The sequence below is a fragment of the Allobosea sp. genome (assembly GCF_051860145.1).
In the GTDB taxonomy this organism is placed as follows: domain Bacteria; phylum Pseudomonadota; class Alphaproteobacteria; order Rhizobiales; family Beijerinckiaceae; genus Allobosea.
Map to the genome: position 1 here is coordinate 1 of NZ_JBHYEM010000014.1, position 112,288 is coordinate 112,288.

Below are 112,288 nucleotides of genomic sequence, written 5' to 3' on the forward strand. Positions count from 1 at the left end.
CGCTTCCCAAGGCGCTGGCCAAGCGGGACGATATCGAGGCCGAGGCCATCCACAAGCGCATGGACATGCAGGTCGCCCGGCTGGAGCTTTCGGCGACGGCCCAGTCCTACAAGCTCACCGACGCCACCCGCCTCGTTACGGATATCGAGCTGGTCGGCACGCTGGAACAGGAGCGTGAGCGCGAGGACGGCAAGATCCGCCGGAGCATTTCCAAGACGGCGGGGCTGGAATTCACCATCCCGATCTTCGATTCCGGCCAGGCCCGTATGCGCAAGGGCGAACTCGCCTATATGCGGGCGGCCAACCAGCTCGCGGAAAAGGCGGTCAACGTCCGTTCCGAGGCGCGCTCGGCCTATGTGGCCTACCGGTCGACCTACGACATCGCCCGACACTACCGCAACAGCGTCCTGCCGCTGCGCACGGCCATCGAGGAGCAATCCATGATGACTTACAACGGCATGATCACCAGCACCTTCGAGCTGATCGCGGACAGCCGCGAGAAGATCGACTCCACCCTCCTTGCCGTCAACGCCAAGCGCGACTTCTGGCTCGCCGAAGCGAACCTTGCCCCCGTGCTTTACGGCGGCAGCACCGGTTCGGCGGCGGCGGAAGGCGGCGCGGCACCGGCTGAAGAAGCCGAAAGCGCCGGCCATTGAGAAAGGAAACGACGATGTTCAACAGAAGACAGTTTCTCGGGGCCGGCGCTGCAGGCGCGGCGCTCGTCTCGTCCACCGCCTGGGCCCAGACCTCCAATATGGGCCTGCCCGAGGCGGCGGTCATGGATAGCGCGGCCACCCAGTTCCCGGTGCGTCCCACCACCGGCCCGGACTACACGCCTGTCGTCACGCTTAACGGCTGGACGCTCCCCTACCGCATGAACAATGGCGTCAAGGAATTCCACCTGATCGCCGAGCCTGTCGAGCGCGAGATGGCGGAGGGCATGACGGCCTATCTCTGGGGCTATAACGGCCAGTCGCCAGGCCCGACGATCGAGGCGGTCGAAGGCGACAAGGTCCGGATCTTCGTCACCAACAAGCTGCCGGAGAACACCACCATCCACTGGCACGGCCAGCGCCTGCCCAACGGCATGGACGGTGTCGGCGGCCTGACGCAGCCGCATATCCCGCCGGGCAAGACCTTCGTCTACGAGTTCCAGCTCCGGCGCTCCGGCACCTACATGTACCACCCGCATTCCGACGAGATGGTGCAGATGGCGATGGGCATGATGGGCTTCTTCGTCGTTCACCCCCGTGACCCGGCTTTTCGCCGCGTCGATCGCGATTTCGTCTTCCTGCTCAACGCCTTCGACATCGAGCCCGGCTCCTATGTGCCGAAGGTCAACACCATGCTCGACTTCAACCTGTGGTGCTGGAACAGCCGGGTGTTTCCGGGGATCGACCCATTCGTGGTCGGCAGGAACGACAAGGTTCGCATCCGCTTCGGCAACCTGACCATGACCAACCACCCGATCCACATGCACGGCTACGAGTTCAAGGTCTCGTGCACCGATGGCGGCTGGGTCGATCCGGCCGCGGCATGGGACGAGGTCTCGATCGACTGCGCCGTCGGCCAGATGCGCGCCTTCGACTTCGTCGCAGACGAGCCCGGCGACTGGGCGATCCATTGCCACAAGTCGCATCACACCATGAACGCCATGGGCCATTCGGTGAAGACCTATATCGGCGTCGGCAAGAAGGACCTCGCCAAGCGGATCGCCAGGATCGCGCCGGGCTACATGCCGATGGGCTCGAACGGCATGGGCGAGATGGGTTCGATGGAGATGCCGCTGCCCGACAACACCTTGCCGATGATGACGGGCTTCGCCCAGTTCGGCCCGGTCGAGATGGGCGGCATGTTCTCGGTGGTGAAGGTCCGCGAGGGACTGGCCAAGGGCGATTACAAGGACCCCGGTCCGTACAAGAACCCGGAAGGGACGGTCGCCTTCGAATACAAGGGCGGGAAGCTCAGTGAGGCGCCGCGCACGAAGGGGCCCGACAGCGGCGTCCAGTCCGTCGACTGGCGCGTCAAGGACCCACGCAAGCCCAGGCTCGGGCCGAACGGCAAGCCGATTCCGGCCGCCAAGAACCCGCATTCCAATCATTGATCCACGGATCTCAGGAGCACCCTCATGACGATGAAGACGTCGAGACTGAAACTTGCAGCCCTGGCCGTCCTGCTTTCGGCCGGTGCGGCTCTTGCAGGCCCCGGAGGCGCCGGTCACAGCCATGGCGGTGACACCGCCTACGGCAAGGCCGGTGATCCGAAGAAGCCCGCGCGCGTCGTCTCGGTCGTGATGGCCGAGAAGGACGGCAAGATGTCCTTCATCCCGGACAGGATCGAGGTCCGGCGTGGCGAGCAGGTGAAGTTCGCCTTGCGCAACAATGGCGAGCTCGACCATGAGCTCGTGTTGGCCACGCTGGAAGAAAATCTCAAACATGCCATTGAGATGCAGAAGAATCCTGACATGGAGCATGATGATCCGAACGCCAAGCGCCTTGCGCCGAAGAAGACGGGCGAGATCGTCTGGCAGTTCACCAAGGCGGGCGAGTTCGACTTCTCCTGCCTGATCCCCGGTCACCGTGAAGCGGGCATGACCGGCAAGATCATCGTCAAGTAGACGCCTCACTCAGCCATAGGAGCTTTCGATGCTGAAAACCCTTGCGACCATCGCTTTCGTCGCCCTCGCGCTGCCGGCCGCCGCCCAGTCGGTCAACGGTACCGTCACCAAGGTCGACGAAGCCCAGGGCAAGCTCACGATCAACCACGGCCCGATCAAGAACCTCGACATGGAGGGCATGACGATGGTGTTCAAAGCCGGAGATCCGGCGATGCTGAAGGGCCTGAAGTCGGGCGACAAGATCAAGTTCGATGCCGATCGCGTCAACGGCCAGATCACCGTCACCAAGCTGCAGAAGGCGAAGTGAACAAGCGGCTTTCGGGCGGGCGCAATCTGGAGCGAAAACGCGATGCGGCCTTCGCGCAGCGTACGATCGCTCAGCTTCAGCTGAACCAGCTGACTGCGCAGATCGGCGCGAAGCAGGGCATGCTGTGGGCGATCCACCTGGAGGCCCATATCGAGACGGCGGGCCTGCTCTCGCCGGCGCAGATTTCGCGATACGACGTCTTGCGCGGCTACGGTGAAGCACCATCAGCCGGGCAGGATGCTCACAGGACAAGACATCACTAGGGTCGGCCGGCTCAGCCCGTTGTTCCGGCGTCGGAGGTTCGCGGAAAGGCTCGCACCTGATCGCTTGTTCAAGCCGATGCGAAGCCAATCGAACGCAAGGATGGAACGACCAGGCTCTCTCTTGGTTGAACGGACAACTCTCTCCTGGAGGTGTTGCCATGCCAGCAAAATCCCAAGCACAGCAGAAGGCCGCCGGCGCCGCACTCGCCGCCAAGCGCGGCGACATGAAGAAGAGCGAGCTCAAGGGCGCGTCGAAGTCGATGGCAAAGTCGATGAGCGAGACCGAGCTCGAAAAGATGGCTTCGACCAAGCGCAAGGGGAAAGCCGAGCACTCCTCCAAATCGAACTGAGCGGAGCCCCGCAACCGGCAAGTGGCGAGGCGGCACCGCGGAGAGGCTGGAGCGCCTACCGATCGAGCCGCGGCACGGCTGAGAGCAGCTTGATCGTATAGGGATGCTGCGGGTTGTTCATGATCTCGTCGGCCTTGCCGATCTCGACGAGCTTGCCGCGATTCATCACCGCGATGCGGTCCGAGAGATGGGCCACCACCGAGATGTCGTGCGAGATGAAGAGATAGGCCACGCCGAGCCGGTCGCGCAGATCGGCGAGCAGGTTGACGATCGCGGCCTGGACCGAGACGTCGAGCGCCGAGACCGGCTCGTCGCAGACGATGAAGCGCGGTTCGGTCGCCAACGCCCGCGCGATGCCGACGCGCTGCTTCTCGCCGCCGCTCATCTGGTGCGCATAGCGGTCGGCATAGTGAGCCGGCAGCCTGACCAGGTCGAGCAGGGCGCGAACTCGCGCCGGGATCTCCGCCTTGGGCGCAAGCCCGAAGCGCTGGATCGGCCGCGCCAGCAGCTCGCCGATGGTCTTGCGCGGATTGAGCGAGGAATCCGGGTTCTGGAAGACGATCTGGGCGGTGCGGCGCATGTTTTCGAGCTCGCGCTGCGGCTTGTCCGAGATCGTCTCGTCGTCGATCCGGATTGTGCCGGAATCCGGGTCGATCAGTCTCAGGATCGTGCGGCCCAGCGTCGTCTTGCCCGAGCCGGATTCGCCCACGAGGCCGAGCACCTCGCCTTGCCGGATATCGAGCGTGATGTCGTCGACCGGCTTGAGCACGATGTCGTTGCGGCGGAAGCGGAAGCCGCTGAAGCTGAGGCCGCCGCCCAGATGGAAGCTTTTGTTGAGCGCCGCGACCGAGACGACCGGCTTGGCGTCCCGCAGGGTGGCAGGCGACGCGGCGACATCGGCCGGGCGCGGCCAGGCCGTCTCGCGCAGGGCTTCGGCATTGGCGCAGCGGACCTTGCGGCTGCCGATCTCGCGCAGCGCCTGCGGCGCGTCGCTCGATGGCGTCGCGAAGGGGCAGCGCTGGAGGAAACGGCAGCCGGGCGGGGGTTTGCGCAGGTCCGGCAAGCGTCCCGGAATCGCAGCGAGGCGATGCTGCTTCAGGCCGATGCGCGGGATCGCCGCGAGCAGGCCCTTGGCGTAGGGGTGGATCGGGCGGTGCAGGACTTCCTCGGTCGTGCCCTGCTCGACGATCTGGCCGGCATAGAGCACCGCGACCTCGTCGGCGACGCGGCGCACCACGCCAAGATTATGGCTGATGAACAGCATGGTCAGCCCGCGCCGCTGGCGCAGCTCTTCGAGCAGATCGAGGATTTGCGCCTCGATGGTGACGTCGAGCGCGGTCGTCGGCTCGTCGAGGATCAGCAGGTCGGGCTCGGGCGCGAGGGCGCCGGCGATCAGCGCGCGCTGGCGCATGCCGCCCGAAAGCTCATGCGGATAGGCCTTGGCCACCGCCTCCGGATTGACGATGCCGACCTCGTTGAGCAGCTCGATCGCGCGGGCCAGCGCCTGCGCCTTGCTGAAGCCGCGATGGTGGACGAGGCCTTCGCCGACCTGCTCGCCGATCGGAAGCGATGGATTGAGGACGGAGAAGGGGTCCTGGAAGACCAGCCCCAGCCGCGAGCCGCGCAGGCGCCGCCGCTCCTCGGTTCCCAGCGAGCCGATGTCCTGACCGTCGAACAGGATGCGGCCGGACGGGATCTCCGCTTCCTGCGGCAGAAGGCCCATGGCGGCGAGCGCGACCGTGCTCTTGCCGGAGCCGGATTCGCCGACGAGCGCGAGCGTCTTGCCCTTATGAGCGGTGATCGAGATCGAGGACAGCGCCTCGATCTCGCCTCCCGGCGTCCGGTAACGGACGGTGAGATCGTCGATCTGCAGCATGTCAGCGTTTCCCGATCCGCGCCTTCAGGCGCGGATCCAGCCGCTCGCGTGCGCCGTCGCCGAGCAGGTTGATGCCGATCACCAGCACGCACATGGCGATGCCCGGCGCCAGCGCGATCCAGGGCGCGCGGTCGATGAAGGAGCGGGCTTCCGAGATCATCAGGCCCCAGTCCGAGCTCGGCGGCTGGGCGCCGAGGCCGAGGAAGCTCAGGGCCGAGCCGAGCAGGATGGCATAGGTCACGCGCAGGCTCGCCTCGACGAGCAGCGGCGGCCAGGCGTTGGGCAGGATCTCGCGGAACAGGATGTAGGAGGTGCTTTCGGCGCGCGCCTTGGCCGCCTGGATGAACTCCTCATTGGCGAGGGTCAGCGTCACGCTGCGCGCCAGCCGGGCGATCAGCGGGATATAGACGAAGCCGACGGCAAGCGCGGTCTTCCACAGCGCCGGCGGCGTCACCGCCAGGACCAGCAGGCCGAGCATGATCGGCGGCACGGCCATCAGCACATCGGCGAGCCGCATCAGGACCTCGTCGATCCAGCCGCGGAAATAACCGGCCGCCAGCCCCATCGGCACGCCGATCGCGAGGCTGACGATCGTCGCGCTGACGCCCATGGCGATCGAAAGGCGCGCGCCCATCAGCAGGCGGCTAAGCACGTCGCGGCCATATTCGTCGGTGCCGAACCAGTAGGTCGCGTTCGGCGGCAGGAAGCGGGTGCGCATCGAGATCGTGTCCCAGGGATGGGGCGCGATCCAGGGCGCGAGCAGGCCGAGCAGCACGATGGAGCCGGTGATCAGCAGCCCGGCCTTGAGCTGCAGCGACATCGGCCGGCGCGGCGGCTTCTCGACCTCGGCTGCGGGTTCGGGCATGGCGTCAACCGACATTGCGACCGAACCTGATCTTGGGGTTGAAGCGGGCATAGAGGAGATCGGCCACGAGGTTGGCGAGCGCGTAGATCGCCGCGACGACGAGGATCGAGGCCTGCAGGGTCGGCAGGTCGCGGTTCTGGATCGAGAAGACGATCAGGCGGCCGAGGCCGGGATAGGCGAAGATCGTCTCGACCACGACGATGCCGCCCATCAGCCGTCCGAAATCGAGCGCCAGGACGGTGATGGTGGGCAAGAGCGCGTTGCGCAGCGCGTGATGCAGCACGATGACGCGTTCGGGCAGGCCCTTGGCGCGGGCGGCCGTGACATAGGGGCTCTGCAGCACCTCGATCATGCTCGAGCGCGTCAGCCGCGAGACATGGGCGAGGTGGCCGAAGACCAGCGTCATGGTCGGCGCGATCAGATGCTTCAGCCAGATCCAGATCCCGGCCGAGGGCGGCTCGTAGCCCGAGGCGGGCAGCCAGCTGAGCCAGGCGGCGAACAGCATGATCACGACGATGGCCCAGAAGAACTCCGGGACAGCGATGCCGAGATAGGTGCCGACCGAGACGCCATGGTCGAGCGGGCGGCCGTGGCGCAGCGCCGCGACGATGCCGAGCCCGACCCCGATCACCGCGATCAGCACGAAGGAGGCGCCGGTCAGCATCAGCGACCGGCCGATGGCTTCCGCCAGAAGCGGGCCGATCGGCCGGTTCATCAAGGTGGATTCGCCGAGATCGCCCGAGAGGAAGCCGCCGGCCCAGCGCAGATATTGCTGCCAGATCGGGTCGGTGAGGCCGAGCTTGAGCTCCAGCGCGCGCACCTGTTCCGGGGGCGCGAACGGCCCCAGGATCAGGTAGGCGACATTGGCCGGCAGCAGCGACGTGACGCCGAAGACGAGCATCGAGACCGCCACGAGGACGAGCACGACAAAGAGCAGCCGGCGCGCGATATAGGCGGTCATCGATGCACGCTCCCGCTTACGGCTTCAGCGTGACGTTCTTGAGCTCGAGCCAGAGCATCGGCGTCGACTTGAAGCCCTCGACCTTCTTGCTGACGCCGTTCACATGGGCCATCGAGTAGGCGATGATGCTGGGCTGCGTCTCCTCGACGACCGCCTGGAACTCCTGGAAGAGCTTCTTGCGCGCGGCGTCGTCATTGGTCTTGCGCGCCTCGTCGAGGATCTTGTCGACGCGCGGCTCCTTGTAGAGCCAGAGCTGGCGGTTCCAGGAGCCGGTCGAGTGGTAGAACGGATAGAGCGCCGTATCGACCGTGGGTCGGGCGAAATAGCCGTCGACATACATCTGGGCCTTGCCGGCGACATTGGCCGCATAGGAGGCGAAGGGCACCCGCTCGACATTGATGCGGATGCCGGCGGCGCGCGCCATGTCGCGCACCGCGACGCCGAGGCGCACGCGCTGCTCGCGTTCCTGCGGCACCTGCATCGGCACGTCGAATCCGTTCGGGAAGCCGGCTTCCGCCATCAGCTTGCGGGCCTGGGCGATGTCCGGCGGATTGAACTTCAGCTCATGGTTGAAATAGGGGTGGCTCGGCGGCAGCGGGCTGAAGGTCGGCGCGCCCTGGCCGAACAGCGCGAGCTCGACCAGCGCCGACTTGTCGATGGTCAATGCCAGCGCCTTGCGCACGCGCGGGTCGTTGAAGGGCGGCCGCTCGTTGTTGAGGATGACGGCGTCCCAGGTCGGGGTCGGCACGCTGTCGAGGCGGATCGTGGCGTGGTCCTTGAACTTGTCGACCGACTCGTAGGGCAGGTTCCACAGGATATCGATCGAGCCCGATTCCAGCGCCGCGATACGCGCCGCGGCTTCCGGGATGATGCGCATGGTGACGCCGTCGAGCTTGGGCAGGCCCTTCTCGAAATAGTCGGGGTTCTTGACCATTTCCATGCGGTCGCCCGGCGACCAGGACTTGAACATGAAGGGACCGGTGCCGATCGGATGGGTCGAGAGCTCGCCGATCTTGTCCTTGGCGACGATGCGCAGCTGGCGGTCGGCGAAGATGTCGGCGAAGCCGGCATAGGGCAGGTTGAGCTTGAAGGTGACCTCGAGCGGGCCTGTCGCCTCGACGCTCTCGATCATCGTCAGGTTCGAGCGGGCGCGCGAGCCGGTCGCCGGATCGAGGATGCGCTTCACGGTGGCGACGACATCCTCGGAATCGAGGACGCGGCCATGGTGGAACTTCACGCCCTCGCGCAGCTTGAAGACCCAGGTCTTGAGATCCTCGGAAGCGGTCCAGCTCTCGGCGAGATCGGGCTTCACGGTCATGTCGGGATCGATCCGCGACAGGCCGTTGAAGACGAGATGGACATAGATGTACTCGTCGCCGATCGTCGTCTTCGACGGGTCGAGCTGGTTCAGCGTGGTGCCGACGGCGGTGCGCAGCGTGCCTTGGGCAAGGGCCGGGGCGGAAGCGGATGCCGTGACGGCCGCCGCAATGGAAAGACCGAGTAGAAGTCGTCGCATAGCTAGTCCCCTTATTGTTGTTGAGGTTAGGCGGTGCCTTCCGCTGGGACGATCGCCGAATCCGGATCGATCGCGCGCGTCACGTAGAGATCCGCCATGGGTTCGTACTCCTGCCAGAGTCGTGCCAGGGTCGAGATCGGGTCGGGGTCGCTGTCGACGCGCAGGTCGACATAGGGAAAGGCCTGCTTGTCGGCGACGACGAGCGCGGTCGAGACCAGCGGCTTGAACTCGCCACCGGCCTCATCGCCGGCCTTGAGCGCCGCGATCAGGCGTGCCGCCAGCGGCGCTGCCGGATCGGCCTCGAAGGCCCGCACCATGGCGAAGGGAACGTCCTTGCTCTGCACGATATTGCCGAGCGCGACGCAGTCGCGGCCATGGGCCTCCGCCACCTCCGGCCGGCAGCTTGCGCCGCTGAACGAGGCGGTGCGGCCCTCTGCATCGATGACCGCGAGCTGCCGCCAGTCGCTGCGCGGCGTCGCGCCGACCAGCGCGTCGATGACGTTCTGCGCGGAATAGCCCCGCCGCAGCAGGTCGAGAGCCAGCGGGCCGAGGCGCGGATCGGTCATGTGCTGCGTCAGCGCGGCTCCGACCCCGGCTGCGGCGTGCTGGCAGCGCGAGCCGACCGCGATCGAGGAGGTCGTCACCACGGCGCCGAACATTCCGGTGCGAGCGCAGCGCCCGGCGAGCGAGAAGGTCATCGGCCGGCCCCGTTCCTGATCGCGACGATATCGACTTCCATCAGCAGTTCGGGGCTGGCGAGGCCCTTGACCACCACCGTGGTGAAGGCCGGCGGATTCGATCCGAAGCGCTTCAGCACCGCGGCGTTCACCGCTGGCAGGAAGTCGCTCTCGGTGACGTAGACGGTGGCCTTCGCGACATCGGCGAGCGTGGCGCCGGCATCGCCTAGCAATTCCTCGACATTGTCCATCGCCTTCTCGGCCTGGGCCTTGGCGTCGCCCGCTCCGTGGAGCTTGTGGTCGAGGCCCATTCCGGTCTGGCCGCGCAGGATGACGCGGTCGCCCGCCACCACGGCCATGCAGAGCTTGGAGTCGAGGCCCTGTTCCTGCGTGCCGTAGCGGGCCGCGCTGGAATGATAGGGCCGCAGCCGCTGATGCGGCTTGCCGTCCTGTTTCGGGATCACGACCACGTCGATCTCGAACAGGATCTCCGGCCTTGCGAAGGCGGTGGTGACGATGCCGGTCGAGACCGGTCGGACGTCGCCAAAGTGCTTGCCGAGCATCGGATAGACCGCCGGCCGATAGGCGCGGTCGCTGATATAGACGGTCATCTTGCAGACATCGTCCAGGCTGGTGCCGGCTTCCTTGAGCAGGGTCGCGAGGTTCTTCATTCCGATATCGGCCTGGGCGCCCGCCGCCGCGAGGCCGCGGGCGGTGTCGGGCGCCTGGCTGTGGTCGAGCCCGGAGCCGGTCTGGCCGCGCACGAAGAACTCGTTGTCGGTCTTCACCACCATCGCGCCCTTCCAGGGAAAGCCCTGGCCGTGCCAGCTCTCGAAGGTGTAGGGGCGGGTGTAGCTCGCCGGTGTCTGCGGGATCGCCGCCTCGGCGTCGATCTGCACGATCAGTTCGGGCCGGCCGAGGCCGGCGACGACGAGCCCGGTGCTGACCGGGCGCGCATTCGGCACCCGCTCGGTGATCACCCGATAGACCTCGGAGCGATAGCCGCGATCGACGATGCAGGTGGTCAGCTTGGTGAGGTTGTCGAGCGAGCCGCCGGCCGCCTTCAGCGCGGCCTCCAGATAGTCGAGCGCCGCATGGGCCTGCGCCGCGGCGTCGCCCAGGCCCTTGACCGAACCGTCGGGCTGGGACGCGTTTGCGCCGCTGAGATAGAGCCTCTCGCCGTGACGAACGACGCTCGGGATCGGTGCTGCTCCGCAACCCGGAAGCGAGACGGTGAGGGGGGCGAGGCGATCCATGGGCAAAGTCCGATCCGAAGGAAGCGAGCTGTCAGGCGGAGAGATAGGCCGCGGCCGCGAGCGCATGGGCGCGGACGATGTGGAGGAATTCCTCGATCTCCACGCGCTCGTCCGGCTTGGCCATGTTGGTCGGGCGGCAGCCATAGACATAGGCCGGCACGCCGTTCTGCCGCCAATGCTTGCAATCGGTCGCGCCGAGGCTGACGGCGGAAGCCGGCTCGGGCAGGCCGAGATCGCGCACGGTGCGTTTGAGGATCGCCAGCATCTCGTGATCGGGGGCGCTGACGGTCGGCTCGCAGGAATGGGTCCAGACCGGCGTCAGCCGCGCCTGCGGATAACGGGCGATGCGCTTTTCGACCTCGCCCAGCATGAATTCATGCGTCATGCCGATCGGCAGGCGGATATCGACCTCCAGCCGGCAATGGCCGGGCAGCATGTTGATCTTGACGCCGCCCTGGATCACGCCGACCGAGACGGTGACCTTGTTGAGGATGCCGGAGGCGCCGGCGCCGACGCCCGCATCCATCGCGGCGAACCCCGCCTCGATCGCCGTGCGGAGCGCGTCGTCCTGCACCACCGGCAGCTCTTCGAGCGTGTAGAGATCGCGGATCAGCTCGGCGGCGATGCGGATCGCGTTGGGGCTGGCGTGGGTATAGGCGGCATGGGCGCCGGGCGTATCGATCTCGACGACGATGCGCAGCGTGCCCTTCTCGCCGAACCGGACCATGCTCGGCACGCTCGGCTCGCCGTTCAGCATGCAGTCGCCGCGGAACTCCTCGCCGAACGCCTCGATCAGCCATTTCGAGCCCCAGGTGCCGCCGGTCTCCTCGTCCGAGACGCAGGTCAGGGTCAGGCGCCCGCCGAGCTCCTCGCGCAGCCTGTGCAGATAGATATAGGTCCAGACCGATGCGGCGGTGCCGCATTTCATGTCGGCGACGCCGCGGCCATGGACGCTGCCCTCGGCGACGGCGCCGCTCCAGGGATCGCGCGACCAGGTCTCGGCCGGCCCGGCCGGGAACACGTCGATATGGCCGTTGAGCACGAGATGGCGCCCCGGGCGGGCGCCGGCGAAGGAGCCGACCACGTTCGGCAGGTGTTCCTTGGCGGAACGGATCTCGATCGGCACGCCCTTGGCCTGCAATTGCTCCAGCAGCCATTGCGAGCAATCGCGCGTATCGCCGGGCGGGTTCGGGCTCGGGATGGCGACGAAGCGGGAGAGGAAGCCGACGAGCTCGTCGCGATCCTGCTCGATCCAGGACAGGATGCGATCCTTCACCGAAACGGCGGACATGCCTTGCTCTCCTCTCACGCGGCGACCTGATCATCGCTCGCGTCCCCGTGGTGGAGCCGCCCTGTTCCGTCGGGTTTTGCCGGCTCCAGGATCGAAGCTAAGTCATCGGCTGCAAGCTGATCGAATTAAAATCCCGGCCCTCCTATTCGCGCACATTATAGATGCGGCCGAGACCTGCCCTCAGAGCAGGGCGGCGCCGAAATTCCGCGCCGGATCCATGTCGGGCGCGAGGCGGCCGGTCGGCTCGGCTGCCCAGCCGCCCTCCCGGCCGAGCCAGCGGCCGCTGCCGGGTTCCCCGACGCAGGCTCCGTCGGCCACGACATCCCGCCCACGCGCCAGGACATGCACCGGCCAGCCCGTGACGCTGCAGCCGTGGAAGGGCGTGAAGCCGGTGCGGTCATGCATCGTCGCGTCGGTGATCGTGACCGTCTTCCGCGGGTCCCAGATCGCGATGTCGGCATCGAGCCCGACCTGGATCGCACCCTTGCCGGCGAGATTATAGAGCGCGGCGGGGGCGGTCGCGGTCAGGTTGACGAAGGCTTCGAGCCCGCGCCCGGCGAATTCGGGCCGAGCCTTCGTCACCATCGCGTCGAAAAGCAGCGGCAGGCGCGTCTCGAGGCCCGGCAACCCGTTGGCGATCTGCTTGAAATTCGGGTTCGGTCCCGCCGAGAGCTTGCCGGTCTCGTCGAAGGCGTAGGGCGCGTGATCGGAGGAGATCGTCTGGATGTCGCCCAGCGCCAGTGCTCGCCAGAGCGCATCCTGGTCCGAGACCTCGCGTGGCGGTGGCGAGCACATCCATTTCGCGCCTTCCAGCCCCGGCTTGTCGAGATCGTGGCGGGTCAGGAAGAGATATTGCGGGCAGGTCTCGGCGAAGACCTTCAGTCCCTGGCCGCGGGCCTGGCGGATCACGGCCGCACCTTCCTCTGTCGAGACATGGAAGATCATGATCGGCTGGTCGAGCAGCGCCGCGGCCGCGATCAGGCGGGTGAAGGCTTCCGCCTCGGATCCGCGGGGGTGGCTGGCTGCATGATATTTGGGCGCTGAATACCCTTTTTGAAGCAGCTTCTTGCCCATCCAGGAAATCATGCCGTGGTTTTCGGCATGGACGCAGACCAGCGCGCGGTTCTGGCGCGCGGTCAGCAGCAGGTCGAGCAGGGGCTCGTCGTCGATCTTGATCAGGTCATAGGTCATGAAGATCTTGATCGAGGCGTGGCCCTCGCCGATCAGCGCCGGCAGGTCGGTCTCCAGCGTCTTGGCGTCCGGATTGGCGATGATGAGATGGAAGGCATAATCGATCATCGCGCCACGCCGGGCCCGGACGGAATAGTCGGTGACAACCTTGCGCAGATCGTTGCCGCGATGCTGCGCGGCAAAGCACAGGACCGTCGTCGTCCCGCCGAAGGCGGCGGATGCCGTCGCGCTCTCGAAACTGTCGGCATTGAGCAGGCCACCGGCCGAGACCTGCTCGATATGGGCATGGGCGTCGACGCCGCCGGGAAGCACCAGCTTGCCGCTGGCGTCGATCTCGCGCCGGCCGGGCTGCAGCGCCTCGCCGATCGCGACGATGCGCTCGCCGGTCACGGCGACATCGGCTGCGAAACTGCCGGTCGCGCTGCCGACGGTGCCGCCGCGGATCACGAGGTCATAAAGGGGCGTGGTCATGGGCTCTCCTGCTGGACGCGGCGATGGCGAGGGGTGATGATGCAGGCCATCACCGAAAGGGGAAGTCGATGTCGCGCAGACCGCGTATTCTCGTGATCAATCCGAACTCGAACGAAACGGTCACCGAAGGGTTGCGCCAGGCCGTGCAGCCGCTGGCGCGCGCCGACGGTCCCGAGATCGTTTGCGAGACGCTGCGCGAGGGACCGGCCGGCATCGAGACGCAGGAACATGCCGACAGCGTGACCATCCCGCTGCGCCGGCGCATCGAGGCCGTGAACGATGTCGATGCCTTCGTCATCGCCTGCTATTCCGATCCGGGCATCCATGTCGCCCGCGAAGGCACCTCGCGGCCGGTCTTCGGCATCGCCGAATGCGGCGTCCTCACCGCACTCACTCGGGCCGAGCGTTTCGGCGTGATCGCGATCCGGGCGCGTTCGATCCCGCGCCATATCCGCTACCTGCGCCAGATGGCGCTGATGGACCGCTTCGCAGGGGAGCGACCGCTCGAGATGTCGGTGGCGGAAAGCGCCACGGGCGAGAAGACGCTGGAGCGGATGATCGCCATCGGCCGCGAGCTGACCGAGATCGACGGGGCGGGAGCGATCGTCATGGGCTGCGCCGGCATGGCCCGCCATCGCAAGCCGCTCGAACAGGCGCTCGGCGTGCCGGTGATCGATCCGACGCAGGCGGCGGTCGCGATGGCGATCGGAACGGTCGCGGTGCAGTAGTCCCGCGGGCTGGGTGAGCCGGGCTTTGCCGGGCCGGCTCAAGCGGTCAGCAACCGTGGCAGCAGCGCCGCGTCGTCGAGCTCGTCGAGCGACAGCATCGCCTGCGCCAGTTCGTCGGCCTGCGGGCGCGGCAGCGCCAGCGCCGCCAGCCCGTCGAATTTTTCGCGCAGCTGCGCCAGGCTGACCGGGTTGTCGGGCGCGCCCAGCGGCACCGTGGTCGGCTCCTCGATGCGGCAGCCATCGCGCGTCTCGACGATCAGAGACGACTGCCAGCTCGCGGTCACCGTCTCGTCAATCACGATCTCGATTTTCGCCAGCAGGGCGGCGAGCTCCGGCGCGGCGCGGCGCTCCGGCGCATAGGCCGAGAGCCCCGCCGAGCCGAAGCAGAGGCGCGCCACCACCGCGTAGGGCAGGCTCATCTGCGCCGCCGGCAGCGTGGCGATGTCGCGTCCGCCGACCATGCCGTCGAGGAAGCCGTTGAGGCGGGCCCGAACCGTGACGATATCCTCGGGACCAAGACCCTCGCGTTCGATGATGCGCCCGATCGCATCCACTGCGGCATGCGTGTCGCGGCAGGAGGCGTAGGGCTTGATCGCGGCGTGGCGCAGCATCCAGTCGCGGCCGAGATCGCGCGTCAGCCGCTCCGGCGTCGGATCGGCATGGCCATAGGTCTTGAGGAACCCGCCCCAGACATCGTCGAAGGCCCGGCGCGGCCCGGTGATCTCCTCGCGCGCCAGGAGGGCGGCGAGCAGCCCGCCTTCCGCGGCCCGGCCGGCATGGAGGCGCTTGGTCATGGCGCCATCATGGATGAAGACCCAGAGACCGGACGCGAAACTCGCGGCGATGCCGAGGCAGGAGGCAGTTTGCGCCTCCGACAGGCGCAGTAGCGAGGCCGTTGCTGCGGCGGCGGCGAAGACGCCGCAGGTCCCGGTCGAGTGCCAGCCGGCGCTGTTATGCGGCACATAGCCGCCAAAACCCTCCATCACCCGCCGGCCGACATCATAGCCGAGCACCACGGCCGTCAGCACATCCCGGCCGCTGACCTTGCGCTCTGCCAGGCCGAGCGCGGCGATCACCGCCGGCAGCACGACGGCGCCGGAATGGTCGCAGCCACCTGTGTCGTCGAGTTCGAAGGCATGGGCGGCGATGCCGTTGACGAAGGCCGCCTCGCGCGGCGCGAGCGTCGCGCCCGTGCCCCAGAGCGGGGCCGCCCCGGCATGCCCGGCGCGCGCCAGTGCCCTGTGGCTGCGGATCGCCTCCTCGGAGGTCGCGCCGGCCAGCGCTGCGCCGAGCGTGTCGAGGCTGTGGCGTTTCGCCTTCTCCGCGATCGCGGGCGGGATGTCCTCGAAACCGGTCGTCGTGACGAAAGCGGCCAGCTGCTCGATGATCCCGTCGTCCATCGCCCAGATCCTATGTCGCGTTACCGGCGACCCAATCCGCCATCACGGTGCAGGCATCGAGGAAATCGTCGATGTCCATGCGCTCGTCGGGGTTGTGGCTGCCATTCTCGTTGCGGATGAAGAGCATCGCGGTCGGCACGCCGGCCGCCGCGAAGGCCGCCGAATCATGCGAGGCCGGGCTGCCGAGCGGCATCGCCCGGATGCCGAGCCGCTGCGCCGATCCGGTCAGCCCCGCGAAAATCGCCTGGTCGACCGGACCGACCGCGGCGGAAGCCCGCGCGCCGAAATCGAAGCTGACGCGCTTGTCGCGCTCGATGCGCGCCACGATCGCCGGCAGGCGCGCTTCGATCCCGGCCAGCACCGCGGCGTCGTAAGCCCGCACGTCGAGGCTGAAATGGAAGGCGCCCGGCACCGTCGTCATGCCATGCTTGCGCGTGTCGGTATGGAAGCGCCCGAAGGTGATCGCGATCGGGATGCCGGCAGCCTCGTGCTCGGCCCAGATCGCGTCCAGCGCGGTCGCGAAGGCGGCGGCCGCCATCGCGGCGTCGCGGCGGAAGCGCCGGGGCGTGCCGACATGGTCATGGCGCCCGGTGACAGCGACATTCGGGAAGCGGAAATTGCCGGGGATGCCGGTGCAGATCGCGATCGGATAGCCGGCCTCGACCAGGCTCGGCGCCTGCTCGATATGCACCTCCAGGAAGGCACGGATTCGGTCGGGATCGAGAAAGCGCTCGCCGCGGCGCAGGCTCTCGGGGTCGCCGCCGCAGGTGGCGATATGGTCAGCCAGCGAGCGGCCGGTATCGATCCGCCGGTTGTCGAGGGTGGCGGCGGGCAGCGTCGCCAGCGCCCCGCGGCTGCCGACATAGGAGACCTCGAACCAGACGCTCTCTTCGGCGCGCACGCCCATCACGGTGAGGTCGCATTGCGGCTTCACGCCGAGCTGGCGCAGGGCCGCGATCACCACCAGCCCCGCGACGACGCCGGCCGCGCCATCGAAATTGCCGCCATTCGGCACGCTGTCGAGATGCGAGCCCATCAGGATGCGCGGGCGCGTCCGGTCCTCTCCCGCCCAGCTCGCATAGGTGTTCGCCGCCGCGTCGCGCTGCAGCTCGAGGCCCGCGTCCTGCGCGGCCTTAGCGAAGACGGCATGGCCGAAATTCTCGCCGTCGCCATAGGTGTCGCGCATGATGCCGGGGTCGCCCCGGCTGCCCTCGTCCAGGCGCGCGAACAGGGCGAGCGCCATTTCGCGCTGCGCAGCGATCGCCCGCTTCAGCGCCTCGGCCGCGAGCGGCGCTTCCGCCTTCGTCGCGCCTGCGGGTGAGGACGACAAGCTCATCTGTCGAAATAGCCGGCCCGCACGGCCGCGCCGATCATGTTGACGACCAGCCGGCCGGCGGTGATGCAGGTGATCTGGTTGACGTCGCTGCGGGGCGTGATCTCGACCACGTCCATGCCGACGACGCGGCCCTTCGCGACCAGTCCGTGGATCAGCTTGCGCGCTTGGTCGAAGGTGACGCCGCCGGGGCAGGGGCCGGCGACGCCGGGCGCGATCGCCGGATCCATGCCGTCGAGATCGATGGTGAGATAATAGCGACCGCCATCGGGAATGCGCGCGAGCACGGCCTCCATGCCGTTGTCATGGACCTCATAGGCGCTGACGAGATGGGCGCCATAGGCCCGCGCCGCCTCGACCTCCTCGATGCGGGCGCTGCCCGTGGCGCGCAGGCCGATCTGAAAAATCTCGCCGACATGGTCCATCTCGGAGGCGCGGCGGATCGGGCTCGAATAGCCCTGCGTGACGCCGTTGACCTCCTGGCGCCAGTCGAGATGCTGGTCGATCTGGACGAGGGTGATCGGGCCGTCGCCGTCGAGCCCGCGCAGCACCGGGATCGGTACGCCATGGTCGCCGCCGAGCACGATCGGCATGGCGCCGGCTGCCCGGATCTTGCGGATCGCGGCCTCGGCCTTGCGGTAATGCGCCCCGAGGTCGCGGAAATCGCCGATGATGTCGCCGCAATCGACGGTGCGGATCGGCCTGCCGTCATAGAGCGGCCCGCCGACGTCGAAATCATAGCGCTCGATCGAGCGCGTGATGCGGTCGGTGGCGCGGCGCATCGCGGCCGGCATGTTGGTCTGGTCGTTGACGATCTCGGCGAAGCTGTAGGCGTCGCCATAGGGGATGCCGAGGAAGGCGATATCGGCTTCCAGCTTGTCGAGATCGGTTGCGAGCTCGGAATAGAGGAAGGTGGCGTGGCCGGTCTTGGGGGCGCTGGTCAGGGTCATCGGGTGGGTCCGGTGTCAGTTGCGCCAGCGAAGCTCGCCGGGCGGAGGGGCGATGTCGGGATTGTCGGCGATCATCCGTTCCCAGACGCGCTGGGTGACGGCATCGGCCTCGTCGAGCAGGGCCTCTTCGTCGACGGTCAGGACCTTGCCGTCGCGCATGACGAATTCGCCGTCGACGATGACGGAATGGACGAGGCCGGGATGGCCGTAATGGACGATGTTGGAGAGCAGGCGAATGATCGGGCGCATCGCCGGAGCGCGCAGGTCGATCACGGTGAGGTCGGCCTTCATCCCGGGCGCGATGGCGCCGATGTCGCCGGCGGCGCCGACGCTCGCTGCGGCGTCGCGGGTGACCATGTCGAGCACCTCCTGCGGCGAGGGCGAGGTGCCGTTCTCCTTGTCGCGGCCGCGGCCGGTGCGATGCACGATCGAGCCGATCGCCATCGCCTGGAACATGTCCTCGCTCATGTTGTCGGTGCCGATCGCGACCCGCACGCCGGCATCGCGGATCCAGCCGATCGGGACCTTGTGCAGGCCGCGCCGGCTGGAGCTCGCCGGGCAATGGGCGAGCATCACGCCGCGCTCGGCCAGCAGCGCGACATCGTCCTTGGTGCAATAGGTCCAGTGGGCCGAGGTCAGGTCGGGGCCGAGAAAGCCCTCGCGGTCGAGATAGGCGGCCGGCGTCAGCCCATAGCGCTGGTGGAGCGAGGTGACCTCGCCGGGGCTTTGCGCGAGATGGCAGGTGCGCGTCAGGCGATGCTTGCCGGCCAGCTCCAGCAGCTTGCCCAGCATGGCGGGCGAGCAGTTGTCGGGGGCATGCGCCGCGACCTGGCAGTTGACGCGGCCATCGCGCGCGCCATGCCAGGTCTCGATCAGGGCCGTGGCGCGGTCCAGGAAGGCCTGGCCGAAACTCTCGTCCACCGTATAGTCGCCGAAGCGGATCTTGCGGGTGTCGATATCGGCGCAGGATTCCGAGAGCCAGAGGCGCAGGCCCGTATCGGCCATGGCCGCGGCATAGGTCACGACATGGCGGAAGGGGTCGACCAGGGTGGTGGTGCCGCTGCGGATCGCCTCCAGGCAGCCGAGCGCAGCCATGACCCCGCGCTCATGCTCGCTCATCGTGTAGGAGATCGGCGACATGTAGCGGTAGATGATCTCGCCGCTCCAGTCCTCGACCGTGCCGCGCAACGAGGTCAGCACGGTGTGGGTATGGGCGTTGATCAGGCCGGGAAGGACGGCGAGCCCGCGCCCCGACATGCGCGGCAGCGCCGGATAGGCGCGCTCGAGCTCGGCCGTCGCGCCGACGGCGACGATGCGGTCGGCAGCGATGGCCACGGCGGCATTGTCGAGGACGCGGCGTTCGCCGTCGCAGGTGACGACCGTCGCATCGGTGATCAGCAGATCCATAGTCGGGTCCGGCTCCAAGGATGCCTGGACAGTGAAATGGAACCGTGAGGCCGGCAACGCCGGCGCCTATGCTTTATCGGGAACAGCCATAACCGGAGCGAATAGTCGCCAGTCGACGCTAGGCGAGCTTCTCCGCGACCTCGCTCGCGACCTGGCGCACCTCGCGCAGGAACGCCTCGGCGGCACGCGAGAGCGGCCGCTTATGCGAGCGCACGACGGAAGCGGCCACGCAGCTCGCCGGCTCGAACGGCCGCGTCGCCAGCTTGAAATGGCCGGCGAAATGCGGCGAGAGCGGATCGACGACGGCGACCCCGACGCCGGCTTCGGCGAGGACGCAGGCGGTGTTGCAATAGCGGACCTCGACCGAGAACTCGAAGGGCTCGCCGGCCTTGTCGAAGGCCTGGCGCAGCAAGGTGCCCATCTTCGTGCCGCGCTCCAGCGCGATGAAGGGAAAGCCGCGCAGGTCGGAGGGCACGATCCGCTGCTTCTGGGCGAGCGGATGGTCGGGCCGCATCACGCAGACCATGTTCTCGGCGAAGAAGACTTCCGAATCCAGGCCGCGATGGTCGCCGAGGCCGAGCACGAAGCCGAGCTCGGCCGAGCCGCTGTCGACCGCGTCGATCACCGTCTCGAAGCGGCGGATGTCGAAGAAGACCCGCATGTTGGGGCGTTTCGCCAGGAAGAGCTGAAGCGCAGGCGGGATCACGCTGTAGCCCAGCGGCGGCGTCGCGATCAGCCGGACATGGCCGGCGCGGTTCTCCTTGAGATCCTGCACGCGGGTCGCGAAAGCCGCCTGCATGGCGAAGAGCGGATCGGAATCCTGATAGAGCGCGCGCGCCTCCTCGGTCGGGAAGAGCCGGTTATTGACCCGCTCGAACAGCGGGAAGCCGAGCTGGGTCTCGAGATGCTTGATCGCGTTGCTGACGGCGGGCTGCGACAGGCCGAGTTCTTGCGCGGCGCGTACCGTGGTCTCGCAGCGGACCACGGCCCGCAGCAACTCGATCTGGCGAAGGTTCATGACACGCAGCTTGCGGCAGGGGAGACCAAACGGCAAGCAAGCGCCGTGCCGTGAAGAGGGCAGCGAACAGTCCTCGACCCGGCACGGCCACGAGATTGGGCGATCGGCTCAGGCTGCCTGCCCGTCCCCGTCCAGCAACGAGGCCGTGCCGAACAGCCCCTGCTTGCGCGCAGCCTCGGCCGGCGTCAGGCCGGCTGAGTTGCGGGCCTTGGCATCGGCTCCCGCCGCGAGCAGCGTCTCCGCGACCTCGATCGCGTTCTCGTCGTCGTCCGGCAAGGTGAACAAGGGCGGTTCGCCGGTGCGGGTCGCAGCGTTGGCCAGGCCGGGATTCTGCGCCAGCAGAGCGTCCAGGCGTGGCAGGCTCGCCGACCGGCACAGGCCGCAAATGTCTTCGCTCACCGTCGACAGATAGCTCGTCACCTCGTCGGCCCCGTTGTGATGGGCCCAGCCAAGCGGCGTCGAGCCGAAGCGCCGCTCGACCGGGTCGATCGCGGCGCCGGCTGAGATCAGCAGGGCGGCGATCTCCGTCTGGCCGGAGCCTGCGGCCTCATGCAGGGGGCGGACGCCGTCCCGCGTCTCGGCATCGGGCGAGACGCCGAGTGCGAGCGCCAGTTCGGCGATGTCGCCGCGGCCCTGGCGGATCGCGATGTTGAGCGGCGCGGGATCGAGCCGATAGTCCGGCTGGCCGGCAAGAAGCTGCCGGGCCGCAGCCTCGTTTCCACTCGCGATGGCCGAGACGAAGGCCTCATGGCCGGTCAGCTCCGGCTTCGGAGCGCCATGGCTGGTCAGGAGGTCGACGAGATCCTCGCGGCCGTTGACCATCGCCTGTTTCACGACGCTCTGCTTCGAATAGGAATTCGTCGTCTCGGCGCGCGCGCCATGCGCCAGCAGCCATTCGGCGCGCCTCGGCTGAAGCGGCACCGCATTTCCGAGCAGATAATCGAGCGCCGGCCCGTTCAGTTCGCGCACCGGCCCGCGCCATCTCGCCGTCTCTCCGCGCTTGTCCGTCTCGTCCCAGAGCAGTTGCAGCCAGAAGGTGTCATCGGCGCCGAGCGAGGTGTTGTAGAGAGCCGGGCCGTCCAGGGGATCGGCGCCATTCTCAATCAGCAGATGCGCGAGGGCTTCGGCTTGCGGGTGCGGCGGCTGGCTGCTTTCACCGCCGCCGATCACGCCGGTCAGCACGGTGAAATGACTGGAGCCGTCGCTCCAGAAATCGCTCGCTGAGGCGCCATGCTCCAGCAGAAGCCGGGCGATGCCGAGCATGTTTGCGTCATTCGCATCGGCTGGCATGCGCGTATAGGCAAGCCGCAGGAGCGGCGTCCAGCCGTCGAAGCCGCTGACATGGCGCGCCAGCGTGGCGTCCGTCTCCAGCTGTCTCCGAACCGCCTCGATATCAGAGGCGGCGACGGCGGTATGGATGCTGTCGCCCGCGATCTCCGGGTGACGGGTGAGGATGCGCCGGGCTGTCGCCCCGCGTGCCGGCCGGTCGGCCTCGTACTCGCCCCAGATCTGGGTGCCGGGCGCGACGCCGTAGCGGAGCGCCGATTTCTCGAGGAAGAGCGTGACGCGCTCGGCATGTCCGCGCGCCGCGATCTCGCGGTCGGCCAGGTCCTGTTTCAACCCGGCCCAGCTCGTGGCACCGTATTCCCGGCTGAGCGCGTGCTGGACCTCGCGCAGGCCGGGCCTGCCGGGATGGTTCGGGAAACCGCTGCGGAAGCGTGCGAGGGCAGGGGGATCGCCTGCCTCGATCTCCTTCAGCCAGCGCTTGGCCTGGCGGCGAAGGTTTTCGAGCGTGGTCTGGGGCGTGAGCTTGCGTGTCGTGAACGACATGGGGAGCGTCCTTCCGAAGATGCCTGATGTCCGCTTCGCAGGCCGGAAGAAGGCTTCGAAGATGATACGGTCTGACCGAATGGGTGGGAGCAGGCTCCCTTGCCGCGGACTGGAGGCGCCCCAAGCGCACTATCGGCAACAGAAATTCAGGCGGGTCGAAAAGTCAATCTGGACGAGGCCGCCGGGCTTGACGGCCGCCCACCGCTCGGTGACAGCCATCCACCGCCTTGGGCGGTTATCGGGATCTGGGCAGCGAGGACCGGGATGGACATTTTCGAGCGTCTGAAGGCGGCCGCGCCGGTCGAGTGGGCGAGCTATGTCGACCATGCCTTCGTCCGGCAGATGGGCGCCGGCACGCTGCCGCAGGCGGCCTTCCGCACCTATCTCGTGCAGGACTACCTGTTCCTGATCCAGTTCGCCCGCGCCTATGCGCTTGCGGTCTACAAGGGCAGGACGCTCGCCGACATGCGGGCGGCGCAGGCCGGATTGTCGGCGATCCTCGATGTCGAGATGGATCTGCATGTCCGGCTCTGCGGCCGTTGGGGGCTTTCCCCCGAGCAGATCGAGGCCGCGCCGGAGCATCAGGCCACCATCGCCTATACCCGCTTCGTGCTCGATTGCGGCATGTCGGGCGACCTGCTCGACCTGCATGTGGCGCTGGCGCCCTGCGTCATCGGCTATGCCGAGATCGGCCGGACGCTGGCTTCAGACAATCCGGCCGCGCTCGCCGGGCATCCCTATGCGGACTGGATCGGCGAATATGCCGGGGACGCCTATCAGGAGGTGGCCGCCGGGGCGCGCCGCCATCTCGACGACCTTGCGGCCCGGGCGATGACGGAGCGGCGTTTCAGCGAGCTCGCGGCGCTCTTCGCCAAGGCCGCACGGCTGGAGGCGGATTTCTGGCAGATGGCGTTGGACGGCGGCTGAACGCGGTCCTCGCGGCTCAGCCGCAGGACGCCCTCACGATCTTGCCCGAGGCATCGACCTCGATCGTCACGCGCCGCTCGTTCAGGTCCATCGTGACGGGGTCGCCGGGCGCGATCCGGCGCACGATCGCGGCGCCGGTCAGGCGCTTGACCTCGGCCTCGCTCGGGGCCGCCTGTCCAGTGAGCGCCTTCGCCCCCGCGGGCGAGCACGGGCCGCCCTGGGCATTGGCGGGCTGATCCGTCGCCGTGCAGGCGGCGAGCGCCAGCACCGCCAGGGCGGCTGACAGGCATGGTAGCTTGGCCATGGAACGTTCCTCCCTCGTTGCGAGCGGGTCGCCAAAACTGACCGACAACACTGGGCCTACAACCTTGGCGGGATGAGGGCGCGCGGCCTCTTCAGCTATGCGCGGGTCTGACGGCGCGGTTCGCTTCCGGAAGCGGGCAGAGACTGCCGCAATCCGCCACCCCCGGCAGCAGGTAGCGCAGGCAGCAGATCTTTCGCCGCCGCGTCGGCTGGCCGGCCAGCAGCGGGTAGCAGACCGCGCCGCACATCGGGTTGCGTCGCCCGGTGGCGTCGGTCTGCGCCGCGAGCAGCGCGCGCCCCTCGCGCAGGGCGTCGGGATGAACCGTGCTTGCGGCCGCGACCTGTTCGAGACTCCACTCGAAGATGGCTGTCGCGTTGATCCAGAGAAGGCGCGGCGAGACGCCGAAATGGCTGGCGAAATGGCGGATCAGCGGTGCGACATGGCCATCGAACAGGCGCGAGAAGCGGTCGCTGCCGGCCTCGCGCGGCTTGCCGTCATCGGGGACGACCAGCGCAGCCGTCCGGCCTTCCTCATGCGGTGCGATCCTGATCTGCGCGAGATCGATGGGCAGGTCGCGATCGAGCACGAGGATCGCGGCCGTGGTCGGGATGATGAGCGCGCCGAAATGCCATTGCGTCCACATCGAGACGACGGCGTGCCGGTCGCCGCCGCGATGGGTCTGCGCGAAGCGCGACATCAGGCGGTCGGCGGCGCCGCCTTCGAGCAGGTCGGTCCCGGCGATGGCGTCGCCATGAGCGCCCGGCAAGGCGAGCTTGTCGCCGTAATAGGCGAGCGCGTCGGGGAAGCAGGGCGCCAGCGCGGGGATCATGGGCCGGTCGCGAGGCCGGGCTCTGTTTCCGGCTCGCGCCTTGCGCGCACAGCGTGCCGGCTCAGCAACCAGGCGGCCGGCGCTGCGATCATCGCGCCAAGGGCGGCGAGCGCAAAGCAGGTGCCATAGCCGAAATGCTGCGAGACCCAGCCGGCACTGACCCCACCAGCCATGCTGACCAGCGCGTCCATGCATTGCAGCAGCGTGAAATCCACACCGGCCTGGCGCGGGTCCGAGAGCGCCATGAACTGGGCATAGAGCGCGACGAAGCCGAGTGCCATCAGGCCTGACGAGCTCGTCAGGCCCAGCGCGAGCAGGACGCTGCGGGGCGCTGCGCCATGCCATGCCGCGGCGGCGAGGCCCGCCAGCGCCAGGGCCTGCAGGACGAGCGCGAGCACCATGACGACGGGCGCGCCCCACAGGCGCACGAGCGCGCCGCCGAGCAGCGCGCAGCCGAAGCCGACTGCCATGCCGCCGAGCCCGTTGACGATGCCGAGCGAGGCCAGGTCGAGGCCGGAATCGATCAGGAAGGGCCCCAGCATGGCCACGCCCCATTTCTGCGCCACGACATAGATCGCGGCGAGCGCCAGGCCGATCCGCATGTCCTTGCGGCGTAGCGCCTGGCCCAGCGAGGGCTGGTGCGTGCGTGAGCCGGGCGAGGGCGGGGCCGGCGACAAGATGAAGGGCAGGGCCAGCGCCACGAGGAGAGCGGCCATCGCCAGCGTCGCCCAGCGCCAGTCCAGCCCGGCGACGAGCACGAGAAACAGGCCGGAACCGAGCGCCGAGCCGAGATAGGCGCCGCCGACCTGCGCGGCATTGCCCCAGCCGTGATGGCGCTCGGACAAGGTTTCGACCGCGTGCCCGTCGCAGGCGATATCGCCGGTCGAGGCCGCAAACGCGATGATCACGAAGACGGCGATGAGCGGCACGAGGCTCGTCGGGCCGATCAGGCTGGCGAGGCAAAGCCCGAGCGCCGAGAGCAAGGTCGTGACGAGGACGATCGAGCGTGAGCGGCTCTGTCCCACGGGAGGGAGCCGGTAACGCTCAATCGCGGGGGCCCAGAGGAATTTCAGGGCCCAGGGCAGGACCGCGAGATAGGTCAGGCCGATCTGGTCGAGCGGCAGGCCGCGATCGCGCAGCACGCTCGGCAGGGCGATGAAGGTCAGCCCGCCAATGATGCTTTGGCCGACATAGAGCCCGCCGATCGCGAGCACGATCGCGGCGGGCGACGCGAACCCGCGCATGGCGGCCACGTCGGAGCCGGTCGCGCTCACCAGCGGTAGCGCAGGCTGGCGATGACCTTGCGGCCCTCGTCGAAATAGCAGAACCCGGCGGTGCAGTTCTGGGTGACCTCGTCGAGCAGGTTGGTGGCGCTGACCTGCACGCGCATGCCCTTGAGCTGCGGGTTGAGGTTTTCCAGATCGTAGCGGATCGAGGCGTCGACGAAGGTGCGGGCCTTGTTGTCGAGCACGGCGCGGTTGAGGTTGTCGCCGAGGCTGGAGCCGACATAGCGCACGCCGCCGCCGACGCCGAGCCCCTTCGCCGCGCCCTGCTGGACCGTATAGTCGAGCCAGACCGAGGCCATGTGGTAGGGCACGCTGGTCAGGCGGTTGCCGGTCGTCTCGGGCGTCAGTTTCTTGATGCGGGCATCGTTGTAGGAATAGGAGGCCTGGATGCTGAGGCCGCTCGCCAGCGAGGCGACGCCCTCGATCTCGAAGCCGCTGGAACGCAGGTCGAGCTGGACCTGCCGGTTGAGGCCGTTGACGACCTCGTAGACCACGGCGTTCTCCTGCCGGATATTGAAGACGGCGGCGCGCAGCGAGGCGTTGTAGCCCGGCAGGTCGTATTTCACGCCGGCCTCGACCTGCTCGCCCGCCGTCGGCACGGCGACGCCGCCATTCAGCACCGTGCCGGGATTGGGCACGAAGGAGCTGCCATAAGCGACATAGGGAACGAGGCCGAAATCGGTGACATAGCTCAGCGCAGCGCGGCCGGTGAACTTGCCGTCCTTGCGCTTGCTCTCGGTCGGCACGTCGCCGGCCGCTCCGGCCTCGAACTTGCTGTCGAGCCAGTCATGGCGGATGCCGGCGGTCAGGCGCCAGTTCTGCCATTTAATCTGATCCTGAAGGTAGGCGCCGACCATGGTCTGGGTTTGCGCCGTCCGCCACAGGAAGGGCGGAGCATAGCCCAGCGGCACGCCGCCATAGGCTTCCTTGCTCTTGTAGCTGAGATGGCTGACGTCGATCCCGGCCAGGAGGGTGTGGTCGAGCGCGCCGGTCCGGAACCGGCTTTCCAGCGAGGTGTCGATCGAGAGGCCTTGCGTGTTCTCCCGCGTCAGGCCAGGCGTTCCGACATAGACATATTCCTGGTTGCCGCCGAGCTTCGAATAGCGCGCGCGCTGGCGCAGCGTGAAGACCTCGTCGAACTTGTGCTCGAACTCGTAGCCGAGCCGCGCCTGCTGCTGGCGGAAATCGTTGTAGCGCCGGTCGCCGCCGAAGACGCGGCTGGCGCCGATCGACTTGGTCAGGACATTGCCCTGCGCGTCGACATAGGGGCCGTATTCATTGATGTAGGCCGCCGTGCCGCCGGTGGTCGAATCCATGTATTCGCCGAGGATGGTCAGCTTGGTCGCCTCGGTCGGCTTCCAGGTCAGGGCCGGCGCGATGAAGACGCGGTCGTCCTTGATGGCGCTGACCTCGGTTCGCGCATCGCGCAGTAGGCCGGTCAGCCGGTAGAGCAGCGTGCCGTCGGCGTCGACCGGGCCGGACAGGTCGAAATTGGTCTGCTTGCGTCCGAAGGAGCCGGCCTGGACCTCGATCTCGCGGAAGGGCGTCTCGGTCGGCCGCTTCGAGATCAGGTCGACGATGCCGCCCGTGCTGCTGGCACCATAGACCGAGGCGGACGGCCCCCTCAGGATCGAGATCGCTTCCAAGCCATAGGGTTCGAGGCGGAACAGGCCGTTGGGGCTGCCGATCTGGCGCAGGCCGTCGCGGAAGACGGCGTTCTGGGTCACGTCGATGCCGCGGATCGTGAAGGCGTCGTAGCGCGGATCGAAGCCATAGGTGCCGACGCGGGCGCCCGGCGTGTAGGACAGGGCTTCGAGCAGGGACTGGGGCTTGCGCTGCTCGAGCTGCGTCTGCGTCACGGTCGAGATCGATTGCGGCGTCTCGACGAGCGGCGTGTCGGTCTTGGTGCCGCTCCGGCCCGAGGTCGCGACATAGCCGTTGGTCGTGATCACGCCGGTCGTTTCGTTGCGCCCTTCGACCACGACCTCCTCCAGCCTGATCGGCGCCGGATCGCGCGATTGCGCGAAGCCCGAATGCGTGGTCAGGGCAAGCGTAGAGGACGCCAACAGGACGAAGCGCAGATTCACGATAGAAGACTTTCTCAAAAGGCAGTGAGCGCGGCCTATCAGTGCCTGATTATATCTGTCAATACATTCTACCTTTTAGTTATTACAAAGAAAGCAAAAGTAATTACATCGCATGTGGCAAATACAAAATGGAATACTTTCTATACAAGACTCACACCATGAGGGCGTTACGTCAGTCAAGTATTGGAGCGGGCGTGAGCGCGCGACGGGCTGCCATGCGTTGGGGCGTTGGCAGCGACCCCTGCGGACCCCACCGGCTGCCACGCTCACGAGCCAGCGAGCGGGGTTTGCAACAGGTGCCGAGTGATGGGTAAGGGTAGGCCTGAGCGCAGGCGCGCCGTTCCGATCACCACGGAGTCCCGGATGACCGATCTTTCCGCCTTCCCGATCACCAAAAGCTGGCCGGCCCGGCATCCCGACAGGATCCAGCTCTATTCGCTGCCGACGCCGAACGGGGTGAAGGTCTCGATCATGCTGGAGGAGACGGGCCTGCCCTACGAGCCGCATATGATCGATATCGGCAAGAACGAGACCTGGACGCCGGAATTCCTGTCGCTCAACCCGAACGGCAAGATTCCGGCGATCATCGATCCCGACGGTCCCGGCGGAAAGCCGCTCGGCCTGTTCGAATCCGGCGCGATCCTGCTCTATCTCGCCGAGAAGACCGGCAAGTTCCTGCCCGCCGATGCGGCGCTGCGCTACGAGACCATCCAGTGGGTGTTCTTCCAGATGGCGGCGGTCGGCCCGATGTTCGGGCAGCTCGGCTTCTTCCATAAGTTCGCTGGCCGCGAATACGAGGACAAGCGCCCGCGCGACCGCTACGCGGCCGAGAGCAAGCGGCTCCTTGGCGTGCTCGAAACCCGGCTGGAAGGCCGCGACTGGATCATGGGCAGCGACTACACCATCGCCGACATCGCGCTGCTCGGCTGGGTGCGCAACCTCAACGGCTTCTACGCCGCCGGCGAGCTCGTCGACTATGCCGGCCTGAAGCGCGTGCCGGCTTGGCTGGAGCGCGGCCTGGCGCGGCCGGCGGTGCAGCGCGGCCTGGAGATCCCGAAGCGGCCCTGAGGGCGCCGCCCTTCGTCATTGCGAGGAGCGGAGCGACGAAGCAATCCAGAGGCCGCCGAGCGAGCCCTTCTGGATTGCTTCGCTGACGCTCGCAATGACGGGGCGTTTCGCCTGCTCAGCGATCCAGCAGGGGCGCTGATTCCGCCCGCACGTAACAGGCGGCCTGCGTGCCGGACGCGGTCGCCGCCAAAGCAGGCCGGGCCGTCGGGCAGATCTCGACGCGGATCGGGCAGCGGCTGACGAAGGGGCAGCCCGGCGGCGGCGAAAGCGGGCTCGGCAGGTCGCCGCTCAGGATGATTTTTTCGCGCCGACGTTGAGCCACCGGGTCGGGCAAGGGAATCGCCGAGAGCAGTGCCTGCGTATAGGGATGGCGCGGCGCCTCGAACATCGCGTCGATCGGGCCATGCTCGGCGACGGTTCCGAGATAGAGCACGATCGCCTCGTCGGCGATGTGCCGCACCACCGAGAGGTCGTGCGAGATGAAGAGATAGGCGAGGCCGAGCTCGCGCTGCAGTTCCATCAGCAGGTTGAGCACCTGCGAGCGGATCGAGACGTCGAGCGCCGAGACCGGCTCGTCGAGGATCAGCAGGCGCGGCGACAGGGCGAGCGCGCGGGCGATGACGACGCGCTGGCGCTGGCCGCCCGAGAGCGCGCTCGGCAAGCGTTCCGCGAAGGCGGCGGGCAGGCCGACGCGGTCGAGGAGTTCGGCGACGCGGCTGCGCCGGTCGGCCCGTGTCCAGCCGGCAATGGCGAGCGGTTCGCTGATGCTGTCGGCGATGCTCATCTTGGGATCGAGTGCGGCGCTCGGGTCCTGGAAGACGATCTGGATCTCGCTGGCGAGCGCCGCCCGCTCGCGCCCTGCGAGCCGGGTGATGTCGCGGCCGTCGAACCGGATCGTGCCGCCGGTGGCCCGCTCCATGCCGAGCACGGCATAGGCCGTCGTCGACTTGCCGCAGCCGGATTCGCCGACGAGCGCGACGGTTCGGCCGGCGGCGACGTCGAAGGAGACGCCGTCGACCGCCTTGACCACGCCGCCCGGCGTGCCGACGCCGCGGCGCAGCGGGAAATGCACCTTGAGGTCGCGGACCTGGAGCAGGGGCGCGGGGTTGTCGGCGCTCATGCCAGCTCCTCGACCTGGGCCGAATGCCAGCAGGCTGCGCGATGCTCCAAGCCAACTACAGCCAGCGGAGGCGTCGTCTCGCAGGTCCGGTCGGCCAGCGGGCAGCGCGTGCGGAAACGGCAGCCATCGGGCCAGGAATCGGCCGTCGGCACCATGCCCTCGATCGTGCGCAGCAGCGCCTTGCGCTCGCCCGTGAGGGTCGGGATCGTCGCCAGCAAGAGCCGCGTATAGGGATGGCGCGGCTCGGCGAAGATGGCCTCGACCGGCCCACTCTCGACGATCCGGCCGCCATACATCACGCAGACATCGTCGGCGAGATCGGCGACGACGCCCATGTCGTGGGTGATCAGCACGATCGCGGTGCCGACCTCCTCGCGCAGCCGGCGCATCAGTTCGAGGATCTGCGCCTGGATAGTGACGTCGAGCGCCGTCGTCGGCTCGTCGGCGATGAGCAGCGCCGGACGGCAGATCAGCGCCGAGGCGATCATGATGCGCTGGCACATGCCGCCGGAGAGCTCGAAGGGATATTGCTGGGCGCGCCGGGCCGCGTCGGGAATGCCGACGCGGGTCATCATCGCGATCGCTTCCGCGCGCGCCTCGGTGCCTGAGAGGCCGCGATGCAGGCGCAGCGCCTCCTCGACCTGGGCGCCGACGCGCATCAGCGGGTTGAGCGAGGCGACCGGCTCCTGGAAGATCACGGTGGCGTCGTTGCCACGGACATGGGCGAGATCGCGCTCCGAGAGGCCGGTCAGCTCGCGCCCGTTCAGGCGGATCGCCCCGCCCGCGACATGGGCCGCCGCCGGCAGCAGGCCGAGCACCGAGAGCGCCGTCAGGCTCTTGCCGCAGCCGCTCTCGCCGACGATGGCGAGGATGCGCCCGTTGCCGACGGTCAGCGAGACATGGTCGACGATCGCCATGCCGTCGATCTCGACGACGAGATCCTTCACTGCCAGGACGGGTTCGCCCGTTGCGCTCATGCTGTCGCCAGGGGTTTGGCTGCAACGGCTTCGGCCGCCACGACCGCGGCCCAGGGGCTGGTCGGGTGGGCCATGCCGACGAAGCCGCCCGCGGGCTCGACCATGACGGCGGAGGGGATCGAGAAATTCACGGGATAGAGCGTGTCTTCGACGATCTCGACCGGGAAGGCGGTCGCGACGGTCGCGGCGACATCGGGCTCGGCGCGCGCGTCGATCTTGATGCGCGGCGTCGATGCGTCGATGCGCGGGCGGTGGAAGGCTTCTTCCAGCGAGAGCCCGAAATCGGCGAGGCTGGAGAGGATCTGCAGCACCGTCGGGAAGATGGTGCGCCCGCCTGCGGCGCCGATCGCCAGCACCGGCCGCCCGTCGCGGCTGAGCACCAGCGGGCACATATTGGCGAGCGGCTTGGCGCCGGGCGCGATGCTGTTCGGCTGGCCGGGGCGCGGATCGAACCACATCATGCCGTTGTTCATGATGATGCCGGCATTCGGCAGCGCGATCTTGGCGCCGAAGCGCGAGAGCAGCGTGTTGGTCAGCGCCACCATGTTGCCGGAGCTGTCGACGACGCTGACATGCGAGGTGCAGCCGGCTTGCGGCGTCGCGGCATGGCCAAGCGTGGTCAGCCGCGTCGCATAGGCGTTGCGGATCGCCGTCGCATAGAGCAGGGCGGCCTGCGCCGGCGAGCTTGTCCGCGAGAGCGGGCCGGCCGTGAGCTGGTCCGCGGCCTCGAGAAAGCTCGGGCCACCGCTCAGGCCCGGCACGGCGGCGATGTCGAGATCGCGATAGCGCCCCGTCAGCGCCGGCCGCCAGACGGGCTCATAGGCGGCGAAGTCGCTCGCGCGAATGGCCGAGCCGCCGGCTTCGAGATCGGCCGCCAGCACCCGCGCCGTCTCGCCCTCGTAGAAATCGCGCGCGCCGGCCTGCGCCAGCCGTTCGAGCAGGGCGGCCTTGCGCAGCATCGGCTTGAAGCGTTGCGTCTCCGCGCCAGACGCCTTCGGGGCCTGGCCGTCGTCGAGCAGCAGCGCCGCCAGAACGGGGTCGCGCGCCAGGCCGGAGGCCTCGATGCCGATGCAGAGCGCCGCGAACCAGTCGAGCTCGAGACCGCGCCTCGCATGCTCGATCGCGGGTTGCAGCGCCTCGGCCCAGGACAGGCTGCCATGGCGCTCCAGCGCCACGGCGAGGCCGGCAATGGCACCGGGCACGCAGATCGAGGCGTAGCCCGAGACGTTGCGGTCGCCCGCCACCGAGGGCCAGCTGAACCAGTTGCCCTGCTGCGCGTCGGCGAGCGGGTAGTCAGCCGGATCGAGCCCTGCCGCGGCCCGGACATTGAAGTCGAGCGTCTCGACTGCGCCGGTTGCGCCATCGGCATGCACCAGGAAGCCGCCGCCGCCGATGCCGGAAAGCCAGGGCTCGACGATGCTCAGCACCAATGCGGTGACGACCGCCGCATCCATGGCGTTACCGCCGCGCGACAGCACCGCGGCGCCGGCTTCGGCCGCATGGCGGTTCTGGGCGGCGACGAGCCCGTGCGGCGAGCGCACCGCCGGCCGGTGCACGCTGAAGGTCTGCATCAGCGAGCCGCCCTGAAGCGATGCGGGCCGCTCGCCTGCGGCAGGCGCATCGGCACCGAGAAGCGGTCGCGGTTGACGCTGGAAACGTGATGCGCGGCGACCTCGCCGACGGTCGCGATCCAGGTGTCGGAGCTGGCGGTGACGGCGTCGAGCAGGCGCTCCAGCATGCGGATGCGGCCGGCGCGGCCCGAGATCCAGTCATGGATCGTCAGCATCATCAGGCGCCCTTCGCGCTCCAGCACCTGCCATTCGTCGAGCCAGGCTTCGAGGATGCCGCCCTGCGGTGCGGGCGGCCAGCGGTCGGTCTGGGCGCCGGTGAACTTGAAATAGATCGCGTCGTCGACCGCCCAGAGCACCGGCACCTGGGTGACGCCGTCGATGGTGTAGGGCAGGTCGAAGCCCATCAGCGAGCTGTCATAGAGGCCGCGGCGCTTGACCTCGGCCAGCATCGCCGGGGTCATCTCCCAGGCCGGCGAGCGGAAGCCGGCCGGCACGATCCCGGCCTGGCTCTTGAAGATGGCGAGCGATTCGTCGAGCGCCCGGGCGAACTCGTCGGCCGGCGTCTCCGCGGCGATTTCGTGGAAATAGCCGTGCAGGCCGACCTCGTGGCCGCGCGCGACGAAGGCCGGCAGCAGGTCGGGATGGTTGCGCGCGACCAGCCCCGGCACGAACAGCGTCGCCTTGATCTCATAGCGGTCGAGCAGGTCGAGGATGCGCCAGATGCCGACGCGCGGGCCGAACAGCCGCTGCTCGATCTGGCCGAGCGTCACCGGCGCATCGGCTGGCAGGCTCCACTGATAGGGGCTCTCGGCATCGACATCGACGCTGAAGCAAAAGGCGCTGGTCTTGCCCTCGGGCCATTCATAGGCCGGGAAGGGCGACTGGGTGTGCTGGCTCATCACGGGCCTCCTAGAGCGGGTTCTTCTTGTCCTGATGAACCGCGAGCGAGCCGATCGAGTTTCCGCCGTCGATCGTCAGGGTCGCGCCTGTGACATAGGCCGAGAGGTCGCTGGCGAGGTAGAGCAGGCCATTGCCGACATCCTCGCGCGAGGAGGGGCGGCCGAGCGGGATCTGCGAGATGGTGCTGGTGATATGGGCCTCGGTCAGGTCGCTGACCTTGCTGCCGGCGGCGAATCCCGGTTCCAGCGCGTTGACCCTGATGCCGAACTCGGCGAGCTCGACGGCAAAGCCCTTGGTCAGCCGGTCGAGCGCGGTCTTCGAGGTGCAATAGGGCACGACGGTCCGGCGCATCTTGCGCGAGGCGCCCGACGAGATGTTGATGATCGAGCCCCCGACCTGCTTGCGGACCATTTGCGTCGCGATCTCGCGGGTCAGGATGAAGGGTGCGCGCAGGTTGATCGAGAAGATCCGGTCGAACTCATCCGTCGAGATGTCGAGCAGGAAGCCGCTCGGATAGATGCCGGCATTGTTGACGAGGATATCGGCGGCGCCCCAGCGCTGCGCGACCTCTTCGGTCAGCGCCTTGATCGAGGCCTCGTCGGTGAGGTCTGCCGCCTTGGCGAAGCCGTCCGGTCCGAGCCCGAGCGAGGCGGCGAACTCGGCGAGGTCGGCCTCGCGGGCGTCGGTCAGCGCCAGCACCGCGCCGGCCTCGTGCAGCGTCTGCGCGATCCAGCGCCCGATCACGCCGCAGGCGCCGGTGACGAGCGCGCGCTTGCCCTTGATGTCGTTGAAACTGGCCATGATGTCCTCAGCGAAAACGGGGGTCGAGGCGGTCGCGCACGGCATCGCCGGTCAGGTTGACGGCGAGCACGAGCACGAAGAGGCAGAAGCCCGGCAGGGTCGCGACCCACCAGGCGGTGGCGACGTAGTTGCGCCCGGTCGAGAGCATCGCGCCCCAGCTCGCCGTCGGCGGCTGCACGCCGAGGCCGAGGAAGGAGAGGCCCGCCTCGAACAGCACCATCAGGCCGAATTCGAGCGTCGCGACGACGCTGACCGCGCCGATGATGTTGGGCAGGATATGGCGGAACAGCACGCGCAGGGAGCTTGCGCCCATCAGCGTCGCGAGCCGGACATAGGGCATGGTCGCGATCGAGAGCGTCTGGCTGTAGGCGACGCGGGCGTAGCGGGGCCAGCGTGTCAGCGCCAGCACCATGATGACGTTGACGAGGCTCGGGCCGAGCACGGCGACGGTGATGATCGCCAGCAGCACGGCGGGGATCGAGAGGAAGACGTCGACGATGCGCATCACCACGATCTCGACCCAGCCGCGCCGGTAGCCGGCGATCATGCCGAGCGTGGTTCCGACGACGCCCGACAGGATCACCGAGGCGAAGGCGACGAGCAGCGAGACGCGCGAGCCATAGATGATCCGGCTCAAGAGGTCGCGGCCGAGCTCGTCGCTGCCGAGCCAGTATTGATAGCCGCGCGAGACGGTTCCTGGCGGCTTCAGCCGGGCGATCAGGTTCTGGAAGTTCGGATCATAGGGCGCCAGCAACGGCGCGAAGACGGCCGCGACGACGAAGAGCGCGACGATGGCGAGCGGCCACCAGCGCCACCATGGCGAGCGCCGGCTGCGGCGCGCGGGCGCGGAGGCTGCGACGGCGCTCACCGCGCCTGCTCCAGCACGATGCGCGGATCGACGACGCTGTAGAGGATGTCGGAGATCAGGTTCAGCGCCACGGTGACGAAGGCGCCGAGCAGCACCACGCCCTGTACGATCATGAAATCGCGCGCCAGGATCGCCTGGACGGTGACCTGGCCGATGCCGGGCCAGGCGAAGACGGTCTCGACGATGACGGCGCCGGCCAGCAGGTTCGAGATCTCCAGCGCCGCCACCGTGATGATCGGGATCGAGGCGTTGCGCGCGACATGGCGGACGAGCAGGCGCCCGGTGCGGACCCCACGCGAGCGGGCGGTGCGGACATAGTCCTTGGAGAGTTCGTCGAGCAGGGCCGAGCGGGTGATGCGGGCGAAGGTCGCCATGCTGAGCAGGCCGAGCGCGATCGAGGGCATCACCAGATGCGAGAGGTCGCCGGTCGAGGAGGGCGGCAGCCAGCCGAGCATCACCGCGAAGACCAGGATGAGCAGGATGCCGCTCCAGAAGGTCGGCATGCTCTGTGCGGCCAGCACGAAGCCGGCGGCGAGCTTCGCCACCGGCCGGTCGCGGAAGAGCGCGAGCAGGATGCCGATGGGGATGCCGATGCCGCAGGCGACGACGAGCGCGCCGGCCGCCAGCATCAGCGTATAGGGCAGGCGCGAGGCGATGATGGTCACGACCGGCACGCGCTGGACGACCGACTGGCCGAGGTCGAAGCGCGCGAGATCGGCGAGAAAGCTGCCGAACTGCACGATCAGCGGGCGGTCGAAGCCGAGCGCGTGGCGCAGCGCGTCGATATCGGCCTGCGTCGCCGTCTCCGGCACGAGCAGATAGGTGGGGTCTCCGGTCAGGCGCTGGACGAAGAAAATCAGCGTCGCGACGCCGAAGACGGTGATCAGTGCCTGGCCCAGTCGCCTGAACAGAAACCCCAGCATATCCAGATGCTCAGTCCTTCCACTTCATCCGATTGATGAAGATGCTTTCATTGGGCGTCGGCGTCCATTCGAGGTTCTTGGCGGTGCCGTACATCTGCGAGGCCTGGTAGAGCGGCACGATGTAGTTCTGCTCTGCCACGCGCTCATGCACCGTACGGTAGAGCGAGAGCCGCTTCTCGGCATCGAGCGTCTGGCGGGCGCCCTCGAGCGCCTCGTCGATCACCTTGTCCTTGGCGTTGGCCCAGCCGCTGGACGAGTGCAGGATCGGGAAAAGCACGCCGTCGGCGTCCTGGCAGCCGCAGGACCAGCGGCTGAAGGCCATGGCCGGGATCGCGTCGGGGCCCGCCTGCATGCGCTTCAGCCAGGAGCCCATGTCGGTCATCTCGATCTTCACGGTGAGGCCGGCCTCGTTCAGCATCTGCTGCAGCGCCTGGACGACGCGCTGGTCGTAGACCGGGGCGGTGACGAGGGCGATCTCCTGCTTCGCCTTCGGGCCGGCCTCGGTGAGCAGCGCCTTGGCCTTGGCGAGGTCGTACGGGTGGTCCTTGATGCCTTCGACCCAGCCGGTATGGGCGGGCGAGAGCATTTCGGGCATCGGCTTCTCATAGCCGCCGAGTACGCCCTCGGTGATCGCCTGCTTGTCGATCGCATGGGCGATGGCGAGGCGCACCTTCGGATCGTTGAGCGGCTCCTTCTGCACGTTCATCGCCAGATAGGCGACGCGCTCGGTCAGCACCGGCACGGGCTTGGCGCGGGCCGAGTTCTTGAGCTGCAGCGCGAGATCGCCGTCGAGATTGGCGACGAGGTCGGCGGCGCCGGCCTGGAGATTGGCGACGCGGGTGGCGGCGTCGGGAATGGCGCGGAAGACGGCGCTCGGGAAGGCGCCCTTCTGGCCCCAATAGGCGTCGTTGCGCGCAAGCGTGACAGAGACGCCGCGCTGCCAGCCCTCGAACTTGTAGGGGCCGCTGCCGACCGGCTTCAGGTTGAAGGCGTCCTTGCCGACCTGCTCGACGATCGCCTTCGGCACGATCGAGAGCTTGACGAGCTGGGCCAGCAGCGCCGGATAGGCGCCGTTGGTGGTCAGCGTCACGGTCTTGGCGTCATTGGCGACCGCGTCGGTGATCTTGTCGAACTGGCCGAGCTGCGGGCTGGCGAATTTCGGATCGGTGATGCGCTTGACGCTGTAGACGACATCCTCGGCCGTCAGCTTCGAGCCGTCGTGGAAGGTGACGTCGTCGCGGAGCTGGAACTGGATCTGCGTGTCCGAAAGATATTTCCAGCTCGTCGCGATCTGGGGGACGATCTCGCCCTTGTCGTCACGGGTGAGAAGATTGTCGAAGATGTTGCGGTAAACGTAGTAGCTGTCGGGGTTCCACTGGACATGCGGGTCGAGAGAGTTGGGCTCGCCGACGAGGTCGACGGTGAGCTTGTCCTTGGCGGCGAGGGCGGCCCCCGCCGGCAAGGCCAGGCAGGCGAGGATCGCGCCCGCGAGAATTCGGTTGCTGCGTTTCATTGTGACAATCTCCCCTTTTGGGCGCCCCTCCCGGCGCCGATTGACGATGGTCCGGCAGCGCCCGTCAGTCCTTCCAGCTCATCCGGTTCAGGAACATGCTTTCGTTCGGAGTGGGCTGCCATTGCAGGTTCTTGACGGCGCCGTAGAGCACCGCCGCCTGGTAGAGCGGGATCACGGGCGCCTCGGTGGCGACGATCTCGTGGACCTGGCGGTAGGCCGCGAGCCGCTTGTCCTTGTCGAGGGTCTGGCGCGCCTCTTCGAGCAAGGTGTCGACCTTCGGGTTTCGATAGGCCGACCAGCCGCTGCTCTTGTGCAGCAGCGGGAAGAGCACGCCGTCGGCGTCCTGGCAGGCGCAGGACCAGCGGCCGAAGCCGAGCTGGGAGGTCGCCTCGGGCCCGGCCTGGGCGCGCTTGAGATAGCTCGCCATGTCCGACATAGCGATCTTCACGTTGAAGCCGGCCTCGGTCAGCATCTGCTGCAGCGCCTGGACGATGCGCTGGTCGAAGACCGGCGCGGTCGCGAGCTCGACCTCGGCTTTGGCGGCAGCACCGACCTCGGTGACGAGGGCCTTGGCCTTGGCGACGTCATAGGCCGGCGCCTTGATGTCGGGGATCCAGCCGAAGCTCGCCGGCGTGAGCAGCTCCGGCACCGGCTTGTCATAGCCGCCCAAAATGCCCTCGGTCAGGCCTTCCTTGTCGATGGCATGGCCGGCGGCCAGGCGCAGCTTGACGTTGTCGAAGGGCGGCTTGGTCGTGTTGAGGCGCAGATAGGCAACGCGCTCGGTCAGGCCGATCAGCGGCTGCGCCTTCGGCGACGACTTGAGCTGCGTTGCCTGGTCGCTGTCGAGCGTCACGCCGAGATCGCTCGTCCCGGCCTGGAGATTGGCGACGCGGGTCGCGCCGTCCGGCACCGCCCGGAAGACGACCGCCGGGAAGGGGCCTTTCGTGCCCCAATAGGTGTCGTTGCGGGCAAGCGTCACCGCGACGCCGCGCTGCCAGCCCTCGAACTTGTACGGGCCGCTGCCGACCGGTTTCAGGTTGAACGCGTCCTTGCCGACCTGCTCGACGATCGCCTTCGGCACGATCGAGAGCTTGACGAGCTGGGCCAGCAGCGCCGGATAGGCGCCGTTCGTCACCAGCTTGACCCGCGTCGGCGAGAGCGCGACGGCCTCGGTGATCTTGTCGAATTGGCCGAGCTGCGGGCTGGCGAATTTCGGATCGGTGATGCGCTTGACGCTGTAGACGACATCCTCGGCCGTCAGCTTCGAGCCGTCATGGAAGGCGATGTCGGCGCGCAGCTCGAACTCGATCTCGGTGTCGGAGAGCTGCTTCCAGCTCGTGGCGACCTGCGGGACGATCTCGCCCTTGTCGTCGCGGGTGACGAGATTGTCGAAGACGTTGCGGTAGACGTAGTAGCTGTCGGGGTTCCACTGGAGATGCGGGTCGAGCGACGAGGGTTCGCCGGCGAGATCGACGACGAAGCGTTCCTTCGAGGCCTCGGCCGGGGCGGTCGTGGCGAGAAGGGCGGCGACGAGCGCCGTGGCGAGATGGTGGGCCCTCGGACGAATGGTCATCGCTGCTGCTCCTTCGACAGGGACATGACTTCGGCGCGGCGGCTCGCGCCGCGGGGCGCTCGGCGGCGGGCCGAGCGGGCCGGAGGCGGCTGAAGCGCGTCGGCGGCGGCGAGGACACCGCGTGCGACCGCCGTCTCGAAGCGTTCGATCTCGCGGCCGATCGCTGCGGCAGCCTCCTGCGCGTCGTCGCCCCGGCTCAGCGCCGCGATGACTGGGCGCCAATCGGCCGGCGCGACGTGTTGGCCCGCGCGGTCGAGCGCCTTCACGATCCGGTCGGAATGGTCCCAGAGATCGGCCAGCCAGTTGCGGCAGAGCGAGCCGGTTCCGGCGGCCAGGACGTCGCGGATCTGGCGCTCGGCGGTCCGCGCCGTGGCGAGCGCCGGGCGGTCGGTGCGGCCGGCGACCGAATCGACCAGGCCGAGCAACGGGCCGAGCATCTCGAGCTCGGCGCGGCCGAGCCTGCGGTCGGCCAGGGACGGTTCCAGGCGACGGCGCGCCTCCAGCACCGCGTCCACGAGTCGGCTGTCGACGGGGGCGATGCGCCAGCCCTGCCGGGCATGGCGGCTGACGAAACCGGAGGCTGCGAGCGCGGTCAGCGCGACGCGGATGCCCGCCCGTCCGAGGCCGAACGTCTCGGCCAGCGCCGCCTCGTTGACGAAAGCTCCGGGCGCGATCTCGCAGGCGATCACGGCGCTGCGCAGGCGGCGGGTCGCGACGGTGATCGCGGCTTCGGCGGCCGGGGCCTCGAGCGATGCGACGAAGGGGGAGGAGATATCGAGCATGATCGCGAGATTGGCCGCGTATGTGAGATTTCACAAGTGGTTTGTGACATCTTTTCACATAGGCCAAAAAAGAACGGGCCGGCATCGCCGACCCGCTCGTTCTCGATGGCGCCCGCCGCCCAGCGGCGTGGCGACGCCGCGCTCAGAAGGCGACCTTGTCGGCGCCCTTGAGCTGCAGCGCCTCCCGGGCATCCGCGGGCGTCGCGATCTCCAACCCGAGGCCCTCGACGATCTGGCGCGCCGCGCGGACCTGATCGGCGTTCGATTTCGCGAGCTGGCCTGGCCCGAGCCAGAGCGAATCCTCGAGGCCGACACGCAGGTTGCCGCCCATCGAGACCGCCATCGCCGCGATCGGAAGCTGGTGGCGACCAGCGCCGAGCACGGACCAATGATACTGGTCGCCAAAGAGCCGGTCGGCGGTGCGCTTCATATGGGCGACATCCTCGGGATGCGGGCCGATGCCGCCCAGGATGCCGAAGACCGACTGGACGAAGAAGGGCGGCTTCACCAGCCCGCGATCGACGAAATGGGCGAGCGTGTAGAGATGGCCGATATCGTAGCACTCGATCTCGAAGCGCGTGCCGTTCTCGGCGCAGGTGGTCAGGATGTTCTCGATGTCCTGGAAGGTGTTCTTGAAGATCCGGTCCTTCGAGCCTTCGAGATAGGGATATTCCCAGTCGTGCTTGAACTCTTTGAAGCGGTTCAGCATCGGGTAGAGCCCAAAATTCATCGAGCCCATGTTGAGCGAGGCGACCTCGGGCTTGAGCACGGCGCAGGGACGCAGCCGCTCCTCGACGCTCATCGTCGGGGCGCCGCCCGTGGTGATGTTGATGACGCAGTCGCTGCGTTGCTTGATCACCTTGAGGAAGGGCTCGAAGGCTTCGGGCGACTGGTCGGGCTTGCCCGTCACCGGGTCGCGCGCATGGACATGGACCAGCGCCGCGCCGGCCTCGGCCGCGCCGATCGCGGCATCGGCGATCTCCTGCGCCGTCACCGGCAGATGCGGCGACATCGAGGGCGTGTGGATCGCGCCCGTCACGGCGCAGGTGATGATGACTTTGCGGTTTTTCGCCATGCGATGCGTCCTTCGATGCTCTGACTTGCGATGCTCTGACTTGGGAACTCAGGCCGGCTTGCGTTTCGCGGCGCGCTTATGCGCCTGCAGGGCGGCGAGCCGCGTGTCGCGCCAGTCGCTGAGCCGCTTGACGCGCTCGGCCGATTGCGTGCCGGGCCATTCGCTCATCACGGTCGCGACGGTTTTCTTGCCGAAGGGGTCGCCACCCGTGCCCTCCGAGGCCATGCGGTCGAGCGAGGCGCCGTAGCGGGCGCAGTAATCGGGGATGCCGCCGGGTGCGTTGAGCTCGATCGTCTCGAACGGCCCCATGAAAGACCAGCGCAGGCCGAGCCCGTCGCGAATGGTCTTGTCGACATCCGCGGCGCTGGCGACGCCCTCGCCGACGAGCCGGAAGGCCTCGGCCAGCAGCACGGCCTGGAGCCGGTTGAGCACGAAGCCGGGCTTTTCCTTGCGCAGGGTGATCGGCACCTGGCCGGCCTTCTCGTAGATGCGCTTGGCCCTGGCCACGACCTTGGGATCGGTCCAGGGCGCCGGCGCCAGCTCGACGATCGGCACGAGGTGCGGCGGGTTGACGGGATGGGCGACGAGGCAGCGGGCCCGGCCCTTCAGTGTCTCGCTGAACACCGAGGCCATGATGAAGGAGGTCGAGGAGGCGAGGATGGCATTGGCCGGGGCGAGCGCGTCCAACTCCGCAAACAGCCTCTGCTTGGCCTCGACCGTCTCGGGGCCGTTCTCCTGCACCAGAGCTGCGCCCCTGAGCGCGTCGGCAAGGTCCCTGGCGACGCGGATGCGGGTGAGCGAGCCTTGCGGATCCTCGACCAGGCCATGGCCGGCGAGCTCCTTCAGGTTCCTCCCGATATGGGCGCGGGCGGCCTTTGCGGCCTCGGGCTTGAGGTCGTAGAGCGCGACCTCGAAGCCATGGCTGGCGAAAACGGTGGCCCAGGCGCGGCCGATCAGGCCGGAGCCGACAATGGCGATCTTGGTCATGCGAGAGGGTTCCGAGGCGGGACTTTGCGGGAAGCGAAGCTGCCGTCATTCTCGGGCGGAGCGAAGCGCAGACCCGAGAATCTCTTGCAGGAGATGCTCGGGTCGAGCCCGAGCAAGACGTGCTGGACGGCGTGGCGATCGACCATCACAGCCACAGCACCTGCCGGCGCAGCACCAGGTCCTGGCTCAGCGCGCGCGAGGGGCCGACATGCGTGACCTGCCCGCGTTCGAGCACGACGGTGCGGTCGGACAGGGCGAGCGCCAGATCGAGATGATGGTCGACGATCACGATCGAAATCTCCTGGCGCAGTTTGTCGAACGCCTCGAACAGCTCCTCGACCACGGCCGGGGCCAGCCCCTCGAAGGGCTCGTCGAGCAACAGCACGCGGGTGTCGCCCGAAAGCGCGCGCGCCACCGCCACCATCTGCTGCTCGCCGCCGGAGAGATAGTCGGCCGGCGAATGCCAGCGTTGCTTGATGCGCGGGAAGAAGGAGAAGAGCTTCTCGTCCTCCCAATGCGTGCCGTTGCCAGTTCGGCGCCTGAGGAGGCCGAGCTCGAGATTGTCCTTGACGCTCATGCCGGCGAACAGGCCGCGGCCCTGCGGCACATAGGCGATGCCGGCGCGGGCGATCGCGGCCGAGGGGAGCCGCGCGATCGGGGCATCGCCGAGGATGATCTCGCCGGTCGCCGGAGGCGCGATGCCCGTGATCGTCTTGAGCAGGGTCGATTTGCCGGCGCCGTTACGGCCGAGCAGGGCGACGATCTCGTTGCGGTGCAGGTCGAACGTCACCTGCCGCAGGATATGGCTCTTGCCGTAGAAGGTGTCGACGCGGTCGAGGCTGAGCAGTACCTCGTCGCGGGCGGCGCTCACCCTCGGCTTCTCCGCGAGCGCATGCGCGCCTGAGCCGATATAGATCTCCTGCACCCGCTTCGACGAGCGCGCGTCCTCGACGGTGCCGTCGATCAGCACGCTGCCCTCGTTCATCACCGTGACATGGTCGGCGATCTGGAAGACGCGGTCGATGTCATGCTCGACCAGCAGGACGGGAAGGTCGGTCGAGATCGACTTGATCAGGTTGCCGACGCGCTCGCGCTCGGCTGCCGCCAAGCCCGCCAGCGGCTCGTCGAGCAGCAGCACCCGCGGGCTCGTGGCGAGCGCGAGGCTCATGTCGAGCAGGCGCTGGCCGCCATAGCTCAGGGAGCCGGCCTCGGCCGTCTCGATGCCACGCAGTCCCATCGTCTCGATGACCTGGCGTGTCTCGTCATTGACCGTGTCGAGCGCCGCGGCAGTGCGCCATGGGTCGAAGCGCTCGCGTGCCCGCGCCTGCACCGCGAGCCGGACGTTCTCGGCGACGGACAGTGTCGGGAACAGGTTGGTGATCTGGAAGGCGCGGCCGATCCCGGCGCGGGTGATCGCTTCCGGCGACAGGCCGGCAATCGACTGATCGCGCAGCGTGACCGTTCCCCGGTCCGGCGCGAAAAGGCCGGAGATCAGGTTGAAGGCGGTGGTCTTGCCGGCGCCATTGGGGCCGATCAGCGCGTGGAGCGCGCGGTCGCGCATCGTGATGTCGACATCCTCGACGGCCTTGATGCCACCAAAACTCTTGGCGAGACCTGTCGCGGTCAGGATCGCGCCGGCGACCGGGTCGCGAGGCTTCATGAAGTCCGGCAGCGTGACCGCGCCGGCCTGGCGGGCCGACATGGCCGCATCCTGTTCCGGTCGCTTGCGGAACGGCGCGAGCAACCGCTCGCCGACGCCGACGATTCCGGTTGGCGAGAAGACGATGAAGCCGACGAAGAGCAGCCCGAACCAGAACAGCCAGTTCGGCGTGATGCTCGAGAGATAGTCGCGGAAGACCACGAAGAACAAGGCGCCCAGCGCCGGCCCGAGGAAGGAGCGCATGCCGCCGATCACCACCATCGCCAGCAGCTCGCCGGAAAAGGCGATCGAGATCGGCTCGGCCGAGGTCATGCGGTTGTTGAACAGCAGCAGCGAGCCGGCAAGGCCGGTCAGCGCCGCCGACAGCGTGAAGGCGACGAGCTTGTAGCGGGTGGTGGCATAGCCGAGGAAGCGCGCCCGCTGCTCGTTCTCGCGGATCGCGACGAGGACGGTGCCGACCGGCGAGCGGTGGAAGCGCCAGAGCGCATAGACCACCACCAGGCCGATGGTCGCGACCAGGGCGTAAAAGGGCAGGGCGCCATCGAAATTGACGCCCAGGAAGAGCGGGCGCGTGATGCCGCCTAACCCGTCCTCGCCGCCGGTCACCGTGGTCCAGCGGAAGGCGACGGAATAGGTCATCGCCGCCAGCGCCAGCGTCAGCAGCGAGAAATAGACGCCCCGGCGCCGCAGGATCAGCGCGCCGAAAGCGAAGGCGATCGCGGCGACGAACGCGACCGAGAGCAGGATCGGCAGGACGAACTGCTCGGGAAACCAGTTGCGCTGCATCAGGCCCGCCGCATAGGCGGCGAGGCCGAACCAGGCGCCGTGGCCGAAGGAGACGAGCCCGGTCGTGCCGACCAGGATGTTGAGGGCCATGCAGGCGATGGCGAAGACCACCACCTCCGTCGCCGAGGTCGTGCCCAGCCCGATGGCGTGCATCAGGGCGGGCAGCAGCGCGAGGCCGATGGCGGCGATGGCGAGCGGGGCATAGTCGCGTCGGGAGGCTGTCATCTTCGCCTCACTCGAAGCGCTGGATGCGCTCGCCGAACAGGCCGCGCGGACGGAAAAGCAGGACGAGCAGCATCATCAGGTAGATCACCGCAGTCGACCATTGTGTGTAGCCGAGCCCGATGGTGATGCCCTTGACGAGGCCGACCATCAGCGCCGCGACGACGACGCCCCAGAACGAGCCGAGCCCGCCGATCACCACCACGACGAAGGCTGGGGTGATGATCTCCTGGCCCATGGCGGGATGGATCGAGTAGATCGGCGCCAGCAGCACGCCGGCGAGGCCGGCGAGCCCGATGCCGATGGCCGCGACCGCGGCCATGTAGGGCTGCAGCGAGATGCCGAGCGCGCCGACCATGTCCGAGTTCTGCACGCCGGCGCGGACGACGCGGCCGAAGGCGGTGCGCTGCAGCAGGAACCAGAGGCCGAGCACGCAGGCCGCGGCGATCAGCAGGAGCAGCGCCCGGTAGCGAGAATAGATGAAGTCGCCGATGAAGATCTGGCCGCGCAGCGCCGGCGGGATCGAGAAGGAGAGCGGCGGCGCGCCAAAGATCATGCGTAGCGACTGCTCGGCCACCATCGCGAGCCCGAAAGTCAGCAGCAGCGAGAGGATCGGATCTGAGCGGTAGAAGCGCTGGAACAACCCGCGCTCGACGACGATGCCGATCAGCGCGACGAGAAGCGGCGAGGCCACGATCGCGCCGCCGAAGCCGATATGGGGCGCCAGCACGATCGTGAGATAGGCGCCGATGGCGTAGAAGGCGCCATGCGCCAGGTTGACGATGCCGCCGAGCGAGAAGATCAGCGACAGGCCGAGCGCGATCAACAGGTAATAGACCCCGTCGAGCAACCCGTTCAGCACCTGCTGGATGAAGAGCGTGAGCAAGGGAAGGCCTTTGCAGTTCGATCAATCTACCGCGCCGTCATCCCGGGCGACCGAAGGGAGACCCGGGATCCATTCCGGAACGCTTTAGGAATGGATCCCGGATCGGCGCCGCTACGCGGCTTGTCCGGGATGACCTCGCAGGGAAACGAAGAGCGCCTCAGCTCATCTTGCAGACCGCCTCGTCGCCCTGGGTCGCGATGATCTCCATGTCCTCGCTCGGGCCTGGTACCGGCGGCGAGGAGGTGAAGAGATCCCATTGGTTCTTGACCTGCGCCGCCGGCAGGGCGGTGATCGTGTACATCTCGCTGATCAGCTGGTGGTCGGAGGCACGGAAATAGCCCTGGCGCGGCTTCATCACGTCGAATTTCGCGCCCTTCTCCCAATGTTCTAGGATCTTGGCGGTGTCGGTGCTTTTCAGCTCGTTCATCGACTGGGCCATGATCTTGACCGCGACATAGTCGCCCCAGGCCTGATTCTCCGGCGGCTTGCCATATTTCTTGGTGAAGGCCGCGACGAAGGCCTTGGTCGAAGGCGTGTCGATCAGGTGGTGCCAGACGCAGGGCCAGACGCCGCCAAAGTTGTCCTTGCCGGCGGCCCAGGCGAGCGCCGTGTCGAAGCCGAAGCCGGCGACCGGGAAGGTGAGGCCGAACTCGGCATATTGCTTGAGGAAATTGGTGATCTGGTTGCCGGCCAGGTTCGAGATGACGATGTCGGGCTTCGCGGCGCGGATCTCGAGCAGCAGTGCCGAGAAATCGGTCGCGTCGGTCGGCACCAGCTTGTCGGCGGCGAACTGGCCGCCATTGGCTTCCATGAAGCGCTTGGCGACCTTGAGCAGGTCATGGCCGAAGGCATAGTCGGCCGTCAGCGAGAACCATTTCTTGCCCTTGACCAGGCCCTGGCTCAGGAGCGAGCGGCCGCAGCTCTTCACATACATCGAGTTCTGGTGCTCGACATGGAACATGTAGCGGTTGCAGTTCTCGCCGCGCAGCGCGTCCGAATTGCCGCCGGTATTGACGAAGAGCTTCTTGTTGCGGGCCGCGACCTGCGAGATCGTCAGGCAGGACGCGGACGAGATCTCGCCGAGGATGCAGGCGACCTGGTCGCGCTCGAACATGCGCTCGGCCTTGGTCGAGGCGGTCTGCGGATTGACCGAATCCTCCTTCAGCGCCTCGAGCTTGCGGCCATTGACACCGCCGGCGGCATTGATCTCCTCGACGGCGAGGTCGACCGCCATCACGCCGTATTCGCCGAGCGGGCCGAGAAAGCCGGTGCGTGGCGTCAGATGCCCGAAACGGATCGCATCGGGCGTCTGCGCCAGGATCAGCGAGGGGCTGGCGACCAGCCCGGTTGTGGCGCCGAGTCCGGCCAGCGCCTGGCGGCGCGAAAGGCGGAATCCGGAAGTCTTCCTGCTGTCTGCCATGCGTTCCTCCCAGAACGAGCGTTGTTCGGCGTCGATTTTATCGCGCGTGGCGGTCTCGATGCCGCTTGTTGTGATCTGTGATCACAGTTAGGCTGCCAGACATGATTGGTCGTGTCCAGCCCTTGTCTTCACGCTCCGCCCAGGACGGAGCCGCGAGCGAAGCTTCCGCCCTGGACGAGATCGGCTCGCTGATGCGCGAGACGCTGGGCGAGCGTGTGACCGGCGAGTTGCGGGCGCTGCTGGTCGCCGGCCGCCTCGCTCCGGGCGAGAAGCTTTCGCTGCGCCGCGTCGCCGAAGCGCTCGGCGTCTCGATGATGCCGGTGCGCGAGGCGGTCAGCCGGCTCGCGGCCGACAAGGCACTGGAGGTGCTGCCGGGACGGGCGGTGCGCGTGCCGGTGCTGACGCGCGCCCAGTTCCGCGAGCTCACCCGCTTGCGCCTCGTCGTCGAGGGCTTTGCCGCCGAGGAGGCGGCCAAGATGGCGAGCGCCGAGCAGATCGCCGTGATCGCGCGGCACGAGGCGGCCTTTTGCGCGGCTGCCAAGGCCGATCCGCCCGATGCGGCGGCTGCCGTCGCCGCCAACCGCGACCTGCATTTCGCGCTTTACGAGGCGGCCGCCATGCCGTCGCTGATCGAGATGATCGAACGGCTCTGGCTCAAGGCCGGGCCGATCCTCAATCTCGACATGCGTCACGAGCCGCGCCGGCTCGATGGCGGCAGCGCCGTCATCGCCCATGCGGCGCTGCTCGCCGCCTTGCGTCGGCGCGATGCCGGCGCGGCGCGCGCGGCGCTGGAGGACGATATCCGCGCCGCGGCCGAGCATATCGAGCGCACGGCCCGGCTGGCGGAATGAGAATGGTGAAACGACGTTTTCCGTCATTGCGAGGAGCGCATGCGACGAAGCAATCCAGGGGCCGTCAGGCGAGGCCTCCTGGATTGCTTCGCTTCGCGCTCGCACTGACGGGTCGCAGCGCGATTCGAGACGGGAGGAAGACGGACGATGGATCTGAAGATCGAGAACCTGCGCGTGCTGGTCACGGCCGGCGCCAACGGCATCGGCCGCGCCACGGCGCGCGCCTTTGCGGCGGAAGGGGCGAAGGTGCATGTCTGCGATGTCGACGAGGCGGCGCTGGCCGCGCTCGCCGAAAGCGATCCGGCGATCACGCGTTCGATCTGCGACGTCTCGGACCGGAAAGCGGTGGCGCGGCTATTCGAGGAGGCGCTCGCCGCGCTCGGCGGGCTCGACTGCCTCGTCAACAATGCCGGCATTGCCGGTCCGACCGGGCGGGTCGACGAGATCGATCCCGCCGACTGGGACGCTTGCGTCGCCGTCGATCTGACCGGGCAGTTCAACTGCACGCGGCTGGCGGTGCAGCACCTCAAGCAGTCGAAGAACGCCAGCATCGTCAACCTGTCGAGCCAGGCTGGGAAGCACGGCTTTCCGCTGCGCTCGCCCTATGGCGCGGCGAAATGGGGCGTCATCGGTTTCACCAAGGCGATCTCCGCCGAGCTCGGCGAATTCGGCATCAGGGCCAATGCGATTTGCCCGGGGCTGGTCGACGGCGCGCGCATCCAGAGCGTGATCGCCAACAAGGCGCGCAGCTTCAACATCTCGCATGAGGAGATGGAAGCGCGGCTCTTCGCCGGCGTCTCGATCAAGCAATTCGTCGATCCCGACGACATCGCCCGGCAGATCGTCTTCCTGGCCTCGCCCTTCGCCAAGACCATCTCGGGCCAGGAGATCTCGGTCTGCGGCGACACGCGCATGCTCAGCTAGGCGGCCGGCGCAGGCCCTGCAGCGCGCCACAGCGTTTTCGATCGCGCCCTATCCATGCAGGATGGCGGCTTGTTCGACGTGCTGCCGGAGCCCGGAATGCAAGAGATCGACCTGCTGATCCGCGCCGATTTCCTCTATCCGGTCACGGAGGGCATGCCCGTGATCCCGGACGGAGAGGTCGCGATCGCCGGGGATCGCATCGTCCATGCCGGCGCGCGTCGACCTGATGGCACCTGGCATGCGCGCCGCGTCATCGACGGAGCCGGCAAGGCGGTGCTGCCCGGCTTCGTCAATTGCCATTACCACACCGCCTCGATCATCTTCCGCAGCCAGACTGACGATCACGCCGCCAAATCCGCCCTGTTCGATGTCGCCTTCCGGATGGAGAAGGACGTCACGGAGGAGGAATGGGGGCGGCTCGGCGAGGTCGGCTGCGCTGACTGCTGCGCGCCGGCATCACCACGATCAACGACATCTGGTACGGCCCGCACAGCCTGGCCGAGACGGTCGAGCGCTGCGGCTTGCGGGCGCAGATCGCCAACAAGGTCTTCGACGTCCATCTCGAGGAACTGCATCGCGGCGACTACAGCCGCTATCCCGCCCAGGGCGAGCAGCGCCTGCGCGACGGCGTCGCCGTGGTCGAGCGTTGGCATGGCGCCGCCGGCGGGCGCATCCAGGCCCGCATTGGTACTCACGCCACCGACACCTGCAGCGCCGGCCTGTTGCGCGAGGCGAGGGCGGAGGCCAGCCGCCTCGGCGTCGGCATGCATATCCACGCCGCCCAGAGCGCCGGCGAGACCGAGCATATCCAGGCCGAGCATGGCTGCGGGCCGCTCGAATATCTGCGCGATGTCGGCATGCTGGCGGAAGACGTGGTGCTGGCGCATCTCTCCTTCGCGAGCGACGCCGATCTCGACGCGGTCGCCGAGACCGGCGCACGCTACGCACATTGCCCGACGATCTATCCGCGCCGCGGCCGTTATCCGCGGCTGGAGGACATCGCGGCGCGTGCCATCCCGACCGGCTTCGCCACCGACTGGATGCTGAACGACCCGTTCGAGGGCATGCGCAACGCCATCAACGCGATGCGGCTGCGGCTCGGCGATCCGAACGCGCTGTCATGCGAGCGCGCGCTCTGGCTCCATACGATGGGTGCGGCGAGCGTGCTGGGGCTCGATCGCGAGATCGGCTCGCTCGCACCCGGCAAGAAGGCCGACCTGATCATGCTCGATCTCGAGCGGCCGCATCTGCAGCCCTATTACGGCGGCCACGCCGCATTGGTCTTCTACGCCAAATCGAGCGACGTCGTGACCAGCATCATCGATGGCGAAATCGTGCTGGAGGAAGGTCGCCCGACGCGGCTCGACCAGGACGGCGCGCTCGGCGCGCTCGCCTCGCATGTTCCCGGCTGGCGCACCCGGCTCGCCACGCTGGGCAGCCGTGCGGTGTTCGGGCCGGGATGCGCGTGCTGCTAAGGCCTTATGCAGACTTGTTCGAGTCGGCTTCGAGCTTGCTGTCGAGCAATGCCGGGCGCAGGCGCCCGACCACGAAGGGCAGGCCGATGGCGAGCAGCGCCAGCACCCAGAGCACGATGCTGGTCGGGGTCGAGAACAGAATCTCGTAGTTGCCGCCCGAGAGCGACAGGGCGCGCCGGAGGTTGTCTTCGAGCAGGCGCGCCAGCACGAAAGCCAGCATCAGCGGGATCAGCGGGATGCCGACCTTGCGCAGGCCATAGGCGAGGACGCCGAACCCGACCGTGACGAAGAGCTCGAAGGGTGAGTTAGAGACCGCGTAGACGCCAGCGAAGGACAGGGCGAGGATGCCGGGATAGAGGATCCAGGCCGGCACCAGCAGCAGGCGCGCGAACAGGCCGACCAGTGGCAGGTTCAGCGCCAGCAGCATGAGGTTGCCGATATACATCGAGGCGATCAGGCCCCAGGCGACTTCCGGGCGCTGGGTGAAGAGCAATGGCCCCGGCGTGATCGAATACATCAGGAAGGCGCCGAGCATGACGGCGGTGGTGCCGGAGCCGGGAATGCCGAGCGCCAGCATCGGGATCATCGAGGCGGTCTGCGAGGCGTTGTCGGCGGTCTCGGGCGCGGCGAGCCCGCGCATGTCGCCCTTGCCGAAGGTGCCGTTCTTGTCGGAGATCCGCTTCTCGGCGGTATAGGCCATCGCCGATGCCACCGAGGCGCCCGTGCCCGGCAGCACGCCGAGCACGAAGCCGATGCCGGTCGAGCGCGCCATGGCCGGCAGGCAGAACAGGATCTCGCGCAGCGAGAGCCGCGCCCCGTCACCGGTGCGCGAGGCCGCTCCGCCCATCAGCCCTTCGACGAGAACGAGGATCTCGCTGACGGCGAAGAGGCCGATCGTCAGGCTGGTGAAATCGATACCGCCGAGCAATTCGAGCGAGCCGAAGGTGAAGCGCTCGACGCCGGTGCCGCCGTCGATGCCGACCATGGCGAAGAGCAGGCCGAGAGCGACGGCGATCCAGGTCTTGGCCGCCTTGCCCTCGCCCATGGTGCCGAGCAGCGCGAAGGAGAGCACCATCAGCGCGACATAGTCGGCGGGGCTGAAGGAGAGGGCGAGCCGCGCCAGCGGCACGGCCAGGAAGGTCATCAGCACGACGGCGCTGGTGCCGCCGACGAAGCTGCCGATGCCGCTGATGGCGAGCGCCGCCGCGCCGCGCCCGGCCTTGGCCAGCGGGTAGCCGTCGAGCGTCGTCATCACCAGCCCGGGATCGCCCGGGATGTTGAGCAGGATCGAGGAGATGCGGCCGCCATAGCCGCTGCCGTAATAGATGCCGGCGAGCAGGATCAGCGCGGTCTCGGGCGGCAGCTTCAGCGCGAAGCACAAGGGCAGCAGCAGGGCCACGGCATTGATCGGGCCGATGCCGGGCAGGGCGCCGATGGCCGTTCCCAGCGCGACGCCGAGGAAGGCCATGCCGAGGTTGAGCGGCGTCAGTGCGACCTGGAAGCCGGTGAGAAGGGCTGAGAGCGCGTCCATCTAGATACCCAGGGGTCCGCGCGGCAGCGGAAGGTCGAGGATCCGGTCGAGGAGAACGAAGAAGACGACCGCAGTCCCGACGGCGGAAATCGCGGCCGGCACCGCCTTGGCGTGAAAGGCGAGCGCGGCCACGAAGCAGAGACAGGTCGTGGCCAGGATGAAGCCGATGGGCTGCAGCAGCAGAGGGTAGATCAGGCAGGCGGCCAGGATCGTGCCCGAGCGTCGCCAGGCGCCGATCTCCATGGTCACCGTGCCCGGCTTGATGACCAGGATCGCGCCGCCCAGCGCCAGCACCGCACCGACGACCGTCGGGAAAAGGCGAGGGCCAACCGGATCGGCCGCGAAGGCCACCTCGAGTGCCTGAGCATGCCAGGCGGCACCGAGCCCCAGCAATATGCACAGGATTCCAACTACACGATCGATGCTCATCGCGTCGCCTTCTGCTGAGCGGACGGAAGGGCTCGCCTTATTTGGCGAGACCCACTTCGATCGCGAGCGCGCGGAAATCCGCGGTCCGCTTCTTGGCGAAGGCGTCGAATTCCTCGCCGGCCATGCTGAACTCGAACAGGCCCTGCTCGGTCCGCGCCTTCTGCCAGGCGGGATCGGCATTCAGCTTGGTGAGCACGCCGGTCCAATAGGCGTAGGAGGCGTCGGATGCCTTGGGCGGCGCATAGAAGCCGCGCACGATCGGCCATTGCACGTCGAAACCCTGTTCCTTGGCGGTCGGGACATTGGCGAAGGCGCCGGGCAGGCGCTTGTCGGAGAAGGTCGCGAGCAGCCGGATCTCGCCGGCCTCGAGCTGGCCCCGCACCTCCGAGGCATCGCCCGGGAAGACCTCGATATGGCCGCCGATCAGCGCGCCCATCGCTTCGCCGCCACCCTCAAAGGAGAGATAGCGCATCTTGCGCGGATCGATCCCGGCGGCCCGCAGCACGAGAGACGGCTTCATCCAGTCCTGGCTGCCGACAGTGCCGCCGGCGCCGACCGGCACGGAGGTGGGGTCCTTCTTCAGGGCCTCGACCAGATCGCCCAGGGTCTTGAAGCGGCTGTCCTTGCGGACCGCGAGCACGCCGTAATCGGCGCCGACCGCGCCGAGCCAGCGCACGTCCTTCTCGGTGAAGCGCCCGAACTTGCCTTGCGCCAGGTTGACCCAGGAGCCGGTGGAGACCGCGACGATGACGTTGGGGTCGGAGGCGCGCTGGGCCTGGATGTTGTTATAGGCGACGGCGCCGATGCCGCCCGGCAGGTTGGTCGTGCGAATCTGCGGCCCGACGAGGCCGGTCTCGTTGAGCATCCGGCTGGTCAGCCGGCAGGTCAGGTCGAAACCGCCGCCGGGGGCGGCCGGCGCGATGCATTCCGGATTCTGCGGCTGGAAGGCCTGCGCGCCGGCGGCAGCCGGTGCCAGCAGGGCGCAGCAGATGGCGATAGCTCTGATCTTCATGATGGTCCTCCCCTTGCTCTTGTCATTGGCCGCCGGTCGAAATCCGGACAGCGCCAGCAGTTGATTGCTGGTGATTGTCGACAATGTTGATCGTAAACTAGCGTGATCCCTTGCGCGATGGCAATAGCTATGAAACATATGTCGACAATAATGATCCGGGACAGGCAAAACGCCCACCCGGTCGATACGAGGAAATGCCCAGCCATGGCCGGTTTCAGCAACAATGAGCGCCCTGCGCCGGATGAAGTCCTCGTCGATATCGCCGACTATGTCCTGAGCTATCGCGTCGACAGCGTGCTCGCCTATGAGACGGCGCGCAACTGCCTGCTCGACACGCTCGGCTGCGGGCTCGAGGCGCTTGAATATCCGGCCTGCACCAAGCTGCTCGGTCCGATCGTTCCCGGGACGGTCGTGCCCAATGGCGCGCGCGTGCCCGGCACGCCCTATCAGCTCGATCCGGTCCAGGCCGCCTTCAATATCGGCACGATGATCCGCTGGCTCGATTTCAACGATTGCTGGCTCGCAGCCGAATGGGGGCACCCTTCCGACAATCTCGGCGGTATCCTGGCGGTGGCCGACTGGCTGTCGCGTGTCGCGGTCGCCGCGGGCCGCCCGCCGCTGACCATGCGCGACGTGCTGACCGCGATGATCAAGGCCCATGAGATCCAGGGCTGCCTGGCGCTGGAAAATGCCTTCAACAAGGTCGGGATCGACCATGTCATCCTGGTCAAGGTCGCCTCGACGGCGGTCGTCGCGGGGATGCTCGGCCTCAGCCGCGACGAGATCGTCAACGCGCTCTCGCTCGCCTTCGTCGACGGGCAGGCGCTGCGCACCTATCGCCACGCGCCCAATGCCGGCTCGCGCAAGAGCTGGGCGGCGGGCGACGCGACGAGCCGGGCCGTGAGGCTGGCCTTGATCGCGCAAGGCGGCGAGATGGGCTACCCGTCGGCGCTCACCGCGAAGACCTGGGGCTTCTACGACGCCTCGTTCCGCGGGCAGGCATTCAAGTTCCAGCGTCCCTACGGCTCCTATGTGATGGAGCACGTGCTGTTCAAGATCTCCTATCCGGCCGAGTTCCATGCGCAGACCGCGGTCGAGGCCGCGATGACCCTGCATGGCCATCTCAGGAAGATCGGCCGCTCCAGCGACGACATCGCCTCGATCAAGGTGCGCACGCATGAGGCCTGCATCCGCATCATCGACAAGCGCGGGCCGCTGCATAACCCGGCCGATCGCGATCACACGCTGCAGTACATGGTCGCCGTGCCGCTGATCTTCGGCCGCCTCACTGCCAGCGACTACGAGGACGACATCGCCGCCGATCCGCGCATCGATGCGCTGCGCGCCAAGATCGAGTGCGTCGAGGATCCGGCCTTCACGCGGGATTATCACGACCCCGAGAAGCGCTCGATCGCCAATGCGATGACCATCACCCTGAACGACGGAACCGTGCTGCCCGAAATCACGGTCGAATATCCGATCGGTCACAAGCGCCGGCGCGCCGACGGCATTCCGCTGCTCGAAGCCAAGTTCCGCACCAATCTCGCCCGCCGCTTCGTCGAGAAGCGCCAGCGCCGGATCCTCGAGGTCTCGCTCGATCAGGCGCGGCTCGAGAGCATGCCGGTGCATGATTACGTCGATCTCTACGCAAACTGAGGCCGAAAGCCCCCATGCCCTATCTCGTTTCGACCGATCTTCCCGAGGAACCTGCCGGACAGCGCTTCCGGCAGCGGCTGACGCAAGGCGGCATCCTCAGGCTGCCCGGCGCTCATAACGGCATGGCGGCCCTGCAGGCGAAGGCTGCCGGTTTCGAGGCGCTCTATCTCTCGGGCGCAGCGATGACGGCCTCGATGGGCCTGCCGGACCTCGGCATCATCACCGTCGACGAGGTCGCCTTCTTCGTGCGCCAGATCGCCCGCGCCAGCGGCCTGCCGCTGCTCGTCGACGGCGATACCGGCTATGGCGAGGCGCTCAACGTCATGAACATGGTCCGCGTCTTCGAGGACGCGGGCGCCGGAGCGGTCCATATCGAGGACCAGCTGCTGCCGAAGAAATGCGGCCATCTCAACGACAAGAAGCTCGCCGACGCCCACGACATGGCGGCCAAGGTCGCGGCCGCGGTTAAGGCGCGCCGCCATCTCTATGTCATCGCCCGCACCGATGCGGCTGCGAGCGAGGGCATGGACGGGGCGGTCGCGCGCGCCAGGCTCTATCTTGACGCCGGCGCCGACGCGATCTTCCCCGAGGCGCTGACCTCGGCCGAGATGTTCAAGGAGTTCGCGCGCCGGGTGCCGGGCGTGCCGCTGCTCGCCAACATGACCGAGTTCGGCCGCACGCCCTTCTTCACCGCTTCCGAATTCGAGGCGATGGGCTACCGGATGGTGATCTGGCCGGTGTCGTCGCTGCGCGTCGCCAACAAGGCGCAGGAAAAGCTCTACGCCGCGCTGGCGCGGGACGGCGGCACGCATGGCATGATCGATGAGATGCAGACCCGCGCCGAGCTCTACGCCACCATCGGGCTCCACGACTACGAGGCGCTCGACGCCTCGATCGTCGCGACGATCACGCCGGAGGCGATGCCCCAGCGCGGAAGGAGCGCCTGAACCAAGCCGCGCCAGGCATGAACGACCAGCCCGAAGGGCGGCGACCACACATGGGAGGACACAGAATGATCAAGCGTTTGACGATGGCCGGCGCGCTCGAGCTGGTCCTGAGCACGGGGATCGCCACCGCCGAACCGGCCAAGGTGATGATCCCGGCCAACCCGGGTGGCGGTTGGGACGGCGCCGGCCGCCAGACCATGGCGGCCTTCGCCCAGTCCAAGGTCTTCACCGACGGCGCCTCCTTCACCAACAAGGGCGGCGCGGCGGGCACGATCGGCCTGGCCGAGTTCGTCCGTACCAATAAGGGCGACGACAATGCGCTCCTGGTGACCGGCGTCATCATGGTCGGTGGCGTCATCACCAACAAGACGCCGGTGTCGCTCGCCGACACCACGCCGCTGCTGCGATTGACCAATGAATACAACGCGATCGCCGTGCCGGCTAATTCGCCGATCAAGACACCGCAGGATTTCATCGCGGCGCTCAAGGCCGATCCCGGCGCCTTGTCGGTTGGCGGCGGCTCGGCCGGCGGGGCGGACCATGTCATGCTGGCGCTGCTCGCCAAGCATGCCGGCGCGCCGGTCGCCAAGATCAATTTCGTCTCGTTCTCCGGCGGCGAAATCCTGGCGGCGCTCGGCGGCGGCAAGATCAAGGCGGCGATCTCGGGCGCTTCCGAATTCCGCCAGTTCGCCGAGTCCGGCCGCATCCGCCTCATCGCGGTCTCGGGTCCGACCCGCGTGGACGGCCTGAACGTGCCGACGCTGAAGGAATCGGGCATCCCGGTCGAGATCGGCAACTGGCGCGGTTTCGTCGGCGCTCCCGGCATGAGCGAGGCGGCGAAGAAGACCTGGCTCGACCGTTTCGCCAAGCTGCATGCGACGCCGGTCTGGAAGGAGACGCTGAAAACCCAGGGCTGGGAAGACGCCTACCTTCCGGGTGACGACTTCGTCGCCTTCCTCAAGGCCGAGGACGCGAACTGGTCGAGTGCCCTCAAGGAAGTCGGCATCCTGAAATAGCGGCCGGCCGCACCACGAACAGCTCGTCTCAGGGAGCACGCGATGGCGGCCAGGCAGGACGGACGGGACGCGAGCCGCTGGTCGCGGCCATGGTGGCTGGGGCTCGGCGTCTTCGTCATGGGAGCCTTGTGGCTCAATGGCGCGCGCGGCATCGCCTCGACCACGAACTATATCGGCGTCGGTCCGGCTGCGATCGTGCTGGCGGTCGGGGCGGGGCTCGCGGTTCTCGGTGTCATCCTGATCGTCCAGGCGCTGCGCGGCGAGCTCGTCGCGTCGCCGGCGGAGGGCGGGGAGGCGGAGGCCCAGCCATCCCGCGCCGCCTTCCTGACCGCGCTCGCCGGGGTCGCCGTCCCGCTTCTGACCATTCGCTGGCTCGGCTTCCCGCTGACGGCGATGCTCGCCTTCGCGCTGGTCTCGCGCGCCTTCGGCTCTCGCCGCCTGCTCCTCGACCTCGCGATCGGCGCATTGCTGTCGAGCGCCGCCTGGTTCGGCTTCTCGCGTCTCGGCATCAGCCTCGGCGCCTTCTTCCCGCCGCTGGGGTGAGGTCATGGACATCCTGAGCCAGCTCCTTGGCGGCTTCGCGGTCGCGCTGCAGCCGATCAACCTGTTCTGGGCCCTGATCGGCTGTGCGCTCGGCACCGCGGTCGGCGTGCTTCCGGGCATCGGGCCGGCCCTGACCATCGCCCTCCTGATGCCGGTCACGGCGCAGGTTGCGCCGGCCTCGGCCTTCATCATGTTCGCCGGCATCCTCTACGGCGCGCTTTATGGCGGCTCGACCACCTCGATCTTGCTCAACACGCCGGGCGAGAGCGGGTCGGTGATGACCGCGCTCGAAGGCAACCGCATGGCGCGCAGCGGGCGCGGAGCGGCGGCACTGGCGACCGCGGCGATCGGCTCCTTCGTGGCGGGTACGATCGGCACGCTGGCGCTGACCTTCCTGGCCCCGGCGATCGCCGAGCTCGCCTTCGTCTTCGGCCCGGAGGATTATTTCGCGCTGATGGTGCTCTCCTTCACCTCGGTCGCGGTCGTGATGGGCCGCTCGATGGTCAGGGGCTTCACCGCTTTGTTCTTCGGGCTGGCGCTGGGCACGATCGGCATCGACACCCAGACCGGCCAGACCCGCATGGTTTTTGGCACGCTCGAACTGCTCGACGGCGTCTCCTTCACTGTAGTGCTGGTCTCGCTCTTCGCGATCGGCGAGGCGCTTTATGTCGCAAGCCGCAGCGGCTCGGTGCCGGCCGCGATCAACCCGCTCTCCGGCGGCAGCTGGATGACCCGGCAGGACTGGAAGCGCTCGTGGAAACCGTGGCTGCGCGGCAGCGTCATCGGCTTCCCCATCGGCGCGCTCCCGGCCGGCGGCACGGAGATCCCGACCTTCCTGTCCTATGCGCTGGAGCGGCGCCTCAGCCCGCATCCCGAGGAGTTCGGCCATGGCGCGATCGAGGGCGTGGCGGGGCCCGAGGCCGCGAACAATGCCGCCGCCGCCGGCATCCTGGTGCCGCTCCTGACGCTCGGCCTGCCCTCGACCGCGACGGCGGCGGTGCTGCTCGCGGCCTTCCAGAACTATGGCCTGCAGCCGGGCCCGATGCTGTTTGCGACCAATCCCGACCTGCTCTGGGGCGTGATCGCCTCGCTCTATATCGGCAACCTGATCCTGCTGGTGCTGAACCTGCCGCTGGTCGGCATCTGGGTGCGCCTGCTGCTGATCCCGCGGCACTACATCTATGGCGGCATCGTCGTCTTCGCGCTGGTTGGCGTCTGGGGCCTGTCGACTTCGTGGATGGACTTGCTGCTGATGTGCGGGCTCGGGCTCGTCGGCTATGTCGCGCGGGTCTATGATTTCCCGATCGCGCCGGCTTTGATCGGGCTGATCCTCGGGCCGCAGGCCGAGATCCAGCTCCGACGCGCGCTCGCCGTCAGCCAGGGCGACTGGAGCGTGCTCGTCGGCACGCCCATCGCGACGACGCTGCTCGCGATCGCGCTCATGGTGTTGGTCCTGCCGCCGATCCTGTCCCGCCTCAGGGCGCGGCCGACATCGGAGCCGGCTGCCGAGACGCCCTGACGCTGTCGTTCAGGCGCCGTAGCCGCGGCGCGACGGCTTGACGGCTCCGGCCGTCGTGAGCGCGGCCTGCAGCGCCGTCCGCGCCGCACGAATATGCCGGCGCATCAGGATCTCGGCGAGCTCGCCGTCGCGGTGGCTGATCGCCTCGGTGATGCGGACATGCTCGCGCCAGGCCTCGCGGCCGCGTCCCGGCACGGTCGAATGCAATCTCCGGCACAGGCGCAGGCGCGGGTAGAACTGCTCGCAGAGCAGGTCGGCCAGGATCGGGTTGCCGCTGCCATTGGCGATGCGCCGGTGGAAATCGGCCTCCGGCTCGTCCTGCAGATAGGCGCCGAGCGGGTTGCGCTCGATCTCGCCGCGATGGCTGGCGACGAGCTGCTCGAGCGCCGTGACATCCGCGTCGCTCATGTTCTCGGCGGCGAGACGCGCGGCCATGCCCTCCGTCGCCTCGCGCACGTCGAGCAAGGCGAGGAATTCCGCCGCGCTCGGCTCGGCGACGCGCACGCCCTGATTGGCGACATAGGTGACGAGCCCGCGTTCCTGCAGGCGGCGGATCGCCTCGCGCACCGGCGCGCGACTAGCGCCGTAGCGGCGCGCGATCACCGGCTCGCTCAGCTTCTCGCCAGGCGCGAGGTCGCCGGCGACGATGGCGCGCGAAAGCTCGTCATAGAGGCGGATCGAGAGCCCCGTCGTGACGGCGTTGTCCGGGCTGTCCGTATCTGTCATGGGCGCGGCCGCTCAACTGGTTCGAACGGCTAAGCTTATTGCATTGCGCGGATTTTGCTTAGCACCATGACGCGATCGCGGGGAATTGCTGTGGAGCGCGGCGCCGCCTAACCAGACGCGCTTCCCGCGGCGCGGCCCGCGATCCGCCCAAGCGCGACGGCAGTCAGCAGGCCGTTGCCTGACAGATAGCCGGCTGCATGGCTGCCCGAAACGCCGCAGGCCGCGCCGCCGGCCGCATAAAGGTTCGAGAGCGGCGTCCCGGATTCATCCACCACGCGCGCCTGATCGTCGACCACGAGCCCGCCCTGGGTATGGAACAGGGCGCCGGTGACCCGGACGGCGCGGTAGGGCGGCGCGAGATCCGGCGCGCCCATGAAGGCGCGGCCGAGCGAATCGGCGGCCTGGCCGGACTTGCAGCGCGCGACTTCGGCGAGGGTTGCGGCCAGGGACTCCGACGGGACGCCGATACGCTGGGCCAGGGCCGCGGGATCGCCGGCCGTGACGATCGCGCCAAGCGCCTCGGCCCGCTTGAAATCCTCGAATTGTCGCGCGATGCCGGCGATGCGCTCGTCGAAGATCGTCCAGGCGACGCCTTCGGGCTGGCGCAGCACCTCGGTCGCCTGTTCGGAATAGCCGCATGACTCGTCGCAGAAGCGCCGGCCCTCCAGATTGACCTGGATGCCGCCCTCCGTGATCGTCGCCCAGGTGATCAGGATGCCGGCGGGATGCGCGACCGAGCCGTGGCCCTGATGGCCGGAGAGGTGGCGCGCGGCCGCGCCCAGCGCCTGGCCCCAGAGCAGGGCGTCGCCTTGGTTGCCGGGATGGCCGAAATAAAGCGCCTCGGACAAGGACGGGATATGGCGCGCGACGAGGTCCTTGTTGCCGCCATAGCCGTTGCAGGCGAGGACGAGCCGGTCGCAGCCGAGCTCTTCCAGCGTACCGTCGGGGCGCGCGAAGGCCAGTCCATGTACCCGGTGGTCTGCCCCGGCGAACAGGGTCGTGACCTGCGCTTCGCACAGGATCTCGATGCCGGCCGCTTCGGCCGCCTGGCGCAGCGCGTCGACCAGCTCCTCGCCGGAACGGCTCGGCAGGCCGTGCATGCGCCGCGCCGAATGGCCCGGATAGCTGAAATCCTCGATCACCGAGAAGGGCAGGCCGTAGCTGTCGCTGAGCCATTCGAGCGCCGGCCCGACCTCGCCGGCGACCAGTTCGACCAGCTTCGGATCGGGCTCATCCTTGGCCTTTTTCAGGATGTCGGCGGCGAAGCGAGCAGCGTCGTCGTCGATGCCGGCAGCCCGTTGCCAGCGCGTCGCCGGGGCCGGGATGAGCCCGGCCGACAGCGCGGTCGATCCGCGCGGCAGGGCGTCGCGCTCCAGCACGAGCACCTCGGCACCGGCCTCGCGCGCTGCCAGGGCCGCGACGAGCCCGGCTGCGCCGGCGCCCAGGACCACGACGGGAACCTGAAAGTCGAAGCTTTTCTCTCCGACAGCGATCATCTTGCTCAACGCGCCCTCCCGGCCTCGCGCCAATCCGACAGCTAGCTGTCATAGGATGGGGACACTAACCTGTATCATATCTAAAACAAGATTTGCTTTTGACCGGCGCTCGGGATTAGCATCGGCGACGTTGGGAGAGGGAGAGATGGCGCGCATGGGAGCCGCAGGGGCATCGCCGCGGACATTGTTCGACAAGGTCTGGGACGCGCATGTCGTCGTGCAGCGCGAGGACGGCCAGAGCCTGCTTTGGATCGACCGGCATTTCCTGCATGAGGGCTCCTTCCACGCCTTCGACAAGCTCAAGGCGCGTGACGCCGAGGTGGCGCGGCCGGACCTGACCTTCGGCATCGAGGACCACTACGTTCCGACGCGGGTGCGCGACCTCGACAAGATCGATCCGGCCATTCGCCGGATGATCGAGCAACTGCGCGCCAACACGCTGCGCCACCGCCTGCGCCTGTTCGATCTCGACGATCCGGGCCAGGGCATCGTCCATGTCGTCGGCCCGGAGCAGGGCCTGACCTTGCCGGGGCTGACCATCGTTTGCGGCGACAGCCATACCGCGACCAATGGCGCCTTCGGCGCGCTCGCCTTCGGCATCGGCGCCTCGGAGGTCGCGCATGTGCTGATGACCCAGACGCTCTGGCAGAAGAAGCCGAAGCGGCTGCGGGTCACGGTGGAGGGCAAATTGGCGCCCGGCATCGTCGCCAAGGACATCGCGCTCTCGGTCATCGCCACGATCGGCGCCGACGGGGCGGCCGGCCATGCGATCGAATATGCCGGCTCGACCATTCGCGGCCTCTCGATGGAGGGCCGGCTGACGCTCTGCAACCTCTCGATCGAGGCCGGCGGGCGCTGCGGCATGGTTGCGCCCGACGAGACCACGCTCATCTATTTGCGCGACCGGACCTATGCGCCGCATGGCGAGGATTTTGAGCGCGCCGCCGGTGACTGGCTGGCGCTCGCCAGCGATGCCGGCGTCGCCTTCGACAAGGAGGTCCGGCTCGACGGGGCGGAGATCGCGCCGATCGTGACCTGGGGCACGAGCCCGGAGGACGCGCTGCCAATCACCATGCAGGTGCCCGATCCCGACAAGGCGGGCGATCCCGGCCGCGCCGCGCATATCCGCGACGCTCTCGATTATATGGGCCTGAAGGCCGGCCAGAACCTCGCCGATATCAGGGTCGACCGCGTCTTCATCGGCTCCTGCACCAATAGCCGCATCGAGGACATCCGCGCCGCCGCGGCCGTGCTCGCCGGGCGCAAGGCGACGGTGCCGGGCCTCGTGTCGCCCGGATCGGCCCAGGTCAAGCGCCAGGCCGAGGAGGAGGGGCTCGACAAGGTCTTCACGCAGGCCGGGCTGGAATGGGTCGAGCCCGGCTGCTCGATGTGCGTCGGCATGAATGGCGACCTCGTCGCGCCGGGAGAGCGCTGCGCCTCGACGACCAACCGCAATTTCCGCGGCCGTCAGGGGCCGGGCTCGCGCACCCATCTGATGTCGCCGGCAATGGCGGCCGCAGCGGCCGTGACCGGCCATCTCACCGATATGCGCGTGCTGCTGGAAGGGAGGAACTGATGCAGCCCTTCACCACGCTCACCGGCCTTGCCTGTCCCTTGCCGCTAACCGGCGTCGACACCGACCAGCTCATTCCCGCCCGCTTCATGAAGCGCTCGCGGGCCGAGGGCTATGGCGGCTATCTGCTATACGACCTGCGCTTTGACGAGGGGGGTGCTCCGCGGCCGGATTTCCCGCTCAATGCGCCTGGCAGGGAAGGCGCGCAAGTGCTTGTGTCGCGCCGAAATTTCGGCAGCGGCTCGTCGCGGGAGGCCGCCGTCTACGCGCTCGCGGATTACGGCATTCGCTGCGTCGTGGCGCCGAGTTTTGGCGACATCTTCGCCTCGAACGCGGTCAATAACGGCCTGCTGCCGGCGCGCGTCAGCGAGGCCGATGGCGAGAGCCTGATCGCGGCGCTGGAGGAGGGCGGGCGCGCGCTGTCGGTCGATCTCGAGAACTGCCGGATCGTCATCGGCAACCTTGCGGTGTCGTTCGAGGTCGATCCGGTCTGGCGCACCAAGCTGCTCAATGGCTGGGACGATATCGACCTGACGCTGAGCCAGGCCGGCGCGATCAAGGCCTTCGTCGCCACCGATGCCGCCGCGCGCCCCTGGGCCGCGCCGCGCCAGTCGCGCTAGACAATATGTCGCTCGCCTTCAGCCCCGTCTCGATCGGCTCGCTTCGCCTGAAGAACCGCATCGTGCTGCCGCCCATGCAGCAATATCAGGGCAGTGCCGAGGGCTTTGCCGGCGCCTATCACCGCGATCACTATGCGCGCCGGGCGCGCGGCGGCGTCGGGCTCGTGATCGTCGAATCGACGGCCGTCGCGCCGGAGGGCCGGCTGATGATCGATGATGTCGGCCTGTTCAGTGAGGCTCATGTCGCGCCGCTCGCCGCCGTCGCCAGCGCGGTCAAGGCGGCAGGCGCGCCGGTCTTCGTCCAGCTCTGCCATGGCGGGCGTAAGGCGGTGCCGCATCGCGGCGGCCGGCTGCTGGCGCCGAGCGCCGTCGCTTATGACGATGTCTACGGCATGCCCGAGGCCATGAGCCTCGCGGACATTGCCGCGGCAGCGGAGGCCTTCGCCATGGCGGCCAAGCGCGCGGTCGCCGCCGGCTTCGACGGCATCGAGCTTCATGCCGCTCATGGCTATCTGCTGCACCAGTTCCTGTCGCCGCTATCGAACCATCGCGAGGACGCCTATGGCGGCGGCCCCGAGGGGCGGCTGCGATTCCTGGCCGGGGTCATTTGCTCGGTGCGCGCTGCGGTCGGTATGAGCCTGCCGGTGACGATCCGCGTCTCCGCCAGCGATCATGCGCCCGGCGGCCTCGAGCCGGAGAGCGTCGCCGCGGCGCTGCGAGCGCTGGTTCCGCTCGGCCTCGACGCGATCCATGTCTCCTCGGGCGGCCTGACGCCGACGCCGCCTCCGGAGACCGGCCCCGGCTATCAAGTACGCTATGCCGAAGTGATCAGGCGGGCTGTGGCGGTGCCTGTCATCGCCGTCGGGCAGATTCGGACGCGCGAGCAGGTCGAGGACATCCTGGCGCAGGGCAGGGCCGATCTCGTCGCCATCGGCAGGCCCCTGCTGATCTATCCCGATTTGTCCCGCGTGCTGTGAAGAGCGGCGCTTGACAAGCGACGAAGCTGTGTCTTTGATAATACAAGTTACTGTCTTACGAACGGGACAGACGAGGAGTTCCGCCGCATGTCGAGCGTCGAGCCGTTGAAGGCCCGCAGGCTCTATCTTCTGCTGCGGGACCGCATCCTGAGCGGAGAGGCCGGGCCCGAGAGCCGCCTGCCGAGCGAGCCGTCGCTGGCGGAGGAGCACCGCGTCTCGCGGGTGACGGTGCGGCGCGCGCTCGACAAGCTCGCGACCGAGGGCATGATCGAGCGCCGGCCGGGTTCCGGGACCTTCGTCAGCGGCCGGGTGACCGGCGCGCCCGTCATCGCCGATTTCTCGAACGTGCTGACGCATCTGGTCGAGATGGGCCGGCGCACCGATGTCAGGCTGCTCTCCTTCGGCTATGTCGCGCCGACGCCGGCCCTGATGGAGGGGCTGAAGCTCGCGGCTGGAGAGCGGGTGCAGCGCTCGGTGCGCGTGCGCCTGATCGACGGCCAGCCCTTTTCCTATCTGGTGACGCATGTGCCGGAGCGGATCGGCATCTCCTATTCCGAGGGCGATCTCGCCTCGACGCCGCTGCTCGCCCTGCTGGAGCGCTCCGGCATCGTCGCCGAGCGCGCGAGCCAGACCATCGGCGCGACGCTCGCCAGCCCCGATATCGCCGAGGCGCTCGAGCTCGAGATCGGCTCGCCGCTCTTGTCGCTGACGCGGATCGTCTTCGGACCGAAAGGAGAGGGCGTCGAGCATCTGCACGCGCTGTACCGGCCTGACCGCTACTCGTTCCAGATGGAGCTCGAGCGCGCCGGCGGCGCCCGCGCCCGGCGCTGGTCGCCGGTGCCGAGCCGCGCCAGCGAGGCCGAAGAGGCCGATCTTCCGCCAGGAGCACGCGATGCGCGCAACTGACATGTGGCAAGAGGGACCTGCCGCGGCCATGACGCTCAGCCGGCGCGCGGCGCTCGGTCTCGCGCTCGCCCTCGCCATGGGCCCGGCGCGCGCGCAGGAGGTCTGGCCGAGCCGACCGGGCAAGGTGATCGTGCCCTATCCGGCCGGCGGCGCGACCGACGTGATGGGTCGCTTCGCCGCCGAAGCCCTGTCGCAGGCGACGCGCCAGCGCTTCATCGTCGAGAACAAGGGTGGCGCCTCGGGCGCGATTGGGACCGCCGAGGTCGGCAATGCGCCGGCCGACGGCTATCTCTTCCTGGTCGCGACGCCGGCGACGCATGTCACCAATCAGTACCTCCGCGAGAAGCTGCCCTACGACCCGGCGAATTTCGATCCGGTGATCATGCTGTCGCGCAGCCCGATGCTGCTGATCGCGCATCCCTCGCTTGCCGCGAATTCCGTGGCCGAGCTCGTCGCCCTGGCCAAGAGCCAGCCGGGCAAGCTCAATTACGGCTCCTCTGGCGTCGGCGCGACCAGTCATCTCGCGCCCGAACTGTTCAAGACGATGGCCGGCGTCGAGATGGCCCACGTGCCTTATCGCGGCGCCGGCCCGGCCATGGCCGACCTGATCGGCGGACAGGTCGAGCTGATGTTCGACAATGTCCAGACCGCGCTGCCGCAGGTCGAGGCGAAGAAGGTCAAGCTGCTGGGCGTGACCAGTGCGTCGCGGCTGGCGAGCCTGCCCGACGTCCCGACCATCGCCGAGACGGTGCCCGGCTACGAGGCGCTGAGCTTCCTCGCGCTGATGGCGCGGAAGGGCACGGCGCCCGCGGTGATCGATAAGGCGAACAGAATCGTCCAGGCGTCCTTCGAGACGCCGGAGATCACTGCGAAGCTCGCGGCGCTCGGCGTTGAGTTCACGCCGAACACGCCTGCAGAACTCGACCGGTTTCTCGAGGAGGAGCGCCGGAAATGGGGCGGCCTCATCAAAGACCGCGGATTGAAGGCCGAATAACACGGATTCCGGCGGGAAGACCGGATCAACGACAGAGGAGAACGGGACATGAAGCTGACGACCGATCTGAATCGCCGCACCATCCTGAAGGCCGGCACCGCCGCGATGGCGACGATCGCCGCGCCTGGCGTGTTGCGCGCCGCTGAGCCCAAGCCGATCAAGATCGGCATCCTGCAGCCCGTCACCGGTGCGCTCGCCATGGACGGTGAGTTCGGCCGGGCCGGCGCCGAGCTCGGCATCGCCGACATCAATGCCGCCGGCGGCATCAAGGCGCTCGGCGGCGCCAAGCTCGAGATCGTCTTCGGCGACGCGCGTTCCAACCCGGAAGCCGGCGTGCAGGAGGTCGAGCGCATGCAAGGCGAGGGCGTCGCCGCGATCGTCGGCGGTTTCGCCAGCCCGATCTGCCTGGCCGCGACGCAGGCGGCTGCGCGTTACGACCTGCCCTATATCGTCGATGTCGGCGTCTCGGACCAGATCATCCAGCGCGGGCTCAAGAACACCTTCCGCTTCGCGCCGGGCTTCGCCATCTGCACGCGCGCCGCGATCGATAATCTCGTCCGCATCAACGAAGCCGCCGGCAAGCCGGCCAAGACGATCGCGCTGGTGCATGAGGACGGGCTGTTCGGCTCCGGCCTCGCCAAGCTGATGGCGACCGAATTGCCCAAGCACGGCTTCGAGATCGTCGAGACCATCGCGATCCCGACCCCGTCGCGCGACCTCTCCAACGTCGTCCTGCGCCTGCGCTCGCTCAATCCCGACCTGGTGATCCCGAGCACCTATTACGGCGAGACCGTGCTGCTGGCGCGCACCATGCAGCAGCAGCGCGTGCGGCCGAAGGCGGTCTATTCGGTGCTGAACGGCGCCGCCTCCAACATGCGCTTCGTCAAGGAGTTTCCGGAAGCGGCCGAGAAGATCATGGACTGCAACCACTGGCATGATCCGCGCAATCCCAAGAACGCCGACCTGCGCAAGCGCGTCGAGGCCTCCGGCAAGCAGTGGAACTACAACACGCCGCTGAACTATTCCTGCGTCGCGCTGCTGGCCGACGCGATCGAACGCGCCGGCTCGGCCGATCGCGGCAAGATCCTCGAGGCGCTGGCCTCCTCGACCTTCGCCGGCCACCTGATGCCCTATGGGCCGACCAAGTTCGTCGACGGCCAGAACCAGGGGTCAGCCCCGGTCTCGACCCAGGTCCAGGATGGCGCGATCAAGGTCGTCTATCCGGAAGCCTTCTCCGACGCCAAGCCGGTCTTCCCGGTGCGCGCCTGAGTTTTCATCCCGGGCAGGGCGATCCATTCGTCCTGCCCGGGCCGTTTTTGTCGGACAGCGAGCGTAACGCCCGATGTATTCCTTCGCCATCGTCGCGGAAGCCATGCTCAACGGGCTTCTGACCGGCGCCGTATACGCGCTGATCGCGCTCGGGCTGACGCTCGTCTACGGCGTGCTGCACATCATCAATTTCGCCCATGGCGCCTTCCTGACCTGCGCCATGTTCGCGGTCTGGGCGGCGCACAGCATGCTCGGCCTCGATCCCTATCTCGCGATCCTGCCGCTGACGCTGATCTTCTTCGCGATCGGTTATGGCGTGCAGCGCTTCGTCATCGGGCCCGCCAGCCATGGCGACGACGGCAATATCCTGCTGGTGACGCTCGGCCTCTCGATCGTCATCGAGAATGCGCTGCTGGCGGTCTTCCGCTCGGACACGCGCTCGCTCTCGACCGAATACTCCTTCAACGTCGTCGAGCTCGGGCCGCTCCTGATCTCCCAGGCACGGCTCTTCGGCTTCGCCGGCGCGCTCGTCGTCACGCTGCTGCTCTGGCTCGTGCTGGCGCGCACCGATACCGGCAAGGCGATCCGCGCCGTCGCCAAGGAAAAGCTCGGCGCCAGCCTCGTCGGCATCGATGTCCGCCACGTCTATGCTGTGACCTTCGGCATCGGCTGCGCGACGCTGGCGGTCGCCGCCTGCCTGCTGATGCCGACCTTCTACGTCAACCCGCGTGTCGGCGGGGCCTTCGTGCTGGTCGCTTTCACCATCGTCGTGCTCGGCGGCATGGGCTCGATCCCGGGCGCGCTCGCCGGCGGCCTGTTCATCGGCGTGGTCGAGAGCCTGTGCGGGCTCTATCTCGGCGAGAGCCTCGGCCAGATCGGCATCTTCCTGATCTTCATCCTGGTGCTGCTGTTCCGCCCGACCGGCCTGTTCGGAGCGCGGGCATGAACCGGCGGGGCTATCTTCCGATCGCGCTGGTGCTGGCCGCTCTCGCGGCCGTACCGTTCTTCGTCGCCTCCAACGCGACGCTGAACTTCATCGTCTTCGTGCTGATCATCGCGCTGACGGCGCAGGGCTGGAACCTGCTCGGCGGCGTCGGCGGGCAGTCCTCCTTCGGCCATGCCGCCTTCTTCGGCACCGGCGCCTATGCCTCGGCGATCCTGCAGGCCCGCTTCGGCGTCAATGCCTGGGCCGCCCTGGGGCTGGCGATCGCGTTCGGCGCCGCCGTCGGCTGGGTGATCGGCTATCTCAGCTTCCGGGCCGGCCTGCGCGGCTCCTATTTCGCGCTGGTGACGCTGGCCTTCGCCGAAGTGCTGCGCATCCTCGCCAATGCGGCCGGCTTCACCGGCGGCGCCGCCGGTTTGCTGCTCAAGCTCGATATCGGCTTCTGGAACCTGCAGTTCTCGAGCCGCGCCGCCTTCCTCTGGCTGGCGCTCGGCTTCGTCGGCATCGGCCTCGTCCTGTCGCAATGGATCGCGAACTCGCGTTTCGGCGCGCAGCTCGTGGCGGTGCGTGAGAACGAGGACGCGGCGCGCGCGCTTGGCGTCGACGTGCTCGCCGTGAAGCTCAAGGCGATCACGGTCTCGGCGGCGCTGACCGCGGCCGCCGGCTGCCTCTACCTGCAATACTTCCTCTATATCGACTCGCAGATCGCCTATGGCTTGTGGATCTCGGTCGAGGCGCTGCTCGCGCCGATGGTCGGCGGGCGCGGCCTCGTGCTCGGGCCGATCATCGGGGCCTTCACGCTGCATGGGCTCGGCGAGGCGACCAAGCTGCTCGCCGGGCGCGTACCGGGCATCGACCTGATGGTCTATGGCGCGGTCCTCATCCTGGTCATCGCTTTCGCCCCTGGCGGCGTACTCGGCCTGCTGCAGAAGCTCGGCCTGCGGCGCAAGCCGGTTCCCGCTTCTCAGCCGGAGGGAGCGCGGTGATGCTGAACGTCCAGGACGTCACCATGCGTTTCGGCGGGCTCGTTGCCGTCGGCGGCGCGTCGCTTTCGGTACCGGAAGGCGCGATCGTCGGGCTGATCGGCCCCAATGGGGCGGGGAAGACCACGCTCTTCGCGGTCATTGCCGGCTTCCTCAAGCCGACGGCCGGACGGGTCTCCTTCCAGGGCGAGGACATCACTGGCGAGCCGACCCATATCCGGGCCAGGCGCGGCATCGCGCGCACCTTCCAGATCGTGCAGCCCTTCGCCGGGCTGGACGTGCGCGAGAACATCGCCGTGGGCGCCTATTTGCGCCATGCCGGCTCGGGTGAGGCGCATGAGCTGGCCGAGGCGGTGGCGCATCGCGTCGGGCTCGGCGCCGATCTCGACAAGCCGGCCTCGAGCCTGACGGTTGCTGGCCGCAAGCGGCTGGAGCTGGCGCGGGCGCTCGCGACCGAGCCGAAGCTGCTGATGCTCGACGAGGTGCTGGCCGGGCTCAACCCGTCCGAGATCCGCGACATCGTGCCGGTGATCCGCGCCATCCGCGACGACGGCGTCACGATCCTGATGATCGAGCACGTCATGCAGGCGGTGATGAACCTGTGCGAGCATGTCCATGTGCTGTCGCAGGGGCAGATGATCGCCCAGGGCACGCCCCGTGAGGTCTGCGCCGACCCAAAAGTCGTCGAGGCCTATCTCGGCAAGGGCGCGGCCGAGCGCCTGCGCGCGGAGGAGGCCGGCCATGCTTGAGGTCTCCGGCCTGAAGGCGGGCTATGGCGGCGTCGAGGTGCTGCGCGGCATCGACATCGCGGTGAAGGCCGGCGAGATCGTCGCCGTGCTCGGTTCGAACGGCGTTGGCAAGACGACGCTGAACAAAGTGCTTTCGGGCGTGCTCGCCGCACATGCCGGCGACGTCGTGTTCGAGGGGCGCAAGCTCACCGGCGCCTCGGCGGTTGAGGTCGTCGAGGCCGGGCTGATCCAGGTGCCGGAAGGGCGCAAGATCTTCCCGAACATGAGCGTGCGCGAAAATCTGGAGCTTGGCAGCTATCGCCGCGCCCGCAAGAACAGGGCGCGCAATATCGAGCGCGTCTTCTCCGTCTTTCCGCGCCTGCGTGAGCGCATGGGCCAGGCGGCGGGCACGCTTTCGGGCGGCGAGCAGCAGATGCTGGCGATCGGGCGCGGGCTGATGGCGGAGCCGCGTCTCCTGATCCTGGACGAGCCATCGCTCGGCCTGTCGCCGCTGCTGGTCGAGGAGATGTTCGCGCTGATCCGCCAGCTCAATGGCGAGGGCATGCCGATCATGCTGGTCGAGCAGAATGTGGTGCAGTCGCTGGAGATCGCGGCGCGCGCCTACATCATCGAGAACGGGGTGGTGACGCTGTCGGGACCGGCCGAGGAGATCGGCCGCGACCCGGAGCTGAAGCGCGCCTATCTCGGATTGTGAGGAGAGCCATGTCGATCGTCACTCCCAATATCGTCCCGGCCTCCGTCCTGCTGGCGGAGCCGCGGCCGGCCTGGCTCTCGCAATGGGGCGCGTTCGCCTCGGAGATCAGTTTCAATGATCTCGACAAGACTTTGGTCGAACAAGCCAAACTGGTCGTGCTCGATTGCATCGGAGCGGTCGCTGCCGGCATGCAGGAGCCGGAGACGCGCGCGCTCGTCGTCCGGCTGGGTCGCCGCGAGGCCGGCGGAGGCTTCGCCGCGATCGGCGCGGGTCGACGCCTCAACGCGGGCGACGCAGCCTTCGTCAACGGCGTCGCCGGCACCATGCTGGAGCTCGACGAGGGCAATTCCTTCGCGCGGGGCCATCCCGGCATCCATGTCCTGCCGGCAGCTCTTGCGGCGCGACGGCCGGCGGAGGTCGACGGCCGTGATTTCCTGCTCGCCTTCATCCTCGGCTACGAGATCGGCGCACGTGTCGGCGCGGCCTCCCGGCTGCGCAACACCATGCATCCCCACGGCACCTGGGGCACGATCGGGGCGGCCTTCGCCGCCGCCTATCTCGACAATGCCGACGAGCAGGCGCTGATCGAGACCGTCAACGCCTCGGCCTCGCTCAGCCTCGGCACCAGCCTGCGCACGATGCTGGAGGGGGCTACGGTGCGTAACAGCTATGCCGGGTTCTCGGCGCGCAACGGGCTTGCCGCCTGGGACCTCGTCGCCAGCGGCTTCACCGGCGAGATCGACGGCGTGCGCAGCGTCTATGGCGGCGTGCTGGCCGAGGGCTTCAGGCCCGACGAGATGGTCGCCGCGCTCGGCCAGCGTTGGGAGATCCAGCGCAACTATTTCAAGCGCCACGCCGCCTGCCGCTTCACCCATGGCGCGCTCGACGTGGTGGCGCGGCTGATCGCCGAGCACGGGCCGCTCGACCCGGCCGCGATCGCGAGGATCGAGGTCGAGACCTATGTCTGGGCGGCGCAGCTCGATGCGCCTGCGCCGGCCAACATGCTGGCGGCGAAATTCTCGCTGCCCTTCGCGATCGCGACCACGCTGGTCCATGGCGAGGCCTCGGTGCCGGCGTTCCGTGCGGCTGCGCTGGCGGATGCCCGGATCGTCGATCTGGCCGCCCGGGTCGCGGTGAATGAAGACCCGGCGCTGAGCGCGATGCTGCCTGACCTGCGTCCGGCCCGCGTCGCGATCCATCTCACTGACGGCCGGGTCCTCTCCGGCGAGACCTTCACCAATCGCGGCGATGCCCGCGATCCCTACAGTCCCGACGAAGTCATGGCGAAATTTGCCGAGCTGGCGCGCCCGGTCTGGGGCGAAACCCATGCCGCGCGCATCCGGACGGCGATCGAGACACTCGACGAAGCGGCCGACCTCATGGCGCTCGATGCGCTGCTGGCCGCGCCTCCGCTCAAGGACGAATGAGATGAGCCTAAGAGAACGACTGAAGACCGGCGCCCCGATCGTCGCGCCCGGCGTCTATGACGCCCTGACCGCCTCGCTCGCGGCGGCGGCCGGGTTCGAGGCGCTGTATTTGTCCGGCGCCGCGATCGCCTATACCCGGCTCGGCCGGCCGGATATCGGGTTGGTCTCGATGAGCGAGGTCGCCGACGTGATCGCGCTGGTGCGCGACCGGGTGCCGACGCCGATGATCGTCGACGCCGACAACGGCTATGGCAACGCGCTCAATGTCCGGCGCACCGTGCGCGTCTTCGAGCTTGCCGGCGCCAGCGCCATCCAGATCGAGGACCAGACCCTGCCCAAGCGCTGCGGCCATCTGCAGGACAAGAGCCTGATCAGCGCCCGCGAGATGGCGGGCAAGATCAAGGCGGCGGTCGATGCGCGCCAGAGCGAGGAGACCCTGATCGTCGCCCGCACCGACGCCGTCGCGGTCGAAGGCTTCGAGAAGGCGATCGAGCGGGCGGCGCTCTATGCCGATGCCGGCGCCGACATCCTCTTCGTCGAGGCGCCTCAGTCGCGCCAGCAGCTCCAGGCCGTGACCGGCAGGCTCGCCAACCGGCTGCCGCTGCTCGTGAACATGGTCGAGGGCGGCGACACGCCGCTCGCCTCGGCGGCCGAGCTCGGCGAGCTCGGCTTCCGGATCGTGATCTTCCCGGGCGGGATCGTCAGGGCACTCGCCCACACGGCGCAGGACTACTACCGCTCGCTGCATGCGCACGGCACCAACGAGCCGTTCCGCCAGCGCATGTTCGATTTCAATGCGCTGAACGCGCTGATCGGCACGCCCGAGATGCTGGCTCTGGGCCGCACCTATGAGGAATATGGCGAGGCTACCGCGCCAGCCTCCGCTCCGAAGAAGGATGACGCGGCATGACGAGCGTCGATCCCGTCACGCTGGCGGTGCTGAAGGGCCGCCTCGAGCAGATCGCCGACGAGATGGACGCGACTTTGTTCCGTTCGGCCTTCAACCCGATCATCGCCGAGGCACGCGACGCCTGCCACGGCCTCTATCACGCCACCACCGGCGCGACCTTGGTGCAGGGCACCAACGGCCTGCCGATCTTCGTCGGCGCCATGGCCTTCGCGGTGAAGGCCGTGATCGACAAGGTCGCGCGCCAGGGCGGATTGCAGGAGGGCGACACCTTCCTGTTCAACGACCCCTATGAGGGGGGCACCCATCTCAACGACTTTCGGCTGGTGCGGCCGATCTTCCGCGACGGGGAGCTGTTCTGCTGGCTGGCCTCGGTTGGCCACTGGCTCGATATCGGCGGCAATGTGCCCGGCGGCTACAATCCCAAGGCGACCGAGAGCTTCCAGGAAGGCGTGCGCTTCCCGCCGGTGAAGCTGTTCTCCGCCGGGACGCTGAACCAGGACATTGTCGACCTGCTCGCCGCCAATTCGCGGGTGCCGGTCTCGAACTGGGGCGATCTCAACGGCCAGCTCAATGCGCTCGACCTCGGCCAACGCCGCTTCGGCGCTCTTCTCGACGATTACGGTGCGCCGGTGATCGCCGCCGCCTTCGAGGCCTTCTCCGAGCGGGCGGAAGCCCTGATGCGTAGCGCGATCAAGGCGCTGCCCGACGGGCGCTATTCCTTCGAGGACGTGCTCGACAATGACGGCATCACCGACGAGATGCTGACGGTGGCGCTGGACCTCACCATCGCCGGCGACGCGATGACGCTCGACTTCTCGCGCTCCTCGCCGCCGGCGCAGGGGCCGATCAACATCTCCTATGCGACGACCGTCGCCGCCTGCTACGTCGCGCTGAAGCACATCTTCACCGACGTGCCGGCCAATGCGGGCTGCCTGAAGCCGATCGATTTCGTGATCCCGCCGACGACTCTGCTCGGCGCCACCGCGCCCAAGCCGATGGCGGGCTATACCGAGACGATCCTGCGGCTGATCGGCGTCATGCTCGGCGCGCTCGCCAAGGCCGATCCGGACAAGGCCACGGCCGCGCCCTTCGGCACGATCAACGCGCTCTCCTTCGCCGGTCATCGCGAGAACGGCGCGCGCTGGGTGATGTTCTCCTTCTTCGGCGGCGGCCTCGGCGGCAATCCCGAGACCGACGGGCTCAACCATGCCAACAACCCGATCTCGACCGCGACGATCCCGCCGGCCGAGATCCTGGAGGCGAGCTATCCGGTGATGTTCCGGCAATGGGCGCTCAGGCCCGACTCGGCCGGCGGCGGCGTGCATCGCGGCGGGCTCGGCGCGGTCTACGAGGTCGAGGCCTTGCGCGATGCCGAAGTCTTCCTGCTCGGCGAGCGCGGCAAGGTCGCCCCCTTCGGCGTGGTCGGCGGCGGCCCGGCCGCGCTCAACCGCTTCACCTGGGAGAGCGATGACGGCGAGCAGTCGCCGCCGCTGGTCTCGAAGGTCACCGGCGTGCCGGTGCCGGCGGGGCGCGCCGTCAGGCTGGAGACGCCCGGCGGTGGCGGCTGGGGCGATCCGCGCGAGCGCGATCCGGCTTTGGTCGGGCGCGATGTCCGGCTCGGCTATGTCGGCGTTGCGGCGGCGCGGGAGACTTACGGTGTCGTCAGCGATGCCGGCGGCAAGGTGGATGTCGCGGCCACGGCCGCACTGCGCAAAGGGATCGCGGCATGAACGCGCCGGTCAAGAACCTGCAAGGCCGTATCGTCGGCGTCGATGTCGGCGGCACCTTCACCGACCTGTTCTTCTATGACGAGCCGGCCAAGCGCTTCCGCACGGCGAAAGTGCCGTCCAATCGGGGCGACGAGGCGGTCGGCTTCCTCGAAGGCTTGAAAAGCTTCGGGGCGATCGCCGACCTGTCCTCCGTCGTCCATGGCACGACGGTCGGCACCAATGCGCTGCTGGAGCGAAAGGGCGCGCGCGTCGGCCTGATCACCACCCGCGGTTTCCGCGACGTGCTCGAGATGCGCCGGCGCGACCGGCGCCATACCTGGGGACTCTGGGGTGATTTCGTCCCGGTGATCGATCGCGATCTCAGGCTCGAGGTCGATGAGCGCACGCTCGCCGACGGTACGATCCGGCAGGTGCTGGATGAAGATCAGGTCCGGCAGGCGGCTAAGCGGCTTGCCGAGGCCGGCTGCGAGGCGCTCGCGATCGTCTTCGTCAACGCCTACGCGAACTCCGAGAACGAGATGAAGGCGCTGGCGGCGGCCTCGGCCGTCTGGCCGAATGGCAACATCGCCTGCTCCAGCCAGATCCTGCCGGAGATCCGCGAATTCGAGCGGACCTCGACCACGGCGCTCAACGCCTATCTCCAGCCGGTCGTCGGCAGCTATCTCGGCAAGCTCGACGAGGCGCTGGCCTCCGAGGGCTTCAAGGGCCGTTTCCACATCGTCCAGTCCAACGGCGGGGTGATGTCGACGCAGACGGCGCGGCGGCTGCCGGTGCGCACTGCGCTGTCGGGCCCGGCGGCCGGCGTCATCGCCGCGGCGGCGATCGCCGAGGCGGCGGGCTTCCCGGACGTGATCACCGGCGATCTCGGCGGCACCTCCTTCGACGTCTCGCTGGTCGTCGGCGGCAAGACCGCGCTCGCCGCCCAGACGACGATCGATTTCGGCCTCGTCATCCGCACCCCGATGATCGAGATCACCACGATCGGCGCCGGCGGCGGCTCGATCGCCCATGTCGATGCCGGCGGCCTGCTGCAGGTCGGACCGGAAAGCGCCGGCTCGCGGCCCGGGCCGGTCTGCTACGGCCAGGGCAATACCCGCCCGACGCTGACCGACGCCAATGTCGTGCTCGGCCGCATCAATGCCGAGCGGCCGATCGGCGGCAAGCTCGCGCGGCTCGATGTCGAGGCGGCGAAAGCCGCGATCGAGGAGCATGTCGCCAGGCCGCTCGGGCTCGACGTCATGGTCGCGGCGGAAGCGATCGTGCGCATCGCCGATGCCAAGATGGCGGGCGCCATCCGGCTCGTCTCGATCGAGCGCGGGCATGATCCCGGCAAGTTCGCGGCCGTGCCCTTCGGCGGCGGCGGCGCGCTCCATGCCGGCGCGCTGATCAAGGATGTCGGCCTCAAGGCCGCGCTCGTGCCGCGCTATCCCGGCGTCACCTCGGCGCTCGGCTGCGTCATCGCCGATATCCGCCATGACCAGGTCCAGACCGTCAATCTGAGCCTGGAAGGGCTCGATGCCGGGGCGCTCGACCGGCGCATGGTCACCGAAGCCGCGCAGGCGCGCGAGGTCGTCGAGGCGGCCGGGCTCGCGGTCGAGGCCATCGACTTGCTGTTCGAGCTCGACATGCACTATATCGGGCAGACGCATACGGTGTCCGTGCCGCTGCCGCTGACCGTGGCGAACGGCACGACGGGCGTCAGCGAGGCAAAGGTCCGCGCCGCCTTCGAGGAGGCCTATCGCACCTCCTTCAGCCGGTTGCTGCCGGGCGTGCCGGCCCGCATCGTCAATCTGCGCACCGCCGCGATCGGGCGGCGCCCGCATTTCGACCTCTCGGCGCTGGCGCCGGGCGTCGACGCCGATGCCGGCAAGGCGCGGCTGGGCTCCCGCCAGGTCTGGTTCGCAGGCGCCTGGCACGAGACCGCGGTCTATGCGCGGCTCGAGCTGCCGGTCGGAACCGTCGTCAACGGGCCGGCGATCCTCGAGCAGCCGGACGCGACGACGGTGGTCGATCCCGATCTCGTCGCCCGCATCGACGCCTTCGGCAACCTGATCGTGGAGCGCGCCGCATGAGCCATCCCGCCATTCCGCTGTCGCGCACGGCGCTGCTCACCGTCGATCTCCAGAACGACTTCCTGCATCCCGACGGCGCCTATGGCCGGGCCGGGCAGAGCGCGCCCGAGATCGCGGCGCTGCCGGCGCGGCTGAAGCCGCTCGCCGACCTGATCCGCGCCAAGGGCGGCTTCTATGTCTCGACCCAGTTCACGCTGGTTCCGGCCAAGGGCGGCGAGCCGCTGATCTCGCCGCATCTGAAGCAGATCCGGCCCTTCCTGAAGAAGGGCGATTTCCTGCCCGGCGCCTGGGGCCATGCCCTGGTCGACGAATTGCAGCCGGCCGATCTCACCGTCGAGAAGATCGCCTATTCCGCCTTCTACATGACGCGGATGGAATGGGTGCTGCGCAAATGCGGCATCGAGAAGCTCATCATCGCCGGCATCGTCAGCAATGGCGGCGTCGCCTCGACGGTGCGCGACGCCCATGTCCGCGATTTCGAGACGATCGTGCTGGAAGACGGCTGCGCCGCCTTCACGCCCGCGGTCCATGACACCGCCATCGCGGCGCTGAAGCCGGTCTGCCGCGTCGCCACCATCGCCGAGATGGCCGCCGAGTTTTCGGCCGCCTGACCTCAAATCCCCGTAGATTTGGAGAGAGCCATGCCTGTCGTCGAGACGACCATCATCCAGGGCTATGACGACGCCACCAAGGCGCGGCTGCTCAAGGGCATGACGCGCGTCGTGCGCTCGGTCATGGCCGCGCCGCCGGACGGCGTCGTGACGATCCTGCGCGAGCTCGCGCCGAGCTCGTATGCGCGCGGTGGCGTCTCGCGCGTGCCCGGCCCACCGCTGCCACCATCGACCGAAGTCGCGGCCGCGCTGGCCGAGGCGATGGCCAAGGGCGATGCCGAGGCCGCCGGCAAGCTGGTGACGGACGGCTTCGTCGCGATCGACGCGCAAGGACGCAGCCTCGGCCTTGCCGAAGCGCTCAAGGCCTCGGCTGGGCTCGGCAAGAGCTATGAGCAGTTCGTCGAGGCGCTGACCGATGATGGCTGTCTCGTTTTCGGCCATGGCACCTTGAAGGGCGGGGCGCGCTTCATCGACCGCTTCCGGCTGGCCGGGCCGGTCATATCCGAGCAGGTGAGCTGGGGCGTGCCGGCGTGAGCGTCCGGCCTGCCAGTGAGGCCTCGCCGAAGCGGATTGTCGATATCGTGGTCGTCGGGGCGGGGGCTGCGGGCCTGTGCGCTGCCCTGGCGGCTCGCGACGCGGGCGCGACGGTCGTCGTGCTCGAACGCGACGCCGAGCCGGCTGGCAATACGGCGCTGACACTCGGCATGCTGCCCGGCGCGGGCACGCGTTTCCAACGCGAGAAGGGCATCGAGGACACGCCCGAACTCTTCCTCACCGACATCATGGCCAAGGCCAAGGGCAAGACCGATCCGGTTCTTGCAAAAACCGTCGCGGAAGCTTCGGGCCCGGCGGTCGAATGGCTGGTCGATCGCCATGGCGTCCATTTCGAGCTGCTCGACGACATCCTCTATCCCGGCCATTCCCGCCTTCGCTATCACGTGCCGAAGGGCCGGACGGGTGTCGAGATGGAGCAGGGGCTGTTGCGCGCGGCGCGCGCGGCGGGCGTCGAGGTTGTGACCTCGGCCCTCGTCGAGACGCTGTTCGCCGAGGCAGGCGGCCGCGTCGCTGCCCTGGGCTACCGCGACGGCAACAGAGCCGAGCGCCAGATCGGTTGCCGGGCGCTGGTGCTCGCGACCGGCGGCTATGGCGCCGATCCGGCCGCCGTCGCCCGCCATATCCCGGACATGGCTGAGGCCGTCTATTGCGGCCATGACGGCAGCCGGGGCGAGGCGCTCGCCTGGGGGGCGGCGCTGGGTGCGGCCAGCGCCGATCTCGGCGGCTACCAGGGCCATTGCGTCGCTGCCGGCCCGAACCTGCCGCTGACCTGGGCGCTGGTCATTCGCGGCGGCTTCCAGGTCAATCGCGAGGGACGCCGTTTCTCGAACGAGATGAGCGGCTATTCCGAGCAGGCCTCGGCCGTGCTCGCCCAGCCTGGCGGCACCGCCTGGACGATCTATGACCGGCGCTGCGAGGAACCGGCCCTGACCTTCCAGGATTATCATCGTGTGCTGGAGGCGGGAGCCATCGTCTCGGCTGACAGCGTCGAGGGGCTCGCCGAGGTCACGGGCCTGCCGGCGGAGGCGCTGAAGGCCAGCTTCGCCGAGGTGGAAAGCTACGCCTCGGGTGAGGCGGCGGACCCGTTCGGGCGCGATCTCACCGGCAATCCTCGACTACGGCCGCCTTACCTCGCGGCCGAGGTGCGCGGCGCGCTGTTCCATACCCAGGGCGGCCTTTCGGTCGATGTCGATGCGCGCGTCCTGCGCGCCGACGGGTCGGCGCTGCCAAATCTTTTCGCCGCCGGCGGCGCCGCGCGCGGCCTCTCGGGGCCGTCATCCTGGGGCTATCTCGGCGGCAACGGCCTTCTGACCGCCGTCGTGCTCGGCCGCTTCGCCGGTGCGGGCGCCGCGCGCCTCGCATCGTGACATTTCAAGGAGAGCAAGCCGCCATGGCCAGGGTGCTGGTGATCGTGCCGTTTCCGATGGATGCGGAGAACCTGGAGAAGCGCAAGGCGCAGCTCGGCTCGGTGAAACTGGGCGAGGGCATCGATTTCGAGTTCCGCCCGGTGCGGATCGCGCCGGCGAACTATGTCAGCCAGCAGGATTCGGTACTGGCCGATATCGGCATCCTCGAGGCGGGCATCACCGCGCAGGAGGAAGGTTTCGACGCTGTCTGCATCGACACCGTCAGCGATTCCGGCATGTCGGCGCTGCGCTCGGTCCTCGACATTCCGGTGATCGGCGCGGGGCGCCACGCCATGCTGGCGGCGCTGATGCTCGGCGAAAAATTCTCGATCCTGGCGATGTGGGACCGCTGGCGCCATCTCTACACCAAGACGCTGGCCGAGCTCGGGCTCGCCCATAAATGCGCCTCGCTGCGCTCCGCCGGCCTGCAGCCCAACAACCAGAGCCTGCTCGCCGGCAAGGAGGACGAGTTCTTCCCGGCGCTGCACAAGGCGGCGATGGCCTGCATCGAGGAGGACGGTGCCGACGTCATCATCCTCGGCTCGACCACGATGCACGAGGCCCACGCTTACCTCGCCGAGCGCCTGCCGGTGCCGATCATCAATCCCGGCCCGCTGACCTACCGGCTGGCCGACGCCGCGATCAAGCTGAAGCTCAGCCATAGCCGCATCGCCTATCCCGCGCCGCTCGAATCCGCCCGGGCACGTTTGCGTGCCATGGGCGAGCGCGCGGCCGGGCTCTGAGGGAGGACACGATGCCAAAGCTCCTGATGATCCTCGCGGCCGGTGCGGGGCCGGCCGATCCGGCCGCGGTCGTCGATTCCGACGCGTCCGTGGTGATCCGCCATGCCGAGGGAGGGCCCGCGGGCTTCGCGAGCGCCCATGACTGGGCCCTGGCCGATCTCGCTGTGCTCGCTGCCGGGCAGGGCGCCGAGACTGAGGGGTTCGACGCCGTCTGCCTCGGTGATTTCGGCGACTATGGCGCCGGCGCGTTGCGTTCGGTCCTGTCGGTGCCGGTCGTGGCGGCCGGGCGCAGCGCCATGCTGCACGCGCTGACGCTGGGCTCGCGCTTCTCGGTGCTCGTGCCGGCCTCCGGCTATAACCGGGCGAAGAAACTCGTCAGCGAATATGGGCTCGGAGCCCAATGCGCCTCGGTTCGCGCCTTTTCCGCCGCCGAAGGCGAGCAGGGTGGAGCGGCTTTCGCGGCGGCCCTCGCCGTCGCCAAGGCCTGCGTCGAGGAGGACGGAGCCGATGTGCTGTGCCTCGCCAGCACCGGGGACGATCTTGCCGCACAGCTTGCGACCGAGCTGACTGTGCCGGTCGTCGACCCCTTGCTGCTGACGCTGAAGCTGGCCGAAAGCTTTCTCGGGCTCGGCCTGGGGCAAAGCCGCCGCGCCTGGCCCGAGCCGCAGGTCCGCAAGCCCGAGCTCGTCGCCGCGCTCGTAGCCGTCGCGGTTGAGAGCGGGTCGTGAGCGCCGCGCCGCAACCGGTCCGGACCGAACCCTCCACGACCGCCAAAGCCCTGGCAGCGCTCGCCATGTCACTGCGGCTCGGCGACGTCCCGGCCGAGGTCGTCGCCCATGCGAAGCTGATCGTGCGCGACACGGTCGGCGTCATGCTCGCCGGCTCGCGCCTGCCGGAAATCCGCAACCTCGCCGCGCTCGCGCCAACGCTTGGCCAGGGCCGGGCGTCGCTGTTCGGCACGAAGCTCACCGCCGCTGCCCATGTCGCGGCGCTGGTCAACGGTGCTGGCGGCGTCTCGCTCGAGCTCGACGAGGGCAACCAGTTCGCGATCAACCACCCGGCGGTCCACATCATGCCGGCGCTCTGGGCTCTTGCCGAGGAGCTGGATTGCTCCGGCGCGATCTTCCTCGAAGCCTTCATTGCCGGCTACGAGATCGCCGTGCGCGTCGGCCGTGCGACGAAGCTGCGCGATGCGGTCCACCCCTTCGGCACGCATGCGATCATCGGGACGGCCGTTGGCGCGGCGCGCCTGCTCGGCCTCGACGCCGCGGCGACGGCACAGGCGATCGAGCTTGCGGCAGGGCTGAGCATCGCCTCGTCCCAGAACGCCGCCAATAGCGGCGCCTCGGTGCGCAATCTCTATACCGGCTTCACCAACCATAACGGGCTGCTGGCGGCGCGGCTGGCGCAGGCTGGGTTCAGCGGCGAGCCGGATGCGCTCGGAGCCGTCTTCGGCCGCATCCTCGGCGAGCGATTCACGCCCACGATCGAAGAGCGCTTCGAAACGTTCTTCCTGACGCGCAACTACTTCAAGATCTACGCCTGCAGCCGCTGGAACCACGCGCCGATCGAGGCCGCGGCGGCGATCCAGGCCGAGCATGCGCCGGATGTCGAGGCGATCGCCGCGGTCACGGTCTTCACCTACGACCCGGCGACCCGGCTCGGCGGCACGGCCGTCGCCAATGCTTACGCGGCGAAGCATTCCATCGCCTTCAACGTCGCGGCGCGCCTGCTCCATGGCAGCAATGCGCGCGAAGTCTATACCGACGAGATCGTGCGGGCTCCGGCCATGGCCGCGCTGATCGCCAAGGTCCGGGTGGAAGAGGACAGGGCGCTGACCGCGCTGCTGCCGGAGATCCGGGCGGCGCGTGTCGAAATCCGCCTGAAAACCGGCAAGACCTTTTCGGCCCGCTCGGATGTGCCGATCGGCGGCTTCGACAATCCACTGGGCGAGGAGGCGCTGCTTGGCAAGTTCCGCGATCTCGCCGGGCTCGCCATCCGCAGCGAGGCGGCGGAGAATCTGGCGCGTGAGATCGCGCGGATCGAGGAGCTCCCGCGGCTGGGCGATCTGGCGGGCGATATCCAGGCGGCGCTCTGAGCGCCTCGTTCACGGCGTCCGGTCGCGGTCGAACTCCGAGAACATTGCCATGAAGCGCCGGTCGATCCAGTCCTTCCAGCGCCAGACGAGCCTTCCTTCGAGCGAAAACCAAGTGCCACGTCCGGCGATGGCGCTACCGTCGCCGGTCATCAGCAGGGTGAGGAATTCGCGCTGGGGCTGGTGCCTGGGGATCGGCTCGCCGCCGAGCACCGCCCTCAGGCCGCGCACCAGCGCCGGCCCCTGCCTTACGGCGAAGACGCCCGCCTTCGGCCGCGGATCGGCCACCACCGTCGCGCAGTCGCCGACGGCGAAGATGGCGTCGTCGCCCAGGGCCTGAAGCGTCTCGCGGGTTTCCACCGAACCGTCCTTCGCCAGCGGCAGGCCGGTCCCGGCGAGCCATGACGGCGCGCGCGCATCGGTCGAGAGCAACACGGCGTCGGCCGGCAGCTCGCGGCCGTCCTGCGCCCGCAAGGATCGTGCGGTGATCGCCACGACCCGGAAGTCGCTGACGAAACCGATGCGGTGCCGGGCGAGGGCCGCCTCGACCTTGCGACGGACGCTGTCGTTCAGGGCCGGCACGAGCCCTTCGGCGCTGGCCAGGACGAGATCGAAGCTTGCGGGATCGATCCCCCAGCCCGGCGCCTCGCGGTTCAGGCGGGCGCGCATGGCGAAGGCGAGCTCGACCCCGGCCGCGCCGCCGCCGACGATGGCGATCCGGCGCGGACCATCGGGCTTTTGCAGCGCTTTCAGAAGCGCATCCAGGCGCGTCAGGAAACCGCTGATTGGCTTGACCGGGATGCCATGCCGATCTGCCCCCTCGATCCCGGAGAGGTCGGGCGCGATGCCGACATTCAGCGAGAGCAGGTCGTAGGAGATCGTTGCGCCGTCGGCGAGCAGCAGGCGCTTCCCCGACCGGTCGAGCCCGATCGCGGCGGCGTGGATCAGCCGCGTGCCGGTCGCCCGCGCCAGGCGCGCCAGGTCGATATGCATCTCCTCGACGGCGTAGAGACCGGCGACGCAGCCGGGCAGCATGCCGGAATAGGGCGTGGTCAGCCGATCGGTCACGAGGGTCAGGCGCAGCCGCGGCTCGGGCTGGCGGGCGAAAGCGGTCATGACCTGGACATTGGTGTGCCCGCCGCCGACGAGGATGAGGTCGACGGGCCCGGCGTCGCGGAGATCCGTCATGCCGCTGCCGGCTCAGGTCGGGTGGGGAAAGCATCTCGCGAGGTCACGCCGCAGAATAACGAGGCATGCGGTGCTTGCCAGTTCCAAATCGCCGTCTCAGTTCTCGGTTTCGGCATGCGCCTTGTCGAAGGCCCAGACCCGCTCGAAGCCCATCAGCCGGGTGACCGCGTCGAAGGGCTCGAGCGCACCAGTGAAATCCCTGGTCGAGCCTTCGCGTGCGATCGTCGCATAGACCGATCGCAGCGCCGCCGCCTGGGCGAGCAGGCCGGAGACGGGGAAGATCGCGAGCTTGTAGCCGAACTCTTCCAGTTCCGCCTTCGACAGGATCGGGGTGCGGCCGCCCTCGACCATGTTGGCGAGCAGCGGGGCGTCGAGGGCGCGGCCGATCCGGGCCATCTCCTCGATGCTCTCGGGTGACTCGATGAACAGGATGTCGGCGCCGGCCTTGAGAAAGGCCTCGCCGCGCCGGAGCGCCTCGTCGAGCCCGAGGCTGGTGCGGGCGTCGGTCCGCGCCACGATCAGGAAATCGCGCGAGCTGCGGGCCTGCGCCGCGACCTTGATGCGCCGGACCGCGTCGGCGACGGGCACCACGCGGCGGCCGGGCGTGTGGCCGCATTTCTTCGGAAATTCCTGATCCTCGAGCTGGATCGCGGCCGCGCCCGCCGCCTCGTAGCCGCGCACGGTGTGGTCGATATTGAGCAGGCCGCCATAGCCGGTGTCGCCGTCGGCGATCAGCGGCGCCCGCGTGCCTTCCGCCATCAGCCGGACGCGGCCGACCATGTCGGAATAGGTCGCGAGCCCGGCATCCGGCAGGCCGAGATGCGATGCGACCACGCCAAAGCCGGTCATGTAGAGCGCGTCGAAGCCGATCGCGTCGGCGATGCGGGCCGAGACCATGTCGTGGATGCCGGGCGCGACCAGCAGCCCCGGCTGCTTCAGGCGGGCGGCGAGCGTGGCGGTCATGGTCAACCCATCAGCAGGCGCGGCAGGAACAGGGTGATCGCCGGGAAGGCGACGAGCAGCGCCACCCGGGTGAGATCGGCCATCAGGAAGGGCACGATGCCGGCCGCGGCCGTCTCGAACTTGATCGAGCCTGAGACGGCGACGATCACGAAGAGATTCATGCCGACGGGCGGCGTGATCAGCCCGATCTCGACCACCGAGGTCACCAGGATACCGAACCAGACCGGATCGTAGCCGAGCTTGACGATCAGCGGGAAGAAGATCGGCAGGGTGATCAGCATCATCGACAGGCTGTCGAGGAAGCAGCCGAGGATGATGTAGACGACGAGGATCAGGATCAGCACGCCGAGCGGCGGCAATTGCAGCCAGTTGATGCCGTCGAGCAGCATGTTCGGCAGCGTCGAGGTCTCGATGAAGAATTGCAGGATCGAGGTGCCGACCAGGATCATGAAGATCATGCCCGTGGTCACCGCCGTCTCCATCAGCGATTCCCGGACGACCTCCCAGGTCAGCTTGCGCCGGAAGGCGGCGAGCACCATCGCGCCGAAGGCGCCGACCGCGGCCGCTTCCGTCGGCGAGGCGATGCCGAGATAGATCGAGCCCATCACCGAGCCGAAGAGCAGCAGGACCGGCCCCATCTGCCGGAAGGCCTCGATGCGCTTGGCGCCGTCGAGCCGGGGCGAGAGCGGCGCGGCTTTCGGGCGCAGGCGGGCGATGATGTAGACCGTGATCATGTAGAGCCCGGCCGCCATGAAGCCCGGCACCATGCCGGCGAGGAACATCCGGCCGATCGATTGCTCGGTCATGATCGCATAGATGACCATGATGATGCTGGGCGGGATCAGGATGCCGAGCGTGCCGCCGGCCGCGACGGTGCCGGCCGTCAGGCGGTCGTCATAGCCGACGGCGCGCATCGAGGGGATCGCGACGCGCGCCATCGTCGCGGCGGTGGCGAGGCTCGAGCCGCAGACCGAGCCGAACAGCGCGCAGGCGCCGATCGTGGCGGAGGCCAGGCCGCCGCGCCAATGGCCGATCAGCGCATGCAGCGACTGGAACAATGAGGCGGAGAGTCCGGCGCGGGCGGCGAAGGCGCCCATCATCACGAAGAGCGGGATGACCGAGAGCGTATAGGGAAAGACGGTGACGAAGGGCTGCGAGCCGAGCACGAAGCCGAGGCTGAACCAGCCATTGATGGCGACGCCGCCGACGATGCCGACGACGCCCATGGCGATGGCGACGGGCACGCGCAGTGCGATCAGCGCCAGCAGCGCGAAAATTCCGATCGATCCGATGGCAGCGGGGCTCAATGGACGGCCTCCTCGACGCGAGTTGAGGGGAGCCCGTTGCGCATGAGATCGAGCGCGACGACGAGAAGGCTGACGACCGACAGGCCGATGCCAATGAGGAACGGAGCCCAGTACCAGCTCATCGGGATTCCGATGGTCTGGCTGCGGTCTCCGCCGGAGATCTCGATCAGCGCCTGCTGCAGGGAGAACCAGAATACGCCGGCCAGAAAGACGGCGCCGAGGAGGGCGGCGAAGATGCGCAGCGCAACCTGGATCCGCACTGGCAGCTTTTCGGTGAAGAGGTCGATCGCGACATGCTGATCGGTCGCGAAGCCATAGGGGATCGCCAGCATCGCGCCGATCATGACGCAGAGCTGGCCGAGATCGACGGCGCCATGGACCGTGCCGGTCGTCAGGCTGCGCAAGCTGATATCGACGATGGTCAGCGCCACCGCCGCGAGGAAGGCCAGCGTGCCGGCCAGCGCCAGAAACCTGGTTGCCCTGATCATGGGAAATCCGCTCGGGAGGGAAACGAGGGCGGGCCGGGGGTCGTGTGACGCCGGCCCGCCTGGGGAACGGGGGGCGCTACTCGTATTTCTTCAGGGCCGCGACCATCGCCTCATAGGTCTTGCGCGAGCCCGGAACGGCCTTTTCCTGCTCGGCGACATAGTCGTCGACGACCTTCTGCAGGCGCGTCCGCCAGGCGTCGCGGCTGGCATCGGGCAGGTCGCGGATCGTGTTGCCGGCCTTCTTGGCCGCATCGATCGCGATCTGGTCGGTGTCCTTCCACCACTTGCCCCAGTTCTGGGCGAAGAAGACCTTGCTGTCGTCGAACAGCTTCTTGATATCGGGCGGCAGCGCGTTGTAGCGCCGCTCGTTCATCAGCGTGTACATCGCGACGGCGTCGATGCGGGCATTGAGGTGGTTCTTCAGCACCTCATGCAGCTTGAAGGCGCCGACCGGTCCCCAGGGCATGACATTGCCGTCGACCACGCCGCGCTCGACATTCTCGTAGATCTGCGTCGGCGGCAGGCCGACCGGCGTGGCGCCCAGTGCGTTCAGGATTGCGGTGACGCTCGGCGTCGGCGCCCGCAGGCGCAGGCCCTTGACCTGGTCGAGATCGGCGACGGGTGATTTCGTATGGATCGCGCTCGGCTCGGTCACCGTCATCGAGAGCATCACGGTGCCGGGAAAATCGGCCTTGAGATGCTCGTCATAGAGCTCGGTCAGCGCCTTGGTGCCGGCCTCGGCCGTCTTGATGGTGAAGGGCAGCTCGATCAGCGTCGAGCGCGGATGGCGGCCGCGCGGGATCGCGGGGATGCCGATCGCGATGTCGACCACGCCGCCGCGCACCTGGTCGAACTGGCGCGTGGCGTCGCCCAGCGCCGAGCCCGCCGCGAAGATCTGGATCTTCACGCGGCCGTTCGATTTCTCCTCGAGCGACTTCGCCCAGGGCTCGAGCACGAGCGTCTGGATGAAATGCGTCGGCGGGAACATGTGCGAGAGCTTGAGCTCGACCTCGGCCGCGAAGGCCGGGCCCGCCGATATGAGCCCGGCGAGGGCGCCCAGCAGGGCATGTCTCAGTTTCATCTTATCCTCCCTGATGATGTTCTTATTGGAACGGGCCGTTCAGACGGCCTCGCTGAAATCCAGGATCTTCGACTTGTAGTCGGTTCGGGGCAGCGCTCCTTGCGGCACCAGCTTGACCGCCGTGGTCACGACGAGCACCGCCCGGATCTCCTTCTGGATGCTGTCGGCGAGGTCGGGCGAGGCCTTGACGCCCTCGCCGAGCTCGACCACGACCGGCAGCGGCGGCTCCTGCTTGACGCCCTTGACCTTGGGCCGCACGGCGATGACGCCGCTGACCTTGGGCGCGAAGCGGTTCACCACCTCTCGGACCGCCGACGGGAAGAGGTTGACGCCGCGCACGATCAGCATGTCGTCGGTGCGGCCGATGCAGCGCACGCGCGGCGAGGTCCGGCCGCAGGGGCAGGGCGAGTTCCAGAACATGACATGGTCGCGCGTGCGGAAGCGCAGCAGCGGGGCTGCCTCGCGCGCCAGATGGGTCAGGACCAGTTCGCCGGTGGCGCCGTCCTCGAGCGGGACCGGTTCGCCGGTCTCCGGATCGATCAGCTCGATATGGACGAAGCCGCGGCCGCTGAAATGCATGCCGTTCTGGTGCTCGCATTCGCCCCAGAGCGAGACCGAGATGTCGCCGATGCCCATGGCCTCGGTGACCTTGGCGCCCCAGGCCTCCTCGAGCTTGCCGCGCATGGCGGGCTCGCCGCCGCCGGGTTCGCCGGCGACCAGGATATGCTCGACCGAGCTCGATTTGAGGTCGATGCCGCGATCCTTCGCCCATTCCGACAGGTGGAAGGCGTAGGACGGCGTGCAGCCCAGTATCTGCGGCTTGAGCAGCTTCACCGCCGCCATCAGCCGTTCGGTATTGCCGCTGCCGACCGGGATGTGACAGAGGCCGAGGCGGTTGAACGCGTCGAGCGCGGCGCCGGCGACGAAGGGCCCGGCATTATAGGTGCTGACCATGCGCTCGCCGGCCTTGACGCCAGCCGCCGCATAGGAGCGCGACGAGGTCAGGACCCAGCGTTCGAGATCGTTCGGGGTCAATGGGATATAGCTCGGGATGCCGGTCGTGCCGCTGGTCGAGAAGACGCGGCAGACCTTTTCCAGCGGCACTGCGATATGGGTGCCGATCGGATCGGCCTCGGAACGGCTGGCGCGCAGCTCGTCCTTCTCGGTGAAGGGCAGGTGCCGGATGTCGTCCAGGCTCCCCGCCGAGGCGGAGCTCCTGAAGCCCGCATCCCCGAGCTTCTTCCGGTAGAATTTCGAATTGTCGAAGAGATAGTCGAGCTGCTTGCGATAGGCCGGCTCGTCGATGCCTTGCTGTTCGGCCCAGGGGCGGCTCTCGATCTCGGGCTGGAACATCATGATGCGGCGGCTCCTTCGCGTTCATAGGCGATGGCGCTTTCGCCGTGATGGGACATCAGGAAGCCGATCGGCCGCTCCTGCTCCTCGGCCAGGTGGCCGAGCACGCCGGCCGTCCGCGCCAGGATCGGGATCGCCTTGATCATCGTCGCCGGGAAGTCGAGGTCGAGCAGCACGGCCGCGATCGGCATGGAGACGTTCATCGGCATCGGCTTGCCCCAGGCTTCGGCGACCGCGGGCTGGAAGGCCGTGGCGAGCGTGAGATGCGGCCCGACAATCCCCTCGCGCTCGGCAAGCGCCAGGATGCGTTGCGTGCGCGGATCGACCGGATGATGGATGGGGTGGCCGAATCCCGGCATCTTGCCGCGGCGAGCGCGGATGGCCGACGCCATGTCGAGAGCCACAGCGGCCGGTGCCTCGCCGGCGGCGACCCGTTTCTGCGCTGCGACCAGCAGGTCGCCGCAGAGCTGCGAGGTGCCGAGCACCACCGTGCCGCAGCCGAGGATGCCGGCTGCCACTGCGGCCTGGAGGCAATCTGGATCGGCGGCCAACGTCATCCGCGCGGCCTGGGCCGTCGGGGTGAGGCCGTGCTCGGCGATGGCAACCAGCAGCACATCGAGGAAGAAGCGCTGCTTCTCCGACGGCGTCTTGCCGGTGACGAGCAGGAAGAAGAACTCGGTGAAGTTCACCCCGCCCATCAGGTCATTGGTGAGATCGCGCCCGCGGATTTCGATGCTGGCGGCATCCGCGGTGCAGATCGAGGTTTTGCCGGGGCCGGCGCTGCCGATCAGCATCGCGGCCTCCGTCCGGGACGGGTGCGCATGTCGTCGCTCCTTGGGTTTCCTCAGAGGTCAATTCGACCTTCAGTTTTGTAGGACAATATTGGAGTGCAAAAGCTTGTCAAGCCGCCTCGGCCAAGGCATAGATGCCGGCATGCTCGATCCATCCGACCGCAACGACCTTATCGATGGCGAGGCCGCCGGGCGCGCCCGCGGCAACACGGTCGAGCGGGTCTTCCTGCATCTCAAGGACGGCATTCTCAGCGGCCGCTATGCGCCAGGTCAGCGCCTGATCGAGGCTGATCTGACGGTCGAGCTCGCCGTCAGCCGCGGGCCGCTGCGCGAGGCCTTTCGCAAGCTCACCTCGGAAGGGCTGGTCGAGAGCGTGCCGAATCGCGGCGCCATCGTGCGGCGGCTGTCGCACCAGCAGACGCAGGAGCTGTTCCAGATCCGCGGCGCGCTCGAGGTGCTGGCCGCGCGGCTGGCAAGCGAGAATATCGGCCTGCCGGGCGTGAAGGCCCGGTTCGAGCAGGCGGTGGCGCCGATCTGGAGCGACGCGCCGCGCAACCTCGGCATGACCTATCTCGACGAGAACCGCATCTTCCACCAGGCCGTGGCCGATATCAGCGGCAACGAGCAGCTCGCCGTGCTGTGCCGGCAGATGCAGCTGCCGCTGATCATGCTCCAGCTCAGCGGGACGCTGACGCCGGAGACGCTGGCGCTGTCGAACAAGGAACACCGCCAGATCGCGGCCGCGATCCTGGCCGGCGACGCCAAGGGCGCGGCGCGCGGCATGGAGGCCCATCTCGAACGCGCCCGCCGTTTCGCCGACGGCTTGCCGCGCGGGATCTTCAGAACGGCCGACTGAGCCGGCTCGAAGCGCGTCATTCCAGTTCTAGCGCGCGGGCTCTCCGGAAGCCGCCTTTCCGCGCTCGCGCCAGGTCCGCCAGGCGGGCGTCAGCAGGATGGCGGCGCTGAGCCCGGCGAGGATGATCGCGATCGGCGTCGCGAGCAGGGCCGAGGCGTTGCCGCCGGAGATCGTCAGGGCGAGCCGCAACTGGCTCTCCACCATCGGCCCGAGCAGCAGGCCGAGCACGATCGGCGCGCTCGGATAATCGAGCCGCTCCAGCACATAGCCGACGAGCCCGACGCCGAGCAGCACCCAGAGGTCGAACAGCGAGTTGTTGACCGAATAGACCCCGACGGTGACGAAGAGCAGGATCACCGGCGCCAGTACGATCCGCGGCAGCCGCAGCACCTGACCGAAGATGCGCGTCGCCGCGAGGCCGCCGACTACGGCGAGCAGAAGCGACGTCACCAGGAATTGCAGCATGAAACCGTAGACGATGTCCGGGTGCTCGCGGAAGAGCTGCGGGCCGGGCCGCAGGCCGTGCACGAGCAGGCCGCCCAGGATCACCGCCGCGACCCCGGACCCCGGAATGCCGAGCGCCAGCGCCGGGATCAGCGAAGCGGCGTTGTCCGCCCCGTTGCCGCATTCGGAGGCCGCGACGCCCTCGGGATTGCCGTGGCCAAAAGTCTCGGGATTGCGGGCGACGCGCTTGGCCTCGTTATAGGCGAGGAAGGACGACATGCTGCCGCCGGCCCCGGGCAGAATGCCGATGATGATGCCGATGATCGAGCTGCGGATCCAGACCGGGGTGAAGAAGCGCCATTGGCTGAGCGCCGAGCCTTGCCGGCTGAGCTTGAGCTTGTCGCCGCTCATGCCGGTCTTGACCGCCTCCTCGACCATCTGCAGCACCGGCGGTACGGCGAACAGCCCGGTCAGCAGCACGATCGCGCTGAAGCCGTCGAGCAGGTCGAGCTGACCGAAGGTGAAGCGCTCCGTGCCGTTCGAGATGTCCTGGCCGACCGCGCCGATCAGGAGGCCGACGCCGCAGGCGATCAGGCCCTTGGGCAGGTCGTCGCCGAGCAGCGAGGAGACGGTCGCGAGCCCGAGGATGCCGAGCCAGAAATACTCGGTCGGGCCGAAAAGCAGGCTGAACGAGACCAAGGGCGGCGAGAGCAGGATCAGCGAGATCGAGGACAGCACGCTGCCGATCACGCCAGAGAGCAGCGCGACCTGGAGCGCATAGGCGGCCTGGCCCTTCTGGGTCATCTTGTAGCCGTCGAGCACGGTCGCGACCGAGGCCGGCGTGCCCGGCACCCGCATCAGGATGGCGGGGATCGCGCCGCCATAGGAGCCGCCATTATACATCCCGGCCATCATGCCGAGCGCGAAGAGCGGATCGAGCCCGAAGGTGAGGGGGATCAGCACCGCGAGCCCGGTGACGACGGTCAGGCCCGGTAGGCAACCGACGACGAGCCCGGCGATCAGCCCGATGAACATCGCGAGGATGTTCATCGGCGCGAAGACGAGCGGAACGGCGTGGAGCAGCGCGTCGATCATCTGAGCCGTCCCAGGAACGGGGAGAGGATATCGGGCGGGATCGGCCGCTCGAGCGCATAGACGAAGACCAGCAGGATGAAGACCACCGAGATGATCGCGACCGCTGCCGACAAGCCCCAGCGCCGGAAGCCGACGGCGGCAGGCAGCAGGATGCACAAGGCGAGGCTCGGCAGGATGAAGCCGAGGAGGCTGACCGCGACGAAATAGGCGACGAGCGTCGCGACGCCGATGGCGAGGCGCGGGCCATGCTCGGCGAAGCCGCCCGGCGTCGGGTTTCCGCGCTGCCGCCTGATCAGTTCGCGCAGGCCGATCCAGAGGCCGAGCGCGGCGATGCCGGCGCCGATCGCGATCGGATAGGCCGCGCTCTCGGTGGGGTAGGACGCCGCCGTCGCGATCACCGCGACGGCCGTCGCCACCAGCAGGGCCGCAAAGCCGATCTCGGCGAGGCTGCGCGCGCCGGAGCGCGCGGTCTCGGCTGCGGCCTGCGGCGTCACTTCCACGGCGTCGCCTTCCAGGTCGCCTCGAGATCGGTCGTGGCGCGATCGAGGAAGTCCTTGAACTGCGCCGAGGCGAGATATTGCAGCGGGATCTCGGCCTTCTTGGCGGCGTCGAGATATTCCGGATCCTTCAGGGCCTGGTCGATCGCCTTCTCGAGCTTGGCGATCACGTCGGCCGGGATGCCCTTGGGCGCCGCGATGCCGCGCGAGGCGCCGACGACGACATCATAGCCGCCCTCGCGGAAGGTGGGGGCGTCCGGCAGGTATGACGAGCGCTCGGCGCTCATCACGCCGATGACCTTGATGTTGCCCTCGCGCGCGATTTGCAGCGCCTCGCTCAGGTTCATCGTCGCGGCCGGTACATGGCCGCCGAGCACGGCCTGGCGCACGGGCGCCGTGCCGCCGAAGAAGGCGGGGGTGAACTTGGTGTCGGCGAGGCGCTGGAAGTTCAGCAACGCGATATGCTCGGAGGAGCCGCTGGCGCCGGAGGTGCCGATGACGATTGGCGTGCTCGCCTTCTTGGCGGCGTCGACCACGTCCTTCAGCGAGGCATAGGGGCTGGCCTTCGGCACGACCAGCACGCCGGGATCGTAGACGAGGTTGGCGACCGGCTGCAGGTCGCTCATCTTGAACTTGGTCTTGCCCTCGATGACGAGCGCGTTGATCGCGGGAGCGTTGATGAAGCCGATCGTATAGCCGTCCGGCTTGGCCTGGGCGACGGCGGTCCAGCCGATCTCGCCACCGGCGCCGGGCCTGTTGATGACGCCGATCCGGGCGCCCGAGCCAAGATATTTCTCCATGTAGCGCGCGATCGAGCGGGCGGCGACGTCGGTGCCGCCGCCGGGCGCAAAGGCGACGATCATCTCGATCGGCCTCTCGGGGTATTCGGCGCGGGCGGGGGCGGTGCTCAGGCCCGCGAGGAGCGTGGCTCCGAGGGCGGCGGCGATCGACAGCGTCTTCATGATCGACTCCTTCATGATGTGCGGGCAGGGGCGGAAGAGGCGGCAGTCACGGCGCGTTCGACGAAATCGAGCCTGTCCTGGCCCCAGAACAATTCGCCGTTCACGACATAGGTCGGCGTCCCGAAGATGCCGAGGCGCTCGGCCTCGTCGAGATTGCCGTGCCAAACGGCGACGATCGCCGCAGGCTGGGGATGGGCGACGAGCGGCACGGCCTCATCGCCGAGCGTCTCGCGGGCGATCTCGCGCAAGGTTTCGGGATCGGCGATGTCGCGTTCCTCCGCCCACAGCGCGCGCTGGACCGCGAAGGAGAAGCTCTGCGCATCGAGGCCGGCGCCGTCGACCGCGATCACCGCCTGCGCCGCCGGCTCGATGGTGCGGCAGGGATAGAAGCGCGGCTTCAGGTTCAGCGGCATGCCGAGATGGCGGCGCCAGCGCTCGAGCTCGACCGCGTGATAGGCCTGGCGCGGGTCGGGGCGCGTGCGCAGCGGGATGCCGCCATTGGCCTCGATGATGCGGATCGGCCGGAGCGACAGGCGCGCGCCGGTGCGCGCGGCGATGTCGTAGAGACGCGGCGCCCCGAAATAGGCCCAGGGCGAGGAGATGCCGTAAAAGGCCTCGATCAGCGGGCGCTCATTCGGCATGGCCGACCTCCAGCTCCGCGTCGGCGTCGCGCCACTCGTCGCCGAGCAGCTCGGGCGTGTCATAGGCCAGCAGCGCCCGGTAATGCGTCTCGCGATCGGCGACGAACAAGGCGCGCGTGATGCCCCGCGCCAGCCGCCTTGCGCCTTCGCTGACCGCCGGAATGTCGCCGGAGAGCTTTCCGTGGCTCAGCAGGGCCGGGTAGTTGAAGCAGTGGATGCGGGCGAGCGCCGGGCAGGTTCCCGCAACCTTCTCCTGGAACTCGAAGGCGGGGCCGAGATCGGGCGCCTGCGCGAGCTCGGCATTGTCGAGCCCCGCCGGCGGCGTGTAGCGATCCTTCCAGAAGCGGATCAAGGGCGCGAATGCGGAAAGTTCGGGCCGCAGGCCGGGATCGACCGAGAAACCGGTCGCGAAGATCATGAAATCGAGATCGTAGACGCCCTTCGCCGTGGTCAGCTCGAGATGGCCGTCCCGTTCTTTCAGCGAGAGCAGCGGGCTGCCGAGATGGAAGCGGGCATTGGGATGGCGCGAGACGCGCATGGTCGAGTCGCGCGGCGGCGGCGTCTGCGCCTTCAGCGCGGCGTCGAGGAAGCGCCATTTCCAGTCGTCGGGCAGGCCGGCGAAGCCGTGGATGACGCCTTGGCTGCCGATGCCAGTGAACTTGTTGATCCGCGGCAGGTCCTTGCGGCGAATGAAGAGGTCGAGGCTGGCGATGCCGTGCTCCAGCGCGGTCGCGGCATTGTCCATCGCGGAGGCGCCGGCGCCGACGACGCCGACCCGCTTGCCCTTCAGCGCGTCGAAATCGATATCGTCGGCGCTATGCGCCCAGAAACGGCGATCGATCCCCGCGACGAGGGGAGGCACCCAGGGGCCGCCGAGCCCGTCTCGGCCGGTGGCGAGGACGAGGTGGCGGGCGAAAACGGTTCGGACGCCGCCGGCATCCCTGACCTTCAGCGCGAGGAGATCGTCAGGCAGCGCGGTGACGGCTTCGAGCGTGACCTCGTTCTCGACCGGCAGGTCGAGGACGCGGCGATACCAGACGAGATACTCCATCCACATCGGCCGCGGGATCTTGCCGAGCGCCTCCCAGGCCGCAGTGCCGAACTGCGCCTCGTACCAGGCCCGGAAGGTGAGGGCGGGCAGGCCGAGCGCAGGGCCGACGAGCTGCTTCGGCGAGCGCAGGGTCTCCATCCGCGCGTAAGTGATCCAGGGGCCCTCCTGGCCGGCCGGAGCGCGATCGAGCACTGTAAGATTGACGACGCCGAGCCCCTTGAGCGCGGCGGCAGCCGCCAGGCCGCACATGCCGGCGCCGATCACCACGACGACGCGGACCCGCTGCCCGTCCTGCTCGCGCAGCGGCACCCAGTCCTTCGCCGGCCATTCGAGCCAGGCGAGATCCTGCCGGAGACGCTGCTCCAGCCTGGCGAGGCCCATCGGCTCCTGCGGCGCGGCGGTCATGCCCGTCTCCCGGCCTGCCGGAGGGGTACGGAAACCGGCCCGAAGACATCGCTCATCAGACGGTCGCGCATCGCTGGCGGATGCTTGACGAAGCCGGGCAAGGTCTCCCGCGCCAGTGCCTCCAGCGCGTTGACCAGCCCCTCGACGAGCGGCGTGAGCGGCCTGCCATAGGGCGTCACCACACCCCAGAAGAACGAGATCGGCGCATCGAGCCGGCGGATCGCGACGCCTTCGAGCGGCATGCCATAGGCGATGACGGGTTCGAGAATGGCGATGCCGAGCCCGGCGCGGGCCGCCATCAGGGCGGTGTTCGAGGTGTTGGCGTCGAGGATCGCGGCGGGCCGGACGCCGCACTCGTCCAGCGCCATGTCGACGCGCCGGCGCCAGCGGAAGGGATTGGCCATGGTGATCAGCCGGCGGCCGGCCATGGCGGCGAGGGGAATGGTCTCGGCGGCGGCGAGCGGGTCGTCGGCCCGGACCGCGGCCACGCAGGGCGCTTCGCCGATCCAGTGGATCTCCAAGGCGGGATGGTCGACCGGCAGGCTCGTGACGCCGATCTCGGCGACATGGGTCGCGACGGACTGGACCACCTGCTCGGCCAGCGCGGCGCGGATATGGACCTGTTCGGGCAGGGCGTCAGCACCGAGCCGCTGCAGCGCCGCCGGCAGCATGCCCGCCGCGAAGGAGGCGATCGCCGAAATCTCGAGCGAGCGCGGCTTGTCGGCGGCGATGGTCGCGGCGCGCTCGCGCAAATGGCGCAGCCAGGCGATGACCGGCTCGACCTCCTGGTGGAAGCGCAGGCCGCGATCGGTCGGCGTGACGCGCGGCCCGCTGCGATGGAGCACGCTGAAGCCGAGCGTTTCCTCGAGCTCCTGAATCAGCCGGGTCAGGGCCGGCTGCGAGCGCCCGAGCAGCCGCGCGGCGCCTGTGATGCTCCCGGCGGATATGACCGCGGCAAAGGCTTCGAGTTGACGGAGATCCATGGTGACCTATCATTCCTAAAATGGATGCTATCGATCTCATGATGCGCGTCAAGCATAAAGCCGGACGTAAGGGCACGGGCCCGCGATCGGCTCCGCGAGCGGGTCGATGGCAAGCCTGCCGGGTGGGCTAGAAATGGATTCCGTCGAAGACCCGTTCCTGGGCGTTGCGGATATGGGCCTGCATCGCCTCGCGGGCCTTCAGGCCGTCGCCATCGCGGATCGCCTCGAAGACGGCGGCGTGCTCGCGCTGCACCATCGCGAGGTGCTCGGCCGATTGCAGGACGGAGAAACTGCGGGCGAGGTCGATGACGAAATCGACCTGGGGACGCACCGCCGCGAGCGCCGCTTCGAAATAGGGGTTCTGCGTGGCCCGGGCGATCGCGGCGTGGAAGTCGCTGTCCTGCTGGACGCCGATCCGTCCCGCCCTGATCGCGAGATGGATCGCTTCCAGCTCCTTGTGGATCGCCCGGATATGGGCCTCGCCGCGATGCAGCGCCGCGATATAGGCGACCTCGCCCTCGAGCGCGATCCGGAACTGATAGACCCGCCTCACATCGGAAATCGTGCGAATGTCGTGCCGCTTGATCGGCGCGGCCGGGGCGGGTGCCGGCGATTGAGCCGCGACGAAGCTGCCGGCGCCCTGTCGGGAATGGATCAGGCCGTCGTCGCGCAGGCGCCGCAGCGCCTCGCGCACGGTCGGGCGCGACACCCCGAATTCCTGGCTGAGCTCGTTCTCCGAGGGCAGCTTGCCATCGGCGAGAACCTCGCCTCGCCGGATGCGGTCCTGCATGTCCGCATAGAGGACGTCGCTCAGTTTCGGGCGGCTGGACACTGCGGCCTTTCTGTTCCGAACCAGGGTGAACCGGCAAGTTCACTTGTAAACAAGCTTACATGCCTTGCGCCGGTTGCAAAGCGGCTTGAGCATGCAACTATCGGATAGCGATAAATCTGGGCGTGGCCGGACCTGAATTTGCGCAGCATCCGCGTTGACAGCCAAGTTTTCGGCTGGCTACTTGTAAAGCGAACCGGCGTCTTCGAGCCGGATGGGGAGAGACCGCTTCATGACCACGACGCGTCGCGCCATTCTCCAGGCCGGGCTCGCCCTGCCGTTCATGGCGGTGCCGGGACGCGCGCAGCGCGCCAGCGGCATCATTCGTTTCGGCCTTTCGGCCTTTCCGCCGAATCTGCAGCCCTGGGTCAGCACCGGGGCCTCCGCCGGCACGGTGAAGATGCTGATCAACCGCAGCCTCGTCTCCTATGACAGCAAGGGCGAGCTGCGCGGCGAACTCGCCGAATCCTGGTCGATCGATGGCGAGGGCGCCTGGGTCTTCAAGCTTCGGCAGGGCTGCGTCTTCCACAATGGCGAGCCGGTCACCGCCGAGGACGTGAAGTGGTCGATCGAGCAGATCGCCGGCGAAAAATCGACCGCCTATATGCGCACCCAGTTCCAGGGCATCGAGCGCGTCGAGATCCCCGATCCGAAGACCGTTCGGCTGGTCACCAAGGAGCCGCAGGCGACGCTGCCGACCTGGTTCGGCAACTACAACACCTTCATTCTCTGGCGGAAATCGGCGGCGAACGAGCCGATCGGAGCCGGGCCGTTCCGGCTCGTCGGCCAGGAGCGCGGCACCTCGCTCGATCTCGTCGCCTTCGACAAATACTACAAGTCCGGCTTCCCCAAGGTGAGGGGCATCAAGTTCGTCGTCTATGCCGACGAGAACCTGCGCGTCGCCGCGCTGCAATCCGGCGATGTCGACATGATCGAATACGTGCCCTGGCAATCGATGGCGTCCGTCGAGAGCGAGCCCCGGCTCAAGCTCGATTCGGTCGAGGGGCCGTTCATGGACGTGCTGTTCAACGGCACCAAGCCGCCCTTCAACGATCCGCGCGTGCGCCGCGCCGTCGCCCATGCGGTGAAGCGCGACGATATCGTCAAGGTCGCGTTCCACGGCCGCGGCAAGCCGCTGGAGGGCCTGCCGATCGTCGAGGGCACGCCCTGGTACGACAAGGAACTGGCGCATGGCTGGAACTATGATCCGGCCCGCGCCAAGGCGCTGCTCGCCGAGGCCGGCCATGCCAACGGCTTCCAGACGACGCTGCTCGCGACGGCCCAGTTCGGCATGCACAAGGACACGGCCGAGGTGGTGCAGCAGCATCTCGCCGCCATCGGCATCCAGTGCGAGCTGCAATTGCCCGACTGGTCGACGCGGGTCAGTCGCGGCTCGCGCGGCCAGTACGACATGGCGATCCATGGCGTCTCGTCCGACAACAACGACCCGGACGGGCTGACCGTGGTGCTCGACACCTCGCTCTCGCCGACCCATGGACGCTCCTTCAAGGTCGATGCGCCGCGCACCATCGCGGCGTTGGCCAAGGGGCGCTCCGAGTTCGACCAGGCCAAGCGGGTCGAGATCTACAAGGAGATGCAGCGCGCCGCCCTCGAGGAGGTGCCGCTGGTCGGCCTGGCCTGGCGCTCGCAGGGCTATGGCATGGACAAGGGCGTGATGGGCTTCACCAACCTTCCAGGCGCGCTCACCACCTCGTCCGGCGCGATGCTCGAAGAGACCTATTTCGGATGAGCGCGACCTGGCTCGCGCGCCGACTGGCGGTCTCGCTCGCCTTGGCCTGGGTGGTGGCGACGATCGTCTTCCTCGCCTTGCACATGGTGCCGGGCGATCCGGCCGAGCTTTTGCTGTCGACGGGCGGCATCTCGCCCGATCCCGCCTCTGTCGCGGAACTCCGGGAGAAGCTCGGGCTCGAGCGGCCTCTGCTCGCGCAATATGGCTCCTTTCTCGGCGGCCTGGTACGCGGCAATCTCGGCAATTCGCTGGTCGACGACTATCCGGTGCTGAGCGAGATCGCGTTGCGGCTGCCGCGCACGCTGGAGCTCATCGTCGCGGGCACGCTGCTCGGCGTCTGCGTCGGCGTGCCGGCTGGGATCTATGCCGCCCTGCATCGTGGCGGCCGCTTCGACCGGATCGCATCCGGCATAGCGGCGCTGCTGCTGGCGATACCGGTCTTCGTGGTCGGCACCTTGCTCGTGCTGCTGATGGCCCAGACGCTGCGGCTGATGCCGGCCGGCGGTTTCGTGCCGTTCACGCAGGACCCGCTGCAGCATCTCAAGCTGCTGACCTTGCCGGCGATCGCGATCGCCAAGGGGCTGGCCGCGATCCTGTTCCGGATCACGCGCGCCTCGACGCTGGACGTGCTGGGCAACGACTATGTCCGCACGGCGCAGGCGAAGGGCCTGTCGCAGCGGCGCATCCTCGCCGTGCATGTCCTGCGCAACGCGCTCAACCCGGTCCTGACCGTGCTCGGCCTGCAAATGGGCACGTTGCTCGGCGGCACCGTGCTGGTCGAGTACGTCTTCAACTGGCCCGGGCTTTCGACCCCGCTGCTGCGGGCGGTCGAGGCGCGCGACTATCCGATGGTGATCGGCATCGTGCTGACGATCTCGGTTTTGTTCTTGCTGATCAACCTGATCGTCGAGGTTTTTCACGCGATCGTCGACCCAAGGGTGCAGGCGGGATGAAGCGGCTCTGGCTTCCTGGCGGCTTCGTCGCGCTGATCATCCTCGTCGCCGTCGCGGCGCCGCTGCTCGGCCTTGCCGATCCGGTCCGGCAGGAGATCGCGCAGCGTCTGGCGCCGCCGAGCGCCGATGCCTGGCTCGGCCGCGACGAATTCGGCCGCGACGTGTTCTCCCGGCTGATCTGGGGCGCGCGGACCAGCCTCGGCGTCGCCTTCGTCGCCGCGCTGGTCGCGGGCGCGCTCGGCACCTCGATCGGCCTGATCGGCGGCTGGGGCAAGGGTATCGGCCCGTTCCTGACGGTGCGCAGCGTCGAGATCATCATGTGCTTCCCGCCGGTGCTGCTCGCCCTGCTCGTCGTGACCCTGCTCGGCCCCGGCGCCGCGACGCTGATCCTGGTGCTGTCCGTGCTCTATCTGCCCGGCTTCGCCCGCGTCGCCTATGCCGAGGTGCTGGCGGTGCGCGGGCGCGAATATGTCGAGGCGGCGAAGGCTTTTGGCGCGACCTCGCCGCGGATCCTGTTCCGCACCGTGCTGCCCAATATCGCCGGCCCGCTCCTGGTGCAGCTCTCGCTCACGGTCGCGGCCGCGGTCGTCATCGAGAGCGGCCTGTCCTTCCTCGGCCTCGGCGTCGTGCCGCCTGCGCCGTCCTGGGGGCTGATGATCCGGGGGGCGCGCGCCACGATGGAGCAGGCGCCGCTGCTGTTGCTCTGGCCCTGCGCGGCGCTGACCCTGACGATCCTCGGCATCAACCTGCTCTGCGACGCGCTGCGCGACGTCGTCGATCCCCGCACGTCGGACGATTGAGATGCGCGCTCGCCCGGCGGCAGTCTTCGCCCAGAAATTCCTTCCGAACCCAGGATGAACGCCATGGCTACCAAGACCAACCCTCTCGTCCATATGGGCACGATCAGCGGCGGCGAAGCGCGCGAGATCCTTGCCGAGAACCCCGTCATCCTGCTGCCGATGGGCAGCCATGAGGACCAGGGGCCGCATGCGCCGATGGGCGACTACCTGCTCGCCGAGAAGATCGCCGAGCTCGCCGCGATCCGCGCTACCGAGCGCGGCGTGCGCACGCTGGTCGCGCCGGTGCTGCCCTTCGGCGGCGCCGACTGGTTCGGCCCGATGGTCGGCGGCATCGCCATCTCGCAGGCGACCCTGACGGCGGTGATCGCCGAGATGGTCGACAGCCTGCATCGCAATGGCCTGACCCGCCTCATCGTCATCAATGGCCATGGCGGCAATGTCGGGCCGATCTCGGATGTTGCGCGCGAGCTCTACCAGCGCGAGCAGATCGTGCTGCCGAGCCTCTATCTCTGGCGCATCGCCTATGGCTTGCTGCCGGGCATCGTCGGGGCGGAGAAGGCGGCCGCGGTCTCGGGCCATGGCGCCGATCCGCTGACCAGTCTCGGCCTGCATCTCTTCCCCGAGCTGATCCGCAAGGACCTGATCCCGTCCGGCAAGTCGCTGAAGCGTGACCCGCTGCTCGACCTGCCCTTCACCGGGCTCGGCACCGCGAGCTTCGAGGGCGCGGAAGTCGCGATGCCGAACGAATATGACGAGGTCTACAATCTCGGCGTGGCCAAGGGCGATCCAAAACTCTGCTCGGCCGAGACGGGCGCTGCCCTCGCCGAGAAGCTGACCGAGATCTGCGCCCGCTTTGCGGCCCATTTCGCCAGCAAGGTCGACGTCTGAACCGACGAGTATCCGGCGGCGCATGAGCTTCCTGCGCCGCCGCACCGGGACAAGCCGGCCGAGGCTGGCGACCAGTGAGCGGCCGATGTCAGGACCGCCATGACAAGAGGGGTGCTCACCATGCCGACACGTCGTCTCGTTCTCCAGACCGGCCTTGCCACGCTCGCGGCGCCTGCGATCGTGCGGGCGCAAGGGCTCAGCGGTTCGATCACGCTGATGTCCTATGCCGGCATCTTCCAGGACAACTACACCAAGACCGTGATCGAGCCGTTCCAGCAGGCCTTTCCGGGCGTGAAGGTCAATTACGTGCCGGGCGGCACCTCGGCCCAGATGGTCGGCAGCGTGCGCGCGCAAAAGGCCGATCCGCAGATCGATGTCGCGATCATGGACGTCACCACCTCGAGCATCGGCAATATCGAGGGGCTGTTCGAGAAGCTGGCGCCGTCGGAGGTTCCGGCCCTCAACGAGCTTCACCCGGAGGCGCGCGAGGCGGGCGGCGAATACGGCCCGGCGGTGACCTTCGACCATCTCGTGCTCGTCTACGACACGCAGAACCTGAAGCCGCCGCTGGAAAAGCTCGCCGACCTCTGGCGGCCGGACCTGAAGGGCCAGCTCGCGGTCTCGGCTCCACCGAACATCCAGGGCCTGGCGCTCACCGCCATGGTCGAGAAGATGGAAGGCGGCGACTATCGCAAGTCGATCGACGCGGCGATCAAGAAGCTGCGGGCGCTCGCCCCCTCGGTGAATACTTTCGAGCCAAACCCAGACGGTTATTCGCTGATCCTCAACGGGGTCGTGAAGGTCGCGACCGGCTGGAACGCGCGCGCCCAGCTCTATGGCGATCAGACCGGCGGCAAGATCGGCACGCTGCTGCCGCCCGAAGGTTCGGTCTTCCAGATCAACACGATCAATCTCACCGCCGGCTCGAAGAACCGGGCCGCGGCGGTAGCCTTCGTCAACTACGCCTTGTCGCAGGCGGCGCAAAAAGCCTTCACCGAACGGATGTTCTATGCGCCGACCAACGCCAAGGCGGCGATCGACCCCAAGGCACTGGCGCGCACCGCCGCGGCGCCCGAAAGCCGCAGCCGGATGATCGGCGTCGACTGGAACGAGATCCTCAAGATGCGCGACCAGTGGAACAACCGCTGGCGGCGCGAAGTGATCGCGGCGGCGGGACGCTGAGACCTGGCCGACGATGAGCTATCTCACACTCGCCGGGCTGCAGAAACGCTATCGCGACTCCGTCGCCGTCGATGACGTCTCGCTGTCGGTCGAGCAGGGCGAATCCGTCGCGCTCCTCGGGCCGTCCGGCTGCGGCAAGACGACGACGCTACGCATGCTCGCAGGCCTCGTCGATCCCGATGCCGGCACGATCAGGCTCGATGGCGCCGAGATCACGCGGCTTCCCGCCCATCGGCGCAACATGGGCTATGTCTTCCAGTCCTACGCGCTGTTTCCGCATCTGAGCGTCGCGCGCAATGTCGGCTTCGGGCTGGAGGAGCGGCGGGTCGGCCGCGCCGAGACCGGCCGCCGCGTCGAGGAAGCGCTCGGCATGGTGCGCCTGTCGGGGCTGGAAGGGCGGCGGCCGCGCGAATTGTCGGGCGGGCAGCAGCAGCGCGTCGCGCTGGCGCGGGCCCTGGTGATCCGGCCATCGGTGCTGCTGCTCGACGAATCGCTCTCCAATCTCGACGCCAAGCTGCGCGACGCGATGCGCCACGAGATCCGCGACATCCAGCGCTCGCTCGGCATCACCACGCTCTTCGTCACGCATGACCAGGTCGAGGCGCTGACCATGTGCGACCGGATCGCGGTGATGAAGCGCGGCCGGATCGAGCAGATCGGTACGCCGGAAGACATCTATGAGCGGCCGGCGACGCGCTTCGTCGCCGATTTCGTCGGGCGCGCCAATGTGCTGCCGGCGGACAGGGATGCGAAGGGCGGCATCAGCGTCTGGGGCGTGACGCTGCCCGCACGGGCGCCGCAAGGCGGCGAGGTCGACGTCTTCGTGCGGCCGCAGCGCGTCCGGCTCGTTCCGGTCTCGGAGCCTGCCGGAGAAGGCATGGTGCGGCTCACCGGTCGCGTCGAGCGCAGCGTCTTCGTCGGCGACCATGTCGAGGTCATCGTCGCCGGCACTGGCGGGCAGCTCAGCGTCGAGATGCAGTCCGGCGCCAGGCCGCCCGCTGACGGGACCGAGGTCGCGGCGCTCTGGCAGGCCAGGGACACGCTCGTCTTTCCGCGTGAGGCGCCATGAGCGCCGGCTTGCGCCTGCCGCTGCTGGTCGTTCCGGCGGCGCTGCTGCTGCTCGCCATCTATGTCTGGCCGACGCTCGGCCTGTTCCGCATCGGCTTCAACGAGGTCGGGCCGACCGGCGCGATGGTCGAGGCCTGGTCGCTGAAGACGGCGCGTGACACGCTCGCCGACCCCTTCACCATCGAGCTGACGTTGAACTCGCTCTGGCTCTCGCTGAGCGCGACGCTGATCGCGCTGTGCCTGGCCTATCCCGTCGCGCTCTTCCTGTTCCGCACGCAATCGCGCTTTCGCGGCCTTCTGGCGGTGATCGCGATCATGCCGATGCTGGTCTCCGGCGTCGTGCGCGTCTTCGGCTGGCTCGCCATTCTCGGCGACCGCGGCCTGGTCAACACGCTGGCGCAATCGCTCGGCCTGATCACGGCGCCGATGCGCCTCGTCTTCAACTGGACCGGCGTCACGATCGGGCTGGCCGAGAGCATCATGCCCTACATGATCCTGGCGCTGCTCGCCGGCTTCGGCCGGCTCGACCGCACGCTGGAGGAGGCCTCGCGCAGCCTCGGCGCGACACCGTTCCGGACCTTTTTGCGCGTGACCTTGCCGCTCAGCCTGCCGGCGCTGGCGCTCGCGGCGGGCCTCGGCTTCGTGCTCTCGATGTCGGCCTATATCACGCCAAAACTGCTCGGCGGCGGACGCGTCTTCGTGCTGGCGACCGAGATCTTCGAGCAGGCGACGACCAATACGAACTGGCCGGTCGCGGCCGTGCTGGCGATCTACACGCTCGTCCTGCTGCTCGCCCTCCTCGTCGTCTCCAGCATCGCGTCGCGGAGGCTGCAGCGATGAACGGCGCCGGTCCCGTCCTCTCGACGCTCGCGGGCATCGTCTACGCGCTGATCCTGTCACCGATCATCGTCGTCGTCGCGCTTGCCTTCTCCGCCGACAGTTTCATCCTGTTCCCGCCATCGGGCTATTCGCTGCGCTGGTTCGAGCAGCTCGCCTCGAACACACCGCTGCTGAACGCGGTCGTGCTCAGCGCGCAGATCGCCTGCGTGGTGACAGTGCTCTCGCTCGCCATCGGCGTGCCGGCGGCGCTGGCGCTCGACAAGGGAGAGTTCCGCGGTCAGGAGGCGCTGAAGAACTTCTTCCTCGCGCCGCTCTTGCTGCCGACGCTGATCATCGGCCTGGCGCTGCTGCTGTTCTTCACGCCGCTCAGGCTGACCGCGACCTTGCCCGGGCTCGTGCTCGGCCATATGACCGTGACCTTGCCCTTCGTGATCCGGATGATGACGACGGCCTTCGCGACTCTGCCTGACGATATCGAGGCCGCCGCCGCGACGCTTGGCGCCAGGCCATGGCGCGTCGTCTGGCGGGTGACGCTGCCGCTGGCGACGCCGGGCCTGATCGCCTGCGGTGCCTTGTCCTTCCTGTTGTCCTTCGACGAGACCGTGATCTCGCTCTTCCTCTCGGGTCCGCGCGCCTCGACCTTGCCGGTCGAGATGGTGCGTTATGTCGAGGGCCGCACCGACCCGCTCGTCGCGGCGCTCTCCGTCATCCTCATCGTCGCGACCCTCATCATCGTCGTTCTGGTCGAACGTCTCGTCGGCGTCGCGCGCGCCGTCGGCCAATAGGAGAAAGCCATGCCCGACTATCGTATTGAGCCCATGCCGCCGCAGATTTCGCCGGCGCTCGCGGAGAAATTGTCGAGGGTCGAGACGGCGACCATCGGCCATTCGCAGCATTGGGGCTTCATGGATCGCGGCATCCAGCCGCTGCTGCGCAACAAGCGCATCGCCGGTGCGGCGGTCACACTGGCGATTCCCGGCCAGGACTCGACCCTGCTGCATCACACGCTCGGTCTGCTCCGGCCCGGTGACATCCTGGTGGTCGACCGGCTCGGCGACGACAAGCATGCCTGCTGGGGCGGCGGCGTCACCGTCGCGGCCAAGGCGGCGGGCGCGATCGGCGGCATCGTCGACGGGCCCTGCACTGATCTCACCGAGATCGAGGACAGCGATTTCCCGATGTGGTGCCGCGGCATGTCGCCGATCACCACCCGGCTCTACAATCTCGGCGGCACGCTCAACCTGCCGATCTCCTGCGGCAATGTCCCGGTCAAGCCCGGCGACATCATCCTGGCCGACGAATCCGGCGTGCTGGTGCTGCCGGCGGGCGAGGCCGAGGCGATCGCCGACGCCGCGCTCGCGAGGCAGGAGAGGGGCGAGCGCAGCCAGGCCCGCGTCAAGGCCGGCGAGAAGCTCGGCGACATCTCGGGCGCCACCAAGATGGTGCTCGAGGCTCTCAAGCAGAACGGCTGAGGACGAGACGATGAACGCCATGCCGCGGCCTCCGCGCGTCGCCAAATTCACCTGCGAGAAGCAGCCGGCCAGCGGGTCGCGCGGCATGGTCGTCACCAACCATCCGCTCGCCTCGGCGGCGGGTTCGCAGATGCTGCTCGCCGGCGGCAATGCCATCGACGCTGCGGTCGCCTCGCTCTTCGCGCTCACGGTTGTCGAACCGATGATGGTCGGCATCCTCGGCGGCGGCGTGGCGCATATCCGCCTCGCCGACGGCCGCCATCTCGTGCTCGACGGGCTTTCGACCGCGCCGGGCAGGGCGAGCGCCACCATGTACGAGGCGCTCTCGCACGAGGTCGGCAAGGCGCGCGAGGTGCGCGACCGCGAAAACCTGATCGGGCCGAAGGCCGTCGCCGTTCCGGGCGCGCTTGCCGGCTGGTGCGAGGCGCTCGCCCGCTTCGGCACCTTGCCGCTGGCGGACGTGCTCGCTCCGGCGATCGGGCTTGCCGAGCGCGGCTTCGTCGTCAGCCCTTATCTCAGCGACTGCATTGCGGATTGCGCCGCCGATCTGGCGGGCGATCCCGGCCTCTCGAAGCTGCTCCTGCCCGGTGGCAAGGCCCTGCCGGCCGGCGAGAGGCTCGTCCAGGGCGACTATGCGAAAAGCCTGCGCCTGATCGCCGAAACCGGCCCCTCGGCGCTCTATGACGGCCCGCTGGGCGCGGCACTGACCTCGTTCATGGCCGCCAATGGCGGATTGATCGATCAGGCCGATCTCGACGCCTTCAAGGTGATCGAGCGCGAGCCGGTGCGCGGCACCTATCGCGGCTTCGAGATCCTGGGGCCGCCGCCGCCATCCTCATCCGGCGTCCATATCGTGCAGATGCTGAACATCCTGGAGGGCTACGATATCGGCGCGCTCGGCTTCGGCTCGGCTGATGCGGTCCATCTCATTGCCGAGGCGCTGAAGATTGCCTTCGCGGACCGGGCCGTGGCCACGGCCGACCCGGCCTTCGTCAAGGTGCCGGTCGAGCAGCTGACCGCCAAGGCTTATGCCGAGCAGTGCTGTTCCGGCATCGACATGGCGCGAACCAAGGCCAGGACGGCTGGGATCGGCGCGGGCGAATCCGCCAACACGACGCATGTCACGGTCGCCGACGCCTTCGGCAATGTCGTCGCGACGACGCAGACGATCAACGGCCTGTTCGGCGCCTGCACGCAGATTCCCGGCACCGGCATGCTGACCAACAACTACATGTACAATTTCGACCCGCATCCGGGCCGTGCGCTCTCGATAGCGCCGGGCAAGCGGGTCTTCACCTCGATGGCGCCGATGATGGCCCTGCGGGACGGCAAGCTCGCCTTCGCGCTCGGCCTGCCGGGTGGCTTGCGCATCTTCCCCTCGGCCTTCCAGGCGATCGTCAACCTGATCGACCATGGCATGAGCCTGCAGGAGGCGGTCGAGGCGCCGCGCGTCTGGACCGAGGGCGGCGTGCTCGAGCTCGAGAGCGCGTTCCCGGACGGCGTCGCCGACGAACTCGCTGCCCGCGGCCACCAGATCGCCCGCGTCCAGCGGATTGCCGGCGGCATGAACGCCATCGCCTTCAATTCCGACGGCAGCCTGATCGGCGCCGCCTGCTGGCGTGCCGACGGCACGCCGGTCGCCATTTCCGGCGGGCTGGCGCGCGCCGGCGTCCGCTTCACCATCGCCTGATTTTGCTCAAGACCGGACCAGAGACCATGCCAGAGACCATCGTCGTCCTCGACCTCATGGCGCCCGAGCGCGCCGACAAGCTGAGAGCCCTGCTGCCGCCGGGCTTCGAGCTGACCCATGGCACCGCCCGTGGCGACGCGCATATGAAAGAGATCATCGCCGAGGCCGATTACGCCATCGCTGGGCAGGTTGGCGTCAACGCCGATGTGCTGAAGGCGGCGAAGAAGCTCAAGCTGCTGCATAAATGGGGTGTCGGCGTCGATAATCTCGATACGGAAGCCGCGAAAGAGCTCGGTATCAAGGTCGCCCGCACCACCGGCAGCAACGCGGTCCCGGTCGCGGAATTCGCGGTCGGTCTGATGCTCTCGACCCTGCGCTATATCGGCTTCGGCCATGCCGAGCTGAAGAAGGGCGACTGGCGCGGCGGGCGCCTGCCCGGCGACACCTTCACGCTCTCGGGCAAGACCGTCGGCATCGTCGGCTTCGGCGCGATCGGCCAGAACGTCGCCAAGCTGCTCAAGGGCTTCGGCTGCACCATCCTCTATTCCAAGCGCCAGCCGCTTTCGGCCGCCGAGGAGGCGGCGCTGGGCGTGAAGCACGCCTCGCTCACTGACATCCTGGCACAGGCCGACGTCGTCTCGCTGCATTGCCCGCTGACGCCCGAAACCGCCAACATGATCGACAAGGCGGCCTTCGCGGCAATGAAGAAGACGGCGATCCTGGTCAATGTCGCGCGCGGCGGCGTCGTCGCCGAGGCCGACCTGATCGAGGCGCTGCAGGCGAGGGAGATCGCGGGCGCGGCGATGGACGTGTTCGAGATCGAGCCGCTGCCGCCCGACAGCCCGCTGCTCGGGCTCGACAACCTGGTCGTCACCCCGCATCTGGCGGCGATCGCCTCGGACAATTTCGCGCCGACGGTGAAACGCATGTTCGACAACATCGCCTGCGTCTCGCGCGGTGAGCCGGTGCCGGAGCGCGACAGCGTGGTGTGAGGCGAGGGGAGGCCGACATGACGAAGCGGCTCGGCATCGGCCTGATCGCGCATGACCGCAAGAAGCCCGACCTCGCGGCCTGGGTAACGCGCAATATCGAGGTGCTGAGCACCCACCGCCTCGTCGCGACCGCGACGACCGGCTCGGTGCTGAAGCAGAGCCATCCCGATGTCGCGGTCGAGGTGGTGAAGAGCGGCCCGCTCGGCGGCGACCAGCAGATCGGCGCGATGATCGCCGAAGGCAAGCTCGACGTGCTGATCTTCTTCCCGGATCCGCTCGCCGCCATGCCGCATGATGTCGACGTCAAGGCGCTCCTGCGGCTCGTGCTGGTCTACGACATCCCGGCGGCCTTCAGCTCGAAGACCGCCGATGCGCTGGTCACGTCGGGTTTGTTTGGCGAGGCGCGGGAACCGTCGCCTTCGGGTCGGCCCAGCGCTTGATCGTCAGCGCCCGCGACAGCCGCTCCATGTAGAGAAACAGCACGGGCGTGATGAACAGCGTCAAGAGCTGCGAGATCAGCAGGCCGCCGACGACGGCGATGCCGAGCGGCTGACGCAGCTCGGCGCTGGCGCCGGCGCCGAGCGCGATCGGCAAGGTGCCCATCGGCGCCGCGAGCGTCGTCATCAGGATCGGCCGGAAACGCATCAGGCAGGCGCGGTGGATCGCCTCCTGCGAGGCGACGCCCTCGCGCTGAAGCACGAGCGCGACGTCGATCATCATGATGGCGTTCTTCTTGACGATGCCGATCAGCATCAGCATGCCGATGATCGCGATCACCGAGAGGTCGAGCCCGAACAGACGCAGCGCGGCGAGCGCTCCGATCGCCGCCGAGGGCAGGCCGGTCAGGATCGTCAGCGGGTGGATGAAGCTCTCATAGAGGATGCCGAGCACGATATAGATCGTCAGGATCGCGCCGGCGATCAATAGTCCCTGGTTCGCGAGCGAATCCTGGAAGGTCTTGGCTGTGCCGGCGAGCGTGGTCGAGACCGTCTTGGGCAGGCTGAGCTCGGTCTTGATGGCATTGATCCGGTCGACGCTGTCGCCAAGCGCGACGCCGGCCGGCAGGTTGTAGGAGATCGTCACGGCCGGGAGCTGGCCGAGCTGGTTCACCGTGAGCTGGCCCGCGGTGCGCTCGACATGGGCGAAGGCGCCGAGCGGGACGAGCGTGCCGTTGCCTGCCCGCACGCGCACGGCGTCGAGCTTGTCGGCCGACCAGCCGAGCGACGGATCGAACTCGACCACGACCTCGTAGCTGTCGCCGGTCGTGAAGATCGTCGAGACCTGCCGGACGCCGAAGCCGGAATAGAGCGTCGAGCGCAGGATGTCCGCGCCGATCTGCAGAGAATTCGCCTTGTCGCGGTCGATGATCAGCGTCGCCTCGAGCGCGTTGTTCTGCAGGTCGGTGGTGACGTCGGCGAAGGTCGCGCGGTCCTGGCCCATCGCGTCGGCGAGCTTGAGCGCCCAGTCGTTCATCTGGCCCTGGTCGAGCCCCTGCACGACGAGCTGGTACTGGCTCTTCGAGGCGCGGGCGCCAATGTTCAGGTTCTGGACCGGGGTCATGTAGGCGTTGATGCCGGCGACCTGGCCGAGCTGCCGGCGCAGGTCTGAGAGCACGGTCTGCAGCGGCGGGCGCTCGGCCTTCGGCTTCAGCTCGACGAAGAGCCGCCCGGCATTGAGCGCGCCGGCGCCGCCGCCGCTGGTGCCGACCGAGGAGGCCACATGCGCGACATGGGGCGAGTTGCGGAAGACCTCCGCGACCTCGGCCTGGAGCGCCTTCATCGCCGGAAAGGAAATGTCCTGCCGCGCCTCGGTCGAAACCGAGAGCTGACCGATATCCTCCTGCGGGAAGAAGCCCTTGGGCGCGCTCTGCAGCAGCCAGACCGTGCCGCCGAGTGTCGCCAGGAAGGCGATCAGCAGCAGGGGTTGCACGCGCAGGCAAGCCGTCAGCGCCCGGTCATAGCCGCGCAGGATGGCGTCGAAGCCGCGTTCGAGCCAATGGCCGAAGCCATGCTCGGGGGCATGCTGGTCGGCCGCGCCGAGAAGCCGCGAGCACAGCATCGGCGTCAGCGTCAGCGAGACGAAGGCCGAGGCGAGGATCGCGACGGTCACCACCACGGCGAACTCGTTGAAGATGCGGCCGATGACGCCCCCCATCAGCAGCACCGGGATGAAGACCGCGACCAGCGAGAGCGAGATCGAGATGATGGTGAAGCCGATCTCTCCCGAGCCCTTCAGCGCGGCGTCATAGGCCGAGAGCCCATCCTCCTCCATGTGGCGGACAATGTTCTCCAGCATGACGATGGCGTCGTCGACGACGAGGCCGACCGAGAGCGTCAGGCCGAGCAGCGAGATGTTGTCGATCGAGAAGCCGAAGAGCTGCATCGCCGCGAGCGTGGCGATGATCGAGATCGGCACGGCGACCGCGGGGATGAAGGTGGCGGTGAGCCGGCGCAGGAACAGGAAGATCACCATCACGACCAGCACGATGGTCAGGCCCAGCGTGAACTGGACATCGTCGACCGCCGAGCGGATCGAGGTCGAGCGGTCGTTCAGCAGCGCGAGGTCGGCGGCGGCCGGCAATTGCTCGCGGAAGGCCGGCAGCATCGCCTTGACGCGGTCGACCACCTCGACGGTATTGGCGTCGGGCTGGCGTTGCACGGCGAGCACGATCGCCGGCGTTCCGTCATAGCTGCTCGAGGTCTGGGTGTTCTCGACGGAATCGATCACGGTCGCGACATCGCCGAGGCGCACCGGCTTGCCGTTGCGGCTGGCGATGATGACCTTGGCGAACTGGGCGGCGTCGGCGAGCTGAGTGCGCGCCTGGATCGTCAGCTGCTGGCGGTCGTTCTGCACGGTGCCGACCGGCGAATTGTCGTTGGCGGCGGTGATCGCGTTCTGGAGCTCGTCGACGCCGATGCCGCGCGCGGCCAGTGCCGTCGGGTCGATGCGGATGCGCACCGCATATTTCTGGCTGCCGAAGATCAGCACCTGGGCGACGCCGTCGACCGTCGAGAGCGCCGGAGAGATCACCTGCTGGGCGAAGGCGTCGAGCTGGGAGAGCGGAACGATGTCGCTCTTGAGGGCGAGCAGGATGATCGGCGCGTCGGCCGGGTTCACCTTGCGGTAGCTCGGCGGGGCGGTCATCTCGATCGGCAGCTGCTTTTGCGCCCGGGCGATCGCCGCCTGCACGTCGGCGGCGGCCGCGTCGATATTGCGGTTCAGCACGAACTGGATCGCGATCGAGGTCGCGCCCTGCGAATTCGTGGTGGCGATCGTGTCGATGCCGGCGATGGTGGCGAATTGCTTGATCAGCGGCGTCGCGACCGAGGTCGCCATGGTGTCGGGCGAGGCGCCGGGCAGCTGCGCCGAGACGTTCACCACCGGGAACTCGGCCCGGGGCAGGGCGGCGACGGGCAGGAAACGATAGGCGAAGAGGCCAGCCAGGATCAGCGAGGCCGACATCAG

General features: G+C 68.2%; 104 protein-coding genes (1 of these 104 cut by a window edge). 50 read left to right on the forward strand and 54 right to left on the reverse strand.

Annotated features, from left to right (window positions below; translation table 11 throughout):
• From ACTIF2_RS19890 to ACTIF2_RS19915, 6 genes are all read left to right on the forward strand, one after another.
• Positions 1 to 656, forward strand: a 656-nt coding sequence (locus tag ACTIF2_RS19890) for a TolC family protein (RefSeq protein ID WP_439498851.1), incomplete at its 5' end; no start/stop codon positions are given.
• Positions 657 to 670: 14 nt separating this feature from the next.
• Complete coding sequence (locus ACTIF2_RS19895; protein WP_439498852.1) at positions 671 to 2,104, forward strand: multicopper oxidase family protein; 1,434 nt, start codon at positions 671 to 673, stop codon at positions 2,102 to 2,104.
• Between the two features lie 30 nt (positions 2,105 to 2,134).
• Positions 2,135 to 2,617: a cupredoxin domain-containing protein gene (locus ACTIF2_RS19900; protein WP_439498973.1), complete on the forward strand. Its 483-nt coding sequence runs from the start codon at positions 2,135 to 2,137 to the stop codon at positions 2,615 to 2,617.
• 28 nt (positions 2,618 to 2,645) lie between these two features.
• Positions 2,646 to 2,924: a copper-binding protein gene (locus ACTIF2_RS19905; protein ID WP_439498853.1), complete on the forward strand. Its 279-nt coding sequence runs from the start codon at positions 2,646 to 2,648 to the stop codon at positions 2,922 to 2,924.
• Positions 2,921 to 3,187, forward strand: a complete 267-nt coding sequence (locus ACTIF2_RS19910; RefSeq protein ID WP_439498854.1) for a hypothetical protein — start codon at positions 2,921 to 2,923, stop codon at positions 3,185 to 3,187. Before ACTIF2_RS19905 ends, ACTIF2_RS19910 begins: the two co-directional genes overlap by 4 nt.
• Before the next feature lie 158 nt (positions 3,188 to 3,345).
• Positions 3,346 to 3,537: a DUF3008 family protein gene (locus ACTIF2_RS19915; RefSeq protein WP_439498974.1), complete on the forward strand. Its 192-nt coding sequence runs from the start codon at positions 3,346 to 3,348 to the stop codon at positions 3,535 to 3,537.
• A gap of 55 nt (positions 3,538 to 3,592) precedes the next feature.
• Here ACTIF2_RS19915 and ACTIF2_RS19920 read toward each other — a convergent pair whose 3' ends face one another.
• From ACTIF2_RS19920 to hydA, 8 genes are all read right to left on the reverse strand, one after another.
• A complete protein-coding gene (locus ACTIF2_RS19920; RefSeq protein WP_439498855.1) occupies positions 3,593 to 5,413 on the reverse strand; it encodes a dipeptide ABC transporter ATP-binding protein in 1,821 nt (606 codons plus the stop codon).
• Position 5,414: 1 nt separating this feature from the next.
• Entirely contained in the window at positions 5,415 to 6,278 is an 864-nt protein-coding gene (locus ACTIF2_RS19925; RefSeq protein WP_439498856.1) for an ABC transporter permease, read from the reverse strand.
• Positions 6,279 to 6,282: 4 nt separating this feature from the next.
• Complete coding sequence (locus ACTIF2_RS19930) at positions 6,283 to 7,239, reverse strand: ABC transporter permease (protein ID WP_439498857.1); 957 nt, start codon at positions 7,237 to 7,239, stop codon at positions 6,283 to 6,285.
• 16 nt (positions 7,240 to 7,255) lie between these two features.
• Complete coding sequence (locus ACTIF2_RS19935; protein WP_439498858.1) at positions 7,256 to 8,755, reverse strand: ABC transporter substrate-binding protein; 1,500 nt, start codon at positions 8,753 to 8,755, stop codon at positions 7,256 to 7,258.
• 26 nt (positions 8,756 to 8,781) lie between these two features.
• The gene (locus ACTIF2_RS19940) at positions 8,782 to 9,453 is read right to left on the reverse strand and encodes a DUF1028 domain-containing protein (protein ID WP_439498859.1); all 672 of its coding nucleotides are present in this window, start codon (positions 9,451 to 9,453) and stop codon (positions 8,782 to 8,784) included.
• A complete protein-coding gene (locus ACTIF2_RS19945) occupies positions 9,450 to 10,688 on the reverse strand; it encodes a Rid family hydrolase (RefSeq protein ID WP_439498860.1) in 1,239 nt (412 codons plus the stop codon). The genes ACTIF2_RS19940 and ACTIF2_RS19945 overlap by 4 nt, the downstream gene beginning before the upstream one ends.
• A 31-nt stretch (positions 10,689 to 10,719) precedes the next feature.
• Positions 10,720 to 11,979, reverse strand: coding sequence for a M20/M25/M40 family metallo-hydrolase (locus ACTIF2_RS19950; protein ID WP_439498861.1), 1,260 nt, complete (start codon positions 11,977 to 11,979; stop codon positions 10,720 to 10,722).
• A 180-nt stretch (positions 11,980 to 12,159) separates the two neighbouring features.
• A complete protein-coding gene (gene hydA / locus ACTIF2_RS19955; RefSeq protein WP_439498862.1) occupies positions 12,160 to 13,641 on the reverse strand; it encodes a dihydropyrimidinase in 1,482 nt (493 codons plus the stop codon).
• Between the two features lie 68 nt (positions 13,642 to 13,709).
• On the opposite strand from hydA, the gene ACTIF2_RS19960 reads away from it, so the two are divergent.
• Positions 13,710 to 14,369 (forward strand): aspartate/glutamate racemase family protein, encoded by a 660-nt coding sequence (locus ACTIF2_RS19960; protein ID WP_439498863.1) that lies wholly within the window; start codon positions 13,710 to 13,712, stop codon positions 14,367 to 14,369.
• Between the two features lie 38 nt (positions 14,370 to 14,407).
• On the opposite strand, the gene ACTIF2_RS19965 is transcribed toward ACTIF2_RS19960, so the two are convergent.
• The 6 genes from ACTIF2_RS19965 to ACTIF2_RS19990 form a co-directional block, all read right to left on the reverse strand.
• Positions 14,408 to 15,769, reverse strand: a complete 1,362-nt coding sequence (locus ACTIF2_RS19965) for an MmgE/PrpD family protein (RefSeq protein WP_439498864.1) — start codon at positions 15,767 to 15,769, stop codon at positions 14,408 to 14,410.
• Between the two features lie 10 nt (positions 15,770 to 15,779).
• Entirely contained in the window at positions 15,780 to 17,099 is a 1,320-nt protein-coding gene (locus ACTIF2_RS19970) for a hydantoinase/carbamoylase family amidase (RefSeq protein WP_439498865.1), read from the reverse strand.
• A gap of 2 nt (positions 17,100 to 17,101) precedes the next feature.
• A complete protein-coding gene (locus ACTIF2_RS19975; protein ID WP_439498866.1) occupies positions 17,102 to 18,052 on the reverse strand; it encodes an agmatinase in 951 nt (316 codons plus the stop codon).
• A 15-nt stretch (positions 18,053 to 18,067) separates the two neighbouring features.
• On the reverse strand, positions 18,068 to 19,459 hold the full coding sequence (locus ACTIF2_RS19980) for an amidohydrolase family protein (protein ID WP_439498867.1): 1,392 nt from the start codon (positions 19,457 to 19,459) through the stop codon (positions 18,068 to 18,070).
• 118 nt (positions 19,460 to 19,577) lie between these two features.
• Positions 19,578 to 20,477, reverse strand: coding sequence for a LysR family transcriptional regulator (locus ACTIF2_RS19985; protein ID WP_439498868.1), 900 nt, complete (start codon positions 20,475 to 20,477; stop codon positions 19,578 to 19,580).
• A gap of 108 nt (positions 20,478 to 20,585) precedes the next feature.
• Positions 20,586 to 22,307, reverse strand: a complete 1,722-nt coding sequence (locus tag ACTIF2_RS19990) for an ankyrin repeat domain-containing protein (protein ID WP_439498869.1) — start codon at positions 22,305 to 22,307, stop codon at positions 20,586 to 20,588.
• Between the two features lie 264 nt (positions 22,308 to 22,571).
• Here ACTIF2_RS19990 and tenA point away from each other — a divergent pair, with 264 nt between their 5' ends.
• Positions 22,572 to 23,234, forward strand: coding sequence for a thiaminase II (gene tenA, locus ACTIF2_RS19995; protein ID WP_439498870.1), 663 nt, complete (start codon positions 22,572 to 22,574; stop codon positions 23,232 to 23,234).
• A 16-nt stretch (positions 23,235 to 23,250) separates the two neighbouring features.
• On the opposite strand, the gene ACTIF2_RS20000 is transcribed toward tenA, so the two are convergent.
• From ACTIF2_RS20000 to ACTIF2_RS20015, 4 genes are all read right to left on the reverse strand, one after another.
• Positions 23,251 to 23,538: an I78 family peptidase inhibitor gene (locus ACTIF2_RS20000; protein ID WP_439498871.1), complete on the reverse strand. Its 288-nt coding sequence runs from the start codon at positions 23,536 to 23,538 to the stop codon at positions 23,251 to 23,253.
• Positions 23,539 to 23,629: 91 nt separating this feature from the next.
• Positions 23,630 to 24,367: a siderophore-iron reductase FhuF gene (gene fhuF, locus ACTIF2_RS20005; protein WP_439498872.1), complete on the reverse strand. Its 738-nt coding sequence runs from the start codon at positions 24,365 to 24,367 to the stop codon at positions 23,630 to 23,632.
• Positions 24,364 to 25,611 (reverse strand): MFS transporter, encoded by a 1,248-nt coding sequence (locus ACTIF2_RS20010; RefSeq protein ID WP_439498873.1) that lies wholly within the window; start codon positions 25,609 to 25,611, stop codon positions 24,364 to 24,366. The genes fhuF and ACTIF2_RS20010 overlap by 4 nt, the downstream gene beginning before the upstream one ends.
• Before the next feature lie 26 nt (positions 25,612 to 25,637).
• The gene (locus ACTIF2_RS20015) at positions 25,638 to 27,740 is read right to left on the reverse strand and encodes a TonB-dependent siderophore receptor (RefSeq protein ID WP_439498874.1); all 2,103 of its coding nucleotides are present in this window, start codon (positions 27,738 to 27,740) and stop codon (positions 25,638 to 25,640) included.
• Between the two features lie 363 nt (positions 27,741 to 28,103).
• On the opposite strand from ACTIF2_RS20015, the gene ACTIF2_RS20020 reads away from it, so the two are divergent.
• A complete protein-coding gene (locus ACTIF2_RS20020; protein ID WP_439498875.1) occupies positions 28,104 to 28,808 on the forward strand; it encodes a glutathione S-transferase N-terminal domain-containing protein in 705 nt (234 codons plus the stop codon).
• Positions 28,809 to 28,923: 115 nt separating this feature from the next.
• On the opposite strand, the gene ACTIF2_RS20025 is transcribed toward ACTIF2_RS20020, so the two are convergent.
• The 15 genes from ACTIF2_RS20025 to ACTIF2_RS20095 all read right to left on the reverse strand — a co-directional run bounded on the left by ACTIF2_RS20025 (position 28,924) and on the right by ACTIF2_RS20095 (position 46,872).
• On the reverse strand, positions 28,924 to 29,928 hold the full coding sequence (locus ACTIF2_RS20025; RefSeq protein WP_439498876.1) for an ABC transporter ATP-binding protein: 1,005 nt from the start codon (positions 29,926 to 29,928) through the stop codon (positions 28,924 to 28,926).
• Positions 29,925 to 30,905 carry an ABC transporter ATP-binding protein gene (locus ACTIF2_RS20030; RefSeq protein ID WP_439498877.1) on the reverse strand — a complete coding sequence of 327 codons (981 nt, stop codon included), beginning with the start codon at positions 30,903 to 30,905 and terminating at the stop codon, positions 29,925 to 29,927. Before ACTIF2_RS20030 ends, ACTIF2_RS20025 begins: the two co-directional genes overlap by 4 nt.
• Positions 30,902 to 32,476: a gamma-glutamyltransferase family protein gene (locus tag ACTIF2_RS20035; RefSeq protein ID WP_439498878.1), complete on the reverse strand. Its 1,575-nt coding sequence runs from the start codon at positions 32,474 to 32,476 to the stop codon at positions 30,902 to 30,904. The genes ACTIF2_RS20030 and ACTIF2_RS20035 overlap by 4 nt, the downstream gene beginning before the upstream one ends.
• Positions 32,476 to 33,375 (reverse strand): polysaccharide deacetylase family protein, encoded by a 900-nt coding sequence (locus ACTIF2_RS20040; protein WP_439498879.1) that lies wholly within the window; start codon positions 33,373 to 33,375, stop codon positions 32,476 to 32,478. The genes ACTIF2_RS20035 and ACTIF2_RS20040 overlap by 1 nt, the downstream gene beginning before the upstream one ends.
• Positions 33,376 to 33,385: 10 nt before the next feature.
• The gene (locus tag ACTIF2_RS20045; RefSeq protein WP_439498880.1) at positions 33,386 to 34,177 is read right to left on the reverse strand and encodes an SDR family NAD(P)-dependent oxidoreductase; all 792 of its coding nucleotides are present in this window, start codon (positions 34,175 to 34,177) and stop codon (positions 33,386 to 33,388) included.
• Between the two features lie 7 nt (positions 34,178 to 34,184).
• Entirely contained in the window at positions 34,185 to 35,045 is an 861-nt protein-coding gene (gene nikC, locus ACTIF2_RS20050) for a nickel transporter permease (protein ID WP_439498881.1), read from the reverse strand.
• Positions 35,042 to 35,968, reverse strand: a complete 927-nt coding sequence (locus ACTIF2_RS20055; RefSeq protein WP_439498882.1) for an ABC transporter permease — start codon at positions 35,966 to 35,968, stop codon at positions 35,042 to 35,044. The genes nikC and ACTIF2_RS20055 overlap by 4 nt, the downstream gene beginning before the upstream one ends.
• A 10-nt stretch (positions 35,969 to 35,978) precedes the next feature.
• Positions 35,979 to 37,481, reverse strand: coding sequence for an ABC transporter substrate-binding protein (locus ACTIF2_RS20060; RefSeq protein WP_439498883.1), 1,503 nt, complete (start codon positions 37,479 to 37,481; stop codon positions 35,979 to 35,981).
• A gap of 64 nt (positions 37,482 to 37,545) precedes the next feature.
• On the reverse strand, positions 37,546 to 39,054 hold the full coding sequence (locus ACTIF2_RS20065; RefSeq protein WP_439498884.1) for an ABC transporter substrate-binding protein: 1,509 nt from the start codon (positions 39,052 to 39,054) through the stop codon (positions 37,546 to 37,548).
• On the reverse strand, positions 39,051 to 39,836 hold the full coding sequence (locus ACTIF2_RS20070; RefSeq protein WP_439498885.1) for a GntR family transcriptional regulator: 786 nt from the start codon (positions 39,834 to 39,836) through the stop codon (positions 39,051 to 39,053). Before ACTIF2_RS20070 ends, ACTIF2_RS20065 begins: the two co-directional genes overlap by 4 nt.
• A 142-nt stretch (positions 39,837 to 39,978) precedes the next feature.
• On the reverse strand, positions 39,979 to 40,911 hold the full coding sequence (gene kce, locus ACTIF2_RS20075) for a 3,5-dioxohexanoate:acetyl-CoA acetone transferase (RefSeq protein WP_439498886.1): 933 nt from the start codon (positions 40,909 to 40,911) through the stop codon (positions 39,979 to 39,981).
• Positions 40,912 to 40,959: 48 nt separating this feature from the next.
• Positions 40,960 to 41,898, reverse strand: coding sequence for a 3-hydroxyacyl-CoA dehydrogenase (locus ACTIF2_RS20080; RefSeq protein ID WP_439498887.1), 939 nt, complete (start codon positions 41,896 to 41,898; stop codon positions 40,960 to 40,962).
• A gap of 145 nt (positions 41,899 to 42,043) precedes the next feature.
• Entirely contained in the window at positions 42,044 to 44,569 is a 2,526-nt protein-coding gene (locus ACTIF2_RS20085) for a branched-chain amino acid ABC transporter ATP-binding protein/permease (RefSeq protein ID WP_439498888.1), read from the reverse strand.
• 7 nt (positions 44,570 to 44,576) lie between these two features.
• Positions 44,577 to 45,452, reverse strand: coding sequence for a branched-chain amino acid ABC transporter permease (locus tag ACTIF2_RS20090; protein WP_439498889.1), 876 nt, complete (start codon positions 45,450 to 45,452; stop codon positions 44,577 to 44,579).
• A 157-nt stretch (positions 45,453 to 45,609) separates the two neighbouring features.
• Positions 45,610 to 46,872, reverse strand: a complete 1,263-nt coding sequence (locus ACTIF2_RS20095; RefSeq protein ID WP_439498890.1) for an ABC transporter substrate-binding protein — start codon at positions 46,870 to 46,872, stop codon at positions 45,610 to 45,612.
• A 101-nt stretch (positions 46,873 to 46,973) separates the two neighbouring features.
• On the opposite strand from ACTIF2_RS20095, the gene ACTIF2_RS20100 reads away from it, so the two are divergent.
• Together ACTIF2_RS20100 and ACTIF2_RS20105 are read left to right on the forward strand one after the other, a co-directional pair.
• Positions 46,974 to 47,723, forward strand: coding sequence for a GntR family transcriptional regulator (locus tag ACTIF2_RS20100; protein WP_439498891.1), 750 nt, complete (start codon positions 46,974 to 46,976; stop codon positions 47,721 to 47,723).
• A gap of 147 nt (positions 47,724 to 47,870) precedes the next feature.
• Positions 47,871 to 48,647: an SDR family oxidoreductase gene (locus tag ACTIF2_RS20105; protein ID WP_439498892.1), complete on the forward strand. Its 777-nt coding sequence runs from the start codon at positions 47,871 to 47,873 to the stop codon at positions 48,645 to 48,647.
• A gap of 48 nt (positions 48,648 to 48,695) precedes the next feature.
• On the opposite strand, the gene ACTIF2_RS20110 is transcribed toward ACTIF2_RS20105, so the two are convergent.
• Positions 48,696 to 48,992, reverse strand: coding sequence for a hypothetical protein (locus ACTIF2_RS20110; protein ID WP_439498893.1), 297 nt, complete (start codon positions 48,990 to 48,992; stop codon positions 48,696 to 48,698).
• Positions 48,993 to 49,090: 98 nt separating this feature from the next.
• On the opposite strand from ACTIF2_RS20110, the gene ACTIF2_RS20115 reads away from it, so the two are divergent.
• A complete protein-coding gene (locus ACTIF2_RS20115) occupies positions 49,091 to 50,122 on the forward strand; it encodes an amidohydrolase family protein (RefSeq protein ID WP_439498975.1) in 1,032 nt (343 codons plus the stop codon).
• A 4-nt stretch (positions 50,123 to 50,126) separates the two neighbouring features.
• Here ACTIF2_RS20115 and ACTIF2_RS20120 read toward each other — a convergent pair whose 3' ends face one another.
• The 3 genes from ACTIF2_RS20120 to ACTIF2_RS20130 are packed head-to-tail and all read right to left on the reverse strand — an operon-like array spanning position 50,127 to position 53,094.
• Positions 50,127 to 51,653 carry a tripartite tricarboxylate transporter permease gene (locus tag ACTIF2_RS20120; protein ID WP_439498894.1) on the reverse strand — a complete coding sequence of 509 codons (1,527 nt, stop codon included), beginning with the start codon at positions 51,651 to 51,653 and terminating at the stop codon, positions 50,127 to 50,129.
• Positions 51,654 to 52,082 (reverse strand): tripartite tricarboxylate transporter TctB family protein, encoded by a 429-nt coding sequence (locus ACTIF2_RS20125; protein ID WP_439498895.1) that lies wholly within the window; start codon positions 52,080 to 52,082, stop codon positions 51,654 to 51,656.
• A gap of 37 nt (positions 52,083 to 52,119) precedes the next feature.
• Positions 52,120 to 53,094 (reverse strand): tripartite tricarboxylate transporter substrate binding protein, encoded by a 975-nt coding sequence (locus tag ACTIF2_RS20130; protein WP_439498896.1) that lies wholly within the window; start codon positions 53,092 to 53,094, stop codon positions 52,120 to 52,122.
• Between the two features lie 204 nt (positions 53,095 to 53,298).
• Between ACTIF2_RS20130 and ACTIF2_RS20135 the strand changes: the two genes are divergently transcribed.
• The 5 genes from ACTIF2_RS20135 (at position 53,299) to ACTIF2_RS20155 (ending at position 58,775) form a co-directional block, all read left to right on the forward strand.
• Complete coding sequence (locus tag ACTIF2_RS20135) at positions 53,299 to 54,750, forward strand: bifunctional 2-methylcitrate dehydratase/aconitate hydratase (protein ID WP_439498897.1); 1,452 nt, start codon at positions 53,299 to 53,301, stop codon at positions 54,748 to 54,750.
• A 14-nt stretch (positions 54,751 to 54,764) separates the two neighbouring features.
• Positions 54,765 to 55,697, forward strand: a complete 933-nt coding sequence (gene prpB / locus ACTIF2_RS20140; protein ID WP_439498898.1) for a methylisocitrate lyase — start codon at positions 54,765 to 54,767, stop codon at positions 55,695 to 55,697.
• A 65-nt stretch (positions 55,698 to 55,762) separates the two neighbouring features.
• Positions 55,763 to 56,713, forward strand: coding sequence for a Bug family tripartite tricarboxylate transporter substrate binding protein (locus tag ACTIF2_RS20145; protein ID WP_439498899.1), 951 nt, complete (start codon positions 55,763 to 55,765; stop codon positions 56,711 to 56,713).
• 42 nt (positions 56,714 to 56,755) lie between these two features.
• On the forward strand, positions 56,756 to 57,256 hold the full coding sequence (locus ACTIF2_RS20150; protein ID WP_439498900.1) for a tripartite tricarboxylate transporter TctB family protein: 501 nt from the start codon (positions 56,756 to 56,758) through the stop codon (positions 57,254 to 57,256).
• A 4-nt stretch (positions 57,257 to 57,260) separates the two neighbouring features.
• A complete protein-coding gene (locus ACTIF2_RS20155; protein ID WP_439498901.1) occupies positions 57,261 to 58,775 on the forward strand; it encodes a tripartite tricarboxylate transporter permease in 1,515 nt (504 codons plus the stop codon).
• Positions 58,776 to 58,784: 9 nt separating this feature from the next.
• Here ACTIF2_RS20155 and ACTIF2_RS20160 read toward each other — a convergent pair whose 3' ends face one another.
• Positions 58,785 to 59,501 carry a GntR family transcriptional regulator gene (locus ACTIF2_RS20160; protein WP_439498902.1) on the reverse strand — a complete coding sequence of 239 codons (717 nt, stop codon included), beginning with the start codon at positions 59,499 to 59,501 and terminating at the stop codon, positions 58,785 to 58,787.
• A 107-nt stretch (positions 59,502 to 59,608) separates the two neighbouring features.
• On the reverse strand, positions 59,609 to 60,997 hold the full coding sequence (locus tag ACTIF2_RS20165; protein ID WP_439498976.1) for an FAD-dependent oxidoreductase: 1,389 nt from the start codon (positions 60,995 to 60,997) through the stop codon (positions 59,609 to 59,611).
• Positions 60,998 to 61,142: 145 nt separating this feature from the next.
• On the opposite strand from ACTIF2_RS20165, the gene leuC reads away from it, so the two are divergent.
• The 20 genes from leuC (at position 61,143) to ACTIF2_RS20265 (ending at position 82,257) form a co-directional block, all read left to right on the forward strand.
• Positions 61,143 to 62,573: a 3-isopropylmalate dehydratase large subunit gene (leuC, locus tag ACTIF2_RS20170; RefSeq protein ID WP_439498903.1), complete on the forward strand. Its 1,431-nt coding sequence runs from the start codon at positions 61,143 to 61,145 to the stop codon at positions 62,571 to 62,573.
• On the forward strand, positions 62,573 to 63,190 hold the full coding sequence (leuD, locus tag ACTIF2_RS20175; protein ID WP_439498904.1) for a 3-isopropylmalate dehydratase small subunit: 618 nt from the start codon (positions 62,573 to 62,575) through the stop codon (positions 63,188 to 63,190). Before leuC ends, leuD begins: the two co-directional genes overlap by 1 nt.
• 5 nt (positions 63,191 to 63,195) lie before the next feature.
• On the forward strand, positions 63,196 to 64,167 hold the full coding sequence (locus tag ACTIF2_RS20180; protein WP_439498905.1) for an oxidoreductase: 972 nt from the start codon (positions 63,196 to 63,198) through the stop codon (positions 64,165 to 64,167).
• Between the two features lie 87 nt (positions 64,168 to 64,254).
• Positions 64,255 to 65,073 (forward strand): GntR family transcriptional regulator, encoded by an 819-nt coding sequence (locus tag ACTIF2_RS20185; RefSeq protein WP_439498906.1) that lies wholly within the window; start codon positions 64,255 to 64,257, stop codon positions 65,071 to 65,073.
• Positions 65,074 to 65,101: 28 nt separating this feature from the next.
• Positions 65,102 to 66,067: a Bug family tripartite tricarboxylate transporter substrate binding protein gene (locus tag ACTIF2_RS20190; RefSeq protein ID WP_439498907.1), complete on the forward strand. Its 966-nt coding sequence runs from the start codon at positions 65,102 to 65,104 to the stop codon at positions 66,065 to 66,067.
• Between the two features lie 48 nt (positions 66,068 to 66,115).
• Positions 66,116 to 67,336, forward strand: a complete 1,221-nt coding sequence (locus ACTIF2_RS20195; RefSeq protein ID WP_439498908.1) for an ABC transporter substrate-binding protein — start codon at positions 66,116 to 66,118, stop codon at positions 67,334 to 67,336.
• Between the two features lie 73 nt (positions 67,337 to 67,409).
• Positions 67,410 to 68,282: a branched-chain amino acid ABC transporter permease gene (locus ACTIF2_RS20200; protein WP_439498909.1), complete on the forward strand. Its 873-nt coding sequence runs from the start codon at positions 67,410 to 67,412 to the stop codon at positions 68,280 to 68,282.
• Positions 68,279 to 69,265, forward strand: a complete 987-nt coding sequence (locus tag ACTIF2_RS20205) for a branched-chain amino acid ABC transporter permease (protein ID WP_439498910.1) — start codon at positions 68,279 to 68,281, stop codon at positions 69,263 to 69,265. Before ACTIF2_RS20200 ends, ACTIF2_RS20205 begins: the two co-directional genes overlap by 4 nt.
• Positions 69,265 to 70,011: an ABC transporter ATP-binding protein gene (locus ACTIF2_RS20210; RefSeq protein WP_439498911.1), complete on the forward strand. Its 747-nt coding sequence runs from the start codon at positions 69,265 to 69,267 to the stop codon at positions 70,009 to 70,011. The genes ACTIF2_RS20205 and ACTIF2_RS20210 overlap by 1 nt, the downstream gene beginning before the upstream one ends.
• Positions 70,004 to 70,705 carry an ABC transporter ATP-binding protein gene (locus tag ACTIF2_RS20215; protein WP_439498912.1) on the forward strand — a complete coding sequence of 234 codons (702 nt, stop codon included), beginning with the start codon at positions 70,004 to 70,006 and terminating at the stop codon, positions 70,703 to 70,705. Before ACTIF2_RS20210 ends, ACTIF2_RS20215 begins: the two co-directional genes overlap by 8 nt.
• An 8-nt stretch (positions 70,706 to 70,713) precedes the next feature.
• Positions 70,714 to 72,132, forward strand: coding sequence for an MmgE/PrpD family protein (locus tag ACTIF2_RS20220; RefSeq protein ID WP_439498913.1), 1,419 nt, complete (start codon positions 70,714 to 70,716; stop codon positions 72,130 to 72,132).
• Between the two features lies 1 nt (position 72,133).
• Positions 72,134 to 73,042 carry an isocitrate lyase/PEP mutase family protein gene (locus ACTIF2_RS20225; RefSeq protein WP_439498914.1) on the forward strand — a complete coding sequence of 303 codons (909 nt, stop codon included), beginning with the start codon at positions 72,134 to 72,136 and terminating at the stop codon, positions 73,040 to 73,042.
• The gene (locus tag ACTIF2_RS20230; protein ID WP_439498915.1) at positions 73,039 to 74,772 is read left to right on the forward strand and encodes a hydantoinase B/oxoprolinase family protein; all 1,734 of its coding nucleotides are present in this window, start codon (positions 73,039 to 73,041) and stop codon (positions 74,770 to 74,772) included. Before ACTIF2_RS20225 ends, ACTIF2_RS20230 begins: the two co-directional genes overlap by 4 nt.
• Positions 74,769 to 76,844 carry a hydantoinase/oxoprolinase family protein gene (locus ACTIF2_RS20235; RefSeq protein ID WP_439498916.1) on the forward strand — a complete coding sequence of 692 codons (2,076 nt, stop codon included), beginning with the start codon at positions 74,769 to 74,771 and terminating at the stop codon, positions 76,842 to 76,844. The genes ACTIF2_RS20230 and ACTIF2_RS20235 overlap by 4 nt, the downstream gene beginning before the upstream one ends.
• Positions 76,841 to 77,455: a cysteine hydrolase family protein gene (locus ACTIF2_RS20240; RefSeq protein ID WP_439498917.1), complete on the forward strand. Its 615-nt coding sequence runs from the start codon at positions 76,841 to 76,843 to the stop codon at positions 77,453 to 77,455. The genes ACTIF2_RS20235 and ACTIF2_RS20240 overlap by 4 nt, the downstream gene beginning before the upstream one ends.
• Positions 77,456 to 77,485: 30 nt before the next feature.
• Entirely contained in the window at positions 77,486 to 77,989 is a 504-nt protein-coding gene (locus tag ACTIF2_RS20245; RefSeq protein ID WP_439498918.1) for a tautomerase family protein, read from the forward strand.
• A complete protein-coding gene (locus ACTIF2_RS20250) occupies positions 77,986 to 79,377 on the forward strand; it encodes an FAD-dependent oxidoreductase (protein WP_439498919.1) in 1,392 nt (463 codons plus the stop codon). The genes ACTIF2_RS20245 and ACTIF2_RS20250 overlap by 4 nt, the downstream gene beginning before the upstream one ends.
• A 23-nt stretch (positions 79,378 to 79,400) precedes the next feature.
• Positions 79,401 to 80,159, forward strand: a complete 759-nt coding sequence (locus ACTIF2_RS20255) for an aspartate/glutamate racemase family protein (RefSeq protein WP_439498920.1) — start codon at positions 79,401 to 79,403, stop codon at positions 80,157 to 80,159.
• Positions 80,160 to 80,170: 11 nt separating this feature from the next.
• Positions 80,171 to 80,887, forward strand: a complete 717-nt coding sequence (locus tag ACTIF2_RS20260; protein WP_439498921.1) for an aspartate/glutamate racemase family protein — start codon at positions 80,171 to 80,173, stop codon at positions 80,885 to 80,887.
• Positions 80,884 to 82,257: an MmgE/PrpD family protein gene (locus tag ACTIF2_RS20265; RefSeq protein ID WP_439498922.1), complete on the forward strand. Its 1,374-nt coding sequence runs from the start codon at positions 80,884 to 80,886 to the stop codon at positions 82,255 to 82,257. The genes ACTIF2_RS20260 and ACTIF2_RS20265 overlap by 4 nt, the downstream gene beginning before the upstream one ends.
• Before the next feature lie 9 nt (positions 82,258 to 82,266).
• On the opposite strand, the gene ACTIF2_RS20270 is transcribed toward ACTIF2_RS20265, so the two are convergent.
• The 7 genes from ACTIF2_RS20270 to ACTIF2_RS20300 form a co-directional block, all read right to left on the reverse strand.
• Positions 82,267 to 83,442 (reverse strand): FAD-dependent oxidoreductase, encoded by a 1,176-nt coding sequence (locus ACTIF2_RS20270; protein ID WP_439498923.1) that lies wholly within the window; start codon positions 83,440 to 83,442, stop codon positions 82,267 to 82,269.
• Between the two features lie 96 nt (positions 83,443 to 83,538).
• Positions 83,539 to 84,405, reverse strand: a complete 867-nt coding sequence (locus ACTIF2_RS20275; protein WP_439498924.1) for an isocitrate lyase/PEP mutase family protein — start codon at positions 84,403 to 84,405, stop codon at positions 83,539 to 83,541.
• Positions 84,406 to 84,407: 2 nt separating this feature from the next.
• On the reverse strand, positions 84,408 to 85,712 hold the full coding sequence (locus ACTIF2_RS20280) for a TRAP transporter large permease (RefSeq protein ID WP_439498925.1): 1,305 nt from the start codon (positions 85,710 to 85,712) through the stop codon (positions 84,408 to 84,410).
• Positions 85,709 to 86,200 (reverse strand): TRAP transporter small permease, encoded by a 492-nt coding sequence (locus tag ACTIF2_RS20285; protein WP_439498926.1) that lies wholly within the window; start codon positions 86,198 to 86,200, stop codon positions 85,709 to 85,711. Before ACTIF2_RS20285 ends, ACTIF2_RS20280 begins: the two co-directional genes overlap by 4 nt.
• Positions 86,201 to 86,276: 76 nt before the next feature.
• Positions 86,277 to 87,281, reverse strand: coding sequence for a TRAP transporter substrate-binding protein (locus ACTIF2_RS20290; RefSeq protein ID WP_439498927.1), 1,005 nt, complete (start codon positions 87,279 to 87,281; stop codon positions 86,277 to 86,279).
• Positions 87,282 to 87,320: 39 nt separating this feature from the next.
• Positions 87,321 to 88,637 (reverse strand): phenylacetate--CoA ligase family protein, encoded by a 1,317-nt coding sequence (locus ACTIF2_RS20295; protein WP_439498928.1) that lies wholly within the window; start codon positions 88,635 to 88,637, stop codon positions 87,321 to 87,323.
• On the reverse strand, positions 88,634 to 89,428 hold the full coding sequence (locus tag ACTIF2_RS20300) for a citryl-CoA lyase (protein ID WP_439498929.1): 795 nt from the start codon (positions 89,426 to 89,428) through the stop codon (positions 88,634 to 88,636). The genes ACTIF2_RS20295 and ACTIF2_RS20300 overlap by 4 nt, the downstream gene beginning before the upstream one ends.
• 139 nt (positions 89,429 to 89,567) lie before the next feature.
• Between ACTIF2_RS20300 and ACTIF2_RS20305 the strand changes: the two genes are divergently transcribed.
• On the forward strand, positions 89,568 to 90,281 hold the full coding sequence (locus ACTIF2_RS20305) for a GntR family transcriptional regulator (RefSeq protein WP_439498930.1): 714 nt from the start codon (positions 89,568 to 89,570) through the stop codon (positions 90,279 to 90,281).
• Positions 90,282 to 90,308: 27 nt separating this feature from the next.
• Here the strand turns inward: ACTIF2_RS20305 and ACTIF2_RS20310 are convergent, their stop codons facing one another.
• The 7 genes from ACTIF2_RS20310 to ACTIF2_RS20340 form a co-directional block, all read right to left on the reverse strand.
• Positions 90,309 to 91,820 (reverse strand): tripartite tricarboxylate transporter permease, encoded by a 1,512-nt coding sequence (locus tag ACTIF2_RS20310; RefSeq protein WP_439498931.1) that lies wholly within the window; start codon positions 91,818 to 91,820, stop codon positions 90,309 to 90,311.
• The gene (locus tag ACTIF2_RS20315) at positions 91,817 to 92,320 is read right to left on the reverse strand and encodes a tripartite tricarboxylate transporter TctB family protein (protein ID WP_439498932.1); all 504 of its coding nucleotides are present in this window, start codon (positions 92,318 to 92,320) and stop codon (positions 91,817 to 91,819) included. The genes ACTIF2_RS20310 and ACTIF2_RS20315 overlap by 4 nt, the downstream gene beginning before the upstream one ends.
• Positions 92,311 to 93,279: a tripartite tricarboxylate transporter substrate binding protein gene (locus tag ACTIF2_RS20320; protein WP_439498933.1), complete on the reverse strand. Its 969-nt coding sequence runs from the start codon at positions 93,277 to 93,279 to the stop codon at positions 92,311 to 92,313. Before ACTIF2_RS20320 ends, ACTIF2_RS20315 begins: the two co-directional genes overlap by 10 nt.
• Positions 93,280 to 93,290: 11 nt before the next feature.
• Complete coding sequence (locus ACTIF2_RS20325; protein ID WP_439498934.1) at positions 93,291 to 93,920, reverse strand: 2-hydroxychromene-2-carboxylate isomerase; 630 nt, start codon at positions 93,918 to 93,920, stop codon at positions 93,291 to 93,293.
• Entirely contained in the window at positions 93,910 to 95,376 is a 1,467-nt protein-coding gene (locus ACTIF2_RS20330) for an NAD(P)-binding domain-containing protein (RefSeq protein WP_439498935.1), read from the reverse strand. The genes ACTIF2_RS20325 and ACTIF2_RS20330 overlap by 11 nt, the downstream gene beginning before the upstream one ends.
• Positions 95,373 to 96,359, reverse strand: a complete 987-nt coding sequence (locus ACTIF2_RS20335) for a LysR family transcriptional regulator (protein ID WP_439498936.1) — start codon at positions 96,357 to 96,359, stop codon at positions 95,373 to 95,375. Before ACTIF2_RS20335 ends, ACTIF2_RS20330 begins: the two co-directional genes overlap by 4 nt.
• A 127-nt stretch (positions 96,360 to 96,486) precedes the next feature.
• A complete protein-coding gene (locus ACTIF2_RS20340) occupies positions 96,487 to 97,191 on the reverse strand; it encodes a FadR/GntR family transcriptional regulator (protein ID WP_439498937.1) in 705 nt (234 codons plus the stop codon).
• Positions 97,192 to 97,420: 229 nt separating this feature from the next.
• Here ACTIF2_RS20340 and ACTIF2_RS20345 point away from each other — a divergent pair, with 229 nt between their 5' ends.
• The 12 genes from ACTIF2_RS20345 to ACTIF2_RS20400 all read left to right on the forward strand — a co-directional run bounded on the left by ACTIF2_RS20345 (position 97,421) and on the right by ACTIF2_RS20400 (position 109,263).
• Complete coding sequence (locus ACTIF2_RS20345; RefSeq protein ID WP_439498938.1) at positions 97,421 to 98,938, forward strand: ABC transporter substrate-binding protein; 1,518 nt, start codon at positions 97,421 to 97,423, stop codon at positions 98,936 to 98,938.
• Complete coding sequence (locus ACTIF2_RS20350) at positions 98,935 to 99,891, forward strand: ABC transporter permease (protein ID WP_439498939.1); 957 nt, start codon at positions 98,935 to 98,937, stop codon at positions 99,889 to 99,891. The genes ACTIF2_RS20345 and ACTIF2_RS20350 overlap by 4 nt, the downstream gene beginning before the upstream one ends.
• Entirely contained in the window at positions 99,888 to 100,691 is an 804-nt protein-coding gene (locus ACTIF2_RS20355; protein WP_439498940.1) for an ABC transporter permease, read from the forward strand. Before ACTIF2_RS20350 ends, ACTIF2_RS20355 begins: the two co-directional genes overlap by 4 nt.
• A 63-nt stretch (positions 100,692 to 100,754) precedes the next feature.
• Complete coding sequence (locus ACTIF2_RS20360; protein ID WP_439498941.1) at positions 100,755 to 101,579, forward strand: creatininase family protein; 825 nt, start codon at positions 100,755 to 100,757, stop codon at positions 101,577 to 101,579.
• 120 nt (positions 101,580 to 101,699) lie between these two features.
• Complete coding sequence (locus ACTIF2_RS20365; RefSeq protein ID WP_439498942.1) at positions 101,700 to 102,761, forward strand: ABC transporter substrate-binding protein; 1,062 nt, start codon at positions 101,700 to 101,702, stop codon at positions 102,759 to 102,761.
• A 13-nt stretch (positions 102,762 to 102,774) separates the two neighbouring features.
• Positions 102,775 to 103,830 (forward strand): ABC transporter ATP-binding protein, encoded by a 1,056-nt coding sequence (locus ACTIF2_RS20370; RefSeq protein WP_439498943.1) that lies wholly within the window; start codon positions 102,775 to 102,777, stop codon positions 103,828 to 103,830.
• A complete protein-coding gene (locus ACTIF2_RS20375; RefSeq protein ID WP_439498944.1) occupies positions 103,827 to 104,669 on the forward strand; it encodes an ABC transporter permease in 843 nt (280 codons plus the stop codon). Before ACTIF2_RS20370 ends, ACTIF2_RS20375 begins: the two co-directional genes overlap by 4 nt.
• On the forward strand, positions 104,666 to 105,454 hold the full coding sequence (locus ACTIF2_RS20380) for an ABC transporter permease (RefSeq protein WP_439498945.1): 789 nt from the start codon (positions 104,666 to 104,668) through the stop codon (positions 105,452 to 105,454). The genes ACTIF2_RS20375 and ACTIF2_RS20380 overlap by 4 nt, the downstream gene beginning before the upstream one ends.
• A gap of 9 nt (positions 105,455 to 105,463) precedes the next feature.
• Positions 105,464 to 106,141, forward strand: a complete 678-nt coding sequence (locus tag ACTIF2_RS20385; RefSeq protein ID WP_439498946.1) for an RraA family protein — start codon at positions 105,464 to 105,466, stop codon at positions 106,139 to 106,141.
• A gap of 10 nt (positions 106,142 to 106,151) precedes the next feature.
• Complete coding sequence (gene ggt, locus ACTIF2_RS20390; RefSeq protein WP_439498947.1) at positions 106,152 to 107,831, forward strand: gamma-glutamyltransferase; 1,680 nt, start codon at positions 106,152 to 106,154, stop codon at positions 107,829 to 107,831.
• Positions 107,832 to 107,857: 26 nt separating this feature from the next.
• Positions 107,858 to 108,823, forward strand: a complete 966-nt coding sequence (locus ACTIF2_RS20395; RefSeq protein ID WP_439498948.1) for a 2-hydroxyacid dehydrogenase — start codon at positions 107,858 to 107,860, stop codon at positions 108,821 to 108,823.
• Between the two features lie 17 nt (positions 108,824 to 108,840).
• Positions 108,841 to 109,263: a methylglyoxal synthase gene (locus ACTIF2_RS20400; protein ID WP_439498949.1), complete on the forward strand. Its 423-nt coding sequence runs from the start codon at positions 108,841 to 108,843 to the stop codon at positions 109,261 to 109,263.
• Here ACTIF2_RS20400 and ACTIF2_RS20405 read toward each other — a convergent pair.
• A protein-coding gene (locus tag ACTIF2_RS20405) for an efflux RND transporter permease subunit (RefSeq protein WP_439498950.1) crosses the window boundary here: on the reverse strand, positions 109,202 to 112,288 show its 3' portion. It continues 45 nt past the right edge of the window; the window shows 3,087 of its 3,132 coding nt (coding positions 46-3,132); its start codon lies beyond the right edge, outside the window — the gene reads right to left on this strand; its stop codon occupies positions 109,202 to 109,204. The genes ACTIF2_RS20400 and ACTIF2_RS20405 overlap by 62 nt on opposite strands.

Excerpts from the sequence above, each read along its gene's own strand:
- ACTIF2_RS19895 (WP_439498852.1), top strand. The coding sequence starts at position 671 with ATGTTCAACAGAAGACAGTTTCTCGGGGCCGGCGCTGCAGGCGCGGCG.
- ACTIF2_RS19900 (WP_439498973.1), top strand. The coding sequence starts at position 2,135 with ATGAAGACGTCGAGACTGAAACTTGCAGCCCTGGCCGTCCTGCTTTCG.
- ACTIF2_RS19905 (WP_439498853.1), top strand. The coding sequence starts at position 2,646 with ATGCTGAAAACCCTTGCGACCATCGCTTTCGTCGCCCTCGCGCTGCCG.
- ACTIF2_RS19915 (WP_439498974.1), top strand. The coding sequence starts at position 3,346 with ATGCCAGCAAAATCCCAAGCACAGCAGAAGGCCGCCGGCGCCGCACTC.
- ACTIF2_RS19920 (WP_439498855.1), bottom strand. The coding sequence starts at position 5,413 with ATGCTGCAGATCGACGATCTCACCGTCCGTTACCGGACGCCGGGAGGC.
- ACTIF2_RS19925 (WP_439498856.1), bottom strand. The coding sequence starts at position 6,278 with ATGCCCGAACCCGCAGCCGAGGTCGAGAAGCCGCCGCGCCGGCCGATG.
- ACTIF2_RS19930 (WP_439498857.1), bottom strand. The coding sequence starts at position 7,239 with ATGACCGCCTATATCGCGCGCCGGCTGCTCTTTGTCGTGCTCGTCCTC.
- ACTIF2_RS19935 (WP_439498858.1), bottom strand. The coding sequence starts at position 8,755 with ATGCGACGACTTCTACTCGGTCTTTCCATTGCGGCGGCCGTCACGGCA.
- ACTIF2_RS19940 (WP_439498859.1), bottom strand. The coding sequence starts at position 9,453 with ATGACCTTCTCGCTCGCCGGGCGCTGCGCTCGCACCGGAATGTTCGGC.
- ACTIF2_RS19945 (WP_439498860.1), bottom strand. The coding sequence starts at position 10,688 with ATGGATCGCCTCGCCCCCCTCACCGTCTCGCTTCCGGGTTGCGGAGCA.
- ACTIF2_RS19950 (WP_439498861.1), bottom strand. The coding sequence starts at position 11,979 with ATGTCCGCCGTTTCGGTGAAGGATCGCATCCTGTCCTGGATCGAGCAG.
- hydA (WP_439498862.1), bottom strand. The coding sequence starts at position 13,641 with ATGACCACGCCCCTTTATGACCTCGTGATCCGCGGCGGCACCGTCGGC.
- ACTIF2_RS19960 (WP_439498863.1), top strand. The coding sequence starts at position 13,710 with ATGTCGCGCAGACCGCGTATTCTCGTGATCAATCCGAACTCGAACGAA.
- ACTIF2_RS19965 (WP_439498864.1), bottom strand. The coding sequence starts at position 15,769 with ATGGACGACGGGATCATCGAGCAGCTGGCCGCTTTCGTCACGACGACC.
- ACTIF2_RS19975 (WP_439498866.1), bottom strand. The coding sequence starts at position 18,052 with ATGACCCTGACCAGCGCCCCCAAGACCGGCCACGCCACCTTCCTCTAT.
- ACTIF2_RS19980 (WP_439498867.1), bottom strand. The coding sequence starts at position 19,459 with ATGGATCTGCTGATCACCGATGCGACGGTCGTCACCTGCGACGGCGAA.
- ACTIF2_RS19985 (WP_439498868.1), bottom strand. The coding sequence starts at position 20,477 with ATGAACCTTCGCCAGATCGAGTTGCTGCGGGCCGTGGTCCGCTGCGAG.
- ACTIF2_RS19990 (WP_439498869.1), bottom strand. The coding sequence starts at position 22,307 with ATGTCGTTCACGACACGCAAGCTCACGCCCCAGACCACGCTCGAAAAC.
- tenA (WP_439498870.1), top strand. The coding sequence starts at position 22,572 with ATGGACATTTTCGAGCGTCTGAAGGCGGCCGCGCCGGTCGAGTGGGCG.
- ACTIF2_RS20000 (WP_439498871.1), bottom strand. The coding sequence starts at position 23,538 with ATGGCCAAGCTACCATGCCTGTCAGCCGCCCTGGCGGTGCTGGCGCTC.
- fhuF (WP_439498872.1), bottom strand. The coding sequence starts at position 24,367 with ATGATCCCCGCGCTGGCGCCCTGCTTCCCCGACGCGCTCGCCTATTAC.
- ACTIF2_RS20010 (WP_439498873.1), bottom strand. The coding sequence starts at position 25,611 with ATGCGCGGGTTCGCGTCGCCCGCCGCGATCGTGCTCGCGATCGGCGGG.
- ACTIF2_RS20020 (WP_439498875.1), top strand. The coding sequence starts at position 28,104 with ATGACCGATCTTTCCGCCTTCCCGATCACCAAAAGCTGGCCGGCCCGG.
- ACTIF2_RS20025 (WP_439498876.1), bottom strand. The coding sequence starts at position 29,928 with ATGAGCGCCGACAACCCCGCGCCCCTGCTCCAGGTCCGCGACCTCAAG.
- ACTIF2_RS20030 (WP_439498877.1), bottom strand. The coding sequence starts at position 30,905 with ATGAGCGCAACGGGCGAACCCGTCCTGGCAGTGAAGGATCTCGTCGTC.
- ACTIF2_RS20035 (WP_439498878.1), bottom strand. The coding sequence starts at position 32,476 with ATGCAGACCTTCAGCGTGCACCGGCCGGCGGTGCGCTCGCCGCACGGG.
- ACTIF2_RS20040 (WP_439498879.1), bottom strand. The coding sequence starts at position 33,375 with ATGAGCCAGCACACCCAGTCGCCCTTCCCGGCCTATGAATGGCCCGAG.
- ACTIF2_RS20045 (WP_439498880.1), bottom strand. The coding sequence starts at position 34,177 with ATGGCCAGTTTCAACGACATCAAGGGCAAGCGCGCGCTCGTCACCGGC.
- ACTIF2_RS20055 (WP_439498882.1), bottom strand. The coding sequence starts at position 35,968 with ATGCTGGGGTTTCTGTTCAGGCGACTGGGCCAGGCACTGATCACCGTC.
- ACTIF2_RS20060 (WP_439498883.1), bottom strand. The coding sequence starts at position 37,481 with ATGAAACGCAGCAACCGAATTCTCGCGGGCGCGATCCTCGCCTGCCTG.
- ACTIF2_RS20065 (WP_439498884.1), bottom strand. The coding sequence starts at position 39,054 with ATGACCATTCGTCCGAGGGCCCACCATCTCGCCACGGCGCTCGTCGCC.
- ACTIF2_RS20070 (WP_439498885.1), bottom strand. The coding sequence starts at position 39,836 with ATGCTCGATATCTCCTCCCCCTTCGTCGCATCGCTCGAGGCCCCGGCC.
- kce (WP_439498886.1), bottom strand. The coding sequence starts at position 40,911 with ATGGCGAAAAACCGCAAAGTCATCATCACCTGCGCCGTGACGGGCGCG.
- ACTIF2_RS20080 (WP_439498887.1), bottom strand. The coding sequence starts at position 41,898 with ATGACCAAGATCGCCATTGTCGGCTCCGGCCTGATCGGCCGCGCCTGG.
- ACTIF2_RS20085 (WP_439498888.1), bottom strand. The coding sequence starts at position 44,569 with ATGACAGCCTCCCGACGCGACTATGCCCCGCTCGCCATCGCCGCCATC.
- ACTIF2_RS20095 (WP_439498890.1), bottom strand. The coding sequence starts at position 46,872 with ATGGCAGACAGCAGGAAGACTTCCGGATTCCGCCTTTCGCGCCGCCAG.
- ACTIF2_RS20100 (WP_439498891.1), top strand. The coding sequence starts at position 46,974 with ATGATTGGTCGTGTCCAGCCCTTGTCTTCACGCTCCGCCCAGGACGGA.
- ACTIF2_RS20105 (WP_439498892.1), top strand. The coding sequence starts at position 47,871 with ATGGATCTGAAGATCGAGAACCTGCGCGTGCTGGTCACGGCCGGCGCC.
- ACTIF2_RS20120 (WP_439498894.1), bottom strand. The coding sequence starts at position 51,653 with ATGGACGCGCTCTCAGCCCTTCTCACCGGCTTCCAGGTCGCACTGACG.
- ACTIF2_RS20125 (WP_439498895.1), bottom strand. The coding sequence starts at position 52,082 with ATGAGCATCGATCGTGTAGTTGGAATCCTGTGCATATTGCTGGGGCTC.
- ACTIF2_RS20130 (WP_439498896.1), bottom strand. The coding sequence starts at position 53,094 with ATGAAGATCAGAGCTATCGCCATCTGCTGCGCCCTGCTGGCACCGGCT.
- ACTIF2_RS20135 (WP_439498897.1), top strand. The coding sequence starts at position 53,299 with ATGGCCGGTTTCAGCAACAATGAGCGCCCTGCGCCGGATGAAGTCCTC.
- prpB (WP_439498898.1), top strand. The coding sequence starts at position 54,765 with ATGCCCTATCTCGTTTCGACCGATCTTCCCGAGGAACCTGCCGGACAG.
- ACTIF2_RS20145 (WP_439498899.1), top strand. The coding sequence starts at position 55,763 with ATGATCAAGCGTTTGACGATGGCCGGCGCGCTCGAGCTGGTCCTGAGC.
- ACTIF2_RS20150 (WP_439498900.1), top strand. The coding sequence starts at position 56,756 with ATGGCGGCCAGGCAGGACGGACGGGACGCGAGCCGCTGGTCGCGGCCA.
- ACTIF2_RS20155 (WP_439498901.1), top strand. The coding sequence starts at position 57,261 with ATGGACATCCTGAGCCAGCTCCTTGGCGGCTTCGCGGTCGCGCTGCAG.
- ACTIF2_RS20160 (WP_439498902.1), bottom strand. The coding sequence starts at position 59,501 with ATGACAGATACGGACAGCCCGGACAACGCCGTCACGACGGGGCTCTCG.
- ACTIF2_RS20165 (WP_439498976.1), bottom strand. The coding sequence starts at position 60,997 with ATGATCGCTGTCGGAGAGAAAAGCTTCGACTTTCAGGTTCCCGTCGTG.
- leuC (WP_439498903.1), top strand. The coding sequence starts at position 61,143 with ATGGCGCGCATGGGAGCCGCAGGGGCATCGCCGCGGACATTGTTCGAC.
- leuD (WP_439498904.1), top strand. The coding sequence starts at position 62,573 with ATGCAGCCCTTCACCACGCTCACCGGCCTTGCCTGTCCCTTGCCGCTA.
- ACTIF2_RS20180 (WP_439498905.1), top strand. The coding sequence starts at position 63,196 with ATGTCGCTCGCCTTCAGCCCCGTCTCGATCGGCTCGCTTCGCCTGAAG.
- ACTIF2_RS20185 (WP_439498906.1), top strand. The coding sequence starts at position 64,255 with ATGTCGAGCGTCGAGCCGTTGAAGGCCCGCAGGCTCTATCTTCTGCTG.
- ACTIF2_RS20190 (WP_439498907.1), top strand. The coding sequence starts at position 65,102 with ATGACGCTCAGCCGGCGCGCGGCGCTCGGTCTCGCGCTCGCCCTCGCC.
- ACTIF2_RS20195 (WP_439498908.1), top strand. The coding sequence starts at position 66,116 with ATGAAGCTGACGACCGATCTGAATCGCCGCACCATCCTGAAGGCCGGC.
- ACTIF2_RS20200 (WP_439498909.1), top strand. The coding sequence starts at position 67,410 with ATGTATTCCTTCGCCATCGTCGCGGAAGCCATGCTCAACGGGCTTCTG.
- ACTIF2_RS20205 (WP_439498910.1), top strand. The coding sequence starts at position 68,279 with ATGAACCGGCGGGGCTATCTTCCGATCGCGCTGGTGCTGGCCGCTCTC.
- ACTIF2_RS20210 (WP_439498911.1), top strand. The coding sequence starts at position 69,265 with ATGCTGAACGTCCAGGACGTCACCATGCGTTTCGGCGGGCTCGTTGCC.
- ACTIF2_RS20215 (WP_439498912.1), top strand. The coding sequence starts at position 70,004 with ATGCTTGAGGTCTCCGGCCTGAAGGCGGGCTATGGCGGCGTCGAGGTG.
- ACTIF2_RS20220 (WP_439498913.1), top strand. The coding sequence starts at position 70,714 with ATGTCGATCGTCACTCCCAATATCGTCCCGGCCTCCGTCCTGCTGGCG.
- ACTIF2_RS20225 (WP_439498914.1), top strand. The coding sequence starts at position 72,134 with ATGAGCCTAAGAGAACGACTGAAGACCGGCGCCCCGATCGTCGCGCCC.
- ACTIF2_RS20230 (WP_439498915.1), top strand. The coding sequence starts at position 73,039 with ATGACGAGCGTCGATCCCGTCACGCTGGCGGTGCTGAAGGGCCGCCTC.
- ACTIF2_RS20235 (WP_439498916.1), top strand. The coding sequence starts at position 74,769 with ATGAACGCGCCGGTCAAGAACCTGCAAGGCCGTATCGTCGGCGTCGAT.
- ACTIF2_RS20240 (WP_439498917.1), top strand. The coding sequence starts at position 76,841 with ATGAGCCATCCCGCCATTCCGCTGTCGCGCACGGCGCTGCTCACCGTC.
- ACTIF2_RS20245 (WP_439498918.1), top strand. The coding sequence starts at position 77,486 with ATGCCTGTCGTCGAGACGACCATCATCCAGGGCTATGACGACGCCACC.
- ACTIF2_RS20255 (WP_439498920.1), top strand. The coding sequence starts at position 79,401 with ATGGCCAGGGTGCTGGTGATCGTGCCGTTTCCGATGGATGCGGAGAAC.
- ACTIF2_RS20260 (WP_439498921.1), top strand. The coding sequence starts at position 80,171 with ATGCCAAAGCTCCTGATGATCCTCGCGGCCGGTGCGGGGCCGGCCGAT.
- ACTIF2_RS20270 (WP_439498923.1), bottom strand. The coding sequence starts at position 83,442 with ATGACGGATCTCCGCGACGCCGGGCCCGTCGACCTCATCCTCGTCGGC.
- ACTIF2_RS20275 (WP_439498924.1), bottom strand. The coding sequence starts at position 84,405 with ATGACCGCCACGCTCGCCGCCCGCCTGAAGCAGCCGGGGCTGCTGGTC.
- ACTIF2_RS20285 (WP_439498926.1), bottom strand. The coding sequence starts at position 86,200 with ATGATCAGGGCAACCAGGTTTCTGGCGCTGGCCGGCACGCTGGCCTTC.
- ACTIF2_RS20290 (WP_439498927.1), bottom strand. The coding sequence starts at position 87,281 with ATGAAACTGAGACATGCCCTGCTGGGCGCCCTCGCCGGGCTCATATCG.
- ACTIF2_RS20295 (WP_439498928.1), bottom strand. The coding sequence starts at position 88,637 with ATGATGTTCCAGCCCGAGATCGAGAGCCGCCCCTGGGCCGAACAGCAA.
- ACTIF2_RS20300 (WP_439498929.1), bottom strand. The coding sequence starts at position 89,428 with ATGCTGATCGGCAGCGCCGGCCCCGGCAAAACCTCGATCTGCACCGCG.
- ACTIF2_RS20305 (WP_439498930.1), top strand. The coding sequence starts at position 89,568 with ATGCTCGATCCATCCGACCGCAACGACCTTATCGATGGCGAGGCCGCC.
- ACTIF2_RS20310 (WP_439498931.1), bottom strand. The coding sequence starts at position 91,820 with ATGATCGACGCGCTGCTCCACGCCGTTCCGCTCGTCTTCGCGCCGATG.
- ACTIF2_RS20320 (WP_439498933.1), bottom strand. The coding sequence starts at position 93,279 with ATGAAGACGCTGTCGATCGCCGCCGCCCTCGGAGCCACGCTCCTCGCG.
- ACTIF2_RS20325 (WP_439498934.1), bottom strand. The coding sequence starts at position 93,920 with ATGCCGAATGAGCGCCCGCTGATCGAGGCCTTTTACGGCATCTCCTCG.
- ACTIF2_RS20330 (WP_439498935.1), bottom strand. The coding sequence starts at position 95,376 with ATGACCGCCGCGCCGCAGGAGCCGATGGGCCTCGCCAGGCTGGAGCAG.
- ACTIF2_RS20335 (WP_439498936.1), bottom strand. The coding sequence starts at position 96,359 with ATGGATCTCCGTCAACTCGAAGCCTTTGCCGCGGTCATATCCGCCGGG.
- ACTIF2_RS20345 (WP_439498938.1), top strand. The coding sequence starts at position 97,421 with ATGACCACGACGCGTCGCGCCATTCTCCAGGCCGGGCTCGCCCTGCCG.
- ACTIF2_RS20350 (WP_439498939.1), top strand. The coding sequence starts at position 98,935 with ATGAGCGCGACCTGGCTCGCGCGCCGACTGGCGGTCTCGCTCGCCTTG.
- ACTIF2_RS20355 (WP_439498940.1), top strand. The coding sequence starts at position 99,888 with ATGAAGCGGCTCTGGCTTCCTGGCGGCTTCGTCGCGCTGATCATCCTC.
- ACTIF2_RS20360 (WP_439498941.1), top strand. The coding sequence starts at position 100,755 with ATGGCTACCAAGACCAACCCTCTCGTCCATATGGGCACGATCAGCGGC.
- ACTIF2_RS20365 (WP_439498942.1), top strand. The coding sequence starts at position 101,700 with ATGCCGACACGTCGTCTCGTTCTCCAGACCGGCCTTGCCACGCTCGCG.
- ACTIF2_RS20370 (WP_439498943.1), top strand. The coding sequence starts at position 102,775 with ATGAGCTATCTCACACTCGCCGGGCTGCAGAAACGCTATCGCGACTCC.
- ACTIF2_RS20375 (WP_439498944.1), top strand. The coding sequence starts at position 103,827 with ATGAGCGCCGGCTTGCGCCTGCCGCTGCTGGTCGTTCCGGCGGCGCTG.
- ACTIF2_RS20380 (WP_439498945.1), top strand. The coding sequence starts at position 104,666 with ATGAACGGCGCCGGTCCCGTCCTCTCGACGCTCGCGGGCATCGTCTAC.
- ACTIF2_RS20385 (WP_439498946.1), top strand. The coding sequence starts at position 105,464 with ATGCCCGACTATCGTATTGAGCCCATGCCGCCGCAGATTTCGCCGGCG.
- ggt (WP_439498947.1), top strand. The coding sequence starts at position 106,152 with ATGAACGCCATGCCGCGGCCTCCGCGCGTCGCCAAATTCACCTGCGAG.
- ACTIF2_RS20395 (WP_439498948.1), top strand. The coding sequence starts at position 107,858 with ATGCCAGAGACCATCGTCGTCCTCGACCTCATGGCGCCCGAGCGCGCC.
- ACTIF2_RS20400 (WP_439498949.1), top strand. The coding sequence starts at position 108,841 with ATGACGAAGCGGCTCGGCATCGGCCTGATCGCGCATGACCGCAAGAAG.